Origin of the sequence: Chloroflexus aurantiacus J-10-fl (genome assembly GCF_000018865.1) — a bacterium.
GTDB classification, from domain to species: domain Bacteria; phylum Chloroflexota; class Chloroflexia; order Chloroflexales; family Chloroflexaceae; genus Chloroflexus; species Chloroflexus aurantiacus.
In genome coordinates this window covers 634,387-749,729 of sequence record NC_010175.1, presented here as the reverse complement: position 1 = coordinate 749,729, position 115,343 = coordinate 634,387, and the positions used below count along the sequence as shown (strand labels likewise).

The window sequence follows — 115,343 nt, the reverse complement described above, 5'->3', positions numbered from 1 at the left end:
GGTTATGAAACCGAGCACGCCAATGAAACATCCTGCGAGTAATCTTTGCATAAGAAAACCTCCACATCCTTATCGCAATACATGCATTGTTGAAGGCACTATTCACACCGGTGAGTTACCGTGCAGTGATTCCGCTTCATCAGCGCAGACTATTCTGCGTACCATCGAGTGATTCGCAGTTGCGGCTGTAGTCGTTATTTGTTATCGCAGCGGTAACGGTGTGACTGGAACGCTGATCAGTGCCGAACATCAATCACGACTCAGGTATAGCTGAACCTTTTTCAGATATTCGGTAGAAACTATTGAGAAATTGTGAAGACATCTCTACCGCAGATGGAGCGAGTTTGATGTATACTACCGGTGATGATTGTGCATTTTGGCGCAAACAAGGTGCCGCTCCGTTTTAGCCGCACCGTCATACTGTGGACGCTGGCCTTTCTGATCGGGCCGTGGCCGGCGCTCTCGTGTATCATCCACTGCCTGCATCTGTCGTCGGTGAACAGGGCAGGGGTAGAGTATTTCTTGTGCGATGCGCCTCATCGTCACGCCGACCACGCCGATACGCCGGCGCCGCCGGTACGGTACGACATATTGCCGCTGTTACTGATTGCTGTTGCTATTGGCTCCATTGTGATCCAGCGCATCAGCGCTGTTATCACTGTTTCGTTCCGTTCCGTCCTCTACGCTCCTGAACCGCCGCCACCTCGCACGCCCCGCCCCGGCCTGTTAGTTGGATAGACGATACGGAAGCCTGGGCAGGGTTTAGTAGTCGTGTCTTGTTTTGTCTTTACGTTGCGAGGTGCTACAATGCGACGTCTCTTTTTCCTTTCGATTACAGCAGCTTTGCTGGTGGTATTGGTCGGTTGTGGGGCGAATCAAAGTGGTACGACCGGTAGTGGGATTACGGTGCGCGATCCGTGGGTGCGGGCCGCGATGATGAATATGGCCGGCGATCAGTCCGGCGCGATGGGGAATATGGGCAATCAGGCCACCCCAATGGCCGGGATGGGCAACAGCCACGGCAATGGTCACGCGAATGCAGGCAGTTCGGCTGTCAGCGCCGCGTATATGGTGATCGTCAACAATGGCGCTGCGGACGCGATTGTGAAGGCCGAGAGCGATGTTGCAGCATCGGTTGAACTGCATAACGTGGTGATGGAAAATAATGTCATGCAGATGCGACAGGTTGAAGCCATCGAGGTGCCGGCCAATGGTCAGGTTGAACTGAAGCCGGGTGGTTTCCACGTGATGTTGATCGGTCTGAACCGTGACCTCAAAGAGGGTGATGAAGTGACGATCAAACTCACCACGCGTAGCGGGCAAACCATCGAGGTCAAGGCACCGGTGCGCATGCCGTAGGCGATCTGGACGGGGCGAACAGAACATGCGAGCGCGTTCGGGATGAATGCCCTCACCCCCGCCCTCTCCCGCGCAGCGCGGGAGAGGGGGAATTGGAGAACTGAATCAAGGCTTTCTGATGCGGTAGACGTTGGACGACATCTTCGGTTCGCCCTTGAATGTGATAAACAGGCAGAGCGTGGGGATGGGCAGCGGCCCGTCTCCACCCTATCAGTGTAGTGCAGGTAACCGATATGAAACATCTCATCACCTTAATCCTTGCCGTATTGAGCGCCCTGCTGCTCAGCGGTTGTGGCGCATATGAATTTCGCGGTACTGTGCTCGAACCGCCGAATCCGGCTCCAGAAATACCGCTAGTCGATCAGTTTGGCAATGAGTTTCGTCTGAGCAACTATCGTGACAAGATTGTTCTGGTCTTTTTTGGGTTTACCCATTGTCCTGACATCTGTCCGACCGCACTCGGTGACTTGAAGCGGGTGATGGAGAAGCTTGGTAATGATGCGGCGAAGGTGCAGGTGGTCTTTGTCTCGGTCGATCCTGAGCGCGATACGCCTGATTTGATGCAACGTTATCTGGCAGCGTTCAACCCAACGTTTCTGGGATTGAACGGAGATCGGGCGGTGCTGGAACAGGTCTACAAAAGCTATGGGGTAACGGTCATCAAACGCGAGCTACCCAATTCGGGTCTGGGCTATACCATTGACCATTCTGGCTACATTTATGCCATCGATCAGGCCGGCAACTGGCGACTACTCTGGGCACATGGCACACCGGTGGATGACATTGTGAGCGATGTGCAGGCACTGTTGCGCAATCCACCGCGTGGCTAGACTGGCAGTGCGAGTAATGACAACATCATATATGAATGAAGGAACGCGCCACCGGCAGGAGCTTAGCAAACAGATGGCTCACCCTTTCCAACAGCGGCTGCCGATTATCAGCCGCTTTCCGTCACGTATTGTTGTGCTCTTCGTTGCGATAGCCATGATCGCGATTGGTGGGAGTCTTCTCTGGCAGGCGACAACCAATCGTCAGCGGCAACTGGTGTTTGAAATTCCACCCGGCACAGCGGCAAGGCTGGCCGCAGGCGAAGAAGTCACTATTTTTCCCTCGACGATCATCATCGACCTGCGTCAACACGATACGCTCGTGATCCAGAACAACGATAGCGCGGAAGTCACGATTGGCCCGTTCCGTATCGTTCCCGGTCAGCGGTTTGTGCAACGGTACTGGAGTCCCGGTGTTTACGAGTTGATCTGTTCTGTCCATCAGGGTGAACAGTTGCGCATCGAAGTACGGTAATCATTGGCCGGTTGGATGAGCATTACGGTACAATACATGGGCTACCGTAGTTCTCAGACAACAGGATGATTGTATGTTGCGTTCACACTGGCATGCTACCCTTCATCAGGCACCGCTGCCGGGTATCGATCTACCATCAACCGCTGACGTAGTCGTCGTAGGTGCCGGCGTAGTCGGTGCAGCGACAGCCCTCTGGCTCACACGGGCCGGTCTGCAACCACTCGTTATCGACCGGCACGGGCCGGCAGCCGGTGCCAGTGGCCACAATGGTGGTATCCTCGCCGCCGGTCTGGCCGAGAATTACCTTGCTGCGACTGCCCGTTACGGAGCATCCACCGCACGCGAACTGTACGCTCTCAGTCTGGCCGGACAGCGCTTGATGGTTGATCTGATCCAGCAAGAACAGATTGAGTGCGATCTGCGTCTGCACGGCAATCTCAATCTGGCGATTGGTGAAGCACAACTGACGATTGCCGGCGCAACAGTCGCGGCATTGCAGGGTGATGGCTTTCCGGCGCAGTTGCTCGACCGCACAACTGCCCAGGAGCTGGTGGCGATTCCGTTAGGGGCAGCCGTCAGTGGCGCCCGCTTCAACCCGGCTGCCGGAACGCTCCATTCCGGGCGATTGGTGTACGGGTTGCTGGCCGCTGCGCAACGTCATGGTGCCCTTTGTAGCTGGGGTGTCACCCTGCGCCAGGTAATCACCGCCAACGGCAGGCTACACCTGATCACAGATCGCGGTACCATCGACACTGCTGCGGCAGTGATTGCCGTTAATGCCTGGAGTGGTGACGTGCTACCGGAACTTGCCCGGCGGATTACGATGGTACGCGGGCAGGTACTCTGTACCGTGCCGGTTGAGCCGTTCATTGCCTGTGGCTTCGGAGCCAGCTTCACTCCTACCGGTGAATATGGTCAACAGACCGTGACCGGACAGGTGTTGTTCGGTGGCTGTCGGGCTATTGCACCCAATCACGACGTTGGGGTGCAGCCCGGCGAGGTTAGTCCTGAAGTTCAGGGGGCGCTTGAGACCAGTCTGGGACGTCTCTTCCCAACCCTGGCCGGCATCAACATCGAACGACGCTGGTCGGGGGCAATGGCCTTCACCGCCGACTATCTGCCAATCGTGGTCAACCCTGTGCCCGGTCTCTTCGCTATCGGCGGATTCTCCGGTCACGGCATGCCATTTGCGGCTATTGTTGGTCGCCATCTGGCCGAAGCCGTACAGACCGGTACCATCCCCTCTGCGCTCGCCCCGTTTAGGATCGACCGTCCAACGTTAGCTGTGGAGTGATGGTTCAGGACTCCCTGCAACCCGCCCCCACCCGGGCCCGCCCCCGCTGGGGGGGCGGGAGCATATCCCCAGCCCGCCCGTGCCTCCAGCGGGGGATTACCTGTGTCACCGCCCCCCCGCGGGGGAGCACCTGCGTCACCTCCCCTCAGCGGCTATGCATTACCCATAACTCTAATACTGCATTGCCCGCGTGCCGGAGCGGATCGGGGGAGTGAAGACGGGCGTGCTCCCCAGCCGGGAGCTGGGAGCGCACGCCTCCGGCGCGCATGGTGCCGGTACCATTGCTGGAGGGAGGAGCCACGAGCAAGCTCCCGCCCCTGGCGGCAGTCACGGACGGCCAGGACAGATGATCGAATACAACGTCTACCCTATCAGGAAGCCCTGGATCGAACGTCTACCCTCTCCTCTCCCATCCCCAGCGGCTATGCATTCCCCATACCTGGTGTCAACCACGTGTGTATCAGCGGGTATGATCGCCATGGATGTTGTTTTGGGCGACTGGCCCGGTGACAGCGCACCGCTCCAGCCGTGCCAGCACGTGCTGGATTGGTTGCCTTACACGCGCATCATGGGCGTGTCGCGCAGTTTGGAGTGCGGCAGCCATGCTGCCGCGCCAGCCGTACACACGATCCGGCGCGTGGTACGCCGTTACCCATCCTGGTCACGGGGGTGCTGAATGTGCTCGTTTCGATCATCGAGTCGGTCGGGCATGCATGCGATACCTGTGCGTAGACGGTTATGTTGCAAGCGATTCGTGCCTATGCACCAGCGGTCACGGCCAGCACCTGACGGCGATGGCGATGATGCCTCCACGCAGGCTGGAAGCCTGCGCCACGGGGAGCACGTGCAGCCCGGCCTAACGCAGCGCGACATGTGGGTAATACATAGCCAGCGGGGGGAGGTTGGGAGGGGGTCGGGGAATGATGTGAGTGGGCGAAAACCTCTCGTGCCGAATTCCACCCGCTGTCGCGAGCCGGTTCAGGGTTGCAACATCCCGCCAGCATCAGGCATGGCGTATCGTTGCCAGGTGAAGAGCGAGCCGGAGGCTCGCGCTCCCAGTTCCCAGGGGCGAAAACCTCTCGTGCCGAATTCCACCCGCTGTCGCGAGCCGGTTCAGGGTTGCAGCATCCCGCCGGCATCAGGCATGGCGTATCGTTGCAAGGTGAAGAGCGAGCCGGAGGTGCGCGTTCCAGGGGTAGATCAGCACTATCTCCGTGCATGACTTTTCTGCACCCAGATTTGATATGATATAATAACTACAACTCAACGCCTTTCACAACTATAAACATCACTATACAAACGCTATGCTCTGCTTTCCACCTCCTATTTCCTATTTCCTATTTCCTATTTCCTTACAAAATCTTCATCCTCTTATCAGGTTCAAATCCACATTTGTGAAGTGGTCATTTGCTACACTATGCAGAGAAGATCGTGATATAGCATGGAGTAACTGGAATGACACATGCTGAAGACCCCTCAACTGTTGCCTGGCAGGTTTTGCACTCCTGGACACTGGCCGCCCTCGGTGAGCGTAATGATGCCGTCAGCGAGTCGCTACGGGAATCGGCATGGCGTGTTGTCGGGCAGCAACCACAGGCAACCTGGCCGCCGTTGCAACCGGCCCTGTCCAGTGTCTTTACCCGCCTGCGGGCCGGCGTCAAAGACTGCTGGCAACCGCCGGCCATGCTCCGTTGCCGCGAAGAGGTGCTCTTCCCGCAAGCGACTGCGCAACCACCATCGGCTGAACTGAAACAGGCATTGCAGTCTGGGCTGGCAGCGGCACAGCGTGAAACCGACCCGACCCGACGCCTGGAATGTCTACTCATTACGCTGCAACGGTACGCCTGGGCCTGGCCCTCACCCCTACCCGGTGTCTCGCTCTACGACCTGGCTCGGCTGCACGCCGCCGTGCAGGCAGCGCAGTCAGCGACAACCGACGGCCTGATCTGTCTGCTAGGGGGCGATCTGTCAGGTCTGCAAGAGTTCCTCTACAGCATCCCGGCTGCGGGAGCAGCACGCCAGTTGCGTGGTCGTTCGTTCTATTTGCAGTTGCTGACCGAAGCCTGCGCTTACTGGGTGTTGCGCAATAGTGGGATGCCGCTCTGTAATTTGCTGTACGCCGGTGGTGGCCGCTTTTACGCTGTGCTGCCGGGTAGTATTGCCGCGCAGGTGTTGGAGTGGCGGCAGCATCTCGGTCGTATACTCCTGCAATCGCATGACGGCTCGCTCTACCTGGCGCTGGGATCAACCGAACCGTTTGCCCCGGAACAGTATACCGATGAAACCTGGCGTGAGCTGAGCGACGCAATTGACCGTGACAAGCGGCGTCGGTTCGCCGCCCTCGACGATAGCGAATTTGCCCGGATGTTTCAGCCCCGCCCGCCGCGTCCGCCGCGTAGCGATGGTAGCGAGGCGCCCGATGCCCTCGGTGAGTCGCTGGCAGAGCTGGGCCGGCAATTGACTAGGGCCGCAGTGCTGGCAGTCAATCTTACCGCATCCCAGAGTGATGGTGCCACGTGGCGGCAGGCAATCACGGCGCTGGGTGTGGATTATCGGCTCAGCGAGGAACTCTCGTCGGTGCGGTCATTGTCTCAACGCTTGCTGGCCCTCAACGATGATACGGTGCCGCAATTGCCCGCAGACGCCAGCGCTATCGGTCAGCGCTACACCGTCACCGAAGCCTATCGCTTGCGCGAGGACGATCTTCCGCTCTACCGCAAGCTCGATCCCGATCAAGCGCCAGAGATACAGGTCGGTGATGTCGCACCGTTCAATCTCCTCGCGCACCTGAGCGATGGAGTCCCGCGCATTGCGGTGTTGCGTATGGACGTTGACAATCTCGGTGATCTGTTTGGTAAAGGCTTGCAACGTCCTGCCGGCATGGGTGGTCTGGCGGTGACGGCGGCGCTCAGTAGCGCCTTGAGCCGGTTTTTTGAGGGGTGGGTCGGTGAGTTGTGTCGGCGGCGGAATCAGCAGGGGAAGGGCGGGATTTACGCCGTGTACAGCGGTGGCGATGATCTGTTCCTGGTCGGATCGTGGCACCTCATCCCGGAGCTGGCGCAGCAGATACGCAATGATTTTATTCGCTACGCCACCGGTGCCGGGCCGACAGTGCAGCCGCCGGTGAGTCTCTCTGCCGGGATTACCCTGCATCAGGCCGGTTATCCACTCTACCAGGCGGCGGAAGACGCCGGCAATGCGTTGGATGCGGCGAAAGCCTACCGTCATCCCGACGGTCGGAGCAAAGATGCGATTACGTTCCTGGGCCAGACTCTGAGTTGGGATGCCTTTGCGCAGGCGGCTCGCTTCAAAGATGAGCTGCTTGATCTCATTGCGAATGGTGCGCCGCGTGGCCTGCTAATGACGGTGCAACGGCTGGTTTTACTTGCCCGCACCCGCTATAACCGTGCCGGTGCTGCGCAGTTAACGGTTGGCCCGTGGGTGTGGCAAGGGGCGTACCAGTTGACGCGCCTGGCCGAACGTTCTCCCGAATCCATTCGGTCACGAGTGGTTGACTTGCGCGAGCAATTGATCAGCCCGGAAGCAATTGTGCAACGGACGGTGATCCCGGCAGGTCTGGCCGCACGCTGGGCACAGTTGTTGTTACGGGGGAGTGAGCGCGAAAGATAATCGTGGGAGCTGCTAGCCAAAACAGGGAGGTAAGCAATGACAATGGGTCGTTCGTCAAATCCTCAAGCTGTGGGAGTCAAGCGGATTTCGTCGGAAAACCTGCAGCGCATCATGACCGAATCGTCGGAAGAGGCTATGAAGTTACTGGTGCAGGAAGCGGATCGATTGGGGAAAGAGCTAGGTCGGAATGGCCTGACCACCTCGCAAATCCGCAATATCTTTGGCGAAGTGCGCTCGATTGAGCAGGAGGTGCTGCCGACCGATCAACAGCTTTCGCTGGACGTTCAGCGCCGTCTATTGATGCTGAAGCCCAAAATGGCCTATCAGGTTGGGCGGTTTAGCAATAATCAGGCATTGCAAGAGCTGGTGGAAACTCTTTCGGATGCGATTGGTTTGATCGGGAACGACAAGAATCGCTTCCAGACCTTTGTCAATCTGTTCGAGGCTATTCTGGCCTATCACCGTCGCTATGGTGGCAAGACGAATTAGTCAGGGAGGTATCAGGCATGAGCACGCGCATGGTCACACTGCACGGTCGGATTGTGTTACGCGCCAGTATTGAATTGCTGACCGGTCTGCATATCGGTGGTGCTGCCGGAGGTCTGGAGATCGGCGGTTTGGATAAACCGGTTATCCGTAATCCGATCACCAATCAGCCCTACATCCCCGGTTCATCGCTTAAGGGCAAGTTGCGCTCGTTGATGGAGAAGGTCTACGGCGCACCGCAGACATTCAGGATCAACGAGGGTGTCTTTATTCATGTACCAACGAATCCTGAAGAGTACCAGCGCTACTACCAGATTGCCGGTGTGTTCGGTACCTTACCCAATCATAAACAGCTTACCATCGATGTCCCGACCCGCCTGATCGTGCGTGACGTACCGCTGACCAGGGAGTCTGAACAGGAGCTACGCCGGCTGCGCACCGATCTGCCCTATACCGAGATCAAGTGGGAAGCGGCGATTGACCGGGTGACATCAGCCGCTGCGCCGCGGCAGATCGAGCGAGTGCCGGCAGGGGCCGTCTTTGGCCCGGCGGAGGTGGTCTATAGCCTCTACGTCGGTAATGGCGAACAACTGTCGGACGTGATCAGGCTGTTTGGCTCAGTCTACGAGGCATTCACCTACCTCGAAGACGATTACCTCGGTGGGATGGGGTCGCGTGGAAATGGTCAGGTACGGCTGCGTGACATCACCGTCCTCGCACGCAGGCTCGAATCTGGTCGGTATGGTGAATTAACGACTATCCGCGAGGCAAAAGAGTTGCGCGAACTTGACCGCAATGGATTGCTGGAAGAGTTGCAGAGATTCTTTAACCCGGCATAGGTCGTGGGGAGGTCTGCATGCCGACATTATCCGTCTACCATCTGATCCCACCCGCCGGCGCAGCGAACCTCAGCTTCCACTTTGGCCGGCAGGGGATCGGTCTGGAAGAAACCGGTGAGACTCTCGCCTCCGACTCGTTCTTTGCCGCGCTGGTGGTGCAGGCGGCCCTGAACGATCCGCGCCGGACTGCTGATGGCGCACCGGTGTGGGTCGAGCCGTTTCTCGCCGATCAACCGCCCCTGCGCCATAGTTCGCTCTTGCCGCGGATTGGCGATCTGCCGCTGCTCCCGCGCCCTTTGTTGCCCATTCATCTGCCCCCGACGGCAGAACTGGCCGGTAAACAGCTCAAAAAGCTGCGCTACCTTTCGCCGTCACTCTTTGTCGCCGTGTGCAAAGGGGAAACCTTGCCCGCCGACCCGATCAGTCTCCAGCAGGGCAAAATCTGGCTGAGCGAGGAGGACGCACGGCGTCTGCCGGCCCCCTGGAAGCAGACTGCCACCGAGAGCAGCGACGCCTGGCGGGCGCGTCTGACCGCCACCCCGCTCTGGCATGTCGAAGCAACCCCACACGTCACGCTTGACCGTCTGAGCGCGGCGTCGGCCTACTACGAAGTGGGGCGGATTAGTTTTGCGGTCGGGGCCGGTTTGTCTCTCCTGGTTGCATTTGCCGACGCCCAGGCCAGGCCGTCTTTTGAACATCTGCTGACACTCCTTGGTGAGAGTGGACTGGGCGGGAAGCGCACGAATGGCTATGGTGCGTTTGCCTGGCAGCATGGCACGGCACTGACGCTCGATCTCCCTTCTCCGCACAAGCGGGCAGTCTTACTGTCGCGCTACATTCCGACCCCTACCGAGCTACCGCTGGTACGTAACGAACGTTCAACGTACCAGCTTACCAGGGTCAGCGGCTGGTTTCTGGCCGCTGATGGCTCTACCTACCGTCGGCAGGCGGTCATGATGCTCACCGAGGGCGCAGTGTTGGTGTGCGACGAACGGCTACCGGGTGGGCAGATTCTCGACGTGCGTCCAGATGCCAGTGTTTCGCATCCGATCTATCGCAGCGGTCTGGCCCTGGCCGTCGGTCTGCCGGCAGACAGCAAGTGAGGAGTGCTATGCCGTCGATCAATCAGGTCTATCAGGTGCGTGTTGAGGTGATCAGCCCGCTCTGCGTGCTGGATGGAGGCCGCCTGCACGAAGAGGTTGATTTCTACCTCGATGCGCAGACAACCTATGTTATCAACAGTGACGCCGTGCTGGAGCTGGCCTTTCAGCGCTGGTACGAGCGTCAACCGTCCCGTGAACAATTGCTGGCGAAGCTGGCCGAGCGCGAAGAGCGGCTGCTGCGGCGCCGCCAGCGAAATGTCGAGGACATCAAGCGTTTCGATGAAGCACCGCCGAAAGACCCGCGCAAGCGGGCTGAGCAGGAGCAACGGTTGAGTGTCGAGGCGCATAACATCAGGGAAGAACTGAAACGACTGCGCCAGGAACGGGCTGAACTCGAATCCGGAACGGCACAGTCAGTAACAATACCGCCCGAACTGCTTCAGAACAGCGGCGTTAGCGATCTGTTCAAAACCGGTCTATTAACGATAGACGACATTCGCACTATTCCAGGGCTGCTCCGTTACTCGTATCTCGGGCGCCCGGAGGTAAAGAGTGGACGGAGCGAGATTCTGACCTGTGTCAAAGACCCCGCGGATCGGCTGTATTTGCCCGGCTCGTCGCTGAAAGGGGCGTTGCGCACAGTGCTGGCCTGGGCATTGGCCCCGCAGCGGGCAGCGCAGGCGTTGAATGAGTTTAATAATGCCAGAGACAGACGTCAGGCGGCACATTCGCTTGAACAACGTATCTTCTACGGTCGCAAGCAACGCGATGATAAGCGGGTAAACCATGATCTGCTGCGTGATGTGATGCGTACCTTCCACATCGGCGACTCGCAGCCGGTGGCGCAAAGCCCGCAACTGCTACAAATCCGCGTCTTCCCACGCGGTTCGCCGATTACCGTCGAGGCAATCCCGGATGGAACGACGTTGCTGGCAACGCTGCGTATCGAGCAGTATCCATTCACAGACGCTGCTGCCCGTGCGGTGATCGATTTCGGCAACTGGCCGCAATATCTCCAGCCGGCGCAACTGGCTGCGTTCGGTCGGCAGCGGGCCAGGGTGTTGATCGAAGGCGAACAAGCCTTCTTTCGCAACCGACCCGATGCCACCCAGATCAGCCGTTTCTACGCCGATCTGGCCGAACGCCTGGCGGCTCTGGAGAATACCAATGCCTTTCTGCTTCCAATCGGCTGGGGGGCCGGCTGGCGCAGCAAAACGCTCGATACCATCCTGCGTGAAGGTACACGTGAAGAGGTGTTTGTCAGCGCAGTTCGTGGGTACAACATGAAACTAAACTCGCAGCGTTCACAACGCTTCCGAGCCGGCGATCTCTTCCCGGCGTCGCGGCGCGTCATCATGCGCAACGGTCAACCCTGGTTGCCACCCGGTTGGGTCTGTCTGACAATAGAGGAGCGTGGCAAATGACTATTCTGGTGATGTGCAATCTCGGTAACAGTGATCTGAACGCCGATAGCAAACGTCCGTCCAAACCACGTCCCGAAGGCGAGCAGCTCTGGCGTAGTTTTACCGAACATCAATTCGAGTTGCCGATTATCGAGCCATGTTTGCGCTTTATTATCGGGCGTCATCCGGGTGATCAGTTGCGCCTGGTCTGTTTTTACACCGACCAGCCGGAAAATCCGGAGACAACCAAAGCTGATCGTTTCGGCGTCAGTCTCCGCGACAAGGATACAATCTGGTTGGCTCATATCGCGCAGCGTCTGATCAGGGAAAAGTTTGCCGGTCAGGTCAGCGAGGTAGAGATCGTGCGGATCGAGAACAGTCGTGGCCCCGATCTCAATCCCAGTGTCTACGACGAGGTCTTCGAGGCGTATGCCTATCTGCTACAGCGCTTCGTCAATCAGCAGGTTGATCGGTGTTACATTCTCACTGCGGGTGGTATTCCGGCCTGCAACTTTGCGCTTCAGCTTCAGGCAATGATTGCCTTCGCTGATCGCTGCCATTTCATCTACCCGCCTGAAGGTGGCAGGGTCACCGAATTGCGGATCGGGGAAGAGATGAGCAAAGCCTTTCAGCGGGTCAACGCGCTGAACGCTCTTGACCAGCGCAACTTTCCGGCTGCGCTGCTCAGTGCGCGGGCTGCCCGGGTCGGCGAATGGATCGTCGCGTTACTCGAATATGCCGTCTACCGCGAAGCCTTTGACTTTCAGCAGGCCACGCAGGCGGGCGCACGGGCGCAACGTCATGCCAGTGGTAGCATTCGCGAGTTCTGTCGTGAATTGCAAGACGATCTGCAACAGTTGATCCGGAATGACGCCGCCGCACTGTTGCGCGAGGTGGCGTACAATGCCGACATCGCGTATCGCAATGGCCGTTATGCCGATCTGCTCGGTCGGCTCTTCCGCTTCCAGGAAGGTGTGTTGCGACTGATTGTCGAGAAATACCTCGGTTTACCGACCGATTTCAGCAAAGAACAGCGCGACGCCAGTCTGGCGCGGTATCTGGAGCTGATTGATGGCAACCCGGCCCTGCGCGACTTTCTCGATCAGCGTACCCTTGACGGCAAACCGCTCCGCTACCGCGATGGCCCGAACCGTCCGGTGATGCAGGCGTTACTGGAGTTTGTCCTGAATGGTGGAACACGGGCTGATGGCACACCCTTTGCCACGAAGAAAGACCGTGAGCGGCTGAGTGGGGTGCGCGAACGCCTGAACCGATTGGACGCGCTGGCCGAATTGCGCAACCAGAGCGTGATTGCCCACGGTTTTGCCGGCGTTGCGCGGGAAGCGATTGATAGCGCCTACAAGGGTGGTGCTGACCAGATTGTGCCCGATCTCTACAAGACGATTGAACTGCTCGATAATCCCGTTCACAAATCGCCGTTTGATCGCATTGCCGAGACGGTTCAGCGCGAGCTGCGGAGAGGTACATGAATGCTCTGTTGATCTGTAATGTTGGTGGGCGGGATGTCCTGCATCCCGCTCTTCCCAAGAACGGCCATTCCGAACGGCAGTGGGCGCAGACAGCGCTGGAGCGCTATCCTGAATTGTGCGGCACTTTCAGCCTGCCGATCATCAGCAAGGCCCTGCACTACCTGGCGACTCGTCGCGTCGTGATCGACCACGTGATCCTGATCGCCTCAGACCAGCCACCACCACCCGTCGGCAACGCCAAATTCTGGTCGAGTGATACCATCTACTCGGCGCAGATTATTGCCCACCTGCTGTGCGACGGCCTCACCCCCTACCCGCGGCTTGACGGGCAGCAGATCACGATCTGGACAATCCAGACTGAAGATGGTCAGGGGTGCGATCCCTCCGATTACGACCTGACCCTACGCTTTCTCGAACGGCGGCTGGCTGAGTTGAGACGGGTGTACCCGCACCATACCGCCTTTTTTGAAGTGACTGGCGGTACCCCGGCGATGACGACCGGTCTGCTCATTGCCGGCACCGAAATCTTCGGCAGTCAGACGGAAATCCTCTCCGTCCATCCCAACCAGGAGCTGCCGATTGCCCTGAACACCGGCAAACGCCTGCTGGCTACGCCGTTACGGGCTTCGCTGCGTTCCCACGCCGCGTCGTATGCCTACGCCGCCGCAGCCCGTACCTTCCTGGAGCATGAGGCAATCATCACCGACCGGCTTGAGCCAACGGCGGCACGCCTGATTGCACCTCTGCTCGCCTATGCCCATCACCGCTTCAACTTCGACTTTGCCAGTGCACGCAGCGCATTGCAGCGGGTGCGTAATGCCGGGCCATGGCGGGCTGAACTGGATTCCTTACTGGCGCAGGTCAATCAACCGGTGCGCCAGTTCCTGCTGGCTGAAGTGGTACGCGGAGCGGCGGCTCGTTACCAGATCGGCCTGTATGCCGACTTTCTCACTCAGGTGGTACGGTTTGAAGAGAACCTGCTACGCTATCTCTGTTTACAGCAGGGGGCCTGGTTTTGCAACCGGCAGCGGCAGCTTGATCCAGATGGTACCTATCTGGCGCGGGAGTGGCTGAGTCAGCAGACATTCACCCTCAGTCGGGATCGCGATCCGAACCGCGATCTGATTGCCGACCGCTCGGTGATGCGGGAACTGCTCGGTAACCTGCTGGGTCGGGCGCAACCGGGTCAACACAACTTGCTGACGGCAATTGATCGGCTTGGTGAACTGGTCAAGCGGCGTAATGAGCTGACCCATCATCTGGAGGGGGTGCAGAAGGCGGGGCTGGCCCGCGCCTTTGCCGGGCCGCAGGCGTCACCGTCGGCTGCCGATCAAATTGTTCCGCACCTCGAACAGCTTTACGAACAGGTGTGTCACCAGCCATTGCCGCCATCACCCTATCAGCACATAAACCGGCTCCTGGATCGCTTACTCCAGGCGACGCAGACCTGAGCGGAGCTTTTGGGGTGAGCGTATGCGGTGTAGAGGCCATACGTCACATTACATCAAATCGGGTGTTACAAGGGGTATTATATGCTGTCCGGCACGCAGTATGGTGTCGCTTCTGAGCGTGGCTGTGCACAGCCGGCATCCTGCCACGCACACAGGCGTAGCACGTTCCAGAGGGAACACCGTTCCCAGACAGGGTTACTCGTGGCTAGAACTTATTTCATAAAATGCTGTACTGTCGCGCTCTACCAACCATCTGTGGTGCTATCACGCGCTGGATTGGTTGCCTTGCTCACTCATCATCCGCGTGTCGCGACGTTTGGTGTGCGGCAGCCATGCTGCTGCGCCAGCCGTACACACGATCTGGCACGTGTCAGGTCGTTGACCCTCCCGGTCACGGGGATGCATTACCCATACCTGGTGTCAACCATGTGCGTATCGGCTGGTATGATTGCTATTGGTGCTGTTTTGGGCGACCGCCTCGGTGACAGTGCGCCGCTCCAGCCGTGCCGGCACGTGCTGGATGGATTGCCTTACACGCTCATCATCCGCGTGTCGCGACGTTTGGAGTGCGGCAGCCATGCTGCCGCGCCAGCCGTGCTGACGATCCGGCGCGTGGCATACCGTTACCCATCCTGGTCACGGAGATGCCGGACGGGATCGTTACGAGCATAGCTGCTACTGTACCTGAACGATGCACCGCTGGACGCCGGTAGGGGCGACGCATGCGTCGCCCCTCCAACGCCGACGAATAGCCACGAGCAACTCGCCAGTGGCACACCCGGTAACACTTCTGCACGAGGATGACACCTGAACGATGCACATTGCACATTGTTACGCAAGATTTGGTAGAACAACCGGTAAACACTCCGCCCCACATGGGCTTGCCCGGCGGTAGATACTCTCTACCCATTGCAGGCCGGGCTTATAGTCGATACAATGGATACTATTATGTAACGTATGTGTGGTACCTTAACAATCAAATCGCATATCTATGATCCAGGGAATGTCGTATGCCACAGGCCATCGTCTTCACCTTACGTCCGCTCACGACTGCTCAGGTTGCCGGTAATCTGAGCCGGGCCGCTCATGCCGCCATCCTCCGTCTCATCCAGCAAGCCGATCCGGCGCTGGCGGCCCGCATTCACGATGACAATGGTCGCAAACCGTTAACCGTCTCGAACATCTGGGGTCTGGCTGGTGAACCAAAGGTAATAGTCGATCCTGCTCGTGACTATCACCTGCGGGTCACCCTGCTCAGTGCCGAACTCGAACAGATTGCCACCGACTGGACACCGGCGGCCCTGGCTCCGCTCGATCTTGACGGGCTGGCGTGGCGGATCACTGCTCGCGCCGACAACAGTGCTGAGCATTCCTGGGCAGGCCGTGCAACGTACCAGGAACTGGCACAGCCCCTGCTCAGCCGGCCCAACCAGCTTCCGAGCGTCTGGACATTCCAGCTTGCCTCGCCAACCACCTTTCGTCAGCGGGGGTTGAATGTCCCCCTTCCGCTTCCCGACCTGGTCTTTGGCAGTTTACTGGAACAGTGGAATGCCTCATCGGAGCTGGCGCTCCCCGATGAAGTACGCCGGTTTGCGGCGGAATGCCTGGCCATCAATCGCTACGACCTCCGCAGCGTAGCCAGTCCGACCAGTGGTGGCGTCATCCAAATCGGCGCCGTTGGCCGCTGTAGCTTCCGCGCCATCAACCCGGATCGGTACTGGCGTGCCTGCATTGACGTCCTGGCCCGCTTTGCCTTCTTTAGTGGAATCGGTGCCGGCACCACTCGTGGCTTTGGACAGGCGCGTCTCCTCACCAAAACCGATCAGCCCAGACAGCGCGAGGCGGTAGACAATGGCGACACTCTATCTGATTGAACAAGGTGCCGAAATTGGCTGTGACGGTGAACGGATCGTCGTGCGGCGAGCGGGTGAAATCATCGGCAGCGTGCCGCTAGTCAAAGTCGATGACATCGTCATCTTTGGCAACATCGGCATCAGCACACCGGCCATTAAACGACTCCTTGATCGAAGCATCGAAGTCACCTTTATGACCGTCGACGGCAGCTACCAGGGGCGCCTGGTCGGTCAAGTTACCGCTCATGTCGCCTTACGCCAGGCTCAATACGCCTGTGCTGCCGACAGTGACCGCACCCTGCGCTTAGCGCAGAGCTTTGTCGAAGGCAAACTGCGCAACCAACGGGCGCTGCTCCAGCGCTTCAGCCGCAATCGAGCGACCCCACCAGCCGAAGCGCTGGCTGCGGCTGACGATCTCGACGCCTACATCAAACGGGTGCGCCGCACCACCCGGCTCAGCGCACTCCTGGGTGTCGAAGGAAGTGCCACTGCCCGCTACTTTGCCGGCCTGCGCAGCCTGATCGAGCCAGAATGGGACTTCCGCAGTCGCCAGCGTCGTCCGCCGCCCGACCCGGTCAACCTGTTACTCTCCTTTGGTTACACCCTCCTGACCCACAAAACCCTGGGTGCGGTACAGGCTGCCGGCTTCGACCCCTACCTTGGCTTTTTGCACAGCCTCGACTACGGACGGCCATCGCTGGCCCTTGATCTGATGGAAGAATTCCGCCCGCTCCTCATCGACTCACTGGTTGTACGTGTTTGCAACGATGGCCGGCTCCGGCTGGAACACTTTCAACCGGGTGACGAAGCGCGTCCGGTCATCATCACCGATGAGGGCAAGCGTGCCTTCCTGACCGCCTTTGAAGAGCGGATGCGTACCGAAGCGACCCATCCAGAAGGTGCCGACAGCGGGCCGGGCAAAGTCACCTACCAGCGCTGCATCGCCCTGCAGGCCCGGCGTCTGGCGCGCGTCATTCGCGGCCAACAGGAGCGTTACGAACCATTCACCGCCCGATAACGATCAAAGAGGTGGGCCAATGTTCTACCTGATCTCATACGACATCAGCGTCGACCAGCGCCGGCTCAAAATCGCCAAACTACTGGAAGGCTACGGCCAGCGCGTGCTGGAGAGCGTCTTTGAATGCGACCTCGAACTCCCGGCCTATCGGCAACTCCGCCAGAAACTCAACCGCCTCATCAAAGACGAAGAAGGAGATCGGCTACGCATCTATCGGCTGTGCGCCTCGTGTCGCGAGCAAATCGAAATCATCGGTGACGGCCCACCTCCTGAAACCAGCCAGGACATCTACATCATCTAGAGCCTGTTATGGACTTTTCGGTTCTGCGCGTATATCATGACGCTATGACACGAACAGCCTATCCCAGTGATGGTTCTGATGAAGAGTGGGCATTCGTCGCGCCCTCTGTGACGCTGATGGACGAAGCAGCGCCGCAGCGAAACTACCCCCTGCGCGACGTCGCCAACGGGCTGCGCTCCATGCTGCGCACGGGTGCACCGTGGCGAATGCTGCCCACCGCCGTGCCGCCGTGGCCCGTGGTGTATCACCAGCCCCAGCGCTGGCTGAAAGCGGGCGTGGGTGCGCAGATGGTGCACGACGTGCGGATGCTGCTGCGCGACATCACCGACCGTGCGCCCCAGCCCCGTGCCGTCATGGTGGACAGCCGGACGCTTCAGTCGACGCCGGAACGCGGGGGCCGTGCTGGGTACGATGGACACAACCGCCGGAACGGCGCGACGGTACATCTGGCCGTGGCTACGCTGGGGCACCTGCCGGCAGTAGTGGTCACCCCGGCCACCGACCACGATCGGGCGCAGGTGGCGGCGCTGGCGCAACGCATGCAGGAGATACCTGGTGACACGGTAGCGGTGGCCGTCGTTGACCAGGGGTACACCGGTGCGCAACCGGCAGCCGAGGCCGCCGCCCACGGCAGTCGCCTGGCGGTGGTCACGCTGCCGACCGCCACGCGCGGCGTTGGCGTGCTGCCGCGGCGCTGGGTGGTCGAGCGCAGGTTCGCCTGGATGACGCGCTTCCGTCGCTTGGTGCGTGACGACGACCGTGTGGCGGCGACGCTGGCCGGCTTGCATGTCGTTGCTGTTGCCATCGTGGTGGCCCATCGGTTTGTCTCGCTCATGGTTCAACGTTCATAACAGGCTCTAAGCGTCGTCCGGGCAAACATCTACCCCTGAATGGCGCGGGATCGGATTGCAATGAGCAAAAACAGTACTCGTTTCTCTCCAGATGGCGTAAAAGACTTTACACAATACGGCAAAATCACCCCTGCCGCGCAAATTGCAGTAGCGAGCGCATTGCAAAGCGGCGGCAGGGGTGGTATCTTCAAAAAACCAAAATCCCCGCGAGGGGATTGAAAATTAGACTGACGGTCATTTACTCCCTCCTATTCAACAATTCTTCAAAAAACCAAAATCCCCGCGAGGGGATTGAAAATCTCTCCCTTCTGTTTCTTATCTCTTATGCTATTATTATAATATCTTCAAAAAACCAAAATCCCCGCGAGGGGATTGAAAATGAAGCTGCCGCGCCCCCTCACCCCGGCAGAGGTGGAGCTGCTTCAAAAAACCAAAATCCCCGCGAGGGGATTGAAAATAGCCAGCCGAGTTCCGTTCCGCGGAACTCTACAATCTCGCTTCAAAAAACCAAAATCCCCGCGAGGGGATTGAAAAAGATGTACTCTCCCCCCTTTAGCTGCGCCCGGTACTCACCTTCAAAAAACCAAAATCCCCGCGAGGGGATTGAAAAGTTGTGTTGATGTCGTAGAGCGCGTAGAGCTTCTCAGAGCCTGGCTTCAAAAAACCAAAATCCCCGCGAGGGGATTGAAAAGTGCACTCTCCGCATCTCCTCCACGTTGGAAGTGGAGGCTTCAAAAAACCAAAATCCCCGCGAGGGGATTGAAAAGTGCACTCTCCGCATCTCCTCCACGTTGGAAGTGGAGGCTTCAAAAAACCAAAATCCCCGCGAGGGGATTGAAAACCGCGTGAGTGTCCTCCCCGGCCCACCGCGACCAGTTGCTTCAAAAAACCAAAATCCCCGCGAGGGGATTGAAAATTATACGGAATGTCTGCCCACCGGTAATACGCCGAGCGGTACGGCTTCAAAAAACCAAAATCCCCGCGAGGGGATTGAAAAATAGGCTGAGTGGGCAACCGCTCAGCCTACTTTTTTTTGTTTCTTCAAAAAACCAAAATCCCCGCGAGGGGATTGAAAATAAAAATTTGAGGGGCAGCTTCGTTGCCGCCCCTCAAACGAAACTTCAAAAAACCAAAATCCCCGCGAGGGGATTGAAAATAGAAGTGACGAAGGACAAGGTGACAGCAAAGAAAGGAGAAACTTCAAAAAACCAAAATCCCCGCGAGGGGATTGAAAATCGCTCCCGTTTCGTCTCGAAGCCAACGTAACGTATACCCCTTCAAAAAACCAAAATCCCCGCGAGGGGATTGAAAACCTCTACCGCGTTGCTCGACTGGCGCTCGACCATTCAAAAATCTTCAAAAAACCAAAATCCCCGCGAGGGGATTGAAAACTCAAAATTGGATCGTTTCTGTCGGAAGCGTTAGCTCCCTTCAAAAAACCAAAATCCCCGCGAGGGGATTGAAAAGACAATACAAAAAGCCCCGGCGATACCGCCGGGGCTTTGTCTTCAAAAAACCAAAATCCCCGCGAGGGGATTGAAAAGTCATCTTTCAGGTGGAGGGTTGCGTATACCTTGCCAGCCTTCAAAAAACCAAAATCCCCGCGAGGGGATTGAAAAGCCTTTGCGCCGCTGGTGGAGGCAATCGTCTCGACGATCGTCGCTTCAAAAAACCAAAATCCCCGCGAGGGGATTGAAAAGGTTATTATGGGAAGGCGACGTACTCAAGTCGCCACTTAACTTCAAAAAACCAAAATCCCCGCGAGGGGATTGAAAAGTCGCAGCTTACGTATAGTCCTTCAAACAGTCACGGTGTGTCTTCAAAAAACCAAAATCCCCGCGAGGGGATTGAAAATCCGAATTCCTTACTATATGGGTGGCGCGGTGCATCCGCTTCAAAAAACCAAAATCCCCGCGAGGGGATTGAAAACCAACATCGCCCGCGTCGAACTTGGATTACCGATGGTGCATTCCACTTCAAAAAACCAAAATCCCCGCGAGGGGATTGAAAACGGAGGCAGGCGAGGTACTTGAAACCGTCGCCCGCTGGTGGCTTCAAAAAACCAAAATCCCCGCGAGGGGATTGAAAACTAAACAACAACGCGCCGGTATATAACGGGCGCGCTAATTTTTCTTCAAAAAACCAAAATCCCCGCGAGGGGATTGAAAATCAATCTATCTCGGCACGTCGCTCGACGGGTCAACGTGGACTTCAAAAAACCAAAATCCCCGCGAGGGGATTGAAAAAACCAACTGCTACAGTACGCCGAGACAATGTTTAACCTCGGCTTCAAAAAACCAAAATCCCCGCGAGGGGATTGAAAATCGTCTAAGCGCGGCCCACAGTGCTGCGGCACAGAGTAGTACCTTCAAAAAACCAAAATCCCCGCGAGGGGATTGAAAAATAATGCAGTGTTGTGACACCGTCAGCGCGCTGGGCTGTCTTCAAAAAACCAAAATCCCCGCGAGGGGATTGAAAAACATCTAACGCAGCGTCGTTTGCACCGCAGCGCATTGTCGTACCTTCAAAAAACCAAAATCCCCGCGAGGGGATTGAAAAACAACTAGCAGCGTCTTGCGTGCCGTTGCCGGTTGATCCAGCAGCTTCAAAAAACCAAAATCCCCGCGAGGGGATTGAAAATCCAGGGAAAACCCTTTCACCTTTGCCCAGCCGTCTTTCTTAGCTTCAAAAAACCAAAATCCCCGCGAGGGGATTGAAAATCGATCAGCATGTGCGGAATAGGTAGGGTCGAAGTATCAACTTCAAAAAACCAAAATCCCCGCGAGGGGATTGAAAATGGTCAACGAAGGCGAAGACCACACACCCAGGGGTCAGGTTCCTTCAAAAAACCAAAATCCCCGCGAGGGGATTGAAAACCATCACGATACATTTCGGAGAGCGTCTTGACAAAACTATCTTCAAAAAACCAAAATCCCCGCGAGGGGATTGAAAAGTATCACCTCCTTTCGTTTGTGACATACGTAGTCACTGTACTTCAAAAAACCAAAATCCCCGCGAGGGGATTGAAAACGATTGATGCTGCGACTATCACGGGAACATCAATTTCCGGCGGCTTCAAAAAACCAAAATCCCCGCGAGGGGATTGAAAACGTCATTGACGCCGACACCCCTGCACTCGCGGCGGCACTGCTCGATCTTCAAAAAACCAAAATCCCCGCGAGGGGATTGAAAACTCCATATGTCTCGAACTCAAGGCATGCAAAGGGGAGCGGCTTCAAAAAACCAAAATCCCCGCGAGGGGATTGAAAACCAGGCAGTGAGCAACATCACGAGGGCGGGCCGGCTGATACCTTCAAAAAACCAAAATCCCCGCGAGGGGATTGAAAAAAAGAGTAATGTCAATCTATGCCGTCATCATGCATGTCGTCACTTCAAAAAACCAAAATCCCCGCGAGGGGATTGAAAACACGTATAGAGACCGGTATTATTTAGCACCACCCGCGCCCCCTTCAAAAAACCAAAATCCCCGCGAGGGGATTGAAAACCGCCACCGACGGGTCGCCGGTTAACGACCCGCAATCTTGCCCTTCAAAAAACCAAAATCCCCGCGAGGGGATTGAAAACCGAACGCCTCCAGCACCGCGCCGATCCGCTGCGCGATCTGGTCTTCAAAAAACCAAAATCCCCGCGAGGGGATTGAAAAGTGAAATTAGTAAACGCGCCGGCGGTAATTTTTTACAACCTTCAAAAAACCAAAATCCCCGCGAGGGGATTGAAAAGCGCTAAAATAAAAATTTGAGAGGCAGCTTCGTTGCTGCCCCCTTCAAAAAACCAAAATCCCCGCGAGGGGATTGAAAACTCCAGCAGACGCCGGATGTGACCGACTACCCAATCCGGTACCTTCAAAAAACCAAAATCCCCGCGAGGGGATTGAAAATGATTATTGCGCTGGTCATTCCCGAACTAATGCAAGTACCGGCTTCAAAAAACCAAAATCCCCGCGAGGGGATTGAAAACTCCATAACATCCCTCCTGCGAGTAGTCATCCTGTCTCTTCAAAAAACCAAAATCCCCGCGAGGGGATTGAAAACAGCGTATCAACATAAATTGACGTATCAAATAACGTACAAACTTCAAAAAACCAAAATCCCCGCGAGGGGATTGAAAATCATCGCGTATGATTGAGGCATTCCGACACGCTAAAGTCGGCCTTCAAAAAACCAAAATCCCCGCGAGGGGATTGAAAACAAACAGGTTGTGGTGTAATGATAAAGATAGAGATTGTTGCTTCAAAAAACCAAAATCCCCGCGAGGGGATTGAAAAGCTATGACCTCGCCGCCTCGACACGCACCTCGGCGGACTACCTTCAAAAAACCAAAATCCCCGCGAGGGGATTGAAAAGGACGGAGCGCGCTAGCCGAAACCATTGTTCGCTCTATCGCTTCAAAAAACCAAAATCCCCGCGAGGGGATTGAAAAAAATTACGAGCCAAGAACGGAACGCTCATACGCGATGTACCTTCAAAAAACCAAAATCCCCGCGAGGGGATTGAAAACAATTACATTCAACAAGTGCAGCGCGTCCTTCCTAAGCTTGCTTCAAAAAACCAAAATCCCCGCGAGGGGATTGAAAATCAAAAACACGTCGTTTACCCGTTGACGATGTGCTGAGCTTCAAAAAACCAAAATCCCCGCGAGGGGATTGAAAATCATAGGTCACATTTGAACTTGTGGTAAAAGCAGCATCGCCAACCTTCAAAAAACCAAAATCCCCGCGAGGGGATTGAAAACCACTCGATTGCTTCTTCGGCGTCGAGCGAGCGAGCCTCTTCCTTCAAAAAACCAAAATCCCCGCGAGGGGATTGAAAAGTATCGGTATTTGGGCGCTATGTACAATAGTTGGAAAGGGTAGCTTCAAAAAACCAAAATCCCCGCGAGGGGATTGAAAAACAAACCGGCGAATTGGAACGTTGCTCGCGTGAATACGCCTTCAAAAAACCAAAATCCCCGCGAGGGGATTGAAAAGTATACGTTTGTGGATTGTACGTAATAGTTGGTTGCATAGTACCTCTTCAAAAAACCAAAATCCCCGCGAGGGGATTGAAAAGGCAAACATTGCATCCATCCGCTAATGCTCATCCCGATCCGCTTCAAAAAACCAAAATCCCCGCGAGGGGATTGAAAAGCACAACGTGTTCCGCAATCCGGCGCGGGCGGAATGCGCGGAGCTTCAAAAAACCAAAATCCCCGCGAGGGGATTGAAAAAACGAGTTTAAGCGCACCGGCGACGCTAACCAGCTACTTGAGGCTTCAAAAAACCAAAATCCCCGCGAGGGGATTGAAAATTGTTGCTTGCGCAACCGTTCCTTCTGCCGCTGCGCCGCTTCAAAAAACCAAAATCCCCGCGAGGGGATTGAAAACTCATATTGTGAATTATCACCATTGCTGAGATACGGCCCTTTTCTTCAAAAAACCAAAATCCCCGCGAGGGGATTGAAAAACACCAGCCCCTCGCGGCTGTAGTGCTGTTGCGTCAGCCGGCTGGCTTCAAAAAACCAAAATCCCCGCGAGGGGATTGAAAACTCAAGCCGCCATAGGGCCGGGGGTTCGATCTTGGACATGTAACTTCAAAAAACCAAAATCCCCGCGAGGGGATTGAAAATCACGTAGGCGGTTAACCAGCCTACGACCAATGCACCTTCCCTTCAAAAAACCAAAATCCCCGCGAGGGGATTGAAAACGCTCCCCCCAATTTGGCGCATTGCTGCCGGCTGCCGTCGTTGACTTCAAAAAACCAAAATCCCCGCGAGGGGATTGAAAAGGAGGGTACTTTTTGGTTGGAAACGGTGTTGGACAGTCACTTCAAAAAACCAAAATCCCCGCGAGGGGATTGAAAATGCATTTCTCCGCTTTCCAATGCTTAGTGTCATTTTGCGCTTCAAAAAACCAAAATCCCCGCGAGGGGATTGAAAACGTAGAATGGGGTTGGGTGCCTTCACGCGTACCAACCCATTCCCTTCAAAAAACCAAAATCCCCGCGAGGGGATTGAAAACGGAAATGCAGGCTCTTGTTTGCGTAAGCGATGCAATCCGACTTCAAAAAACCAAAATCCCCGCGAGGGGATTGAAAAGCGCCAGTCGAGCGACTCGAGCAACGCGGTAGAGAGAGGAGCTTCAAAAAACCAAAATCCCCGCGAGGGGATTGAAAAGCAATGGCACAACGGCTTGACGGCGGGGGATGCACAATGACTTCAAAAAACCAAAATCCCCGCGAGGGGATTGAAAAAACGTAAACATGGTTTTTCCCTCCTCTTGTTAGCGACTTGATCTTCAAAAAACCAAAATCCCCGCGAGGGGATTGAAAATCGCCCACTCGACGCACTCCGCGAGGGAGCCCGAGTGGCTTCAAAAAACCAAAATCCCCGCGAGGGGATTGAAAATTTCGAAAATTGCGTTCGATGAAGCAGGCGCACGCCTGCTCCTTCAAAAAACCAAAATCCCCGCGAGGGGATTGAAAACGCACCGTCTGTCGCTGTGTTTACTCGCGCCACAATCTGACTTCAAAAAACCAAAATCCCCGCGAGGGGATTGAAAACTTTTCTGAGTAAGAAAAGGGCCGACCAAAAATACCTTGTCGCTTCAAAAAACCAAAATCCCCGCGAGGGGATTGAAAACGGAATGCAGCGCCTCATCGACCTCTTTACCCGCCTTGCCTTCAAAAAACCAAAATCCCCGCGAGGGGATTGAAAATGTGCTTGCACAATTTGCTGTGCAACTGTATTGCTTGCCGCTTCAAAAAACCAAAATCCCCGCGAGGGGATTGAAAACGATACACACGTGGTAACTCTGTAACCCTTTAGCACGTAGCTCTTCAAAAAACCAAAATCCCCGCGAGGGGATTGAAAAGGGGTATACGTGCGCTGCGGCGTGTACGCAACCTCTACCTTCAAAAAACCAAAATCCCCGCGAGGGGATTGAAAAACGTACACTATGATTAAGTACGTGCCCGGCTGGCAACCATTCCTTCAAAAAACCAAAATCCCCGCGAGGGGATTGAAAAAAACTGCAACGACAAGGAGGAAAACAATGTTGTTCAAAGTCCTTCAAAAAACCAAAATCCCCGCGAGGGGATTGAAAATCCGAAAGATAAATCCTTCAACCTCACCGTTATTATCTGCCTTCAAAAAACCAAAATCCCCGCGAGGGGATTGAAAAGGATCGCGTCGTAGTCCTGCAATCCGGTGGGTTTGTCTAACACTTCAAAAAACCAAAATCCCCGCGAGGGGATTGAAAATTGCGCGCTTGGATTGCGCGCTTAGATTGCGCGCTTAGATTGCGCCTTCAAAAAACCAAAATCCCCGCGAGGGGATTGAAAACGAGAGTTGGTCCGGTATTTTAGTCACCGGATACGGATAATCACTTCAAAAAACCAAAATCCCCGCGAGGGGATTGAAAAGCAACGCCGTGCAACCGATCCACGCCACCACAGAATGCTAATCCCTTCAAAAAACCAAAATCCCCGCGAGGGGATTGAAAATTTAATCCGTGAACAACTCCTCTGCATTCGCTAGTTCTAATTCTCTTCAAAAAACCAAAATCCCCGCGAGGGGATTGAAAAGCTACCTCACGCGCAGCCCGGACGAGGTATGATCCTAGCTTGCTTCAAAAAACCAAAATCCCCGCGAGGGGATTGAAAAGAGACGGAGCCGGCATTTCGGCAGATCGTGCTGACGGCGCACACCTTCAAAAAACCAAAATCCCCGCGAGGGGATTGAAAAGTCTGCTCCATACGACCATGCGCGGTATGTACGTCTACCTTCAAAAAACCAAAATCCCCGCGAGGGGATTGAAAAGCCTAATTACAAAGTGCATTTGCGCCGCTTACAAACCCGTTTTTCTTCAAAAAACCAAAATCCCCGCGAGGGGATTGAAAAGACTAGAGAGAGTTACATCAGTGCGCAGACAAGTGCCTTCAAAAAACCAAAATCCCCGCGAGGGGATTGAAACCTACAACACGACTACTCTTGATCTTCATCGACCCCTTCTGTCTTCAAAAAACCAAAATCCCCGCGAGGGGATTGAAACCGAACAGTAAGCGATTTGCTGCGATAACATTTCGTCAAGCGCGCTTCAAAAAACCAAAATCCCCGCGAGGGGATTGAAACCGGACCACCCACACGTACACTCCCGGGCGCAATTGCGCCCGCTTCAAAAAACCAAAATCCCCGCGAGGGGATTGAAACCTGATGCTCCGCTTACCGCAGCACAGCGTGTAGCGCACTTCAAAAAACCAAAATCCCCGCGAGGGGATTGAAACGTCAACAGCAAGTAATTCGCGCTGCCAACGGCGGATAAGAACTTCAAAAAACCAAAATCCCCGCGAGGGGATTGAAACCGCAAAATATACGTGTCAATATCCATCTTGTCGTACTGAAACCTTCAAAAAACCAAAATCCCCGCGAGGGGATTGAAACTTGAAACAAGATACAGTCCCTTTTCGTCGCTTGCCGGCACACTTCAAAAAACCAAAATCCCCGCGAGGGGATTGAAACCGCTATCCGAACCGCTTGCTCGTCGCGTTTTGCGATCTATCCTTCAAAAAACCAAAATCCCCGCGAGGGGATTGAAACCCGTGACACAAGGGATCGACCAGATGGCGACGCGCGTGTACGCCCTTCAAAAAACCAAAATCCCCGCGAGGGGATTGAAACGCAACGCTGTTGTACGCCGATAAGCGTGTCATTAAGTGGCGCTTCAAAAAACCAAAATCCCCGCGAGGGGATTGAAACACTTTCTCTTTTAAGTTAACAGCGTCGCTATATGAACAGTTTTCCTTCAAAAAACCAAAATCCCCGCGAGGGGATTGAAACCCTACAACTGTGTCAATTCTTCGCTCCGCTTTGTGTTCTTCCTTCAAAAAACCAAAATCCCCGCGAGGGGATTGAAACCCAAAACGGCAGGCAGGTGAGAGATGATGGAAATGCTGCTTCAAAAAACCAAAATCCCCGCGAGGGGATTGAAACAAGCGATCGCGGACGCGATCGCCAACTACCGCTAAGTTTCTTCAAAAAACCAAAATCCCCGCGAGGGGATTGAAACGTCAGCGAGCAGCGCGTCGCGTGGGCGCTTGACATTGTGTCTTCAAAAAACCAAAATCCCCGCGAGGGGATTGAAACCCAGCCCTGTTCGATTTCTTTGTGCCACTGCGATCCTTCCTCCCTTCAAAAAACCAAAATCCCCGCGAGGGGATTGAAACCCATCTCTTGCAATTTGTTTCAGGGAAAACTATTTCACAGCTTCAAAAAACCAAAATCCCCGCGAGGGGATTGAAACCGTCTGCGCCAGCGCATTGGCCAGCGCCAGCGCCTCGTGACTTCAAAAAACCAAAATCCCCGCGAGGGGATTGAAACCATCATTCCTGCGTTCGCGTTACTTCTTATTGTATGGAACTTCAAAAAACCAAAATCCCCGCGAGGGGATTGAAACACAATGTTTTTATGACAACGGAGGCAATTTTTGATGTGTTTGGCTTCAAAAAACCAAAATCCCCGCGAGGGGATTGAAACCGGTACGACCACCTACACCTTCCCGAACGCGATCATCACATCGCTTCAAAAAACCAAAATCCCCGCGAGGGGATTGAAACCGTGTCGTAGAGAAGGGGTCGGTAGTGTGGTTCAGGGTCTTCAAAAAACCAAAATCCCCGCGAGGGGATTGAAACCGTTAGGACGCAAACGCATGTTCGATCTGCGTAATGCGGATCGCTTCAAAAAACCAAAATCCCCGCGAGGGGATTGAAACTCGAGATCGACGCCTTGCGCCATCGCTCGACCACGCGATCAGCTTCAAAAAACCAAAATCCCCGCGAGGGGATTGAAACTTTGTTTGTTGTAAGGGTGTTGACAAGTTGGTGGTGGTGGTGTGGCTTCAAAAAACCAAAATCCCCGCGAGGGGATTGAAACAGTTCAAAGTACGACATACTGTCCCCCTTTCGTTGTGTATGTTCTTCAAAAAACCAAAATCCCCGCGAGGGGATTGAAACACAAAGACCCTTCTTGCTCGCGCACAGCGTGAACAAGCGACTTCAAAAAACCAAAATCCCCGCGAGGGGATTGAAACCTCATAAGAGGGGTCCCGACGTACACATAGTCCCACCCCTGGGGCTTCAAAAAACCAAAATCCCCGCGAGGGGATTGAAACGTAGCCACGGCAAAAAGGCCTCTGTTGGTACCCAATGTAACTTCAAAAAACCAAAATCCCCGCGAGGGGATTGAAACCTGCTCGCTGCTGCGCAGTATGCTGAACTGCGCTGAGCAGATGCTTCAAAAAACCAAAATCCCCGCGAGGGGATTGAAACGCGATTTGCGTGACGACCTGATTGACGCAATTGCTGCGAACTTCAAAAAACCAAAATCCCCGCGAGGGGATTGAAACCCGGCGTTTCAGCGTGTCGCCGAGCGACTATTTGCGTGACTTCAAAAAACCAAAATCCCCGCGAGGGGATTGAAACGATAGCGGAAGCGGAGGCGGAAGGAAAAGCGGATGAAGCAGCTTCAAAAAACCAAAATCCCCGCGAGGGGATTGAAACTTTCGGCAACCGCGCTCCGTTCCGTCGGTGTCAATTGTCGCCTTCAAAAAACCAAAATCCCCGCGAGGGGATTGAAACGTCAACGATGTGCTGCGGTCTCCCCCAGCGATACCCTACCTTCAAAAAACCAAAATCCCCGCGAGGGGATTGAAACCTAACGTTGCATGAATGCTGATAGCTACTCGCCACGCCATGTCGCTTCAAAAAACCAAAATCCCCGCGAGGGGATTGAAACAACGATGTTACTCGTCGCGGGATCACTCCCGCGTTTTCCCTTCAAAAAACCAAAATCCCCGCGAGGGGATTGAAACCGGATGGTTTCACAGTCGTGAGCCGGATCGACGCAATTGGTCTTCAAAAAACCAAAATCCCCGCGAGGGGATTGAAACGCAGCAAGCAACCCTGTCACGCCCCAAAGCACGAGCAGGTACCTTCAAAAAACCAAAATCCCCGCGAGGGGATTGAAACCCAAGTTTCAAAAATGAGCCGAACGACACCGGCAACTGTGTCTTCAAAAAACCAAAATCCCCGCGAGGGGATTGAAACGCCATAAAGCTGGCGGCTCGAGCATGCCCATGTAAGTTGCTTCAAAAAACCAAAATCCCCGCGAGGGGATTGAAACGCGCGATTTCGTAGATATCGCCGTCGCTGTCGACGGCGACAGTAACTTCAAAAAACCAAAATCCCCGCGAGGGGATTGAAACTGTAATTCATGCTACCTCCCCTCATACGCCATGAAGTATTCCCTTCAAAAAACCAAAATCCCCGCGAGGGGATTGAAACCTCCTGCTATGCCTGCCGATCCATGGACGCTCGCCGAGCCGGGCGCTTCAAAAAACCAAAATCCCCGCGAGGGGATTGAAACTAACATGCTCGAAACATTCGCTTCGTTTCCTTCCCTCGTCTTCAAAAAACCAAAATCCCCGCGAGGGGATTGAAACTTCCGAACAACGCAAACCCCTCAATATCAATCGAAACGCCAGCTTCAAAAAACCAAAATCCCCGCGAGGGGATTGAAACGCGATTAAGGCGCTGGAGGCGAAAGCCAGCGCGGGTTGGGTCACTTCAAAAAACCAAAATCCCCGCGAGGGGATTGAAACCCACATAATATCCGCCGTCCACCCACCGGCGCCGTCCACCTATCTTCAAAAAACCAAAATCCCCGCGAGGGGATTGAAACGTTGTGGACAGCGCGGTATGTACTGTAGACACTGCTTGTAGCGTCTTCAAAAAACCAAAATCCCCGCGAGGGGATTGAAACTGGATCGCGCAAGACCCGGAAACAAAACAGTGGGTTCCGGTGTCTTCAAAAAACCAAAATCCCCGCGAGGGGATTGAAACGTTGACTATACTATAGCATACTCGTGTCACGTTGTCAATACCACTTCAAAAAACCAAAATCCCCGCGAGGGGATTGAAACGGGGAATTACTACTGTTTGCATCGGTTATCGACGCATACGGCCTTCAAAAAACCAAAATCCCCGCGAGGGGATTGAAACGCGATCTCCATCTGTTTGCGCCAGACCGCGAACAGGATCTTCAAAAAACCAAAATCCCCGCGAGGGGATTGAAACGTTGAGCACGGCGCGCCTGACGATACCATGCTCTTTATTGCTTCAAAAAACCAAAATCCCCGCGAGGGGATTGAAACACTACGTATTCGAGTTGCCTAATTACAAAGTGCATTTGCGCCGCCTTCAAAAAACCAAAATCCCCGCGAGGGGATTGAAACGTACATTTCTGTTCTCCTTTCTTGTTTGGTTACTGGTTTGGCCTTCAAAAAACCAAAATCCCCGCGAGGGGATTGAAACTACGCAGTGCGCTGCACAAACTGCGCAATGAAAACGCTGCGTTGTCTTCAAAAAACCAAAATCCCCGCGAGGGGATTGAAACACTACTAAACCGTCCCGTGCTTTTCGCGCCTAACTGTTTAAACCACTTCAAAAAACCAAAATCCCCGCGAGGGGATTGAAACGTTGCAATACGCGACAACGCAGCGCGGCGAGAAACCGTCGACTTCAAAAAACCAAAATCCCCGCGAGGGGATTGAAACCGGGGGCCTTCTCGAAAAACCCATACGTAAGTCCCCCCCTTTAGCCTTCAAAAAACCAAAATCCCCGCGAGGGGATTGAAACTCGTCAGAAACGTTGTCACCGAAACCGATCAATTTGTGCTACTTCAAAAAACCAAAATCCCCGCGAGGGGATTGAAACACGTACCAGTTGATCTTCTTCATAGTTAACTCCTTTCTTGTTCTTCAAAAAACCAAAATCCCCGCGAGGGGATTGAAACTCCTTCCTTTCTTTGCTGGATTTCCTTCGTTGCTCACATCATCTTCAAAAAACCAAAATCCCCGCGAGGGGATTGAAACTTGTATTTTTATCTATTTATTCGGTGTCGTCCTCAACTCGAAAACTTCAAAAAACCAAAATCCCCGCGAGGGGATTGAAACATGAAAGTAACTGCGCGCTTGCCGTTGCCGTCAGTGCGGCTTCAAAAAACCAAAATCCCCGCGAGGGGATTGAAACAGACGCCAACGGGTTTTGGTAATGATCGTCGGTAAAGGCTTCAAAAAACCAAAATCCCCGCGAGGGGATTGAAACGGCACGACAGAGACGCGCCATATCATCCCACGCATTTTCGCCCTTCAAAAAACCAAAATCCCCGCGAGGGGATTGAAACGCAATTTTCGAGCAATTTTTTGTCAACAGTGCGCACACTGTCTGACTTCAAAAAACCAAAATCCCCGCGAGGGGATTGAAACACTATCGCCGTTGTCGGGCTGCGTTGCGGACGTTGGCCAGCTTCAAAAAACCAAAATCCCCGCGAGGGGATTGAAACGTACCTGCCAAGCTTTCAAGGTCGGCAAAAAGTGCTGGCCTTCAAAAAACCAAAATCCCCGCGAGGGGATTGAAACCGCACTACCATTCCCCACCTTTCTGCGTTGTTGGTTGTGTGCTTCAAAAAACCAAAATCCCCGCGAGGGGATTGAAACATTACACGTGGGCCATGGACGTAGATAACTTACGTCGGTACCTTCAAAAAACCAAAATCCCCGCGAGGGGATTGAAACTGCGCGCCGAGAATAACGCGGCGGATGGTTTCCGGCCACGTCTTCAAAAAACCAAAATCCCCGCGAGGGGATTGAAACCTCAAACCGCCACCATTCACCGGGGAGTTCGACCCACTCCCCGCTTCAAAAAACCAAAATCCCCGCGAGGGGATTGAAACTCTCAACCTGCGTGCCTTGCTCGACCTGCGTTTGCTTCCTTCAAAAAACCAAAATCCCCGCGAGGGGATTGAAACCTCTACGCTCGGCGCGCTCGGCGGGGGCGATGGCGCGTCTGCTTCAAAAAACCAAAATCCCCGCGAGGGGATTGAAACCGGCGACGGCGCGAAACCGAAGTAAGCCGGCCTCAAAGTCACCTTCAAAAAACCAAAATCCCCGCGAGGGGATTGAAACCAAACAGCGCTGGATTGTTATCTAAAATACGCATTTATCCCTTCAAAAAACCAAAATCCCCGCGAGGGGATTGAAACACAACAAGCGCTGCCGCGATGCCAACCGCGCCGGCTGTCGCTTCAAAAAACCAAAATCCCCGCGAGGGGATTGAAACGCACCGATACCGTCGATGTCACGATCTGTCGCTGTGACGTGGCTTCAAAAAACCAAAATCCCCGCGAGGGGATTGAAACGACCAATCCCGCTTCGCGCGTCAGCATCCATTATCTTATTGCTTCAAAAAACCAAAATCCCCGCGAGGGGATTGAAACCTAAATTGAACCTCAATCCCCGCCGCTTTCAACACCTCTTCGCTTCAAAAAACCAAAATCCCCGCGAGGGGATTGAAACTCAACGGTATTCAGGAGTGGTCGTTCACCGTCGAGACGGCTTCAAAAAACCAAAATCCCCGCGAGGGGATTGAAACGAACACTATCCGCCATTCTCGCCACCGTCGGCATTCGCGTTGCTTCAAAAAACCAAAATCCCCGCGAGGGGATTGAAACCCACTCTTCGCGTGTTGCCATAGATCGCCTCCTATGCTATAGCTTCAAAAAACCAAAATCCCCGCGAGGGGATTGAAACCGGTAAATGAGCGGCGAACGCTTAATATTGCGCTGATCCACCAACTTCAAAAAACCAAAATCCCCGCGAGGGGATTGAAACCGAAAGATACAACAGCCAGTCGCCGTCATCGGCCTCGTCTACCTTCAAAAAACCAAAATCCCCGCGAGGGGATTGAAACGAACGGCCCACACCGCCGCCAGCCAGCGGTTGTAATCCACTTCAAAAAACCAAAATCCCCGCGAGGGGATTGAAACTGGCCAATACGGTAAGTGTTGAAGCCGCCGGTCATTTGGTTTCTTCAAAAAACCAAAATCCCCGCGAGGGGATTGAAACAAAGGATCAGCTAAAGATCGTTGAAGCACAGATTACTGCGCTTCAAAAAACCAAAATCCCCGCGAGGGGATTGAAACCAACCCTCGCGCGGGTCTCATCCCCGACAATGTGGTACTCGCTTCAAAAAACCAAAATCCCCGCGAGGGGATTGAAACATTGCGTCCGCAATCGCCTCCTTCCTGGTTGCGAACGGGCCTTCAAAAAACCAAAATCCCCGCGAGGGGATTGAAACATGAAAGTAACTGCGCGCTTGCCGTTGCCGTCAGTGCGGCTTCAAAAAACCAAAATCCCCGCGAGGGGATTGAAACAGACGCCAACGGGTTTTGGTAATGATCGTCGGTAAAGGCTTCAAAAAACCAAAATCCCCGCGAGGGGATTGAAACGGCACGACAGAGACGCGCCATATCATCCCACGCATTTTCGCCCTTCAAAAAACCAAAATCCCCGCGAGGGGATTGAAACATTATTTATCTTTTTATCCTTATCGCGCTTCTTTGCAGCACCTTCAAAAAACCAAAATCCCCGCGAGGGGATTGAAACAGAGTTATATCAACAACTCGAATTGATGAGTAAGCGCGTATCTTCAAAAAACCAAAATCCCCGCGAGGGGATTGAAACGAGTTCATCTGGGTGGTCCGTGAGGGCCACAATAAATGGGTCTTCAAAAAACCAAAATCCCCGCGAGGGGATTGAAACTCAAAACCTGTGCAGTCGCCGGCTGGCATTTCCCGATTGCGCGACTTCAAAAAACCAAAATCCCCGCGAGGGGATTGAAACTCCACGTTGTCAACTGGACCTGGATGCACGGAGAGAACACCGCTTCAAAAAACCAAAATCCCCGCGAGGGGATTGAAACCCGCCCAACAGATGAATCGGGCGTTGTTGCGCAAGAACTTCGCTTCAAAAAACCAAAATCCCCGCGAGGGGATTGAAACTCTGCTTGCAATCGCGCCATTCGCTCAGCTTCTGCTTGCCTTCAAAAAACCAAAATCCCCGCGAGGGGATTGAAACAAAATGTCAGGGCTTTTTTTCTAGGAAAAACACCGGTTATTCCTTCAAAAAACCAAAATCCCCGCGAGGGGATTGAAACTTGCATATATGCAATTGCCGGCGTACACGAACAATCTTATTCTTGGCTTCAAAAAACCAAAATCCCCGCGAGGGGATTGAAACCGAAAAGCGAAGGTTGTCAGGATCGTTGCCCAACCCGACAACTTCTTCAAAAAACCAAAATCCCCGCGAGGGGATTGAAACCTGCTCTATATCGCGATTATTGTATTTTCCAATATTAGCGCTTCAAAAAACCAAAATCCCCGCGAGGGGATTGAAACGTAACTACTTCCGTTTGTTGTTTTCGCGCCTCTGCTAATTGTCTTCAAAAAACCAAAATCCCCGCGAGGGGATTGAAACTTACTATCTGCGCGTCATTACGCCGACCGGCGACTACTATTACTTCAAAAAACCAAAATCCCCGCGAGGGGATTGAAACGTCAACAATGCCGCGATCATTCGCCGCCACCGCCGTAATCGCTTCAAAAAACCAAAATCCCCGCGAGGGGATTGAAACTCGGTGACGGTCATACCAAATGCAGATGCGCAATACGTGACCTTCAAAAAACCAAAATCCCCGCGAGGGGATTGAAACCCGCAAATAGCGTAGTATGATAGAGACGTAACGGTAATTCACTTCAAAAAACCAAAATCCCCGCGAGGGGATTGAAACAAATCTGATCTTGTTCGCTGCCTTCTTCCGCGCAGACAATCTCTTCAAAAAACCAAAATCCCCGCGAGGGGATTGAAACAAATCCGGAGTCGTCTTCATTCGTCCACCGGGACCAATTAACTTCAAAAAACCAAAATCCCCGCGAGGGGATTGAAACCGGTTGGTGCAACAGCGCAACCGCCGGAATGAGATATTGTTGCAACTTCAAAAAACCAAAATCCCCGCGAGGGGATTGAAACTAAAATCGCCGTACAGGTTAACAAGGTACATTTTTTCCTCCTTCAAAAAACCAAAATCCCCGCGAGGGGATTGAAACCAAGCGGCACTGCGGCGCATCTGGTGATGCGTGAGCAGATCGGCCTTCAAAAAACCAAAATCCCCGCGAGGGGATTGAAACGTGAATGACAATCAAGCCCTCGCTAGTCTGGATAATCTGGCTTCAAAAAACCAAAATCCCCGCGAGGGGATTGAAACTAAATATTTCGGTTCCTCATTCGCGATACTTCTCCCGCTTCAAAAAACCAAAATCCCCGCGAGGGGATTGAAACGTTAAAGCGGGTTGATTTTGATACACAGGTGAAAATTATCTTCAAAAAACCAAAATCCCCGCGAGGGGATTGAAACAACTTATGCTTCATCCAACCACGAATGTGCTTCGCAGCATCCACCTTCAAAAAACCAAAATCCCCGCGAGGGGATTGAAACTGAAATTGTGACAAATGACCAACGACAAATGTTTCGCCAACTTCAAAAAACCAAAATCCCCGCGAGGGGATTGAAACCTCTGCGAGTGTGCCCGAGCGGCGGAACGGTTGCCAACCCGCTTCAAAAAACCAAAATCCCCGCGAGGGGATTGAAACCACCTGCTGTTATTCAGCCGCCGGCTCTGACGGTATCGGGATGGCTTCAAAAAACCAAAATCCCCGCGAGGGGATTGAAACTTAACTCCTTTTTTTGTTTGATTGCTTCTTACGTCTATACTCTTCAAAAAACCAAAATCCCCGCGAGGGGATTGAAACACCTTCCGGCAGCCGTACCTTCGACGGCTTGCCGGCCCAGACTTCAAAAAACCAAAATCCCCGCGAGGGGATTGAAACGCGGCTTGCAAGGCCGTCAGTGCCTCCCGCTCCTCCTTTTCTTCAAAAAACCAAAATCCCCGCGAGGGGATCGAAACAAGAACGGTCGGAAAAACGCGACCGCCGCCTCGTCTGTGTTTCTTCAAAAAACCAAAATCCCCGCGAGGGGATTGAAACCAGCAACGTTCCTCGACCAACTCTTCCGCCACTGCAAGCGCAACTTCAAAAAACCAAAATCCCCGCGAGGGGATTGAAACATGACGGCGGTACTTACTCTTTACTGGCAGGTGCGGGTACCTTCAAAAAACCAAAATCCCCGCGAGGGGATTGAAACGCAATTCCCGCAATGCGGGGAATTGCTTGAGTTGCATAACTTCAAAAAACCAAAATCCCCGCGAGGGGATTGAAACTTCTCCCACGTCCTGCCGCGTTACCCACTCATCACCCAAGCGCTTCAAAAAACCAAAATCCCCGCGAGGGGATTGAAACCGACGGTGCAAACGGATTAGGTAGCTGGAACGGCAACGACTTCAAAAAACCAAAATCCCCGCGAGGGGATTGAAACAGATCGAAGCGCCAGCTCAGTGCTGCCATCGCGACAGTGACTTCAAAAAACCAAAATCCCCGCGAGGGGATTGAAACGCAGCGATCAGCGCGGCCAGCGCTGACAATTCCTCGTCTCTTCAAAAAACCAAAATCCCCGCGAGGGGATTGAAACGCAACGCGATTGATTTCCCCGAGCCGCGCGGTGGTTGCTTCAAAAAACCAAAATCCCCGCGAGGGGATTGAAACCGAGCATTGCGCGACAGAAAAACCGATTCCGCGATTCCTTCAAAAAACCAAAATCCCCGCGAGGGGATTGAAACTCAAAAATGTCGAACAAGGCAAGCGGGTTACCGGTCTTTCTCTTCAAAAAACCAAAATCCCCGCGAGGGGATTGAAACATACGCGATGACGAGGCGCCATGGGCGCGCGAAGCAGCTTCAAAAAACCAAAATCCCCGCGAGGGGATTGAAACATAATGCGCAAGACTTGTAATGTGGCGTGCCAACCATGCACTTCAAAAAACCAAAATCCCCGCGAGGGGATTGAAACCGAAGATGTCTGGTACGTCTTCGTCGACAGTAACTCGTGACCTTCAAAAAACCAAAATCCCCGCGAGGGGATTGAAACGCCAATACTCCGACCACCGCCTGCCGCACAGCTTTGTCGGACTTCAAAAAACCAAAATCCCGCGAGGGGATTGAAACCCACAGCACTGGCGAGAGCGGTCGCCACCCCCGCCGTGCACCTTCAAAAAACCAAAATCCCCGCGAGGGGATTGAAACCCATGCTTGCAAAGACGGCGTGTTCACACGACATTGGAACCCTTCAAAAAACCAAAATCCCCGCGAGGGGATTGAAACATATAGTTTGTTTTCCCCAAGAGTGGGGCGCGATCCGGCTTCAAAAAACCAAAATCCCCGCGAGGGGATTGAAACCCATGATCGCCCCTGACGTTGGTGGTCGACATCAACGACCGCTTCAAAAAACCAAAATCCCCGCGAGGGGATTGAAACGTAGTTAAGAATGCTACTCCCAACACTACGCAACAACCTTCAAAAAACCAAAATCCCCGCGAGGGGATTGAAACGCGACGAGCCATGGCGCTCATGACGCGAAAGGGTTTGATTCCTTCAAAAAACCAAAATCCCCGCGAGGGGATTGAAACCCGGGATCGTGGTGGATCAGACGCAGAATGTAGCGCTCGTGCTTCAAAAAACCAAAATCCCCGCGAGGGGATTGAAACCCGCCGATCCCGCCGCCGCTTCCGGCGCGGCGGACAACGGCTTCAAAAAACCAAAATCCCCGCGAGGGGATTGAAACTGACGCCGCCGGTCAAGCCGGCCTGGTGCGCCGATTGCCTTCAAAAAACCAAAATCCCCGCGAGGGGATTGAAACTCGTTTACGTAAGTCTGTTTTTCGCTGTTCAATCTTCCAACTTCAAAAAACCAAAATCCCCGCGAGGGGATTGAAACCGAGCCGGTTTGCGGCTTTTCGCAACAATACCATACCTACCTTCAAAAAACCAAAATCCCCGCGAGGGGATTGAAACCTAGCAGCGGCTGGCCAAACGGTGATCTGAGAAACTGGCCAACTCTTCAAAAAACCAAAATCCCCGCGAGGGGATTGAAACCGAGTAAACAACCGAACCGCTTGCGGAGCAAAACCTCTGCCGCTTCAAAAAACCAAAATCCCCGCGAGGGGATTGAAACCGGAGGGGTGACCGGAATCAGGTACTGGCGTCCGTTAACCGTGACTTCAAAAAACCAAAATCCCCGCGAGGGGATTGAAACTGAACATTGTCGCTGATGTCCAGCGCGGATAGAAGGTCGTCTTCAAAAAACCAAAATCCCCGCGAGGGGATTGAAACGGAAAGTGATGCGCGAGGTGTTTGAGGTCAAAACTGACGTTCTGCTTCAAAAAACCAAAATCCCCGCGAGGGGATTGAAACGGATCGAGCTGGTCAACCGTAATACCGGCACCGACCCCTACCTTCAAAAAACCAAAACCCCCGCGAGGGGATTGAAACCAAGGCGAACCCCCGACGTGACGACCCGCCACCGTCCGTCCCTTCAAAAAACCAAAATCCCCGCGAGGGGATTGAAACCCGGAAAAACTTGATTGACATTCTCGTACTCCGTAACCTTCAAAAAACCAAAATCCCCGCGAGGGGATTGAAACTCATATATTCTGCCGCGCCGGCCTCCATCAAACGAGTAATTTCTGCTTCAAAAAACCAAAATCCCCGCGAGGGGATTGAAACATCCAAATTGCCGACGTTCCTCTGCGCGGGTTGGGTGGTCTCTTCAAAAAACCAAAATCCCCGCGAGGGGATTGAAACCAGAAGTTCGCTTCCACCGCAAAAGACAGCGCGTTCTAACTTCAAAAAACCAAAATCCCCGCGAGGGGATTGAAACCCATATTTACGTCGCAGGATTGCTTCTGCCGTTTTCAGAACTTCAAAAAACCAAAATCCCCGCGAGGGGATTGAAACGACGCTGTGTGCCAACTATTCGCGATTGGCGCCACTAATTCTTGCTTCAAAAAACCAAAATCCCCGCGAGGGGATTGAAACTTATCGCCAGAGCCAGACCCCAAGGCGATAGTACGTTTCTTCAAAAAACCAAAATCCCCGCGAGGGGATTGAAACCGAAAATACTACGAGTTCCCAAACTGCGCCGTCGGCACTGACTTCAAAAAACCAAAATCCCCGCGAGGGGATTGAAACCGATCGAGGAACTGGATTATATGCCAATCTTGGTAGACGCCTTCAAAAAACCAAAATCCCCGCGAGGGGATTGAAACAAAGCGATCAATCTGATTCTTGACGCCAACGCCGCCTATGTCTTCAAAAAACCAAAATCCCCGCGAGGGGATTGAAACATCAACGCGGGAGCAATTTATCGGGCGGCGCAATATCGTCTTCAAAAAACCAAAATCCCCGCGAGGGGATTGAAACTTAAAAACCAATATCGAAACAGCGCGTAGTCTTGCCAGTCTCTTCAAAAAACCAAAATCCCCGCGAGGGGATTGAAACTCTTTGGCCTGGGAGTTCACCGATCCGCTGGCCGGCCAGGCTTCAAAAAACCAAAATCCCCGCGAGGGGATTGAAACCTATTAGAAAGCGAAACTTGAACACCTCCTCCTTCTCTTCCTTCAAAAAACCAAAATCCCCGCGAGGGGATTGAAACACAGTGCAGTCGTGATCTGAGTGATCCACTCCGCAAGGTTTGCCTTCAAAAAACCAAAATCCCCGCGAGGGGATTGAAACCGATGTCGGTCTTGATCCAGGTTGCCATTGGTGTACTCCTTTCTCTTCAAAAAACCAAAATCCCCGCGAGGGGATTGAAACTGGCCAACGCCGCAGCTGCGCATTCCTCGTCAGTCTGCGGACTTCAAAAAACCAAAATCCCCGCGAGGGGATTGAAACTCCCGCGAGGGGATTGAAACACGAAACAGAACGGCAGTGTCAGCCACCAATTCTCAAGACAACTTCAAAAACCCAACATCCCCTCGCGGGGATTGAAATGTGTACACGGTTGCTTGCCGGTCATCGTCGTTGGTGACAATTCCAAAAAACCATAATCCTCGCCAAAGGCGCAAACTCTATCTAATCGTGTAATCAAAACCTCCACAAGATCACAGACGGGGCAGGTTTTGTGCCTGCCCCGTCTTGGTGTTCATGTAATCTGTCACCGCACAGGGTATACGTGTCGTATCTCGCCCCTCCAGCGCAGTGGCTTCGCAATGCCCTTCACCGCTGGCCGTTGCACGTCTCCGGTGCCCATAGCCCGCGCTGGGCGTTGCGGGCTTCCGCTTCGGCGGCCCGGAAGATCGCTTGATAGCGGTATGGCACGTCGTAGGTGTATTCGTAGGCGTACCCTTGTCGAATCTGTTCCAGATTGACCATGCGTCCGTCTTCGAGCCAGACGTAGCGCAGGAGGCGGCCAAACCGATCTCGTGAGTCTTGTGAGGGGTCGTCTTCTAGCAGGACGGTTTGTCTGTCTACGAGTTTGCGCGCATTGCTCGCCGCTTCTTTCCCGAAACACTCGACCGGTCGCCGCGGATCGGCCGACTCTGGGGTGTTGATGCCAATTAGCCGTACCCGCTCTTCATCCCGCCCGATCCGCACGATGATGGTGTCGCCATCGACGACGCGGACAACCTGGGCGCGCGTCAGGTTGTCGGGAAGTGGTGGGTAGTCGCTGAGGCTGGTTTGCTCTGTCGCCACCGGTCGGCTGCATCCACTGATGAAGAAGATGATCTGTATAAAGAAGATGGTGAAGATACGCTGTACCACAGTCGATTCCTCCAATGCTATAATCTGTTTCGGTGGTATCGTAACTCAAGTTGCTACCTGTGCTGTGGGCAGCCTATGGAGGCTGATTATCAGGATGAACAGCACAACGGTTCTCGCAACACCGTATGGTGTAACTGCATGCACAATGTGAAGTTCCCATGAACGTGCTACATCACGCCTCACGGTAGCAACCTGGATTATACCCATTCTCTGTGTCCTCCGTGTCTCTGTGGTGACAAAAGGTGGCAATTTGGCTTGTCCTGCATGTTCCTGGCTGGTTGTCGCAATGACCACGACATGTAACGAAATTTCAAGCAGATACCTACTGGTCAAAAAGCACTGAAACGTGTATCCTGAAAGAGACGGGAGCAGTTTATCACGAGGGAGTAACCTTCATGCGACCGCGAGAACATTTCGATCAGGAATTGGATGCCTTGCGTAAGCAGGTGTTGGATTTTGGGAATGCGGTGGTCGGGGCACTGGATCGGGCTATTACGGCGTTGGAAAAGGGTGACGTGGAGCTGGCGCAAGCGGTTGTTGCCGGCGATGCTGCGTTCAATGAGGCAAGGGACGCGATTGAGCAGCATGCGGTGAATCTGATCGCGACCCAGCAGCCGGTGGCCCGTGATTTGCGCCGGATTGTTGCCGCTATGGCGATCAGTTATGAGTTGGAACGGATCGCCGATTATGCGAAGAGTACGGCAAAGATGGTGGCCGGTAGCCCTGACCCGAACCGCGGTGCATTGCATGCGCCGCCTGATCTGGTTGCGCTTGGTCGGGTGGCCCGCGCTAATCTTGAACGCACCCTGGCAGCGCTGGGAAATGGTAATCCCGATGCGATTAAGGAGATCATTCTCAATGAGGATGAGATTGATCACGAGTATAAGCGGTTGAAGCGTGCGCTGGTGTCCCAACTGACGCCGCCAGAGATCGCCGATCTGCTGTTCATTGCCCATAATTTCGAGCGCGTTTCAGATCGGGCACTGAATATGGCCGAAAAGATGATTTTTGTTAGTAGTGGTAATCAGGTAGAGTTGAACGATTAATCCCGATGTATCGGGGAGGGCATTGGATATGGCCCTCCCCGATTTTTGTTGACGGCGGACGTTTTTGCCGCTGTCAGGGATGTGACAGGAATATGTGCTTACCCGCTACTTACCCCACGGTGCTCGCTTCTGCATAGCAGCTATTTCGTACATTCACGCAGTAGCGCCGGCTATGCTCGTCGCCTCTCCTCACTTCAACAGTGAGCCGATGGGATTCAGACTACAACTGGCGCACAGCTCAGTCACCGCCGGCATCGCGGTGGGTGCCACCAGTAATACCAGCCGATCATTAGGCGCAAAGACAGTACTGCCGTTCGGGATAATGTAGCCGTCTGCACGCTGAATCTGCACGATAAGTAAGCCGCGTGGGAGATCGGCGTCGATCAGCGATTTGCCAACCAGTGCTGAGTCTGGCGGAATTTGTGCTTCCAGGATTTGACTGGCTCCACTGACTTCTGGCACGAAGAGGTGGCTGTCTATCACTTCGGCCTGATCGGTCATCACGCCCAGGCGACGGGCGACCCAGCCGATAGAGATACCTTGCAAGAGGACTGAGATCAGGACGATGAAGAAGACCAGGTTGAACAGGAGCGGCGCATCGGGAACGCCGGCCAGCAGCGGGAAGGTTGCCAGCACAATCGGAACTGCTCCCCGCAATCCAGCCCAGGCTATCATCAATAGTTGCGGTAATGAGCGACGTTTCCAGCCCAGGGCGATAATGACCGAGACCGGTCGGGCGACGAAGACGAGCCAGAGTGCCATTGCCAGTCCCTGCCCGGCCACTGCCGGTAGCTGCGATGGAAAGACCAGCAGTCCCAAAATCAAGAACATGGCAATCTGGCTGAGCCACGCTACACCATCGTGGAAACGGAGAATAGACCGTTTGTGAACAATATTGGCATTGCCCAGAATGATACCTGCCAGATAGACCGCCAGAAAGCCATTGCCGCCGATGATCGCTGTGAAGCCATAGGTTAGCAGGGTCAGGGCCATCGTCAGTACCACGTACAGCCCTTCCTGTTGCAGCCGGATGCGGTTGACCACCCAGATCATCAACCGGCCAAAGGCGTACCCACCGGCAGCACCGAGGATCATCTGTATGATAAAAGACGGGATAAGGGTCAGTAGCGATGCCTGTGGGTTGATCACCAGGTTGGTTAAGCCGATGGTGAGAAAGACCGCAATCGGGTCATTACTTCCCGACTCCAGCTCGATGAGTGGTTCAAGCCGATGCTTGAGATGTATCCCTCGCGTGCGCATGACACTAAAGACCGCCGCCGCGTCGGTGGACGAGACGATTGCGCCGAGAAGCAGGGCAAGGGGCCAGTCAAAGCCGAGCATAAAGTGGGCACCAACCGCAACAATCACGGTGCTGACCAGCACACCAACATTCGCCAGAATCAAACCCTCGGTCAGGACTGGTTTGATAATCTGCCAGTCGGTGTCCAGTCCTCCTGAAAAGAGGATGTAGATCAGCGCAATCACCCCGATCAGTTGGGCTACTCCGGCATCGGTAAACGCAATACCGCCCGGCCCGTCAGAACCGGCCAGCATACCGACTGCCATAAACAGGATCAGTGCCGGTACACCAAACCGGTTTGAGGCACGGGTCGCAGCAACACTAATCGCCAATAGGAGACCGGTTATGAGTAAGAGGGGTTCAGTTGTCATCGCTCTCTCCAACATGCTCGTATTACTAGCATAGCATAGGTGTACCTGAAGCAGATTATCTATGTTTGGTAAGCTGGCTTACATACTTTGAACAGGTACTATGGGTATAGTAAATGACGGTGTGATCAGGTTATGCGACATGTGTCTAATGCGAGAAGAGCACTCTGCCCGATGATACCATCGTCTGATTCAGAGGTATGTGCCGCTATAGGGTGAAAGCTATACTTCGGTATTCTGTAGGCTGCATATCTCTTACATCCATCGGGTACCTTGTGGAGCCAGAGAGCATCGGTTGCGGCACCAGATCGTTTTTGGGGATGAAGCCAATCTCTTGACGGTTAGAGTATCTGTTTAGTGAATGTCGCAATCCCTTCGCCGCGATCAGGTAACGGGATAGCAGAAGACAAGAAAAGAGGCTTGCTCAACGCACCAGACCTCTATCCCCTACCCCATGCTCCTGCTTCCTGCGTTCTACTTTCTCCTGAAAAAAGGACACTGCCATGAAGCGACCGCTTCTTCTCACCACATTCCTGACTCTCGTACTGGTAGCTTGCAGCACGAGTTCTGTTCAGGTGACATCCACGTCAACACCCGCCAATCCAACTGCATTGGCGTCATTGTTGGCAGACTTGCCAGATGGGGCTGGTCAGTTTCGCACCGACTTTAGCCGTCATTCCGTGCCGTTTGCCGAAATTCGCTCTGGTGGCCCGCCAAAAGATGGCATCCCTGCGATAGACAATCCACGCTTCGTCTCGGTAACAGCAGCGAACGAGTGGCTTCGGCCACGCGAGCCGGTAATCGCGTTGGTAATTGGGCAGGAAGCTCGTGCCTACCCGATCCAGATTCTAATGTGGCACGAAATTGTTAACGATACGGTCAATGATATACCGGTAACAGTCACCTTCTGCCCACTCTGTAACACCGCCATCGTCTTCGAGCGACGCCTCAGTTCGCAGATACTTGATTTCGGCACTACCGGTCTGCTGCGTTACAGCAACCTCGTGATGTACGACCGTCAGACCGAGAGCTGGTGGCAGCAGGCAACTGGTGAGGCGATTGTTGGTGAATTGACCGGTCATCGGCTCGCTTTCATTCCCGCCGCTATAGTGGCCTGGGAGACCTTCGCCGCCGGCTACCCTGATGGGAGAGTGCTCTCCCGTGAAACGGGTTATGTTCGCGACTATGGTCGTAACCCCTATCTCGGCTACGATGATATTGAGCGCTCGCCCTTTCTGTACGACGGCCCGCCTACTCCGGATGCCTTACCGGCTATGGCTCGTGTTCTAACCGTCGATCACAATGGTGAGGCGGTTGCGTACCCCTTCGATACGCTCGCTGCGATGCAGGTCATCCACGATGAAGTAGGTGGATTGCCAATTGTAGTCGTGTGGCGCGCCGGTGCTGCTTCGGCGCTCGACAGTGCGCAAATCGCTGATGGCCGTGATGTGGGGATGGCGATAGCCTATCAACGGATCGTCAATGGTCAAACTGTACAATTCACTATTGCCGACGATCATCTGATAGACAGTGAAACTGGCACCAGGTGGGATCTCTTCGGGCGAGCAATAGATGGCCCCCTGGCAGGAGTGACACTGACCCCCGTACCGGCGATTGATCATTTCTGGTTCTCCTGGGCTGCATTTCGCCCCGATACACGCATCTATCGCTAACCAGGGCAGAGTCTGTTTGACCCAGCTCAACTCGCGACAGCGGCAACCATCCGGAATCGGCAGTTCCCGCCCCCAGCGGAGGCGGGCAAGGGTGGGGGCGTGTCATCTGAGAGCGCGCGCCTCCGGCGCGCTCCCCACGTAAACCAGCTCAACTCGCGACAGCGGCAACCATCCGGCATCGGCAGTTCCCGCCCCCAGCGGGGGCGCATCACCTGGGAGCGCGCGCCTCCGGCGCGCTCAGCACGTGACCCCGCTCAGCTTGCGACAGTGACCGCCATCCGGCATCGATAGTTCCCGCCCCCAGCGGGGGCGGGTGAGGGTGGGGGCGCATCACCTGGGAGCGCGCGCCTCCGGCGCGCTCCCCACGTAAACCAGCTCAACTCGCGACAGCGGCAACCATCCGGCATCGGCAGTTCCCGCTCCCAGCGGGGGCGCATCACCTGGGAGCGCGTGCCTCCGGCGCGCTCACCACGTAAACCAGCTCAACTCGCGACAGCGGCAACCATCCGGAATCGGCAGTTCCCGTCCCCGGCGGGGGCGCATCACCTGGGAGCGCGCGCCTCCGGCGCGCTCCCCACGTAAACCAGCTCAACTCGCGACAGCGGCAACCATCCGGCATCGGCAGTTCCCGCCCTTGCTGGGCTATGCATTACCCATAACTGGTGTCAACCACGTGCGTATCAGCGGGGATGATCACCATGGGTGCTGTTGTGGGCGACTGGCCTGGTGGCAGTGCATAGCTCCAGCCGTGCTATCACGTGCTGAATGGATTGCCTTACCCGCTCGTCATTCGCGTGTCGTACGGTTTGGAGTGCGGCAGCCATGCTGCCGCGCCAGCCGTGCTTGCGATCACGTGGAGGTCGTAGCGGTCACAGCTCTCCGCACAGGGGGATCACGTTTCAGTGGAGATACCGTTGCCGACCAACATTACCTATGTCGCGCAGTTTGGAGTGCGGCAGCCATGCTGCCGCGCCAGCCGTGCTCACGATCCGGCGCGTGGCATACCGTTCCCCATCCTGGTCACGGGGGTGCTGGATGTGCTCGTGCCGATCATCGAGTCGGTCAGGCATACATGCGACACCTGCACGTAGACGTATTGTTGCACCAGGTTCGTGCTTGCGCACCAGCGGCTGCGGCCAGCACCTGCCGGCGATGGCGGGGATGCTTGCACGCAGGCTGGAAGCCTGCGCCACGGAGAGCCGCCACGGGGAGCACGTGCAGACCTGTCTAACGCAGCGCGACATGTGGGTAATGCATAGGGAGGCGGGTGAGGGTGTGTCGCATAACATTGCCGGTCGCACATCGTAACGGCTTGCCGGTCACGGAAACGACAGACGTGTACCTCACGACCACCTGACTTGTCGGTCATACGCGAGCTGACTTCTACCCAGGCGCGTGCTCTCTCCGGCGAGAAAGCAGGCTTACGTCAGCGCACTACTCGTTATTGTCCGAAATGTAGGCTGGCTCACAGAAGAAACACTACATCATTGCTACAGTCAGGATGCATTCGCTGTGATGAAATGAAATTGAGGAGGTGCCGTGATGATGGATACGATCCAAACGCAGCAGAACCTGATGTCGAAGGTCATTGGCGGCGTCGTTGGCGGATTAGTTGGTGGGGTTGTTTTCGGCATAATGATGGCAATGATGGGAATGCTGCCAATGATTGCCGGCCTGGTCGGTAGCAGCTCGGCAGTCGTTGGTTTTCTGATACACATGGTCATCAGTGCCATCATTGGTGCTGGTTTTGGCTTTCTCTTCGCCGCCCGCTCTACCAATATTACGCAGGGTGTGCTCTGGGGATTGGGGTACGGCTTTATCTGGTGGATTCTGGGGCCGATGGTATTGATGCCCTTGATGATGGGTATGGGCTTACAATTTGCCGCTGCTTTCACACCGCCAATGCTGATGAGTCTGGTCGGCCACCTCGTGTATGGTGGATTGGCTGGCGCGACGTGCGCCTGGTATCTGCATCGCTGAGAATATTCCGGTGTTACAGCAAAGAAGAGGGTACGACATCGCATGCGGCCATGTCGTACCCAAAATGCTATAATGATGGAGAAATCATCATGCTCCCCCTGCGCGTGTACGTTTCAGCAACCTGTACCGTTTGTAAATACACGTATGAACTTATCGAGCGGTTACGGACGATACGTCCCGACTATCCGGTCGAAGTGATCGATCTCGATCAGGATTCATCAAAACGACCTGCCTTCGTCTTCGGCACACCAACATATGTGGTAGGTGAAACAGTCATCGCGTTAGGTAATCCAGAACTATCAACACTGCTGGCCTGGCTTGATCACATTGCACGGGTGTCAATATAAATCGCGAAAGGAATGAGCGTGGGTACGTTGCAATCGGATCGTCTGGACGACAAGGTGCGTTATCTGCGTGATATTGACATCTTTCGCGATCTTGATCCAGATGAGATTGAATTGCTGGGGAAACGGGCACCGATGCAGCGTGTTCCAGCCGGAACCGTCTTCTTTTCCCCGGAACAACGCGCAGAGGTGCTGTTCATCCTCAAAGAGGGTCGTGTACGCATCTATCGCCTCTCAACCGATGGCAAGATGCTCACAACCGCCATCCTCAACGAAGGAACAATCTTCGGTGAGATGGCGCTGCTTGGCCAACAACTGCACCAGCACTATGCCGAAGCACTCACTCCCTGTCTGCTCTGCCTGATGAGTCGCGAAGATGTGAAGCGCCTCTTGCTGAGTGATCCACGGATTGCGACTCGCATCGTTGAGATTCTGGGTCAGCGTTTGATCAGTGCTGAACAACGGTTATCCGATTTTGCCTTCAAGAGTTTACCGCAGCGGATCGCCACGCTCCTGCTACAGATGGCTCAACCCGCCAAACCGCGCCTCTTCCGTCCCGGTAGTTCCCAGCGGGAAGTTGCCCTGACCCATGAAGCGTTAGCCGAAATGCTCGGTACATATCGCGAAACCACAACCAAAATTCTGAACGATCTTCGTACACAGGGATTGATTGAGTTGCGGCGAGGTCGAATTGTCCTGTTAGATGAAATTGGCTTGCAAAAACTGAGCGAATAAGGGTTTGTTGGGTAATGCTAAATCCGGTTTACTGTAAGTCATCGCTCATGATCGCACTGTCACACTAGAACTTATTTCATAAAACGCTGTACTGTCGCACTCTAACAACCATCTGCGGTGCTATCACACACTGGATTAGTTGCCTTGCTCGCTCATCATCCGCGTGTCGCGAAGTTTGGAGTGCGGCAGCCATGCTGCCGCGCCAGCCGTACACACGATCTGGCACGTGTCAGGTCGTTGACCTAACTGGTCACGCGAATGCCGGGTGTGCTCATTACGATCAGGGAACCGGTCGGCAACGAATGAGATACCTTCGTTGTAGGTGTTTTTTGAAACAGGTTCTAGCGATGCCCTGATCGTAGAGAGATAGATATAGTTTCCCTGCCGGGTTACCCGTGGCGCAGCGTTTGGCGTGCGGCAGCCACGCTGCCGCACCAGCCGTGCTCACGATCAGGCGCGTGTCGTGCCGCTTACCCTGCTGGTTGCGGAGTGCTGTTAGTGCTCGTCACGAGTCTGGCGTCGGTCAGGTATGTAGCAGTCATCGCTCGTGATCGCACCGTCACACTGGCGATGCCCTGAGTTTGGAGAGATAGATACCATTTCCCTGCCGGGTTTGCCGTAGCGCGTAGTTTGGAGTGCGGCAGCCACGCTGCCGCACCAGCCGTGCTCACGATCAGGCGCGTGTCGTGCCGCTTACCCTGCTGGTCACGGAGACGATATGCGTGTGCATCACGACCGCCTGATCTGTCAGTGATTCTTGTCGGGGCGACGATGATTTGCCCCGACAACGCCACCTGCCATCACCAGCCCAGGATCAGGGCGAACATAAGTGGTGCGACAATGGTGGCATCCGACTCGATAATGAATTTCGGTGTATCAACTGCCAGCTTCCCCCAGGTAATCTTCTCGTTGGGTACGGCTCCTGAATATGAGCCATAGCTGGTTGTCGAGTCACTAATCTGGCAGAAATAGCCCCAAACCGGTACACCCTCTCGTCCTAAGTCCTGGTGCAACATCGGTACTACGCAGATGGGGAAATCACCGGCAATACCGCCACCGATCTGGAAGAAGCCAATCGAGGCTTGAGCCGACGTTCGCGTGTACCAATCGGCCAGATCGATCATGTACTCGATCCCGGTTCGTACTGTATGCACATTCCTGATCTCGCCGGTAATGCAGTGGGCGGCGTACATATTCCCGGTGGTCGAGTCTTCCCACCCCGGTACATAGATCGGCAGGTTGCGTTCCATTGCCGCATACACCCACGAATCGCGGGGATCGATCTGATAGTACTGTTCGAGCTTCCCGGCCCGAAGGATACGGTAGATAAACTCGTGGGGGAAATAACATTCGCCATTCCGATCAGCCTGCATCCACTCGTCAAGCAGCGCCTTCTCAAGTCGACGCATTGCTTCCTCTTCAGGAATACAGGTGTCGGTCACCCGATTCATATGCCGCTCAAGCAACTCTTGCTCTTGCTGCGGGCTGAGATCGCGGTAGTGGGGAACTCGCTCGTAGAAGTCGTGAGCGATCAGATTGAAAATATCCTCTTCGAGATTAGCGCCGGTACAGGAAATCGCATGCACCTTCCCCTGCCGGATCATCTCGGCCAGCGAAAGGCCAAGTTCCGCTGTGCTCATCGCCCCGGCCAGCGTAATCATCATCTGACCGCCCTGATCGAGATGGCGACGGTACGCATCAGCCGCATCAACCAGGGCTGCTGCGTTGAAATGGCGAAAATGGTGGCGGACAAACTGGCTCACAGCTCCGTTTGTCATCGGTGAATATCCTTTCGTGTTGTTCCAACCAGTTCCTGTATTGTCAGGCACGCAGGTGCCTCGCCGATTATAGCACGCTCTTTCGACCGCTTCACGTGTGCTTGTAGGAGCGAGAAAATAGGAGAGAAAAGTAGGAATGCAGAGTAGAAACTCTTTCGGGTATTCCGCAGCATAATCATATGTCGTAGCGTGGTTTGGCATGTGGAAGCCATGCTTCAGTATTGACCGTGCTGCATACCGGTCACGTGTATAGGCATGACGTGCGTTCACGTCACGATCATCTGGTCTGGTAAGTGATAATATCAAATCTGGTTCAATAAAACTTATTTCATAAAAGCTGTACTGTCGGGCTGCCCGACCACTGCACAGGCTCTTGAACGCTTGCCAATCACCAACGATAGTATCTCCTGCTCCCAGTCTGCCGGTATGGAAGCGAGGAGGGCTGACGACCATCGCCAGTGCCATCACTTGTTGGATTGGGTGCCTTATCCGCTTGTTATGCGCGTGTCGCGACGTTTGGAGTGCGGCAGCCATGCTGCCGCGCCAGCCGCGCTCACGATCCGGCGCATGTCACGCCGTTGACCCGGCTGGTCACGAGGATGCGGTGTGTATTCATCACGATCCTGGAGTCGGTCGGCAATGAATCAGATAACTTCTAGCGCCTGTTATGGACTTTTCGGTTCTGCTCGTGTATTAGAATGATAACCCAGGTTGCCACCTACACTGTGAGCAAGCCGTGTGAAGCTAACTACCGTGATGAACAGCACGATGCTGCGCACAACACCGTGGAGTGTATCTGTATGAGCCAGGTGGGTAGCAACCAGTTCCCATCGACGCACTACGTCACACCATATGGTAGCATTTCGGGTCATGCCCATCCTCTGTGTTCTCTGTGCCTCTGTGGTGAGAAAGGTGGCAACTTGGATTATGATATGACACGAAAAGCCTATCCGCTTGATAGTTCCGATGAGGTGTGGCCGGTTGGCGCACCCTCTCTGACCCTGATGGACGATGCGGCACCGCATCTCATGATGATGCGACCATCACTGCTCCTGGGGGAAACATAGGCGCGGTTATCTGACTCAGAGTATGCTCAAAAATGGCGGGCAAGCAAGCTGTACAAATCGCATTGGCGCAGGCGCAAGCCTCTCGTGCTGCAACATAGTTCTCGGCGCAATGATTTATCCATTGGTAGCTCCCGGCTTTGCCCGGCGACCCCATTCAGGCAGCTATTCACTCGAAGCGGCCAGGCTTGCCGCATTTCAGCCCAGGAGTCATCCGAAGAGCAAACTCAGCCAGACCAACCATCGTTCCAGATACGCACCCGGAGCATTGTCGCTATTGGTGCGCGGGTACCCATCACGGTCGGTTGGCACGGAGTTATCCAGATTGCCCTGGGGCACTGTGCCGATCTCCCATACAAACGGCGGGATGACGGCGGGTGTGACATTAAGCCGATTGAAGAGGTGATAGTCGCCGCTATCGGGCGCCCTCAGTTCGGGCTTGACGGTGTTGATGGCATTATCGCTCAATATCTGTGTTGGATTGCAGGTGGGGTTTTCAGCCGCACAACCTGTTGTATCATCCACGCCTAGCGGATGCGTGGCGGGGCCGTTCCAGATTACGTTGCCTTTGATTACCAGGTTATTATCAGCGGTGACGGGGGCAGGCACGCCGCCGCTGGCCGGTGCTGGACCTGGTATGAAGAAGTGTTGCCATTGCGACTGGTAGCCATCCGGGTTGAAGATAAGGTTGTTGTAGATGAACACGTTGCGGTTGGGGATGCGCACATAGTTGTTGCCGTCGGGGACCAGGTTGTTGCCCCAACCGCCTTGGGCGGCGTACTCATCGCAACGCTCCCGTCCTTCATCACCGGGTTGCCCATCGCAGGAACGCCCGCCGAAGGCGACTTCGATAACGTGACTGCGCGCCCCGACGCGGTAGGCGGTGTTGTAGGCAATCAGGATGTTGTAGCCGCCATTAACGCCGAACGCCGCGCCTTCCAGATCGTGGAAGATGTTGTTGACCACTTTCACATCGTAGGCTTCGTATTGCAACCACGGCGCGACCATGAACTGAAAGCCTGTGCCTTGTCCGGCAGTGAAGCCGCCCGTGCCGCAACTGTGGAACTCATTCCCCTCCACACGAAGGTAAGCAGAGCCGCCTTTGGCGTACATACACCAATCGCCTGAGCCGAAAATTTCGCTGTCGAGCACATGCCCGTATTGCACGGCGACAAAGTCAACAGCGTTGTCCCAGCCGCCAGAGATAGCGCTGTTCTCGATGAAGATGTTTTGCGATTGGTTGAATTTGACGGCTTCTTGGGTTGAGCCAGTTTCGGGCGGCGTGCCGGTGATGGTCACACCACGGAGCAAGATGTGATCGCACTTCTCGCAGTGAAAGACATCGTTTTCAGATTGGAAGTTAATGCCGAAGATGTACAGGTAGCGGACATCATAGATGTTGACCGAAGGCAGGGTGACAGTGCCGTTGCCGCCCGCAGGTTGGATGATGATGGGGAACTGCGCACTACCGTAGCGCGACTCCCAATAGTTGGGCGTGTATTCAGGGGTGTAGGTGCCGGGGAAAAGGTTGATGCGGTAGCCAGTTTCGTTGAGTGGTGTATCTCGCGGGATGCGATTCCACGCTTCGGCGAGGGTGCGCACAGCTTGATCTTGCGGGAAGCCCGCGCGGGTGTCGTCGCCGTTGATTGGGTCAACCCAGATGTCGCTGACGACATACGCGCCAGGGTCGTAGGCACCGGCAGGCAATGGTTGGGCTGGCTCAGTGGGTAAGGTAGAAAGAGTGGGGTCGGGGATAGGGGTGAGCTTAGAGTCAGGCGTTTCAGTAAGGGCGGTTGGCTGTGGCGAAGGCTGCGGAGTGGGCGTGAGCGCAGAAGTAGGTGTAGCGCACGCAGTGAGGATGAGAAGAATAGTTAATGTGAAGGAAAGTGTTTGGCTCATGCTCAAACTCAGTGCAAGACGTATTACTCGTTGGCTCATGTTTAAACTCAGTGCAATAGGGTACACTCATCCGCAGCTCTTGCACCGTAGTGAATACCGAAGGTTGACCATTTGGAGCTGCGCACAATGCACTGTGGTTGAGGGACTATTGCTATCTGCAAGCGTTCACGTGTCCGGGCTGTAGGTGTGGTATTACTCCCAGTTGTAGCTCTCAATTGAGCGATAAACTCAGGAGTGATTCGTTGCCTGTTGATACGAACCTCGCCTATTGCCACAGGCGCGGACGGGTACGTTGTATGCACGCCACGAAACGGGCGCAACACAATACGCACCATTGTCCATCGTCCCTCGCAGGTGGTCACAGACATCGCTCGATTCCCATCACCATCCGCAGCGCATGCCTATATCCGATGGTCATGGTCTACGGTGCGATGCACTATGTTGTACTGATTTTGAACATAAGCCGAAAAATTTGTGATTAACAGTAGCACACAGCCGATACTATGTCAAGTAGCAATTAAAAAATAGGATAACCCAAGTTGCCACCTACGCTATGAGCAGGCCACGTGAGACTGATTGCTATAATGAACAGCATGACGCTGCACCCAACACTGCGGAGCGTAACCGTATAAACCGTGTGAGTAACAGCCAATCCCATAGACGCACTACGTCACGCCCTGCAAGAGCCTCTCAGATTATGCTCATCCTCTGTGCCTCTGTGGTGATATAAGGTAGCAACTTGGGTTAGGATAGAGCAATCGCATTTGAAACATATGAGAGAATTGCGGGTTTAAGGGAGTGGCTGAAGCAGTGTCTGGAGTTTCCCAACGGCATTCCCTCGCATGCGACGTGTGGCCGTGTCTTTGCCATGCTGAACTCGCAAGCGGTTCGGCGCAGGTTCATGGCATAGGGCCAGGCGATCACCGGGTTGACCGCCAGGCACGTGATAGTAGTGGATGGCAAGCAGGTGCGCGAGTCTGAAAATCGTGCCAACGGACGCGAATCAATGCGACTGGTACATGCGTGGGCGACCGCCAGCCAGGTAGGTTTGGGGAAGTGACGGTGGCCGAAGCATCGAACGCGATCACCGTCCTTCCCCGTCTATTGGCGGTGCGTGATGTGAGCGGTTGCCTGATCACGATGGACGCACCGGGGACGCAAACCGAGATCGTCAAACCGATTGTCGCACAAGAGGCGAGTATCTGTTCGTTGTCACGCAGAATCAGGGACGCCTGGACGCAGCCCTGGACAGCTTGTTGGCAGATGTATCCCAGCAGCATCATGGGCCACGCCCGTTCCGCGATGCCAGACCGGTGTCCAGGGAACAGGGACGGCTGGCGATTCGTGCGTGCTGGGCGACTTCTGACCCAGCATAGCTGGCGTATCGGCAGGAAGATTGCAGGTGGCAGGGGGTACAGGACCACTGCGCCACGCCTGCCATTCATCACCACCAGCCTGTGTATACGGGTACCCTCGTGAAGATGACCCTGTTTGATGTCTCATAAGCCAGCTCACACACTCTTTCACTCGTGAAGAAACCCACAGAGAACCTGGGGATTATTTACCAAAACTTTACACAAAGCTTAACCTGTGCTGAAAAAGGATTGCTACAATCATCACACCGCGATATGAGATGCATATCTGGCATGTTGGATGCCCGCCATTGTCTTGCCCTGGTTGTTAACCGTGGATGTTGCCAGTCTCACCATGTTCGTGAGGAGCACTGGCAGGCATAGCAACAGTCAATGTGCATCGACTGAATGTGTGAGCAGTGTAGCGCGTTGAAGGAGGTCCTATGTCGGATCTATCGAAGCTCCCAGTTGCGGAGCGCAATCGGTTGTACTGGTCAGAGAACCTGCGTCTGATCAGCATTCTGCTTGTGATCTGGTTCGCGGTGTCGTATGTACCGGTACTCTTCGTGGAGGCTCTGAACAACATTGTGATTGCCGGCTTCCCTCTCGGCTACTACATGGGTAGTCAGGGTTCGTTGGTCGTGTTTGTCATCGAAATCTTCTACTACGCTTATGCGATGAACAAGCTCGATGCAAAGTACGGACTGAGTGATCGCGACCGCTAAGCTGTTACCGGTGTCTTCAGTTGTAGAGGAGAAGAGCGCATGTCCACTTCAGCTCAGAGCGTCTTCCGCAATCGGATGGCGCGCTACTACGGCTACTTTACGATTGGCTTCATCGCTGTCAGCCTCCTGATGCTGTTGCTTGAAGTCTTTGCCGGTCTACCTACGCAACTTATCGGTTGGGCTTTCCTTCTGCTTACCTTCGCTTTGTATGCAACGATTGGTGTTCTCTCGCGCACGAAAGTGCTTGATGAGTATTACGTTGCAGGACGCAATGTTCCGGCAGTGTTCAACGGTATGGCAACCGGTGCAGACTGGATGAGTGCGGCGTCATTCATCTCAATGGCCGGTACGCTCTGGTTGATTGGCTACGATGGTCTGGCCTACATTATGGGTTGGACTGGTGGCTATGTGCTGCTGGCACTGCTCTTTGCTCCGTACCTGCGCAAGTTCGGTCAGTACACCATTCCCGACTTTGTCGGTGCCCGTTTCGGTGGTAACACCGCACGTGTGGTGGCTGCAATCTGCGCCATCATCGTCTCGCTGACCTACGTGACCGCTCAGGTCGTGGGTGTCGGTATCATCATGCAGCGCTTCGTTGGCGTTGATTACATGATCGGTGTTATCCTCGGCCTCTCAGGTGTGCTGGTCTGTTCGTTCCTGGGTGGTATGAAGGCGGTGACCTGGACGCAAGTGGCCCAGTACATTATTCTGATTACCGCCTATCTGATCCCGGTGACTGCGTTGTCAATCCAGCTTACCGGCTTCCCGCTTCCTCAGTTGAGTTATGGTCAGGCGCTTCAGCGCATTCAAGTGCTGGAACAGGAACAGGGCCTGTCGAAGGCATCTGAGTCGCCGGTCGTACCAGGTAAGTTTGTTACCAGTGGATATATTCCACCGTTCAATGAAGGTCTGAGCAACGTTGCTGCAATTGATGCGGTTCGGCAGCTCAATACGCAGTTTGGTCTGAATGTTACCCCACCCGCTGCGCAGGCAATTCCTGATGCTAATAAGCCAGAGCTGGGCGACTGGCGTGGAACGCCGTGGAACTTCCTGGCTCTGATGGCGTGTCTGATGCTGGGTACTGCCGGTCTGCCCCACATTCTGATCCGCTTCTACACGGTGCCTAGCGTGCGTGAGAGCCGCTTGAGTGTGGGTTGGTCGCTCTTCTTCATATTCCTGCTCTACTTCACCGCCCCGGCTTATGCCGCGTTCTCGCGCTGGCAGATTCTTGAGAATGTGGTGGGCAAGGAGATCAGCCAGTTGCCGGAGTGGACATCCACCTGGGCGCGGAACGGCTTGATCGTGATCCGCGACCTGAAGGTGCTGGATGGGGTGGAGGTTGGTAAGGAACCAACCTGGGTGAAGAACCTGATCAACGCCGGTTCGGTTGTGGTCGAAGATGCTAATGGAAATGGCAGAATCGATCTTGCCGCCTGGGAAGATGCCGGTGATGGCAAAGGCCGCGCTGGTGAGATCTCCGGTTCGGCAGTAACCAAGGCGCGTGTTGATGGTATCTTGCAGCTCAATGAGTTAGGGCGCACGGCTGGTGATGGTATCGATGGCGACCTTGTCGTGCTCTCGACACCTGACATCGCCGGTCTGCCCTTCACTATCGGCGCCCTCATCGCCGCCGGTGGTCTGGCTGCCGCTCTGAGCACCGCTGACGGTCTGCTGGTCGTGATCGCATCGGCTGTTGCTCACGATATCTATTTCCGCACGATCAATCCGAAAGCCAGCCTCAATACTCGTATCGTGCTGGGCAAGACAATGATTGTTGTCGCCGCAGTGATCGCTGCACTGCTCGCTATTCCACGCCTCGCCCTGATCGCGCAGATGGTGGCCTGGGCCTTCTCAATGGCTGCGTCCACCTTCTTCCCGGTCGTCTTGCTGGGCATCTTCTGGAAGCGAGCAAATGGGGCTGGTGCGATTGCCGGTATGATCGGCGGTTTGGCTGTGACCATCTTCTACATGGCGAACAACTATCTCAATCCGGCCTTTAATGTGCTCGGTATCTCGCACCTCGGTTCCGGTATCTTCGGTCTGCCGGTGGCGATTATTTTGATCGTGGTCGTGAGCCTGCTCACGAAAGAACCCTCGAAGGAGATTCAGGATCTGGTTGAGAACTTGCGCAACCCGATTACTGACGACGAGGGTATGACCAAGATGATCGATAAGATGGCACCGGCGAAGTAATCACTCATTCTCGTCTGGGAAGGCGCGGAGTCTATGCTCCGCGCCTTTTTTATTGGTTGCCGTGGAAGGTCGATAGGGGTTCGAGGGCGGACAGAAAGTATGAGTTAACGCGACATCTACTTCATCAGGACGCGCAATGCCGATGTCTAAAAAGCTGTGGTCTACTACCGGACTGTCACACAGGCTACTGAACGCTTGCCAATTGCCAGTGACAGCATATCATGCCGGTATGGAAGAGAGCAGCGCTGGCGATCATCAATCGTGCCATCACGTGCTGGATGGGTGTCCTTACCCGCTCGTCGTGCGGTGTTGCAGCGTTTGGAGTGCGGCAGCACGGCTGCCGCAGCAGCCGTGCTCACGAGCCAGGGCGTGGGTTGCAGTTGACCCGGCTGGTCACGAGCATAGAGCCGGTCGGCAATGAATGAGATAACTTCTCGTAAGCGAACTGCTCCAGCCGTGCTATCACGTGCTGGATGGATTGCCTTACCCGCTCGTCGTTCGCGTGTCGCGATGTTTGGAGTGCGGCAGCCATGCTGCCGCAGCAGCCGTGCTTGCGAACCGGCGTGCGGCACGCTGCTGACCCGGCTGGTCACGGGGTGCGGTGTGTGATCGTCACGATCATAGAGTCGGTCAGGCAGATGTTTTTGAAATAGGTTCTTGTATTCTCGTGTAGAGGGTACATCTGCGCCAGATAGGTGTCATAACCTGGGTTGCTCTATACTGTCAGCAGGCAACGGAGCCTGACTGTCAGGAACAGCAGATGTTGCATGCAACACCGTATGGCGTAAACGCATCAACAATGTGCGAAGCAGCCAGTTCTCATAGACGCACTTTGTCACGCCTCACGGTAGAAACCCAGATTCTATCCGTCCTCTGTTTCCTCTGTGTCTCTGTGGTGATAAATGTAGCAACTTGGGTTGTCATACCAAATCTGATAGCAGAGAAAGCCTGACACGCTATCCAATCATCATACTGGTGTTATACCTGAACGATGCACTTTTGTGAATAAGCGGTAGGGGCACGGCATGCCGTGCCCCTACCTTGTCGCCACGGTTCTACAACCACGATGAACCACCTGTAGCTCGCTAATGGCACGTCTGGATGCACGTCAACACAGATATGGCACCTCAACGATGCACATCGTTGCGCAAACGTTGACTTCACTATCGTGGGTGTGATGCAGATTCTGCTCTTGTGAACTTCAACGCCTCTTCCCTGTACCTGCCTTGTCTTTGTGTTCGTTTGCTTCTGTCCTACCGGTAGGCTGCCTCTTATTCCTACGACTCCAGGTTGTGGGATATTCCTCTGCCATGCCAATTGCATCTGATCGTGCTATACTGCCAGTGTATGGAACAACGATCTGGTCATCTCACAATCATACAGTGCTGGTGTGTCTGTCTGATAATCGCTGGTTTGCTGATCGCTTGTAGTCCACCGGTGCCCGTTCCCCCGTCACCTACAGTGGCAGCAACGCCAGCATTGATGGTGCCGTCGCCAACGGTGCAACCATCTCCTACCGTTGTGCAGATACCCACCCAACAACCAACAGTGGTAGTGGCTCCGTCGCCAACTGCGATACCAACCAGTGTGCCACAGCCTATAGCAACGGCTCCGACGCCGGTTTTTCCTGTCCCAACCCCTGATCCGGCCTTGATGCAGCGTAAACCGCCACTGGGTACCTTCTTCTTCTACTGGTACAACTGTCCGCAACAAGAATGCGACTCTAGTCAACTACTCGCTGTACCACCGGGATGGCTAACCCCATTGCCTGCTGATCCCGACCCGCGCGATGGTTTCAGTTACTCGTCCTATAACTATGACTGGTACGAGAACGAACTACGCACGATGGCGTCTATCGGTATCTCGATGGTCTTTCCGGTGAGTTGGGGCGATCATCCCCATCCCTGGTTTCGGAATGATCGGCTCAATCTGCTTGTGCAGGCCAACGGTGTATTGGAACACCCACTGACCATCGGGATGTTTCTCGATACTACTGCCCAACAGGGGATGTATCAAGAGTTTCTGGGAAATGGTTATCGGTTTGGTCCTGATGCGCCACGATTACCACTCAGCGATCCACGGAGCGGCTACTTTTTCTACAACCTGCATATTCGCGATTTCTTCACCCGCGTCCCCCGTGAGATGTGGGCGACTATCGATGGCCGACCCATTATCATCACCTACACCGCTCTCTGCTGTGATAATCTGGAATTGAGCGGGACTCTCTGGCAGGCGGTGAAAGATGCCTTTCGGGCTGATTTTGGTGTTGAGCCGTGGCTCATTCTGGAAGAGACGTGGCTCAATCCGCAGGCGCTGGCACCACCGGAAGGTTTGCCGGATAGCGCTCAGGTTGCTGATGGGGTGTACCGCTGGGGAACAGCCCTCCTTGGTCCGCATACTGCTGAATTGCGTGGCTTCAAGGTCAGTAGTGTCGGTCCTGGTTTTGATAATTCGCGTATTCCCTGGGTGCGTGAACCACGAGGTCAGCCGCGCGATGAGCCGCCCGGTGGTGGTTCTCCGGCACCCGGCGCATTCCTGCGCGCCAGTCTGGCTGCTATCCCGCCCGATACCGATCTGGTCTTGATCGAGACCTGGAACGAATGGCCTGAAAACAGCGCCGTCGCTCCTGCTGCCTACACCGACCGCGATGGTCGTCCACTACCACCCGATTTTTACCTCCAGATCATTCGCCAATGGCGTGAGCAGTTTGTGCCGCAACCATGATGGCATCGGAGAGGAAAGCGGAAAGTTCAGGATGCAGAACGGGGACAGGTCGATGCCTTCCCCGTTCTGCATCTTCCGTGTCGTATAGTTTGGTGTGCAGAAGCATTGCTTCCACATCTACGGTGCTCTATGCCAGTCGTGTGTCGCACCGGTTATCTCAAATTCTGGTGTCGTAGAAATCATCACAACCTATCCAACGTCAACCTTCCACCACTCCTGAGCGCGGAAGCGTAGAACCAGCGTCGCCGCGACGCACGCCGTGGGATCACGTTTCGGAAAGAATACTGTTATCAGCCAGGATTACCCGTGTCGCAGCGTTTGGAGTGCGGCAGCCATGCTGCCGCGCTGGCCGTACTCACGCACAGGCGCAGGTCGCAGCGGTTGTTCTGCAAGTCACGGGGATACCATACGTACAGAGCACGTCCATCAGCCTTGACCGTCCGTGAAGAGCAAACTGCGCGTGAGTGGTGACGCGGAGATGGTTAGTCTGCCCCACCGCCTCTTTCCGTTCTTGTCTTGTGACAGTGCTACAGGTGATGGAGGATCGCGGACGGGAATCCCAACCCTTGAGCGAGACATCCTCCATCGCTGGACTGCTGAACAGCGATGAGTCCATCAGCAGTGATGCACTGTATCAATGAGGATGTGGTATTACTTCCACTACCAGCCAGGCATCGTAACCCTTCAAAAGTGCACAAAATGAATACATTATGAACAAATATTCTTATAACCCTGGCAGCAGTGGCGGCCTGGATGGGGCAAACCTAATCCGCAGTGATCCACGTTAACGCCAGCCTGGCATTCGCAATCCCGGTTGAGAACCACACCGCAGCGACATGACACTCTCTACCACCAGCAAGCACCCAGGCACAGGCTGCGCACGCTATCGGCTGATTGCAATCTCGTGTGGCCCATCAATACGCCTTCTGACAGTAAAAACCCATCATCAATCATGGGTCTGACATGGATAGGTCGTTGCCACCGCAGGTGGGAAATCCACATCCCTTTACAGGCAACTTTTCCCTCTCTCACCTGACATAACACTGGTACAATATTTACAGGAACAGGTTTTTGCATCACATGCCTGGAAAGATTCTGGTATGGGTTGGACATTTCTTACTAATCACGCCCAGGTACTCCTCTGTATCGCGCGCAATCCACGGGTAACCGCCCAGGAGATTGCCCGCACAATTGGGATTACCGAACGGGCTGTTCAGCGTATTCTGCACGATTTGCACGAGGCCGGCTATATTTCACACGTGCGTGAAGGCCGGCACAATCACTACACCATCTACGGCGATCAGCCGCTCCGTCACCCGACTGTGCAGAACATTACCGTTCGTGAATTGCTGGCAGCGCTGACCAATGGTGCCGCTGTGATGGCAAAGTGAGCCGGTGCAGGGGCGTATCGTTCGCCCCTGCCCGCCATATCGCGCTGTTTCCCCTTGTTCCCGATGCGCATATTTCATGCAAAGATGATTTGCCCTTGATATAGAGGCTCATTCTCGCCTGCGCATCTTCGCTACAATCCGTCCTGATTGTATGGTATGATGAAATAGCGCCGTGTGCCTGCTCTCTGACGCAGCCGCGGCGTGTTCGTTCCTCTATTTCGCCCTGTTTATGTCTGGTGCCGTGACCATACTGAGGCACAGGACGAAATGAATTGAGGTGATACCTATGAAAGCAGCCCAGTTGTTAGCCGACTATACCAATCATCCGGCATTTCGTGAGTTGTGTCGGGCTGCTAAACAGATGCTGCGTGAAGGGCTTGATCCGGCTACGGTGCGCCGGCAGATCGCTGCGCAGTATGGTGAGCCGCCGGTGGAGTTACGCCTGCGCGCTCAGCCGCAGCCACTCAAGATTATCGGTGCCCATTTGATCGAGCCGGGTGCGATTGAACAGATGCAGACGGCGCTGCGCTTGCCACCCGCGATTCGGGGAGCACTCATGCCCGATGCCCATCAGGGCTATGCGCTGCCGGTCGGTGGCGTGATCGCGTATGACCGGGCGGTGGCGCCGTACCAGGTCGGTGTGGATATTGGCTGCCGGATGCATCTCTCGATCTTTGCTGATATGACCCCCGACGAGGCGCATCGTGATCGTCACCATCTGCTCGACACGCTTACGAAAGTCACGGTGTTTGGGATCGGCTCGCCGAAGAAGCCGGTTGCCGACCATCCCATTCTCGCCGATCCGCGCTGGCGGGCAACAAAACTGCTCCGCGAACTGCACGATCTGGCGACATATCAGATTGGCACATCCGGTGGTGGGAACCATTTTGCCGAGATTGTCGTCGGTGAGTGGCTTGATACGCACCGCACGTTTGTTGGTTTGCTCACCCATAGCGGGAGTCGTGGTGTCGGTGCGAAGATCGCGAACTACTACGCAACCCTGGCCGACCGGGAAACGGCGGTGATTGCCAGCGGCATTCCGAAGACATATGGCTGGCTGGGGACGGATACCGAAGCCGGGCAGGAGTATCTGCTGGCCATGCGTTTGGCAGGCGATTTTGCCCGTGCCAATCACGAGGTCATCCATGCCCGCTTTGCCAGGGCGGCAGGTGTTGCCGTGGAGCGGGTGATTGAGCACCACCACAATTTTGCCTGGGAGCAGCCCGACGGAACGGTTATTCACCGCAAAGGCGCCACTCCTGCCGAGGCTGGTACCTATGGGTTGATCCCCGGTTCGATGGCAACCGCCAGCTACATTGTCGAAGGGTTAGGCGAACCAACCTCGCTGGCCAGTGCATCGCACGGTGCCGGTCGGCGCTTCAGTCGTTCCGAAGCTCGCCGCACGATTACCCCGGCAATGGCAGCGGCAGTGGTGCGCGAGGCCGGTGTGCTGGTTCGCGGTCTGGCCGTCGATGAGTCGCCACTGGCCTACAAGGATATCGAGACGGTGATGGAGTTGCAGGTTGCCGCCGGCCTCATTCGCCCCGTGGCCCGGATGCGTCCACTGGTGGTGATAATGTCTGGCTCGGCAGGCGAGGATTAAAAGCCGATATGCGTCATCAGCAACGCATATATCATTCGTTTGGCGTGCGGAAGCTCTGCTTCTGCACGCACCGTGCTTGATGCCGGGCGCGTGCTATACCGCTCACCCGGCTGGTCACGGGTAGAATGTGCATTCATGTTCATCTGGCTGATCAACGATGACTGCTAGCTATTCGCAATGAACGGAATATACGCTCTTGGCGTCAACGGCACACTGCTCGTAGTGAACGGAGTATCACTCGACCAGTGCTGAGCAGCACCGCCGGCACGCGGCTTCAGTTCGCCGGGGCTTTGGTTGCCGGCTGTGGCATCGTTGATGGTTGTCCCACTGCCCTCATCAAACCGGTAAAGCGCAACGGTATTCGCATCCAGCGCATGCGGTGCAGTTGGGCGAGCAAATGCCCCGCTGTAACGCACGATGTTCGACAGGCGCAGATCGTCGATCCATCCGTTGAAGTAAAGACTGCCGGTCACGTCGTGCTTTTCGGCAGCGAACACAAGGTAAGGATCGCTGTTAGGATAGCTCGTTGGCCGATTCAGGCGATAATCAATCCGTCCCGGCGGCCCATCCATCTCGCTATCGAGCTGCCCGTCAATGTAGAGACGCACCGGTCCACTTGCAGAGCGGGTAATCGCGATGTGATGCCATTGCCCGTCGGTGACAATCGCATTGCCTTTGAGCAATCGATCATCCTGTCCGACATTAAACCCGACGACGAGTTTGTTACCGCAAATGGCAACACCGTAGTCACCATAATCCCCATCGCCGTACACGTCGCGGTCGATCACAATGTTGCCGTAGTACCAGCTATCGCACGGCGGCGCATCATTATCGCCTGGATTGGCCTTCATCCAGAACTCCAGCGTCATATCACCGCTCACGTTCACCGGTCGCGAGCTGCTAATTTGACCGTTGCTATTGACCGGGCCGAGCGGGATTTTGATCCGGTCGCTATCAGCGACGCCGTTACCGTTGCTGGTGTAGAAACCGTAGAAGCGCACCGAAAAGCCGACCGTCGCTGGGCTGGCCGCAGGCGCTGTTGGTGCTGGCGACGGTTGCAGCGTAGTGGTGACCGGCGGCAGGGTGGGTTGCGGCGTAGGCGAGGGCGAGATGGTCTCCCCTGTGGCGGAACTGACTGCCGGACTACCTGTGCTGCAGGAGATCAGCCAGCATATGATGCAGAGAAACAAGGTTATCTTCCCGAAGCGCTGCATAGCTGTTGCTTTCTGTGTCTTGCGTCATATGCCATTCGACTCCGGCTGGCGCTGCGTACAACAACGGTTGGGGCGTTGGGTCGCCAGTCTGGACGAGAGTGTCTCATGCGCTTGATCTGATTGGTGTCCTGAATGAGCTGCAACCTTGTTTTATCATCGGTTCACGCCGCATTTCAATAGCCTGAAGGTACTGTCTGCTGATACTGACCGGCGAATTCGTGCATCACTCGTGCGGCCCGTCGTCCCAGCTCAACGGCATAATTGGTACCGCGATCCCAGGGGTAGACCTGGCTCATACTGGCCCAAAAGAGGCCGGGCAGGGGGGTGGCAATGGGGGGAATGTTGCGACTGTGGTTGACCGGCACAATCGGTTGGGCATAGGTTTCGCGGTGCAACCAGTACGCCCGCACCCACTCTGGCTGAAATGCCGGATTGATTCGGCGCAGCGCCGGCAGGAAGCGTTCGAGCAAAGCTGACGCATCGAGGCGAAAGTACTCGTGGTTGGGGTCGAGATAATCACCACAGTAAATCAAATGGTCACCACCGTAATAATCCGGTTCAATGAAGTTAGTGTGCTCAACCAGCGCCAGGAAGGGAAATTCGTCTTTGGGCAGATTGAGCCAGTAAATTCCATTGGTGAGCGGGCGGCGGAGAGCGATGGTCATCACCACCGCTCCCATTGAGTTCAACCGTCGCAACTGTCCCAGATACTCGGCAGGGAGGGTCGTCACCAGGCGAGCCAGTAAGCCCGGCGCTCCGGTAACCAGGACGGCATCGTAGTCGGCTGGAGGATGCTGCGCCGCACTAATTTGCCAGCCGGTTGCTGTCTGGCAAACGGACTTCACCGGCGTTTGCCGCCACACCTGCACTCCACGCCTGACACAGGCCGCACACAATTCATCGGCGAACGCCTGAAACCCACCGCGAAAATAGCCCAATTGAAAGCTGCGTGCCCGCAAACGTGCCCACAACCAGGCCATATTCACTTCATCGGCGTGGGGGCCAAACTTGCCTTCAAGCAGTGGCCGCCAGATCACACGAGCGACATTACGCCCGGAGACCCGCTCTGTCCAGGCCATAGCCGTTGTCTGCTCAAGTCGTTGCCAGTTCTGCGTAATAAACTTCAGGTAAAAGGCGGTCAAACCGAACCGGAGCCGGTCAATGAATGGTAAGCCGGGGAAGCGCAATACCGGTAGCACGCCGTCGAGTGCATAGCCTCGTCCACGCCACCATTGCGCAGTGACCGGTGCCCGAAAAAAGAGCCGATCACGCATCCCGATGTCGTTCGTCAATTCGATGATCGCGTGGTCGGTGGTGAAGATATGGTGATAAAACCGTTCAAGCGGCCAATCCCAGGCTGCATCGCGAAAGCCACTGGCCAGCCCACCGACCTGATCCCCCGCTTCGTAAATCGTGACCGCATAGCCCTGACCGGCAAGATCGTAGGCTGCACTCAGACCAGCAATGCCGGCACCAACAATCGCGATCCTCATGGCAGCACCTTCTGCGAATTGACTGTATCGTTGGTTTCGACGTTCGGCGTAGATTGGGCCTGGATTGCTGCTGCGCGATCCAGATCACGCCAGGTCAGGCTTTGGCGGAGCATATACCATGCGCCGAGGAGCGTTATTGGCAACCACAGGGCAACGTGGAGCACCAGTGTATAACCGGCAGCGATAGCGTGAGGTACACCAAACTGCGTCAGAGTTGCGATTCCCGGTGCATCGAACGTGCCAATGTATCCCGGTGTTGAAGGGATCGTAGTGAAGAGATTAACAATCGCGGTCATCAGCATCAACACCAGAAACGAGACTTCAAACGGAAATGCATGCATCACGAACCAGTATTTGAGCGTCTCACCCAGCCAGATGAACGTCGAAGTGAGCAGAATCGTGATCATGTCGCGTGGACTGCGCAGCGATTGCAGGCCGATAATAAACCGATCAAAGAGGCCGTGAATATGTGGGCGCAGCCAGCCGGGAGCGAAGCGATCAACGATCATGGTGTACCAGCGACTCATCAATTGGGGACGAGCAGCCAGCACAACAAAACCGAGAAACGCGCAGAGGAATAAAGCGCTAAACCCAATTACCAGCGACCGAAACACTGGTGGCAATGGCGCAAATGGGAGCGTCACCGCCACAAAGAGCAGCATCACCAACCCGTCGAAGAGGCGTTCCAATACGACAGTGGCCAGCGAAGCGCTCATGGCAATCCCGCAATTGCGACGCAAGACATAACTGCGCAACACTTCACCGGCTCGCGCCGGGTAGACATTGTTGCCCATGTAGCCGATCACCACAATCGGGAAGAGGGTACGTAATGGCACGCGAGCCATATGGCTGAGCATCGATTGCCAGCGCCATGTGCGCACCCAAACGGTGATGAAGTAAACCAGGATACCTGGAATTAACCACCAGTAATTAGCCTCGCGTAATGCTTCCCAAAAATGGGCCAGGTCGAGACCGTAAAGGGCGATGCCCAGAAAAAAGATGCTAATGATCAGGCCGAGCCATAGTTTCCAGTGACGCACCGATGTTCCTTTGATGTGAATGCTACCTGCGTCGTACTCCGACGATCTCTCTGCATATTACCCTTGCTGTTGCCGAATGTCAAAGTTCCAGGATCAACAGGGCGAATGGGAGTGGGGTAAACGAGTCGACACGTACCCCGCCCTGATCACTCTGCGCAATTAACCCGCTCGAAGAACCGCCATCGAGATTAACCGCAATCTCAATGTCGAGATCGGCAGATGCCAGAAATTGTGACCATTCGGCGAGGCTAAATGTTGCACCTGGTGCCACAATCAACAGCACATAACCGTTCCGATCAAGCGCAATCGCGCTCCGCCGGGCGCGTTGCCCGTCATCGTCGGTGTAGGCCGCTTCGCCGTTTGTTCGCACCAGCAACGGCCAGCCCTGTATCGCCTGTACAAAGGGCGTACCATCGTAGGGTTGATCGGCAAGTGACCAAAGGTGCGGTTTGCCCTGCTCATCTATCGCAAACATGCCACCTTGATCGACATAACTGTATCCGAATACCTGCTGGTTGCTGATCAGCAGCGCAACCGGTTCACCCTGCTGATCAAAAAAGCCGCCATTAATCGCGGCCACTGCGCCGTACCGGGCAACCCAGGCGCTCAGGGTGAGTGGTGAAGTCGGATCGTAACCGACGACAAAGCGCACGTGCGCCGGATCGATCCGCACAACCTGCACCGGCAACCCTGGAGCTTCCAGTTGGCGGAACGCAATACCTGTACGCAGGGTGCGCCAGCCTGAGCTGGTGCTGGCATCAGGTGTCGGTGTCGGCATCAGCGTCGGCACAATGGTTGTCGGGGTGCCCGGTGTTGGCGTTACTGTACAGGCTGTCAATAGAAATATCAATCCGTACAGGAAGAAGCACAACAACACCAGGCGGTACCCTGCTGGCTGCTTGATGAATCTCACCGATTTACCCCAACTGATGGTAGCCTGATCGGTAGTACAGCAATGGTCTTCCCCCAAACACCCGGGCCGCGATGACTTCTCCCACGAAGATGGTGTGGTCACCGCCAGGCAAGGCGCTATGGAGCCGACATTCGATCTGGGCCAGCACCCCTTCGAGAAGTGGGAGTCCGTTCTCTGACAGGGTATAACTATGCGGGGCAAACTTTGCGCCGTCGTGCATGGCAAACCGGCGCGAGAGGTATTCCTGATCTTCGGCCAGGATGTTCACCGCAAACTTTCCGGCAGCGGCAATCACGTCATGGCTTGATGCCGCGTGATCAATACAAATCAGTACCAGCGGTGGATTCAGTGATAGCGATGCGAAAGAGCTGACTGTTAAGCCGGCCAGGCGTTCACCGAGCGCAGTCGTCACCACAGTGACACCGGAGGCGAAGTGACTCATCGTTTGGCGAAAAAGTGATTCGTCGATCATGATCGTCCTGTTGTTCGGCTATTGCGACGTGCAGCGATAGCAGCGTGAATCTCGGCACCAACGGCATGCTCTGCGCGGGCATCATCGTCGAGCAACAACAATTGTGGCACAACTGGCGCCGGCCCACCTTCGCGGTTGATGGCTACCATGCTGAAATAGCCGGTCGTGCAGAGCCGGCGATCTCCGATCAGCGGATGTTCGGCAAAGAGGTGTACGCGCACCACCATGGAACTCCGCCCAACGTAGATCACCCGCGAGAAGGCTTCCACAATTTCGCCCTGCCCAATCGGGGTCCGAAAATCAATCCGTTCGGTCGAGGCGGTTACAACCGGCAAGCGACAGAAGCGGAGAGCGGCAATCGCTGCCGCTTTATCCATCAGTGCCATCACATCACCACCAAACATGGTACCGTAGCCGTTGGTTTGATGAGGCAAGATAATTTCGGCCATGCGTTCTTCATTTGCCGCCCGCGCCGGCCGGTTAGGGAACGTTGTGTTATCCATATCACACCAACCTGTAGGTAGCGAACGGCGCTCATGCGAGCGCCGTCACTGGCTGTAGGATTATGCTCTTTCCAGAGGTAGCAATGGCCGGGATGCACCCCGACGACGTACTTGCGGTCTAGCCACCCCATCCCTTCGAGAGCTGGGTCTCTTCGCCGGGTTTGCGCTTGGGGAGACGGTAGACAAAGCGCACGATCTGATCGGCAGCCACGAACATGATAATGAGTGCCTGCACGATCTTGATCACGTCAATCGATAGGCTGGCGCGCACCTGCATCAGACGCGCACCGGTCAGTAACCCACCCCAGAGCAATCCCGAAAAGATGATACCGACCGGATTGGCACGGGCCAATAGGGCCACGGCAATCGCATCAAATCCAAGGCCGGAAAAGAAGTCGGCACTGAGCGCTCCACGCACACCAATCACCTCGATTGATCCGGCGATACCGGCCAGACCACCGGCAATTGCCATTGCCAGAATAATCGTGCGCGGGACACTGATGCCTGCGTAGCGGGCGGCGTTGGGGTTGGTACCGGCAGTCCGCATCTCGAAGCCGAGCGTCGTTCGGTACAACAACCAGGCCACGACAAAGACTAGTATCAAGGCGAGGGGAATCCCCAGGTGGAGGATGGTCGAGCTACCAACCTGAATGCCGGGTAAACGGGCCGTTTCGGCAATCAAACGCGAGCGGGCACCGGTGGTGTCGGCAGGATCACCCAGAATGTAGGGGGTTTTGCTGCGAATCAGCCAGTCGGTCATCCGGAGCGCGATGTAATTCAACATAATCGTGTTGATCACCTCGTGTGCACCGGTGCGCGCCTTCAGGAAACCGGCAATCGCTGCCCAGGCTGCACCGCCAAGTGCACCGGCAATCAAGGCTGCCGGAATGTGAAAGATTGCCGGCATCTGCAAGGTTGTGCCGATAACGACAGCAGCAACCGCGCCGGCGTAGAGTTGCCCTTCGGCGCCGATGTTAAACAGGCCGGCCTTGAAAGCAAGTGCTACGCACAGACCACAGATGATGAATGGCGTAGAACGGACAACCGTATCGGCAAATGCCCGTGGCGAGCCGAAGGCGCCTTCCCAAAGCCCAATGTAGGCTGCCTGCCAGTCGGCACCGGTAATCCCGATAATGAAGGCCCCTACCACCAGGGCTGTAAAAACGGCAAGGATCGGCACGAGAATGCCCGACCAGCGCTCCCAAAACTGGCGGAGCGCCGATGGGCGAATACCCGTTTCGGTGGCTGCCTGCGCCATGCTTCTCTCCCTGACCGCTTTCCTGCGGTCACAAAGTGTTTACGCTTCAACTGATACCGAACGATCTATGGTTGCGCCGGCCATGAGCAGGCCAAGCTCTTCACGCGAGAGTTCACCGTTTTTGACAGTCGCCACAATCTGGCCGTGGTACATAACCGCAATCCGGTCGGCAAGTGACAGAATCTCGTCAAGCTCAGCCGAGACGAGCAAAACAGCCACACCTTCGTCGCGCTTCTTCACGATCTGGTTGTGAATAAACTCGATTGAACCCACATCAATGCCGCGGGTTGGCTGTGAGGCGATCAACAACTTGAGCTGACGGGTAAACTCGCGGGCGACAATCAGCTTTTGCTGGTTGCCACCGCTCAGCGAGCTGGCCGGAACGTGAATGCTGGGTGTGCGCACATCGAATTCCTGTACCAGCCGGCTGCAATGATCGTTAATTGCCGGCTCATTGCGCACAATACCATTGGCGAATGGTGGCAGATAATACAACTCCAGCACCGAGTTATCAGTCAGCGGATATGAGGTTACCAGACCGTCACGCTGGCGATCTTCGGGAATATGGGCCACTCCCAGCTCGCTGATCGTCCGTGGGCTGGCGTTGGTCACATCGACGCCGGCAATCCGGATAGTCCCCCCTTCACTGGGGCGCAGGCCGGTCAGAGCGGCGACCAGTTCAGTCTGACCGTTGCCTTGCACGCCGGCAATGCCGAGAATTTCACCGGCACGTACCTCAAGGCTCACCCCCTTCACGGCCAGGAGCTGTCGATCATCGCGTACCTGTAATCCCTGCACTTCGAGCACCGGTTCGCCTGGGCGTGCGGGCTGTTTATCTACCTTCAGAATGACATCGCGGCCAACCATCATCGCCGCCAGACTGGCCTCGGTGGCCTGATCGGGTGTCGTTTCACCGACAACTTTTCCACCTCGTAACACCATGATGCGGTCGGCCACTTCGAGCACTTCCCGCAGTTTGTGGGTGATAAAGATGATCGATGTTCCCTGCGCGGTCAGGGTACGCATCACGCGCACCAGATCATCGGCCTCTTGCGGGGTCAACACAGCGGTTGGCTCGTCGAGGATCAAAATATCGGCATTGCGGTACAGCGCCTTAATAATCTCCACCCGCTGTTGGGCACCTACATCAAGGTCGGCGACCAGGGCATCAGGGTCAACCGCCAGCCCGTATTGGGTCGAGATCTGGCGAATGCGTTCCGCTGCCCGTTTGCGGTCAAGGAAGGGGCCACTGGTGACTTCGTTGCCCAGGATAACATTTTCCGTGACCGTCATGACCGGCACCAGTTGAAAGTGCTGGTGTACCATGCCGATCCCGCGGGCAATCGACTCGTGGGGGTTACTGATGCGAATAGGCTCGCCCTTGACAAAAATTTCGCCCTCGTCCTGGTGATACAGACCGTAAAGGATATTCATCAAGGTTGATTTACCGGCACCATTTTCACCGAGCAGGGCTAATACTTCACCCTTGTACAGTTTGATCGAGACGTTGTCATTCGCAACCACACCGGGGAAGCGTTTTGTAATCCCGCGTGCTTCGAGCACCACCGGGCGTTCCTGGCCGTTCTGCGTCACAGGCAACCTCATTCATCTACGTGGTATGTGGAACAGGTTATCGCCGTCAGCAACAATGTTGTCGAAGTTTAGTGTATTGTAGCATATTCTGAACGTTTCGCCGCTAATCTTTCGGGGTGCATCTTTATGCTGGAGAACGTATCAACGCTATGGTTGTAAATGCTCCACTACGGTAGGGAGTGCTGGTATCTTCCTGGAAGTGCGCTCTCCGGCATGCCCCTCCGCCGGGTGCGGCTGGGAGCGCGCGCCTCCGGCGCACCCCTCCATCAGGCGCGGCTGGGAGCGTGTGCTTCCGGTGCGGCTGGGAGCGCGTACCTCCGGCGTGCCCCTCCACTAGGCGCGGCAGGAAGTGAGTGCCTCCAGCTCCGCCAGGTGTGGCTGGGAGCGTGTGCTTCCGGTGCGGCTGGGAGCGCGTACCTCCAGCTCCGTTATGCGCGGCTGGGAGTGCGTACCTCCGGCACGCCCTTCCGCCAGGCGCGGCAGGAAGTGAGTGCCTCCAGCTCCGCCAGGTGCGGCTGGGAGCACGTACCTCCGGCACGCCCTTCCGCCAGGCGCGGCAGGAAGTGAGTGCCTCCAGCTCCGCCAGGTGCGGCTGGGAGCACGTACCTCCGGCGCGCCCCTCCACCAGGCGCGGTTGGGAGCGTGTGCCTCCGGTGCGGCTGGGAGCGCGTACCTCCGGTGCGCCCTTCACCTGGAACTGTCCGCCACCCTGATCCTGCTACACCGTTCCCTTCCGTTCCCGACAGGGTCGCACACGCCTGCGCCACTCACAGCAGTGGACAAACCCGGTACTGGCGACTCCCGCCCCCAGCGGGGGCGGGTTGGGGTGGGGGCGTGTCGCAGAATTAGCACTGGGAGCAGCGCACGCGCAACTCGCTCACAAACCCGCTCCCCGGCATTGCACCTGAGCGTGAATGTACGGAACTGGTCAGTCTGCCTGCAACAACCCACCAGCGAGCCGCGGGTGGCACATCTGGCAGCGCTCCAGCACGGGTCTGACAACCTGAATGAGGCACAGCGTCAGGCAAGATTTGACATACATCAATGCAGCAAGTACACGCTTTGAATCGGTACCCTTCCACGCTCTGTGATGGGTGTGGTGTAGCGGGTGGTGGTGGGGAAGGTGAGGTGTGCCATCAACGGGCGCGCAGCCGTGCGTCCCCAGCGGACGCCGATAGCACACTAGCCGTGAATCATACCTGATACCACTCGCCGGTGTAGGTCGGTCACGGGTACGCCGGGCGTTCTCGTCACAATCATCTGGCCGGTCTGCGTGAGATGATTCCTACCGACCATTGCGAGGATGGTGCCGGTAGTTCAAGGCGGGCATCCTCGGTTTGCCCATAAGATGGCTCTCACTCTGGATGTCTACATAAAAATCATGCCGGGTAGATCGTCTTCGTCTACCCGGCAACTAGATCCGCCTGAATTGTTCGATCAGGCTCTTAACGCTTCTTCCCGCGTGGTACCGATGGTGCCTGGCGGCCACGGGGCGTGGTTTGAGTTGGTGGTAACTTCCCACTGTTAATCGCCGCCTGAATCTTAGCCGCTTCTTCAGCGACGGCTGTCTGGGTCGCAGGTGTCGATTTCAACGCTTTCGATGCAGGCGGTGCCGAAGGCTGAGCATTCAGCAAACTGGCCAGTTCGTGTTCACGCCCCAGGTGGCAGTGCTTGAATTTTTTGCCGCTGCCACACGGGCACAGCTCGTTACGCCCAATTTGCGGCGTACTGCGGCGCTGCGGTTTGCGCACCACTTCGCCGTTACCGTCACTGCTGACCGTTTGCGCAGTAGCCAGGCGTCGCGCCTGTTCTTCGGCGATTTGGCGCAAGTAAGCTTCGTATTGGAAGGTCGCCGGGATGATGTTGTAGACGATGTCGCGCGCAATATTCTGCTTCAGCTCATCGAACATACGGAATGATTCGCGCTTGAACTCGACCAGGGGGTCGCGCTGGGCATACGCCTGGAGCAGAATATTTTGCCGCAACTCGTCCATCGCCGTCAGGTAATCTACCCACTGACGGTCAATCGCGCCGAGCATCACCCGTCGTTCGATGGTGCGCATCAGTTCAGGGGTAACTGCCCGCTCCCGTTCGGCATAGGTGGTTTCGAGATGATCGAGCAGATACTGTTCAATCTCCTCTTTGGTTTTGCCTTTTAACGTCTCAGCAGTGACCGAGGCAGGTAAAGTTGAATTGATCCGCCGATACGCACGCAGCAAATTGGTCAGGTCTTCCTCTTCAAAGCCGTCGATCAGATGTTCGTCAATCTGCCGTTGAATCTCTTCCGCCATCAGATCAAGCACACGTTCCCGCATATCTGCTTCATCGAGAATCGCTTTGCGGTCGGCGTAGATGATCTGACGCTGTTTATTCATCACGTCGTCAAATTCGACGGTGTGCTTACGGACATCGAAGTTATACCCTTCGACACGGGTTTGCGCACCCTCGATGGTGCGGTCGAGCAGGCCGGCTTGCAGTGGAACATCTGAGTCAACAAAACGCTCCATCAGTCCCTTGATCCGATCCACCGGCCCGAACCGGCGCAGCAGCTCATCTTCGAGCGAGAGGAAGAACCGCGAAGAACCGGGATCACCCTGCCGACCGGCACGCCCGCGCAACTGATTATCGATGCGGCGTGCTTCGTGCCGTTCGGTACCGATGACGTGCAAGCCACCCAGGCGACGCACCTCCTCGCCTTCAGCTTCCGTCTGCGCTCGCGCCTTTTCCCACGCTGCTCGCTTCTGTTCGGGAGTAGCCGTTTCAATGGTGAGACCCTCTTTGCGTAGAAACTCTTCCAGCAGACCGTCGGGATTACCACCGAGCAGAATGTCGGTTCCACGACCGGCCATATTGGTGGCCACCGTTACCGCACCCTTCCGCCCGGCCTGCGCAATGATCGCTGCCTCACGCTCGTGGTGCTTGGCATTGAGCACGTTGTGAGGAATGCCGGCTCGCTTCAGCATCGCGCTGATCCGTTCCGAGGTCTCGACCGAGGTGGTGCCGATCAAGACGGGGCGCCCGATCTCGTGCATCTCTTGCACTTCGCGCAATACCGCGTTGAATTTTGCTTCTTCAGTGGCATAGATCTGATCGGGCAGATCCTCGCGGATCATCGGTTTGTGGGTTGGAATGACTACCACCTCAAGATTGTAAATCTTGGCAAACTCTTCACGCTCGGTGTAGGCTGTACCGGTCATACCGGCCAGCTTCTTGTACATGCGGAAGTAGTTCTGGAAGGTGATTGTGGCCAGGGTCACATTTTCGTTCTTGATCGCCACGCCTTCCTTCGCCTCAACCGCCTGATGTAATCCATCACTCCAGCGCCGCCCCGGCATGGCCCGTCCGGTGAATTCATCAATAATCACCACTTCCCCGTTCGGGGTCACCATGTAATCGCGGTCGCGTTGGTAGATAAACTGGGCTTTGAGCGCGTTCTCGATATAGTGCGTCTTTTCGTAGTGCTCAGGATCGAAGAGGCTCTCACCTGGCGGAATGCGCAGCAGGCGTTCGAGCTTCTCAATTCCTTTTTCGCTCAGGTAGATGCTCTTTGTGCGTTCATCAACGAAGAAGTCGCCGTCCGGTTCCAGTCCCTCTTCTTTCACCTGCTTGGCCGTCACCGATGAACGACGCAATTGCCGCACAAGTTGTGCCATCTGGCGATAGAGATCGGATGATTTTTGCGCCGGGCCGGAAATGATCAGTGGGGTGCGCGCCTCATCGATCAAGATGTTGTCCACCTCGTCAACAATCGCGTAGTGGAGTTCGCGCTGGACGAGTTGCGACTTCTCGTAGGCCATATTGTCGCGCAGGTAGTCGAAGCCAAACTCGTTATTCGTCCCGTAGGTAATATCGGCCAGATAGGCTTCGCGCCGGGTACAGGGCCGCCAGTGGACAAGGCGCTGGTCTTCGGGGTTGGCATCGGGATCGATAAAATCGGGATCGTACAACGCACTTTGATCGTGAGCAATAAAGCCTACGGTAAGGCCAAGGAAGTGATAGATTGGCCCCATCCAGCCGGCACCGACTTTCGCCAGATAATCGTTGACCGTCACCAGATGAACACCTTTGCCCTCCAGTGCGTTCAGGTAGAGTGGTAGTGTTGCCACCAGCGTTTTACCTTCACCGGTCTTCATTTCGGCAATCTTGCCTTGATGCAGCACAATGCCACCGATCAGTTGCACATCGTAATGGCGTAATCCAATTGTGCGATGAGCAGCTTCGCGCACTGTGGCAAAGGCTTCGGGCAAAATATCATCAAGCGTCTCGCCATCGGCCAGACGCTGGCGAAATTCATCGGTTTTCGCACGCAGTTCGGCATCGCTCAGCGCGGCAAACTCAGGTCCCAGCCGGTTAATCTCTTCAACAATCGGTTGCAACCGGCGCAGCTCTTTCTCGTTGCTGTCGCCGAGCAAACGCCGGAGAAAGTTCATCATAGATACACCTCATGACAGGTAGTCTGTCCTACCTGGTACCAGCCACAATGATCGCTTTCCCCATGTGGTCAGCGATACTCACTCACTTCATTATAGCATTGCTGTCTGTTTCGGTGATGATCTGTTCAAAAACGTCAACCACGTGTGGATCAAAGTGGTGTCCGGCCTGCTCACGAATGTAGGCCAGTGCCCGTTCGCGCGGCCATGCTGCTCGATAGGGGCGGTCGCTGGTGAGTGCATCATAGACATCAACCACCGCAAAGATGCGGGCTGCCAGTGGAATTTCTTCGCCACGCAGGCCACGTGGATAGCCGGTACCGTCCCACTTTTCATGGTGGCACCACGGAATATCGAGTGCAGGAGCCAGAAAGGCAATCGGGCGCAGTAACTCCACGGCCAGAGTTGGATGGGTCCGCATAATCGCCCACTCTTGCTCGTCGAGTGGGCCGGGTTTGAGCAAAATAGCATCAGGAATGCCCATTTTGCCAATATCGTGCAAGAGTGCCCCACGGCGCACATGCAGCAGCTCTTCGTCACTGAAACCCATACGGGCGGCAATACGCACCGTCAACTCGGTTACCCGCCGGGAATGCCCTTCTGTCTCACGGTCACGCAGATCAAGTGCACGTGACCAGCCTTCAATCGTCTCATCATACGCAGCGCGTAATTCAGCGTTGGCCGCCCGCAGTTGCTCGAAGAGATCGGTACGGTGCAGTGCATTGGCTGCCAGTTCGGCAATATCACGCAGAAGATCGACCTCAAACGAATTAAGTGGCGTAGCGCGGGTGATCAGCAGGGCACCGATGGTGCGGTTGGCGGCGTTGAGTGGGACACCAACAACGATCTTCGTCGTACTCTGCACAACATCGGTAACATCTGTCGGCCCATCGCTCTGTGCCAGCCGTTCGGCCAGTGCCGCCAGTATGGTCGGTTGCGAGGCGAGATGACCCAGACAGTTGTACGCCAGATCGATGGCGAGGGTTGCTCCCTGTGGTCGCAGCAGCGCAATGCTATCGGCCTGCATCACTTCGCGCACCTGATCGAGTAAAATCGGCGTCAACTCCACCCACAATTGCGCAGGTCGCAGGGCTGTACCGATGTTAGCCAGAATGATACGCCGCTGTTCTTGGGCAACTTGATCGGAAATATCTTGCTTGATCGCGATAAAACGACGAATCTCACCATGTTCATCAGTGACCGGTGTAATGGTCATCTCTTCGTGGTAAAGGCTACCATCTTTGCGGCGATTGATAATTCGCCCTCGCCAGGGCTGTCCGGAGAGAATGTGATTCCAGAGTGCGCTATAAAATTCGTTGTCGTGTTTGCCCGAACGCAGAATCCGGGTGGAATGACCAATCACTTCGCTCACCTCATAACCGGTGAGCGTGGTAAAGGCCGGATTAGCCCATTCAATAATACCGTTCCGATCCGTGATCACTATCGTGTTTGCAGCAGCATTCAACGCCTGTGCCTGCAATTGCAATTGATAATGTTGTTGATGGATCTGGGCACGGTAATACGCATTTTCAATCGCCACCGCCAAATGGTTACGGAAACCTTCACTTTTGATAATGTAGTCTGCTGCGCCGAGGCGTAGTGTCTGCAAAGGAAACTCTTCGTTACCCGGTTGTGCCAGCACCAGCACAGGCTGCTCGAGGTGACGAAACTGTATCAATTCCTTCACCAGATCGAGCATTGCCAGATTAGGTTGCGCACAATCGATCAGAATAACATCGCCGACTGCCCGCTGATGATCGAGATGGTGCAGAAACGTCCGCCAGCCATGGATGAGTGTGCAATGGAGATGCGGCGCTGAACGCTGAAGATGCTGGATCGTCGCTTCGCTATCTGTAGTCGCCAGAGCGATGAATGACACCTGAATGGTTTGACTACGGCGAGCCTGTTGCGAATGGAAGCGCTGACAGGCTTGCTCAACAATCGCACCGATCCGATCAAGGTAATCGTCGCGCTTGACAACATAATCATCGGCACCGGCTTTGAGTGCGCTGATGACCATGTGGTCGCCACCACCACCGGTAAGAATTACAACCGCGAGTGGTAAATTACGTGCGCGAATGAGAGCAAGCAGATCAAGCCCATCACCGTCACGTAGATGAAGGTCAAGCACGACTCCTGCGTAAGGTGTGGTTGCAGGCGATAATGTTTGCAGGTGTTCGTAGGCTGCCCGGTATGATGAAAAGTGCGTGATAGCAATCTCTGGATGGTAAAACTGCATTGTGCGTCGGAACAGATCGGCGTCGAAAGGATTATCTTCAATGAGCAGCAGATGGTTCGGATAAGCCAACATGTGGAATCTCCAGATAGAAGACAGCACCGACACCGGGACTGCTTTCGGCCCATACTCGCCCGCCCATGCGTTCAATCGCTTTGCGGACAATCGCCAGCCCAACCCCTGAACCCGGGTAGGTCTCCTGTGGATGTAAACGCTGAAAAATGGTAAAAATGCGCTCGTGATCGCGCATGTCAAAGCCAATTCCATTATCTTTGACCCACAACCGTACCATCTCATTGTGAACATCACTCCCGATGGCCAGGCGTGGTTGGGGAACACGCGCACTGAATTTGATCGCGTTATCGATCAGGTTGCGCAAGGCAAGCGCCAGACCGGTGGCATCGGCATACAGGTGGGTGCAGCGCAAGTCACGCTCAATCACAATATGGTGCTCAAGAATCTGATCCGCGTAATAGCCCAGCAGTTCATCAATCAGGCCGGACAAATCAATGACGCTGTGGTGCAGTGTTTTTCGCTCAACGTGAGTATATTCCAGTAGATCATCGATCAGTTGGTTCATCTGCGCTACTGCTGTCCGAATGCTGTGCAGACACTGCTGTCCATCCTCGTCGAGGCGCTGGATGTGGAAGCGGAGGAGAAGCTGACTATACCCATCAATAACACGTAGTGGCGCTTTCAGATCATGCGAGATAGTTGCTGTGAAGGTTTCTAGTTCCTGATTAAGTTCACTTAATGCCTGGTTGGCCATCTGTAAGGGTGCTGTACGCTCCATGATGCGCTGTTCGAGCGAGGCATTTAACTCTTGCAAGGCAGCATTCGCTGCCCGGAGTTCATCATTGATCCGCTGCTGGTGTTTCATCGTTCGCCAGCGCTCAATCCCCAGCCAGCCTGCCGTCAGCAGCACGAAGAACCAGCCTTTGATCGTTTGCCAGTTCGTCAATTCGTCTATATTCACGATAATAGCAACCAGCAACCGATCCGAAAAGAGTACCCACGAACCGGCAATCAGCAGGTACCAACCGGTCAGACGAATTGCGCTCGCTATCGGTTCGTTGGTACGCCAGAAATGGCGAATTGATGCAAACGACATATCTCTATCCCAGAGAGTGTATGCAATGCGAATAGGTCGTGGAGTCATCTGACGGGGATGTGCTCTTGTACGAGCTACTTTTCTTATCATATCACACTAAAATTGATTATGCTATGCTACAATCGCCGACGTAGATCATCGTCGTAGTTGGCATAGCTGTTTATCTGTCCGGGGAATCCGTTATGCGTGTTGTCTGATGCGGTAAGATAGTAATGGTTCGTAGCACAACATATATACCGAAAAAGACGAGTGCAGTACTCGCAATGTATCGATACATACAGTGGCCGAAGAAAGGCGGCCTTCCGAGCGTGCAGGTGCAGCAGGTTCGGTAAATCAGGCGACATGGCAAAAGCAGGAGTGCTATACGTTGGCACCGACAATGGTCTTTACATCTTCAGCGATCCAGGCGGCACGGGACGCTGGCGGCTGTTGCCTGATGTTGCGCTGGCCAATGAGCAGATTATCGGCCTGGTAGCAGCCGACTCGCAGAGCCTGGTGGTGGCAACCAAACAGGCGTTTCAACGTAGCGATGATGGTGGTCGGCAGTGGCAAGAAGCCGATGCTGAAGATCGCATGTTGTTCAATTTTCTGAACAGTCAGCGGGTGCCGGTAGCCACAGTGCAGGGTATGGGGGTGTGGCGTCATTCAGAACCGCCGCTGTCCGATTGTTCACTGCTGGCTGTGCTCTCCGGAAAGCAAGAGGTGCTGCTGGCGGTAACCGCTGAAGGAAAGCGCATGCTACGCAGTGATGATGGTGGTAAGACCTGGCAGGATGTGTCGGTGACGTTTCAGGGGCGGCTGAGTGCCTTCGCTCCGAGTAGCTATCATATCGATGTGGTTTGGGCCGGAACCGACACAGGTCAAATTTTGCGCAGCGATGATCGGGGCCGCTCGTGGCAACATGTCGGCAATGTGCCCCATGCGGTGCGCTGTCTGGCTGCCGTGCGCGTGGCGTAAGCTTGTCGGTTCTTTGGCCGATACAGTGTTATGGTAATCACTAGAAGTAGCACAGGCCGCGGCCTGTGCTACTTCAGTCGTTCTGGCCTTCCCCCCACTGTTGTCGTTCCACTCACCGATCAGGGATTCTGGTTTTCCTAGTATCCATAAAAGTCGGTATATCCCTCCCGCTCAAGGCGAGCCATCATCTGGGCCAGACGCTCGGCACTTCGCGAGAGGCGCCCTGCGCAAATCGCATGTAAGCCGTTGAGTGCCTGTCGGAAGCGCGGGGAGTCCTCACCGCGCAAGCGCGGTAGCAGGCGCTGCAGAATCTGAAGATCGAGTGCTTCTAAAACGTTCATATCTGTTGCCTGCCCAACGAAGCCAAGTATCTCGCGCAAGGCGCGGTAACCTGCCGGCTTTCCGGCAGCAGTCAGGTGGTGCTGGATGTCGCTCAATATCTGCCAGACCTGATCGTTTGCTATCGGATACTGTGAGCGCAAGGCAGCCATATCGACCGTTCCTAATTCGATTAAGTTGGCGCGGTCGAGCACTTTATCACTCAGCGCAAACGTGCTTTCATCGACATTGATTGTTCCGATAAGGCGTAGATTGATCGGTAAACGAATGGGGTTGCGTACCACACCACCACCGGCTAATGGTGTCTCCGCCAGGGGTGTGCCCAGATCGATCAATCCCTCTACCGCCTCCATTGCTGACAGGATTGGCGCCAGGTAGTATTCGGGCCGTGCCAGGTTCATCTCATCGAGGCAGACAATATAGGTTTGATCCGGATCAGCAGCCGCTTTCAAGAGAAAGTTTAAGAATGGCGTAGGCTGGTAGAGGCCGGTCAGCGAGTTGTAGTAGCCGAGGAGATCGCGGGCACTATGCCAGTCGGGTTGTACTGCAACCAGAAGATAACAGGGGTTCGGCTGCCCTTCACCAATGCCAATCAGGGCATCGGCGTAAAGGCGCGTCAGCCAGGTCTTGCCGCTCCCGCTCGGCCCGGCCAGGATGACCAGCGGTCGGGCCTGTACTGCAAGATGAAAAGCGTGCAGTGTACGTTCGTCAATAATCATACCGCGCCGCTTAATCGACATAACGATCTGCGCTACTGATGGCGCGCCTGTCAGATAACGAGCTGGTGTTTCACGTAAGGTATTTGTCGTTGCCAGATCGATTTCGGCTTGCTCCATCAACGCTTCATTGAGTGGTAGCAGTGCACAAATGTCGTCGATCAGGCGTTCTGCTGTCGGGAGCGCATTCCAGTCGTAGACGAACCCTGCCCACAGGTAGTGTGCTCGACTGTTGAGATAATGGTCGATCCAGCGCATCCCTGTCATCGGCGGGCGGCGACCGGCAAAACGAGCCTGACCCTCGTGTTCGATTCGATCAATCAGTGCCTCCCACACCGGACGCGCCTGACTCCAGAGGTGGGCAAGTTGTGGCCGGCGTACACCCCACAATTGCAACCCAACAGTGACGGTCCGCTCGATTCCGCTGACCGTGAGCATGACACCGGCCCCACGTGGCGGTCGGTCAAAAGCAAACCAGTAGTCGGTGATGGGATCGCGCCGACCACCACCGCGATCAATTGCCCGCCGTGATTTAAAACTCAATTCGTACAGCGGCCATTGTTGTGGCAAGAGCGCCGCTGCACGCTCTGCGGCGCGATTGGCCAGTACCAGCATCTCAGGGTGTAACAGGCGTTGCACAGCCTGCCAGCGTTCAGAAACGCCGGGTTGTAACAATGCATGCAATGCAGCAGAAGAGAACGGCATCAGGCAGTTGGTGGGCGTAAGTAGAGCTGCGGATCAAGCCCTGATTCATTTTGACCGGCATGGAAGACGATTGTGAGCCGTGGCAACATCTCGCGTAATTCAATAGCCAGAGCAATTGCAGCCTCCTCGACCAGATCACGGTCAAGGCGGAGGATCGGAAACTGGCGAGTAACGGTCAGTTGTGCCAGGACTGGTTCCTGATTGACGCTGTACTGTATCGTAGCGTTGATATCGAGATTTTGCTCGATGTCGGGTTGGTCCGCGAAGAGATCAATCACCTTCTTTGTCAGGGCTGATGCATCTGCTGTCGCTTGCTCGGCATGACTCAGTGGTAAGTGGTAGGTCAGCTCAAATCCCAGCAGATTTCGCGTATCGATTGGTTGACCAACCAGTTGATTGAAGGTTTCAATCATCGCCTGACCGTGTAAAGAGATGACGGTGAGTTCTGCCGGCCATTGCAGGCTGATCACTGCCCGTAAGGGCAGCCGTACCCAGGGGCCACGTTTATCTATGTTTGGCGGGAAGCACGTAACGTGCAGGCTTCGCCCCAACGTGTGTGCGTCTATTAACTCTTGGGTATGGACAATATTGATCTGTTGGTGCTCAAGCTCTTCGATCAGAACTGAGATAAGTTGCTCATAGGTGAGCATAAAAGCCCTCTGTAGCAGATCGACAATACCTGTATCTCGATTATACCACTCTCGGCGCGGAAGTGGGGTACCTCCTCTGGTATAATACGAGATGCTGTGCGGGTCAAGATCATCGGAAAGCGTAATGGCAGTTCAGTCGCTCTATCGAAAATGGCGTTCACAGACCTTTGCTGAGCTGGTCGGGCAGGAGCATGTCGTACAGACGCTCCGCAATGCGATTGCCGAAGATCGGGTTGGCCATGCCTACCTGTTTACCGGCCCCCGTGGTGTTGGGAAGACGACCATGGCTCGCCTGCTTGCCAAAGCAGTGAATTGTCTTAACCCCGATCCCACCGCTCGACCGTGCGGCGTGTGCGAGATGTGTGCTGCCATTGCTGAAGGGCGTGCAGTTGATGTGATCGAGATGGATGCCGCTTCCCACACCAGTGTGGAAGATGCGCGCGAGATTATCGAGCGGGTGCAGTTTCGACCAGCCGAAGCTCGCATGAAGGTCTACATTATCGACGAGACCCACATGCTCTCGACAGCAGCGTTCAATGCCTTGCTGAAAACGCTGGAAGAGCCACCCGATCATGCCCTCTTTATCCTTGCAACCACCGAAGTTCATAAGGTTCCCGCCACGATTCTGTCACGCTGCCAGCGCTTTACCTTCGTTCGCCATAGTGTTTCGGCAATGGCCGCTCATCTCCGCCGGATTGCAGCGGCAGAAGGAATTGTGCTGGCCGATGGTGTGCCTGAAGCAATTGCGCGCGCTGCCACCGGCAGTATGCGTGATGCGCTCGGTATTCTCGAGCAACTGGCTTCGTTTGTCGAAGGCCCGATCACGCTACCACAGGTGCAAAGCCTGCTTGGGATGACGGCAGCGGCTGAAGTTGATGCGTTGATCACGGCTCTTGTCAATCACGATCTGACAGCAGCGCTGCGCGCAGTGCATGGGGTTGCCAATCAGGGGGCTGATGTGCGTCAGTTTACCCGCGATCTGGTGGAACGTCTGCGCGCAGTGATGGTGCTGAAGGCGACCGGTGATCGCACACTGCTTGATTTGAGCGATGACGAAGTGGCGCTCTTGGGGCAATGGGTGCAGCAGGCCGATATGGCTGCGTTGGTACATTGGGTGAAGCTGTTTAGCAATCTCGATGCACAGTTACGTACAACACCCTATGGTCAGTTACCGCTCGAAGTGGCAGTCGTTGAAGCGTTGCTGGTGCCACCACCGGTTGCGCAACCTGCCTCTTCATCTGCGTCACGTTCCGCTTCATTGGCAGGACGTACCCCTACCAGCCGTCCCAGTGCTGCTGTACCGGCAATCGTTCCGCAAACCGAACCCGTTCGCGCCCCGGCACATCCCGAACCAGTGCCGCCCAGCGTTGTTGCGCCGCCGCCACCTCCAGTACCCGAACCGGTATCTGCATCCGGCAGTGAAGTACCGTCGGATGTCACACCTGTCTCCGATCCACCACCGCCACCGCCAGAGGCATGGGCAGCGACCCGCCAGATGCGTCCGCCTGCCGATCCTGCTGTTGCTCGTGCTGCCGATGCTGATATGTCGGTGCTTGAACAGCTTGAGGCGATCTGGGAAGATTTCAAGCGTGATGTTCGTCCGCGCAGTCCGACGGTGCAGGCGTTGCTCAATAGTGCGCGTCCGTATGATGTCGAAGGCAATACTATCGTGCTGCTGGTGACATCCTCGTTCCATAAAGAACGCCTGGAAGAACCGAAGAATCGGTCGCTTCTCGAAGATTTATTGCGTCGTCGTTTGGGGAAGACCTACGCGGTACGCTGTACCATCGAGGAAAAATCGGTTGAACCCACCGATCTGCGTGGGAAAATTCGCGAAGCTCGTAAAGATGAACTGGTTCGTGCTGCATTGAATATCTTCGATGCCCATATTGTAGATATCGAACCGCTCGATCCTGAATAATGTTTGCGGGATAGCTGTACAATTGTGTAGCAGTGTGGTACTCTACCCATATCTACGCTCACATGTCTTCGCCGGCTTCACGTGTTCTGGTACAGGCAATTGCAATATTAAGGTGAATAGAAGGGAGTCTGTCTGATGAATCAGCGTCAGCTCATGCAAATGGCTCAACAGATGCAACGCCAGATGCAGAAGGTGCAGGAAGAACTGGCTGCCACCATTGTCGAAGGTACGGCTGGTGGTGGTGCGATCACGGTCAAAATGAACGGTCATCGCGAAGTGCAATCGATCACGATTTCGCCAGAGGTTGTCGATCCTGATGATGTTGAGATGTTGCAGGATCTGTTGTTAGTTGCGATCAATGACGCCTCGCGCAAAGCGCAGCAGTTGGCCGAAGAGCGTATGCAGCCGTTGACTGGTGGTCTCAAGGGGTTGTTCTAAACCGGCATTGTCGTCCTGGTGATGAGGGGAATGCGTCGGCATTGCGCATTGTCACCGACGAATCTGTGGTGGAGATGATATGACCGTTCGCACGGATCAATTGATTGCCGCACCGGTGGCTCGTCTAATCGAGGAATTTGCCAAACTGCCCGGTATCGGCCCAAAGACGGCGTCACGTCTGACCTTTTATCTCTTACGGGCTGAACCAAAACAGGCGCTGGCGCTGGCGCAAGCTATTCTCGATGTGAAAGAACAGGTTGGCTACTGCCGACGCTGTTTTAACATCACCGTGGGTGAGCTGTGTGCAATTTGTCTCGATCCGTCGCGCGATCAAACCAAAATCTGTGTGGTTGAAGAGCCGCTCGATGTGCTGGCTATCGAGCGCACCGGTGCCTACCGCGGTCTGTATCATGTCCTCCACGGCCACATTGCTCCGCTCGAAGGTATCTATCGCGAAGATCTCAAGATTGAAGAGCTACTCGCGCGGGTTCGCTCCGAACCTGTTCAGGAAGTGATCCTTGCCACAAACCCCAATACCGAGGGTGAGGCCACCGCCTTTCTGCTGCTTCGCGACCTCGCACCTCTTGGTGTACGGGTGACCCGGCCAGCACGGGGGTTGCCGACCGGTGGCGATCTCGAATGGGCCGATCCGGAAACGCTTGGCTCCGCCTTTGAAGGACGACGTGAGTTGTAAGCCGGTGCCTGGGTTAGTATTGCCAAATGTCCTTCCTTCCTGTCGAAAGCCAAAAAAGGTACTTCCTCCCCCTCAACGGAGGGATGTCAGGGGGGGCGTCCTCCGCCAGCGGGGAAATCCCAGGCGCACATTTTCTCTCCCCAACGGGGAGAGGTCAGGAGAGGGGCGTCCTCCGCCAGCGGGGAAATCCCAGGCGCACATTTTCTCTCCCCAACGGGGGGAGGTCAGGAGGGGGGCGTCCTCCGCCAGCGGGGAAATCCCAGGCGCATATTTCCTCCCCCCAGCGGGGGGGCAGGAGGGGGGCGTCCTCCCTCCCCATCGGGGGGATGCCAGGGAAGGGGCTACAACAACCGAAATACTCTTTCAGCAAGCCTGTTAATTGCAGTAAACCTGTATGAATGTCAATACCATTTTGAATGAAGCTATTACCGGCGTGAAAGGCGCGCAGTTCGCCGGCATCATCGGTACCGATGGTCTGAGTGTGGCAATTGCCTACCATCCAGGTGCTGCCGAACTCGACTTCGATATCGAACTGGCCGAACTTGAACTGGCCGATTTAGCCTCGCGGGCAGCGGCAGCGGCTGATCGGATCGGGGTTGGTTATGTGCGCGATCTGGTTCTCGAAACCGATGCGCTCTTGATGCTGGCTTCGCAAATTATTCCCGGCTACTACGGTATCCTTGGGGTGCTGAGCGAAACTGCAAATCTGGGTAAGGCCCGCTTTGCCCTCCAGGCAATGATCGAGCGGGTACGGGTTGAGTTATAAAGCGCCTGCCTCGTGAGCGCGTTCGTCAATCGCCTGACCCGGCAAGACGACCATCTGCTGAAAGATATGGTCGAGCATCACCTGTGGAGCATCGCACAAGCCGCAGTGCACTGCTGACGGCTGGATCATTGTACTGCGCGTTGCCGTCAGCCAGCGAAAGCGCTCGTAAATCGGCAATTCGCCAATCGGCCCGGCTCCAGCACCACCGGCACACACCATTTCAAACGCCGCCAGTTGCTCGTGCACCGGCGCCAGGTCGAGATCAGGCCAGAGAGCGGCAATCCGTGCCTCGTTGAGATGAATCCGTATCCCCAAAAAGCGATGTTGCCGACACAACAACACCACCCCAATGTTGATCTGCTCACCACGCTCTACCCGTGGCACCAGGCGCAGTAATGCATATTCAAAGGCGCTCGTGGACATCGATAGCCTCCTGTACGAATGCGCGCGGTGCAGCGAGTCGTAGACTCAAATATTCAACATAGGCTGCACGGTGGTCTTCTACTGAGGAAAACCGCTGGTCAATAAGCCATTCATCGGGGACGTTCGCCACAATGCGCCAGAGCAGATCTGTGTTGATATGATCTGCCAGTTCACGGTCGGCTGCTTCCAGATCGCTGGCCGCTGCTATCAACACATGATCGCGAATCTGGCTGAAGGGTTTGCGAGCGTGATTCTGGTAATCATTCCAGGTGTAATGAATGTACAGCGCTGCACCGTGGTCGATCAAGAAGAGCCGGCGGTGCCACCAGAGGAGATTGGTGTTGCGGGGCGTGCGATCAACATTGGTGATGAAGGCATCAAACCAGACGATAAGTGACGCCAGTTTACGGTCAAGTGCACGGACAGATGTCGGATCAAATGCCAGCGCACCGGGCAGGAAATCAACGGCTAGATTCAATCCGGCGCTGGCTGTAATCAGGTCTTGAATCTCACCATCCGGTTCGTTGCGTCCCAACGCCGGATCGATCTCAATCAACACCAGCTCTGGAACGGGCAGGCCAAGCGCACGCGCCAGTTCACCACAGATCAGCTCGGCAACCAGCACTTTTGGCCCCTGTCCTGCCCCGCGAAACTTTACGACGTACAGGCCATCATCATCGGCTTCGACAATCGCCGGTAATGAACCGCCTTCACGCAACGGTGTGACATAACGAGTTGCAGTTACTTTTCGTAACATTAGCGCTCCAACCTGAATATGTATCCGGTTTGAGCCGGTATTTCGATCCCCGGTTGATACTCCACGATACGCCCGTCGGCGATGGTAAGCGGCACCGGCGGTGCCGGTGGCGTGCCGAAGAGTGCGGTCACCTGGTAGGTGCCTGCCGGCAGGTCGCTCTCACCTGATGATAGTGTAAACGGTGGCGTGGGTACTTTGTCAAAATTAATCACCACCAAAACCATGTCTTCACCACTGCGCCTGATGTACGCGGCGACACTGGCACCGTTAGCAGTTAACGGCCAGAAATCACCGGTCGCCAGTGCCGGTGTATTCACGTGGAGATGAATTAACTGCCGGTAGGTGTTGAGCAGCGATTCGGGATCCTGGTCTTGTAACATCACATTCTTGACCGGGTAATCGCTCTGCGGCTGCTGCCAGGGAATACCGGCTGAGAATCCGCCAAACTCCTCCTTCGTCCACTGCATTGGGGTGCGAATACGCTCATCCGGTTTCACCCCCAGCATGCCGATCTCTTCACCATAATAGATGAAGGGCAGTCCCGGCATGGTCAGCAGAGCCAGCGCAGCCAGTTTTGCCTTCGCCACGTCATCACCCAACACCGACATCACGCGGTTCTGGTCGTGATTGGTCAGGAAGGGTGCCCAGCGTTGATAGGGTAGTTTTGTGTAGGCATCCTGCACCGCCTGCATAAACAATCGCGATAGACCGGTGTTGGCCGCGCCGCGAATCTGATTGGCGACTTCAAACTCGAAATAGTAATCGAGCTGGTCAGGATAGTACGGTGCCAGCGTGCGCGGGTTGCCGTTGAAGACTTCGCCAATCGTGAAGGTTCCGGGTAGTTCCCGGTCGAGAAAACGTCGAAACTCGCGCAACCATTCAAAGGTCTCGACGGTGTCTTCCTGGAGAGTGTAATATTCGATCAGATGCTTGATCGCGTCGAGACGGAAGCCGGCAACCCCCATCTCTTCAACCCAAAAGCGAGCAATCTTGTAGGCTTCGGCAGTGACTGCCGGATTGCGATAGTTGAGATCGGGCATACCACCCCAGAACACGCCGTAATAATATTCATCACGAATGGGTGATTTGTGCCAGACCACATTGTTGCCGAATGGGCCACGATAGCCAGGGTCAATCGCCGACCACAAATACCAGTCGCGGTACGGTGAGTTGGGGTCGCGTAATGCCTCTTGAAACCACGGGTGTTGGGTACTGGTATGGTTCAGTACTAAATCGATGATGATTTTAATCCCGCGCCGTTCCGCTTCGGCAACCAGACGCTTGAAATCCTCATTGGTGCCGTAGTCGCGTTCGACCGTGTAATAGTCAATCGTGTCGTAGCCGTGATAACTGGCAGCTTCGGCGACCGGCATCAGCCAGATACAATTGATGCCCAGATCGGTGGTCGTGTTGGGATCGCCATCATTGAGATAGTCAAGTTTGGCGATAATGCCGTTCAGATCACCGTTGCCGTCGCCGTCGCTATCGTAAAACGAGCGCACGAAAATTTCATAACAGACAGCCCCATCCCACCAGCCGGCTTCAAGCGGAAAAGGTGTGGCCGTAGGGCCGGGCGTTATACGCGGCGGCAAGGTTGGCAGGCGCGGATCACGGGTTGGCGTTGGCGGACGCGAATTGGTCGGGGTGCCGGCTACGGTGGGCGATGCAGCCGGTGCGGTTGGCCCGGCTGCTGGCGCACCACAGGCAACGAGTACACTGATGGTAAGCAGGGTAACAATTATTCGATGCATAGGAAACCGTTTCTTTGTCAATTAATGCGTTTGTTGCATTATACCGGATTTTGCGCAGGTGTTGACTCGTCACTCTGCATGAACAGACGACGCAACCCTGCGGCAAACATCTGCGCCCCACCCTGGGCTGGATGGCGGACTACGGCATGGACAATACCGAGGCGGGAGAGCGCCTGATCGGCGATACGCCCCATCGCCACTACCGGGCAACGAGGAAAAAGCAGGCAAAACCGCAACAGGAAGGGCAAGCCAAGCATCACTTCACGCTGAAGTGGGGTGCGATTGCTCTGCGGTTGGCCAGGTCGGTGCGGATGCAGCGGAAACGCATTCCAACCGACTGCAAAGCGATTCAGCGCTTGTAGCTCACGATACACAATGGTTGCCGTTTGCTCCCGCGAGATGCGACCATCGGTTGTTGCCAGGGCAAACCCACGAGTGGTGCCAAACTGACCCGGTGGGTCAACTCCGGCTAACAGAATCTGTTCACTGGTAAAAGGCACGCCGGTGCGACGAGCACCATTGTAACCGGGTGCCTCGCCAATCAGCAACAGATCAGGGCCGCGTTCTAACGCCAGCGTGAGGGCCAGAACCAGATTGTTTCGCCGAATAGCATTGCCGTGCGCCTCCTGCTCATCGGCAGCCTGATGAGCATACATATTCACCGTGTGAGGCGGGGCTGCCATTGCGGCCAGATCATTGACAAGGTTGTGAATGATTGATGACATATCGTTTTTTGTCGCGATAAATGGCTTGACGTCAGATCATACATGCAGGCAGCAGGCACTCTTGCAGATTATTTCCCTGTGCACATAGTGTTCGTAGTCACAATCGTCAGACTATCGGGTAATCGTTACGTGGATGCCATCCATCATCATACAGCCTTTCAACGCTGGATGAGACAAATGTCAATGCCTGTAACTGTCTGGGATTATAGTGGATATTGCAAACAGAGGAGGTTTGTCATGTCAACATCTTCAACACTCTGGGAAATTGAAAGTCCACTCGGTCCGGTCGCCTTTCGGGTTTCCGGGCAGGGGCGTCCTCTGATCTTTATCCACGGCTGGGGTGCTTCCAGCCGTTACTGGCAGGCGGCACCAGCGTTCTTACCCAACCGGCGCCTGATCGCAATTGACCTTCCCGGTTGTGGCGCATCTCCGGCACCGCTCGAACCGGTTTCTCTGGAGTCGTCTGCGCGGGCGGTGCTGGCAGTGGCCGATGCTCTGGATATTGATCGATTTGCATTAGTGGGCCATTCTCTCGGCGCCGCAGTGGCGCTTGCTGTCGCTGGTCTGGCCGGTGCACGGGTAGAGCGTCTCGGCCTGGTGAGTTTTGGGATTGGCGCTAACCTGTACGAGGATGCACTGGTCACGCTGGCCGGCGCACAGTGGCAGGTGGCTGCGGCTTACTGGCGACCATTGCTGGTATGGTGGCGTCCCTGGTGGGAATATACCTCTACCTGGCGACAGGCACTCTGGGCATTGCCACCAACGCCGGACCTCCTGGCGCGACCGCTGGTGCGACAACCGCTTGACCGTTCATTGCTGGCGCAAGGCATTGCCGATCTGGCGGCAATGGATCCGCTGGTAGCTATCGAGACCGCAGCCATTATGGGACATCCCCGTCTGAAACGACTATTGCAACTTCCATTACCGCCGGTTGTTCTGATTAGTGGCAGTGACGATCCGGTCTTTCCACCGGTCAATGTCGAGATGCTCAGTCGTGTTTTACCGGATGTACAGGTGGTCTTCATTCCCAATTGTGGTCATGTACCTATGGTTGAGGAACCGGCAGCATGTTATCAGACAATTGCTCGCTTTCTGGATGGAGAAAACGACTATTTGTCGTAAGGTTACTAAAATAGTGTGAATTATCAAGCGCAGTATTGTTCTCTGGACATAGACTGTGAGGCTAATCTTACTGAAGGTACTAAAAGTATCATGCAATCTGTGTGAATTCGCTGACCGACTAGAAACTTAATAGCCATTCAGTACCAGGCCACGTAAAGTACTAAAGTAAGGTGTCACATTCCTGTCACCTCTTGCTTGCGTATGCTATAATGGCAACGCAATGCGCGGAGTCACCTGACTTCGCTCTGAACAGGAAGGTTGCCTTCTATGCGACGTGGCGCATTACTGTTTCTACTGATCGGACTTATCGTCATTATCGGTGGATTGGCGGCTTTCTTGCTGTTACGCGGCGGGGCTGCAACATCCACCACCTCACAAACACCCGAAGTACCTCCACCGCCGACAGCAGTGCCATTGGTGTCAGTCGTTCAGGCCCGTGTCGATCTCGAGGCCAATACACTATTGAATGATCCTTCTTTGCTTGATGTTGTTGAAGTACCGGTAACCGAATTTGACGAAGCAAACGAATTTAGCAACATTAATGATGTTTTGGGCAAACTGTTGATCAATCCGGTTGTAGCCGGACAATCGATCCGGAAAGATAATATTCGTGAAGCCGGTCTGGCGCAGCGTATACCTACTGCTGAACCTGGTCAGGCTCAGGTAAAAGCCTATCCGCTGATTGTTAACAGCCTGTCGGGTGTTGCCGATCAGGTTGCCGTCAATGACTTTGTTGACGTGATTGCTACGTTTTCAGTTGAACGCCAGATTATCCGTCCCGGCCCTGTGCAGGTTATTACCGTGAATGACGTCGACCAGCTTGTACGGGAGTACCAGTACGGCGAAAATCAGACCTTCTTCTCTACCAAGACGATCATTCAGCGTGCTCAGGTATTGCAAATTGTGCGCCCTGCGCTACCGGCTCCCACAGAGGGAGAAGAAACCACTACTGAGGCCGTTACACCACCTGCTTCGTCGAGTCTGCCACAAGTTGATGCATCAGGGCAGCCGATTACTGGTGCTCAGACTGCTGAAGGTGGGGCTACAACGCCTAGCACGTTAACTGAAGGGGTATGGGTTGTTGTGCTGGCCTTGACCGATCAGGAAATTGAACTGCTGGAGTTTGCGTTACAGTCACAGGCCCGGATTGTGCTGGCGCTGCGTGGGGCAAACGACGACGCTATTGAGTCGACCAGTGGTGTCACCCTCGATCTGTTGGTGCGCGAGTACGGTCTGCCCCTGCCGCGTCCCTTGCCACCGCGGGTTTACGGTGAAGACGAGGTCTTTGTACCTGAACCAACCCCAACTCCGCTGCCATAACCTATTCCATGAGCGGCAGCTCTGAGGTACAATGACATCGTAGCATTCTATCATATAGTCATAAACTGTCTTGATCGTTTGCCACAACTCACGTCCGTTTTTGAACGACGAGGCCATCTGAGGAGCTAGAGCATGAGCGAAGGCGATAAGATTCGAGTAATGATCGTTGATGACGTGATCGATACTCGCGATCAGCTCGAAAAGCTACTATTCTTTGAGAAGGATATTGAAGTCGTTGCCAAAGCAAGCAACGGACGTGAAGCAATTGCGCTTGCTCGCCAGCATCGTCCACAGGTTATTTTGATGGACATTAATATGCCCGATATGGATGGGATCGCGGCTACAGAAGCGATTCTAACCAATGATCCGGGCATACAAGTCATTATCATGAGCGTGCAGGGCGAAACCGATTATATTCGGCGAGCAATGCTGGCGGGCGCCCGCGAGTTTCTGATTAAGCCGATCAGCGCCGATGATCTTTACCGGTCGATCCGCCATGTGGCCCGTCTGGCAATGACCCGACCGATAGCTCCGGTTGGTGCCCCTGGTGGACAAGTGCCTGGTGCTCAACCCACTGTTGACGGCCAGATCTTTGCCGTATTTAGTCCGAAAGGTGGGGTTGGGGTCTCATCGATTGCGGCTAATCTGGCCGTAGCCATTCGCCAGCAAACTAATAAAAAGGTGGCGCTGGTCGATGGGAATGTGATCTTTGGTGATCTCAGTGTCCTGCTGAATCTACGCACCGATAAGACAATTCTCGATGTTGCATCACGGATTGAAGGGCTTGATCGCGATCTGTTGAATGACGTGATGGCTACCCATCCCACGCAGGTGAAGGTATTGCTGGCCCCCCCCTGATCCGCAGCGTGGCGAATTAGTCTCCGCCGATCACATCCGTGCCATTCTCGAAGCTATCCGCCAGGAGTTCGATTACGTTATCGTCGATACACCGGCTTCGTTCCAGGATCGCTCGCTGGCTGCCCTCGACCTGGCGCAGCGGGTAATCACCCTCATGACGCTTGAGATGCACTGTATCCGTAATGTCAAGCTCTTCCTTGAGGTGGCTGATCTGCTCGGTTATCCCAACGATAAGGTCATGCTGGTACTCAACAAAGCGACCAATCGTACCGGGATTCGGGCCGAAGATGTCGAGAAGCACCTTCAACGTAAGCTGGCGTTGCAGATCGGTGATGCCGCTCAGGAGATGACGCTCTCGATTAATCAGGGAACGCCATTGGTGCTGGCAAAGCCAAACCATCAGGTAGCAAAAGACATCATGAACCTGGCCCGTGAATTGGTAGCCAAGGCGAGTAAAGAGGCAGCAGCGAAAGAGAGTTCAAAGCAGCGCAGTGGCTTATTCGGTAATTTGATCCCCCGGCGATAAACAATACCGGATTCTGCCTGATACGCTGCTTTACCACTGAGAAAGGTGAGCGCAATGTCGTTGTTGAAGCGAATTGGTGGTGGTGTTCCTGCAACAACCGAACCGGCTGTGCCACGAACCCCAGTCCGACCAGAAGCAACAGGTCGCTTGCAACCGCCGGTTGGTGCTTTTGGTACCGATGACACGTTTCGCGAGTTGCGCTCGCGGGTGCAGGATCGTTTGATTAACGAATTGAATCCTCAAATTGATTTGAGTAACCCGGCAAAGGTGCGCAAACAGGTTGAGGAGATTTTTAATGCGATCCTCGACAGCGAGAGTATTGTCCTTTCGCGCACCGAACGCCAGCGTCTGTTTGAGAGTATCACTGCCGATATTATCGGTCTTGGCCCAATCGAACCACTGCTGGCTGATGAAGATGTCAGCGAAATTATGGTCAACGGCCCGAAACAGGTGTATATCGAGAAGAAGGGTAAGTTGATCAAAACCGATATTACCTTCACCGATGATGATCACGTCATGCGGATTATCGACCGCATTGTCGCGCCGCTTGGTCGTCGGGTCGATGAGTCGTCACCGATGGTCGATGCCCGCCTAAAGGATGGCTCGCGCGTTAATGTTGTCATTCGGCCGCTGGCACTCAATGGGCCAACCATCACCATTCGTAAGTTCCGCAAAGATAAACTGACCGTGCAGGACCTGGTGCGCTTCGGCTCGATGTCGCAAGACATGGCCGATTTCCTGGCAGCTTGTGTTCAGGCCCGTTTGAATATTGTCGTTGCCGGTGGTACCGGCTCAGGGAAAACTACCTTGCTGAATGTGCTCTCGTCGTTTATCCCTGAAGATGAACGGATTATCACGGTTGAAAATGCCGCTGAATTGCAGTTACGCCAGGATCATGTGGTGACGCTTGAGTCGCGACCACCAAATGTGGAAGGAAAAGGCGAGGTGACAATCCGTGACCTGGTTATTAACTGTCTACGTATGCGACCAGAACGGATTATTGTCGGTGAGTGTCGTGGTGGCGAGACCCTCGACATGTTGCAGGCAATGAATACCGGTCACGACGGTTCAATGACGACCATTCACGCCAATACGCCACGCGATGCGGTGAGTCGTATTGAAACAATGTGTCTGATGGCTGGTATGGACTTGCCGGCACGGGCGATCCGTGAGCAGATTGCTTCGGCTATTCATGTCTTCGTCCAGCAATCACGCCTGAAAGATGGCTCGCGCAAAGTTACCCAGATCACCGAAGTCGCTGGCATGGAAGGTGATGTGGTTGTCTTGCAAGACATCTTTGTCTTTGAACAAACCGGTATTGATGAAAAAGGGAAGATTGTTGGTCAGTTGCGCCCAACCGGGGTTCGACCACGTTTTCTCGAAAAGTTCGAGGCGCTCAACATCTTCCTGCCGCCGACCATTTTTGGCTCGTCGGAACGTTTCAGTTTCTAACTACCGCGACGATTGGCGGCGTGAGAAGGAGGTGGCGCACGTATGGATTTGTTGCTCTCGCCTGAGATGATGCCGGTGACGTTGGGTGCCCTGGGGTTACTTCTGTTTCTGTTGGTGATCACTGTCGTTGTGTTAATGCGTCAGTCGGCAACTGCGGATGTGGCACAGCGCCTGGAAACGTTTGCCGGCGGTAAAGCCCAGGAACGCTCAAATGAGCCGATTGCACGTCAGGCTATTGAACGTATTGATGCTGTCGTTGCGAAGAGTAAGCAGGGTAGCTCCATCCAACGCGAGCTGGCCCGTGCTGATTTGAAGCTGACAGTAGCAGAGTTTATTGGTTTGAAGCTCGGTGCTGCTCTGCTTGGCGTGGTATTTGGTTTCATTTTGGGACGCGCAAATTTTCTGGCTCAGATCGGAGCTGCTACTGCCGCGGCCATTGTGTTCTCGTTTCTGCCGAATCTCTATGTCAACATGCGTGCAGCGCAGCGGATCAAGGCCTTCAACAATCAGTTGGGCGACGTTATCACTATGATGGCGAATGCCTTGCGTGGCGGCTACAGCTTTCTACAAACCCTCGATATGGTTTCGCGGGAAGCGCCACCGCCGGCTGCAACTGAATTTCGCCGTGTTGTCCAGGAAGTTGGTCTTGGTCGCTCAACGGAAGAGGCGTTACAGAATCTTTTGCGTCGCATGCCATCTGATGACCTCGATCTCTTGATTACGGCAGTAACTATTCAGATGGAGGTCGGTGGTAATCTGGCCCAAATCCTTGATACTATCGGTCATACCATCCGTGAACGAGTGCGGATCAAGGGTGAGATTTCAACGCTTACTGCGCAGGGGCGCATCTCATCGTGGATCATTACCGGTTTGCCGATTGGTCTGGCAATGTTTATCACGGTTGTCAATCCTGACTATATGGCCCCGCTCTTCACGTTTGGTTTTCCGCCTCAAGCATGGTGTTGTATGCCGGTAGCGTCACTGTTTATGATTGCGATGGGCTACTTTGCCATCCAAAAGATTATCGATATCGAAGTGTGAGGTGCGGCGATGATGGATTTGTTGATCGTAGCCGGGATTGTCGTCATAGGGGCGTCGCTGATCATCGTTGCCGTCAGACAGATGAATCAGTCGCGAGCGATTAGTGAGCGTCTCGATCAGTATACCGATATTTCACTTTCGCTCGAAGAGCTGGAATTGCAGCAACCGTTCCGTGAACGGGTATTGGTACCGCTGTTTCGCTCGTTGCTGAATACGCTTGGCCGCTTCGGTCTGAAACAGAATCAAGAGCGCTTGCGGATCAATCTTCAGTTGGCCGGCAACCCCGGTAATATCTCGCCCAATATGTTTATCGGGCTGCGCATGGCACTGGCGATTGTCTTGTTTGTCGTTATTGGCTTGCTGGTTTTTGGACGATTGCCATTCATGCAGGCTTTGATGGGTGCTCTGATCGCTGGGATGATTGGTTATATTCTGCCCGGCATCTGGCTCGACCGCAAGATTAAGGAGCGCAAAAAGAATATCCTGAAGGCATTGCCTGACGCGCTGGATTTGCTCTGTATCAGCGTTGAAGCCGGTCTGGCGTTCGATCTCGCGCTTCAGCGCGTTGCCCAAAAATGGGATAATGAGTTGTCGCGTGAATTTCAGCGCGTTCTGCAGGATATTCGTCTCGGTCGTACCCGCCGCGAAGCTTTGCGTGATCTAGTCACCCGCACCGGTGTTGAAGATGTACAGACCTTCGTCTCGGCTGTGATCCAGGCTGACCAACTGGGTGTGTCGATGTCGAAGATTCTGCGCATCCAATCAGACCAGTTGCGTGTCCGCCGTCGCCAGCGCGCTGAAGAGGCAGCTCAGAAGGCGCCAGTGAAGATGCTGATTCCGATGGTGTTCCTGATTTTCCCCGCATTGTTTGTGGTGATTTTGGGACCGGCAGTACCGCGGATTATGCAGGCACTTGGTGTGATGAATAGTGGGATGGGAAATTAAGGCTCGTATGGTACAGGTTGTGAATCAGACCCGACGCGCCATCCTTGCCAGTCAGTGCGAGGTGGCGCGCTCGTTTTTCGCCCGTGGTCGCGGTCTGCTTGGCCGCCAGTCATTGCCGGTCGGTGGTGGCCTGTTGATTGAACCGTGTAATAGCATTCATATGCTGTTTATGCGGTTTGCTATCGACGCAATCTTTGTTGATCGGAACGGTACCGTTGTGGCACTGTATCCCGATTTACCGCCATGGCGCATCTATGCCGGTCATCGCCAGGCTCGCTATGTGCTTGAATTGCCGGTGGGTGTGATTGCAGCAACTAACACGGTAGTTGGCGATCAGATTGTGGTTCAAGAGCTACAAGAATAACACTGTTGCCTCAGCGATCAACAAGTGCCACGGTAACACCCCGGTGTGCAGTACAGGCCCTCTGCTTGTATTCCATCAGCTCACACGTATTAGTTACAGATAATTACATCAAATCTGGTAAGATACGGTGCCTGGTACGCAATCTAATCTGCACTCTCCGCCCTGTGATTTGCACGATACGTATCGTTAGCAGCAGATTACCGGTTAACGGTAGATCTGCTTGCCTCCTTGTTCCACAAATGATCCCCACAGATTTTCGCGGATGCAGCGGATACCCGCAGATCAATGCTCGGTTGGTGCCGTGATGTACAGTATCACGCAAGATTTGATATTATCTTAGTGCTTACCTGTCGCTCGGTCGCACCAGGAAGTACGTCGGAGCCGTGTGTGACCGGGAAGACTTGATCTATTTTTGCACGCCTGGTTCAGATACGATGGGTACGGAAGCATCACTTTTGTTCTCCATCGCTATCTCACTGTGCGCGTAAACGAGAGTAGTTGCTGCCTGGTATGAATGAAACAACTTCCGTGCAGGCGCTGTCAGGTACATGCTATCGCTACATTGTTTTATTTTGCCTCAAAACACATTAGCTTTTCATGAGTTCACCGTATATGACCATTCTTGATCCAATTGGAAAACAGCGCAGACTATCCCCCTATTGGTCGGTACTGCTGCTTGGTGTGGCCTTTGCGGGCCTCTACAGCGCGACTTTGACCGAAGTCCATACCTACGATGCGCTTTCATATATTCTCGATGTTGATCGCAAGCCATGGCCTGAATTGTTTCATCCTCACCATCTGCTGTATGGGCCGCTGGGGGCGGTGATCCGTGCCATCGCGACTGCGCTGGGCTGGCAAGGCAGTGTTGAAATCTGGTTGCAATTGGTGAATGCGGTTGCCGGGGCAATTGGTGTCTCTTTTCTGTTTGCGATCTGTCGTAGCGTGACCGGATCAGGCATGGCGGCACTCGCAGCAACCCTATGGGTTGGTTTTAGCTATGCCTACTGGTATTACGCGGTAGAAGTCGAGGTATACACGCTGGCAGCTATAGCCCTGATCGGTGTGCTATGGCTGCTGTTTAAGATGGCGCAACAGCCCACGACGCATCTATCGATCTGGCTCGGTATGACGCAAGGGCTGGCGGTGTTGGGGCATCAGACGAATGTCCTGCTATCAGTGCCGATCTTTCTAACTATCGTGCTGGCCGAAACGAACCTTCAACGTCGGCTGCGATTGTTCGTCTCATACCTGATCCCGCTGTTGATAGTAGTCGGTAGTGCCTATCTTTGGGTGGCGATTGGGGTCAGCGGGATGCGCCGTTGGGAAGACATCTGGTTATGGTTGACGGGTTACGCGCAGACCGGCTTCTGGGGTGGTGCGATTGATGGATCGAAATTGATTGGTCTGTTGAAAGGTTGGAGTGCGACCCTGGCATTCTTTGGCGGTGGTGTGATCGGCCTGGCCGGTATAGGGCTGCTTGTCACTGGCAGAGAGGGTATTGCGCGCTTGCCGTTGCCATTGCGGGCCGGAATTGTCGGCTGGCTCGGGGTGTATGGTCTCTTTTTCCTGTGGTGGGAACCTGACAATATCGAGTTCTGGATCGCCTGTTTACCACCGTTAGCACTCTTGCTGAGCGCGGCATTGACTGTCAGGTGGATCGGTTGGGTTGGTCTGTTGTTGTCGCTCAGCCTGCTGGCGCTTAATCTACCGACTATCATCGAGCGCGGTGCAGCCGGGCGCGATCTTCAGCGACGAATTGCCGCAGCGCTGGCCGCAATCAGTCAACCCGGTGATTTGATAATCGTGCCCGATGGGGTGCTCGAATTATATTTACCGCACTACTGGCAGCACGATAACGTATACGGCCTGAACCAGGCAATGACGGCCAGTAATGGTGATTGGGAAGCGGCCTGTTCCCGCATTCAGCAGCGAATCGAGGCGACGCTCACTGCTGGCTATGCAGTGATCATCGCCGATGAGGCTCAGCGTCCATTGCCCGCCCCTCCCGATCAGCCACCGACGCCAGCCGAGCGCTTTGGTTTGAGCGCCGAGACGGTGGCCCGCTGTTACGCACCGGTGCAGGGAATGTTGCGTCTGGCTCCACTGCCGGCAGATTTGCCGACGTACCGGCTGATCCCACGGGCCAACGAACTGGCAGTTGCCGAAGGATGGGATTTTCGTCATGGTCGCTGGGGCTGGCAGGTCGGTGGTGTTGAGGTCGATACCCTGACTGAGGTAGGCTGGCATATGATCCCCACCCTCGATCCCATGCTGACCAGTCCGCCACTACTTCTCGCTACGGCTGATATTGAGGCGATAGAGGTACGACTGGCGACGACAACCACCAACCGCGATGCTCAAATCTTCGTGATCGATCCAGCCGGGCGAACCGACGAAGATTATTCGTTGCGCTTTACCCTGACGGGAATGGAAATGGCAACCTATCGCCTTCCATTCGATGAGATACGTGAACGACTGACACAGATCGGGGGGCTTCGCTTCGACCCGGTTGCTCTGGGTGATGGCGGAGCGGTACTTGTCGAGTCGATCCGGCTGATCAGGCGCTAAAGAAAGCCTGAACGTGCGACGCAGTGATGATAGCTGTTGCAGGGGAACATCTTCCGCGCTCAGGGTGTCTGTGACCCATCGTTGGGTGCGATAGATACTTCCGTGCCTGCCGTGTGCCATCTACAGCTTATCTGTGATGACCACTGAATAGCAGGTAGGTGTACAACAATACACCCGAACCTATTGAAACGATTAGCTTAACAATAAATGGCAATCCGGTTGGTGAAATAAACCCTTCGATAAGTCCAGCCCCAATCAGTATCAGCCCACAGCCGATGAGTAGCACAACAGCCCGCCGGCCTGCAACAACCAGCGCCTGACGCCGGCTGAGCAGACCTGGCCGCAGGATTGCCCAACCCAGTTGCAATCCAGCACCACCGGCAATAAAGATGGCACTGAGTTCGAGCGTTATATGGCCAACAACGAACCCCCAGAGATTAGGGGCAAAATCGAGGCGTTGTGCAATGCCACTCACCGTGCCAAGAAGCAGGCCGTTGATAACCAGAATGTACGCCGTGTACAGGCCAAATGTCACACCGCCGGCAAATGCTCTGATGGCAACATTGATGTTGTTGGTCATAATTTCAGCGGTAGCGGCAGCCGGCCCTTCATTAATCCGTAACCACCACTCTTCACCGGCGCGAATCTGATCAACCAGAACCTCAATACCGGGAATAAGGACTTCGCCTAACGCAGGATCGCGAAATGTCGTGATGAAGGCTGCTATTGCCGGCAGTAAAAGCAGTATTGCTGCGACGAGTGTCATTGGCCAGGTTGCGCGAAAGGTTTGGGGGAGTGTAAAGCGAAAAAAGGTAACAATGCGCTGCGGTTCGTTGAGACTGTAGCGATAGACCACTCCATGAGCACGGGCAACAAGCTGGTTGAGATAGCTGGTCAACAGATGATCGGGATAATCACGGCGGGCAATTGCCAGATCGGTACAGGTCTGACGGTACAGTTGCCCGAGTTCTTGCAATTCGGCTGCCGACAACTGAGCAATACCGCCCCTGGCACGATCAATCAGTTCCTCAAGTCGTTGCCAGGCAGTGCTGCGCTGGCGAATCTGTTGATCGGGTGTCACCATCTCTTTATCACCGTGCCCATGGCAAGTGATTGACCGAGGAGTGCAGCGGTAAGTAATGCCGGGTCTGGCCCAATAAGCGTAACTTCCAATTCTGGCAATCGCTCGATTAAGTGCCACATCAATTCGATCTTACTCCGCATACCACCGGTCACATCAGCAGCCCGTGAGCCACCGGTCATCACTAAGACCTGAGCAATATTTTCCTGATTAATCAGCGGGATTGGTTGAGCGGTAGGATCACGGTGCGGATCGGCAGTATACACGGCTGCTTCACCGACCAGAATAATACGGCGCGGTTGTAACGGGCTGCGTAGGGCAAGAAAGCTGAGCAGCGCTTCGGTAGAGATAATCGCCGTACCCTGAGCGGTATCAAACGCCACATCACCATGAATAACCGGCACCAGCCTGCGTTGCAATGCCTCGGCAATTGGGGCGGTCTCCCAGGTAATGATCTGACCATTGGTACTTTGCAGAGAAGCCGACGGTTGAAAGCTGACTGCCGGCACCTGCGCAGCCAGCAATGTATCGACCACAATCCGATTGAGGCGCAGGGCCGCTGCCGCGGTAAGGGCAAAACCCGTATGATCGGCACTTAAAGGTATCCCACGATGAACGCCATAGCGTGCCGCATAGTGGTGCCCAAACGAGCCACTGCCATGCCCCAGCACCAACGCCAGGTTCGGATCGGCAGCACGTGCCTCTGCTACAGCGTGTGCCAGGCGTTCGATCACCACCAGATCAGCAGCTTCGCGCCCTGTCTTATCGGTAATAACCGAGCCACCAAATTTGATGAAGGTATACACAGCCGTTTACGATGGAAACAGTACTAAAACACCCAATACAGTGACGCCCCATAATACAATACTCAGGGCCAGTGGCCGATCTTGCAACACCAGGTCTTCGGGTGCACCTCCACCGTCACGTTGATGGATCAGGTACAGGTAACGAAAGATGGCATACACGACAAACGGAATGGTGATCATCAACATCGGAAACGGTTTTTGGGGTGCAACCGGTGCCGAGAAAGCCGTCATGCTATATGCCATCACAATACTGGCAGTCACAATAGCCTGCATCTGATCAAGCAACGGGATGGAGTATTCGTCCAGAATACGGCGATGATTACCGGCACCATCTTCAAGCAATTTTAGCTCGTGTCGGCGCTTACCAATGCCGAGGAAGAGGGCCAGCAATCCCATACAGACAATCAGCCAGGGTGTAATAACAATATCAATCACCACCGCACCGGCAACTGCCCGTAAAATGAAGCCCGCCGCAATAATCAGAATATCAAAAATGACAACATTCTTTAGCCAGTAACTGTAGAGAAAGCCCTGGACGGCGATATAGATAGCCAATACCAGCATAAAATCAAGATCACCATCGAGCCAGAATGCAAACGGAAAAACTGCGATGATCAGGATTGCCGCAGTAACCATCGCTAGCGTGGGACTAAGAATACCGGCTGCCAGTGGACGATGGCGTTTCTTGGGATGGGCACGGTCTTTTTCAATGTCTACCAGATCGTTAATCAGGTAAATTGCACTGGCCGCCATACAAAAAGCGATAAATGCCCCAATAACCCGCAGTAACTGAACAGGCTCGGTATACCAGAGGCGTCCTTCCGAAAAAGCAATTGCAGCAAAGACGAAGATATTTTTGATCCATTGCCGTGGTCGCATTGTGCGGATCAGTGCCTGTAAGGAACGGGCACTGAGGGGAGCCACGCGCTCGATAGATTGTGAACCAGAAAGGTTTTTCATGGATATCGTTACATCCTCATCAGTCCAGACCTTGCCTGATTGTACCCCACGAGCGCGTCAATCGTCAAAAGCTGCCACTACCTGCATGAAACAGCAGCGATTCGGGATCATCATGCACCGGATTGGCTACCTTCCATGCGCGGTCTGGCGGACGGAAGTGGTGTTTCCGCTCCCCCGTACTCTCTGCCAGGGGCGTATCGCATCGTTCACCCTGCTGACCCAGATCTGATGTGCGTTTGCGCCACGTCCTGGCTTGTCGATGATCAATGAGCTGAATTTCAGAACGTACTTGCTCATTTCGTTGTTTCGTCGCACTGCAATATCCGGTACAATACCGTACATCTGCGTTTTGGAAAGGGGGCGAGATTATGCTGACGGCTGAACTGGCGGCGTTCATTGAGCGTATGCCCAAAGTTGAACTTCATCTTCATCTGGAAGGTGCGGTGATGCCGCAGACCTTTTTGGCTTTGAGTCGGCGTAATAATATCTCCCTCCCAGTGCAGACCGAAGAAGAACTGCTTGCCCTCTTCCACTACGACGATTTTCACAATTTTCTGGAAACATTTATGGCCCTGGCGGCAACCATCGTTTCCGGTGAGGATTTTGAATTACTGGCGTTTGAGCTGGGAATGGCCCTGGCCCGTCAATACGTGGCTTACGCTGAAGTCATGATTTCGCCGATGCAACATGTTCGGCGGGGCGTTGATCTCCGCGAAGCGCTGGCCGGAGCAGCATCCGGTTTTGCGCGTGCCAGGCGTCAGGGCGGACCTCACGTTGGGATTGTGCTTGACTATGGCCGACAATACGGCGCCGAGGCAGCCTGGCCGATCCTCGAAACGGCCATCGCCTGTCGTTCGCTCGGTGTGGTGGGATGGTCGATTGGCGGTAATGAAATTGGTCATCCGCCGGAAGAGTTTGCCGAGTTGTTTGCGGCTGCCCGTCGTGCAGGTTTAGGGTTGATGGCGCACGCCGGTGAAGTTGTTGGGCCGGCCAGTGTTTGGGGGGCAATTGATGTACTGGAGGTTTCTCGTATTGGTCACGGCATTCGCAGTGTAGAAGACCCGCTCTTACTGAAAGCACTGGCCGAGCGTGACGTGGTGCTCGATGTCTGTCCGAGCAGCAATATCCGCACGAAAGCTGTCACGTCCTGGCAAACCCACCCGTTGCGTCAATTGTACAATGCCGGTGTGCCGGTTACCATCAATTCTGATGACCCAACATTCTTCGAGACAACGCTGAGCGAAGAGTTTCGGCGGATCGCTCACCATTTCGGCTTCACGGCGGATGATTTTTGCCGTATGACGCTCACGGCTGTCCGGGCCACATTCTTGTCACCGGCAGAGCGTGATGCGCTGCTGACAACCGTCGCTCAGGAACAGCAGCGATTGCGTGCAGCGTTGGGGGTGTAGCGGCATGCCTGACCGTAGCATCCCGGAGATTGCGTTGTCTGGCGTGCGGAAGGGTGATTTCTGCACCTACCATGCTCGACGGTGGGCGCGCATCGCACTGGTATGGATACGGCATTTGATCACTTTCATAATTCCATGCGATCCAACACGTGTTCTCTCGCCCTCCCGCTTTTTCTGCCGCAACGACATCATGAATAATCCATCGCGGTGACAATGTGATGGACACAGTAGGGGCGAGTTTAGAACCCGCCCCTACTGTGAACAGGCCTCGGAGGCTGACTGCCAGGATGAATAGCACGACGTTGATGCTCAACACCGTGCAGTGCAACCGCATGACGATGTGGGTAGCAGCCAGTTCCCACGGACGCACAACTTCTAGTGTTTATCACATCACCAGGAACGATAGATAGAAGATAAGGAAGAAAATGAACGACACGGTATTGGCGACCAATGCTGCCATATAACTCGCGGCTGCTTTGCGTTTGCGGATCAGCATAAACACAAAGCCTTCAACTGCTACCGCCAGCGCAAAAGCCGCTACGATAACGGCCAGCGGATTGACCAGCGCCAGCAACAGTTGACCAAGCAATAAGGTGACGATTGCGGAAACCGTGCTGGCGATAGCCGCATCTCCTAACGCACGAAACAGTGGTTGCCACTTGATCTGGACAAGAGTTAGCCATTCTAACAGTAACATCAGAACCAGTAATCCTACGCCTATTGGGCTGAAGATAAGTTCAGTGAAAGGAAACATCGGTTTGATCCTGGCTTCTATGCAATTATGCGTATCTATACTCTCCAGAAGGGTTTACACTATCCCCAAACCCATAATGGATAAGATAACTCAAGTTGCTACCTACGCTATGAGCAGGCCACGTGGAACTGACTGCTATAATGAACAGCACAACCCTAAGCACAACACCATGCAGTGTGATTGAACTGAATGAACCATGTGGATAGCAGCCAGTTCCCATCAACGCGCTACATCATGCCTTACGGTAGTAACTCGAGTTATGCCCATCCTCTGTGTCCTCTGTGGTGATAAAGGTAGCAACTTGGGTTAAGATACTACTTCCACCTGTTCCAGCAGGTTGTTTCGGCTAGATGTTGAAGATCAACGCCCCATATATCTTGTCTACTGTACCAATTGGACCGACCGATAGCCGAGGTCGTCTCGTCAATGCGCAGTGTTATTACGATTGACCAAACGACGGGCCAGGCCGCCGGCCAGACCGAGTGCTGCGGCAAAGGTGCGGTCTCTACTCAGCAGGCGCAGTTCACTACTTAAGAGATCGGCCAGCGTTGCATGATCAATCTTTGCGGTGCGTTCAATAGGGCTGGCACCGGCAATCGTTGCCCGCGTACAGGCATGACCGGCATCATCAGTTGCCTCAACGACAAACTCGGCCCGTTGATTATCAATGGCCCGCAAGCTGATCCGTTGTAGCCCTTCACCGTGTCGATCTGGCGCGGGGCGAATGGTAACACTCACCAGCCGAATGGCCGCCGGGCCAACCCCAACCGCCGGTCGGCGCAGGTAGAGTCGGATACTATCGCCTTCAATTCCAACCGCATCTTTAAGTGGCGTCCACTTTAGACAACTGGCCAGCCAGCCTACGAATAGCAGGGCGGCTACCGGATTCGCTACTGCATCGGCAGCATACTCTATCTCGATCTCATCAATCCGATGCAGATGGGGCAGAAATGATCGGGTGTCAAAGAACTGAGCCGTTAACTCACGCCACGGTGTCAGTCGTGTCCATCCCAGATCACTCACCGCCGGTGCTCCGTTTGCCCGTTGTTCAAAGATTGCCAGATCGGCCAGTTCTGCAATCGGATCGGCAAAGGTGGTTGAGTCAACAATCAGCCGATCACATAGCCGATACAGGCGTTGGATCAATGGCTGAGCCAGTGGCTGAGGCCCGGGTGCCCATAGCACCACCGGTAGATCGGGAACCAGTAAGGGCAGGACGATGCCGGACAATTGACCGGCTGGGGTGCCACGGGAGTGAATTGTGATCTGCTCACCGCACACCTGAGGACATCCGGCATTCGTGAGTGTGCAGAGGGCCTGGACATTGGCTTGCAACATTGGTGGTGTGCCGGGCTGGTCGATAACCACAACGGTACGATTGGGATGCTGTGCCGTCAGTTCTGGCGCTACTGCCAGTATCTGTTCGGCCCAGGAATCATCTGGTGCGCGCACGATCAGGTTGACTGTCAGCGCCCGTATCACTGCCTGGCCACCGGCGTCGGGATGGTTGGCCTGCTCTTGCCACATCTGGCGTAATTCACGCTCGATGGCGCTGATATCGATTGCCACCTCACTCATAGTTTTCCACCATGTCACAATCGCCGCCAGAATCGGCCATCGCGAGCGATAAATTCATCGGCTGCGGCGGGTCCCCAACTCCCCGCCTCGTAATTGGGAAACGGTTGTGGCGGACCTTCGGCCCAGTCGCGCAAAATAGGGGTTAACAATGCCCAACTGGTCTCGACCTCATCGCGTCGCGTGAACAGTGTACCATCGCCGAGCATACAATCGAGCAAGAGGCGTTCGTAGGCTTCGGGCGAGGTGACCCCAAACGAGGCACCGTAGCGGAAATCCATAGTGACCGGACGGATTTGTGGTTGACCCGGCACCTTTGAACTGAATTTCAGCGAGATGCCTTCATCGGGTTGAATCTTCATCGCCAAGACGTTGGGTTCAAGATCGTTCAGTGGCGTATCGGCAAAGATCATTGTCGGTGCCGCTTTGAACTGGATCGCAATCTCGCTTACCCGACGCGGGAGTCGCTTGCCACTGCGTAGATAGAATGGCACCCCGGCCCAGCGCCAGTTGTCGATGAAGAGTTTCAGGGCGACGTAGGTTTCGGTCTGTGAAGTTGGCGAAACCCCCTTCTCTTCCCGATACCCCCGCACCGGTCGGCCATTGGCACTACCCGGCCCGTACTGACCACGTACCGTATCATTGACCGACAATGGCCGGATTGCGCGCAGCACCTTCACCTTTTCGTCACGAACTGCATCGGCATCATAGACTGCCGGCGGTTCCATGGCCACCAGACACAGCAATTGCATCAGGTGGTTCTGGATCATGTCGCGCAACGCACCTGAGGTGTCGTAATAGCCGCCGCGATCTTCAACCCCGATGGTTTCGGCAACCGTGATCTGGACATGGTCAATATGGCTCCGATTCCAGATCGGCTCGAAGATGCCGTTCGCAAAGCGAAAAATCAAGATATTTTGCACCGTCTCTTTGCCGAGATAGTGGTCAATGCGATAGACCTGATCTTCGCTGAAGACCGACAAAACCTCGGCATTGAGTGCCTGGGCACTGTTCAGATCGTGCCCAAACGGCTTTTCGATAATGATCCGCGTCCAACCATGCGAATGCGCCAGACCATGCGCGCCTAGTTGGGCGATGATGGTTGGGTAGGCTTCAGGAGGGGTCGCCAGGTAAAAGACTCTATTCCCGCCGGTCCCACGCTCGGCATCGATAGTTGCCAGTCGTTCGGCCAGACGGGTATAGGCATCTGCATCGTCAAAACTACCGCGATGATATTGAATGCCTTGCGCAAAACTTGCCCATAAATCTGGATCAACTGCGCCAGAGCGTGAATTGGCATTAACCGCTTCGCGCAACAGTTCGCGGAATGTTTCGTCTGTCCAATCGCGACGGGCAAACCCCACGACTGAGAAGCCGCCAGGCAGGCGGCGCTCACGGGCCAGATTGTAGAGGGCCGGCACCAGTTTGCGACTGGTCAGGTCACCACTGGCGCCGAAGATGACCATTGTACAGGGTTCAGGGGTACGCCCTATCCGTAGTCCGGCCCGGAGCGGATTGTCCAGGACATTGGTTGTCACGTTGATCTACTCCACCTTCTTGACGGCGTGGCCACCAAACTGCTGGCGCAAAGCGGCCAGCACCTTCATGCTGAAGCTGTCTTCTTGCCGTGAACGGAAACGCATCTGTAACGACAGGGTGATAATTGGTGCCGGTACATCGAGATCGATGCTCTCCTGAACTGTCCAGCGCCCTTCACCACTGTCTTCAACATAGCCCCGGATACTGGACAGATCGGCATCGGCTGTGAACGCACGTTCGGCTAATTCCAGCAACCACGAACGAACGACACTGCCCTGGTTCCAGAGATGACTGATTTTGGCGAGGTCGAAATCGTAGCGGGACTGGCGCAAGATTTCAAAACCTTCGGCATACGCTTGCATCATACCGTATTCAATGCCGTTGTGGATCATTTTGACGAAGTGTCCGGCACCATGCGGCCCACAGAGGAGGTATCCCTCTGGTGGCGCGAGCGTTTGCAAGAGTGGCTCAACGTAGTGGAAGGTTTCTTCGTCACCGCCGACCATCAGGCAGTAGCCGATTTGCAAACCCCAGATACCACCACTTACCCCGATATCGAGGAAGCGCAGCCCCTGGGCTGTCAACTGTTCGGCATGAGCGATGCTGGCTTTATAGTTGTTGTTGGCACCGTCGATCACAATATCTCCCGGCGTCAGGAGCGGGGTTAGGGCTGCCAGATGCTCATCAGTTGCGCTACCAGCCGGTAGCATCAACCAGACAACACGCGGTGGGGTGAGCATTGCTACCAGGTCGGACAGCTCTTCGGCTGCGATCAAATCGTGTTCTGCCGCCAGTTCGCGCGCTTTGGCCACCGTCCGGTTATATACAATCACCCGATGACCGCCGCGCCGCAAGCGAATTGCCATGTTCGCGCCCATCCGACCAAGTCCGATCAAACCTACTTCCATGATGTGCTCCTCACATGCTTCAATCTCATTCAATTGACCGAGATTAAGGTTAGTACGCGCCACACTATATCAGTGATCGGTCACAACACTGAAGCGAGCGGTTTTCCGATATTACGGCGAACGTTGACCACATTGAACATGTGTCCTAAAATAACCTGCTAGATGTAGCGATCCATCGGTGGTCAGTGTTTATCCAACAGGAATTGACGCCGGTCATCTTTTCCAGTCCCTGCGAGGCTCAACAATGAAGAGCATTCCCTGGCGCAATGTATAGCTCAAAAACGTGACCTGGTAAATACTGTTTCCCGGGAAGCTCCTACATCAGTACTCGCTGCAAATTGTTATTGCACAGGCATTATACTCCGGTCTGATGTATCCGAAATCACTATCACGTATTATTGAGCGAAGAAAATATATTACGTGAGCAATCGTATGCCAGACAAACCATCAAATGGACAATATGTTACACCTCGTGGTGGCACTCCTTACACCGGCGAAACCCGGGTGATGCGTCGCCTGAATGCACCATCCGGTTCTCCATCTACCCCACCGCGACGACGCTGGGCGCTGGGCCGGATACTTCTGGGGCTGATGACGATAATCATCCTGGTGATCGGCCTTGGCTACTGGCAGGTCTGGCAACTGGCGCAGCGTGTTGTGGTGTCTGATCCCCGTGGCCCGGCACTCTCTTCACCATTACTTGGCGCGAATATTCTGGTTGTCGGGGTTGATATCCGGCGTGACCGCCCAGAAGAGGGAGTGCGTAGTGATACCTTGATGCTGATCCGGTTTGACGGGATGGGGGGTTGGGTTAACTTACTTTCGATTCCACGCGATACGCAGGTTGAACTGGATGAGCTTGGTCCCAGCAAGATCAACGCTGCTTACGCTTACGGGTATCGACATGCTACCGAACTGTACGGCGATGGGGTGACACCGGAACAGGCCGGTATGGCCTACGCTGCCGACACCGTGAGTCGCTTCCTCAATTTTGATCAGCGCGGCATGCGGGTTGATTACGTCGTGCAGGTTGACTTCGACGGCTTTGCTGCCCTGATTGATGCACTCGGCGGGATTACGATTGATGTGCCGCGGCGGATTGTTGATGAGGCGTATCCGACTCCTGACTACGGAGTCATGCGGGTTGAGTTTGAACCCGGCCCTCAACGAATGGATGGCGCACGGGCACTCATCTACGCTCGCACCCGTCATGCTGATAGTGATTTTGGCCGCACCGAGCGCCAGCAACAGGTGGTGCAGGCTATCGTCCAGGAGATACAGCAGCGTAACTGGTTTGAGCGCATCCTCCTGATCCCGCGCTTACGTGACGCGATCACGCAGGATGGTGAGACACCGGCAATAGTCACGACTCTGCCGATAGCGAATGTTGATACATTGCTGGCAGTAGCACGGATCGCAGCAAATCTCGATCCGGCCCTGATCGGACGTTATCGGATTGAACCGGGAACCGTCGCAGTGCAGACAAATGGCTCTAACCTGATCTGGGATGCTAACGATGTGGCGGCATTGGTCACGCGCTGGCTGACGCCACCCGGAGAGGCAAGCGAACAGGCGCAGGTGCAGGTGTTTAACGGGGCCGGGGTGGTAGGGCTGGCCCGTCGTACCAGCGAAAAGCTGGCGGCAAACGGTTTTACACTCCTCTCACCGGCTGATGCACCACCTGGGGAGTACCCGCGTACCGTCGTATATCAAATTGGGAACACCCCTTTCACTGCACGTCGGCTTGCCCAACTACTCGGTGCTGATCTGGTCGTTGGTTCACCGCCGGGCATCAGCAGTCAGGCCGATATTGTGGTGATATTGGGTAACGATGCGGCGAATGGGGAGTGATGTAAAACGGGGATGCGTGACCGTCACGCACTCGTCCTGCCCTGATCACCTTGCGGAGAAGATACCTTTACCAGACAGAGGTGCCTGTGTCGTATCATGTAGAGTGCCGCAGCGTAGCTGTTGCGCCAGTCGTGATCACGATCATGCGCGGGTCACAACGGTTTACCCCACCGGTCACGAGGACGACGTGCAGGCAGAGCACGTCTGTCAGGCTTGATCACCCCTGATGAGCAGACTGCGTGCGAGCGGTGGCACGAATCGTGGATCGGGCTTTCAGTCTGCCCACCATTCTCCTTTCGCGCTTGTTCTGTGACAGTAGCACTGGTCGTGAGCGAGCGCAGGCGAGAATTCCCCTGCGGAGCGAGTCAACTGCGTGGCAACAATCGCCTGGTAGTAAGCATGGCAGATGCCGAATCCGTGCTTCCGCACTCCAAACGGTGCAGCGGAAACGATGATGCAACGCATCCGTACTCAGATGCACCACCAGGGTATTTGGAACCCGTGCCCTGACCTCTCTGCCAGATTTGCTATCACTCCTCAAGCGTTGCCAGGATGCGATGTGCACGTACAGCCAGCCAGAGGGCAAAATGTTCCTCGGCGTTGTCGAGGTCCATGCCACTAATCTCTTTAATGCGTTCGAGGCGGTAGAGCAGCGTATTCCGGTGGACGTGCAATGCTTCTGAAGTTGCCCGTAGATTGCCAAGATGATTGAAATAGGCTTCGAGTGTCTTAATCAGATCGGCGTGTTGGCGTTTGTCGTACTCGGCCAGACTCGAGAGCGTCTCCCGGTAGAATGACCACAACTCAGGCGTTTCACGGAGACGGATCAACAGGCGATACACACCGAGATCGCCGAACGCCAGCACCCGGTCGTTGCCAAAAATCTGCCGGCCAAGGCTAAGCGATTGCTCTGCTTCTTCGACTGAACGGCGCCACTCGGTCAAATGAGTTGCAGGGGTGCCGATTGCGATCACGACATTTGGATGATCGAGCCGTAACCGTTCGCGCAATTGCTCTGTTAGCTCTCGCAGGCGCGTAACGCTGGTCGTAGGCAGCATACAAAGCACATTACTCTCACGACGAGAGATTGGTGCGTTCACGCCTAGACGTTTCAGTTCATTCTGAATGTTCGTTGCTGCGCGAGCCAGTGTTGCGGTGCTGGCATCATCAATATGTACCAGCATCGCCGTATGGGGCAGATGAAGGGTATATCCCAATTCCTGACCACGCTGGATCACTGCGGCCAGATCACCGGGTGCGCCGGCCAGAATCCCGGCAATAAAATCACCGCGTAGACGTTCCTCGGCAGCCTGTACCGCCTGCTCTTTCGCCAGCTCAAGCGCCAGTGCCAGTGCACCGCGCTGTGCCGCGGTGCGATCCCACGGATCGAGTAGCGTACCGGCAATCGCAACATACCCGATTGGCAAACCTGAATTACCAATTGGTTCGACCCAGATTTGCTGGTTAAGCAGCGTCGTTTCACCCCGTCCATTTGGCCGCAGCGCTTGTAATGCCAGCCGCGATTGCCCCCGCCCACGTTGGGCACGTAACACGCCATTCGAGGCGTAGAAAGCCACGCTCTGACCGGTACGTTCGTGCAAAATATCGAGCAGACCGCTTATTCCGCCACCTTGTAGAGAGCACTGGGTCAGCAGATCGTACAGACGAGCGGCCCGACGCTCAAATTGGGCTTCATAATCGGTAATAAGGCGGGTGATTTCACGCTCTACTTCACGTAAGTCAACCCCTTCGGGAAGCTGGAGCAAAGGCAAGCGGGCATCTTCGGCAGCCTGCTGATCTTCGGGCGTAATAGTGCCCAGGACCGCCACACCTGCAATTGGCACCGGTGCCTGCGCCAGACGACGAACGAGCACGGCAAGGGTAAGCCGAGGATCAAGGGCCAGGGCAGCTTCAACTGATAGTAAGGCTAATTCGCCGCCACGGAGTTCGGCAAAGGCCGGTAGGGTTGCACGTAACGTTGCAATCCAACTGACCTGACGCCCTAACCCGGCAGCGCCAGCCACAATATTTGTACCTTCGGGTAGGGCCAGGCGCACAACGTCGCGCACGGTGATCGTTACCATAGTGATGCATCACAATCGTTTATCACCGAAATCTTCTCGTATTATACAGTGTTCTTGCAAAAAGTGCTGCACCCACTTGACAAGCATCGTCTCATCTGATACAATCCCATACACAATAATTTTTTATACAACTATTCTGTCGACAATGAAGTTCATTGCAACTATATGACGCCATCTGGCTCAGAGCAGCACCGCATGATACAGGAAGTCTATGTTTTGCTGGATGACGGTGACCGTCGTGTACTCCGTCAATTCCAGCTTAATCCCACGCAGTACGCAGCCCTTCTGCTGCTGGCCGAGCACAATGGCGTGCGTTTGTCGGATCTGAGTGAGTATCTTCTAATCGATAAGAGTAGCACTACCCGGCTGGTTGATCGGTTGAGTGCTCTTGGTTTGGTCGAACGAATTGCTGATGCCAGTGACCGGCGGGTGCAGCGGATTGTGTTGACCAGACAGGGACGTGAGCATTTAGGGGTGGTTCGATCTGCATTCACTGAATCCGTCAGGCGACGTTGGTCAACGCTTGATAGTACCGAGCACGAGACCCTCATTCGGTTACTGCTCAAGCTCCGTCGCGAATTAACGATATTGCAACACGGGACAAATGGTGTGAAAGGAGGTGACATATCACCAGAGCGTGATTAGTGATTAAGGCCTGTTGTACGTCGATTATCAGGTATGGGCATTGTTGCCTCAAGCAAAGGAGTCTCTTGTGAAGCGTCTGTCGTTTTCACTCATCGCTTTATTGGCATTGTTCGCCTCTATCCTGGCCGCCTGTGGTCAAGCCCCCGCTGCTCAACCAACCGCTGCTCCCCAACCAACGACCGCGCCAGCCCCATCAACCGGTGATGGTATGGCCATTACCGGTACGGTAACTCTCTGGCATGCTTACGGTACCGGAAGTGCTGAGGAAAAAGCGATCAATATGCTGATTGATCGCGCACGTGCTGCTTACCCTGATGCCACCATCAACGTTCTCCAAATCCCCTTCGATCAGATTTTCAACAAGTTCAACAATGAGGTCTCATCAGGTGGTGGCCCTGATATGTTTATTGCTCCGAACGACAGTCTTGGCAGCCAGATCCGTGCCGGGGTGCTGGCCGATCTCAGCGAGTATCAGAGCAAGTTGACCGATGTTTCACCGACCGGTGTGGCCGGGATGTCGCTTGACGGTAAGCTGTACGGGATTCCTGAGTCGTTCAAGGCAGTTGCTCTCTACTACAACAAGAGCAAGGTTGCCAACCCGCCGGCTACTACTGATGAATTGCTGGCGCTGGTGAAAGCTGGTAACACCCTGGTGCTCAACCAGAATGCCTACCACAATTTCGGCTGGTTGCAGGCGTTCGGTGGTCAGTTGATGGACGCCAATGGGAAGTGTATTGCCGATCAGGCCGGTGGTGCCGAGTGGTTTGCCTTCCTGAAGGCGCTGAAGGAAGTTCCGACGGTGACCTTCTCGACCGACGGTGGTCAGGCCGACTCGCTCTTCAAAGATGGCAAGGCCGATATGATCATCAACGGCCCCTGGGTGCTTGGTGACTACCGGGCCGTGTTGGGTGATAATCTCGGTGTAGCTCCGATGCCGGGCGCTGCAAAACCGGCTGGCCCGCTGACCGGTGTGGATGGTTTCTACGTCAGCATCAACAGCCAGAATGTTGCAGGCGCGGTCGCGTTGGCGATGTTCCTGACCAGCCCTGAGTCGATGAAGGTGTACGTTGACGAAGCCGGGCACGTTCCGGTCAGCACGAAGGTCGAGATCAGCGATCCGCTGGTGCAGGCCTTTGCGCAGGCTTCGGCAACTGGCGTGCCACGGCCTCAGATCCCCGAGCTTGACAACTATTGGGGACCGTTCGGTGATGCGATGACCAAGGTGCTCGACGGTGGTGCCGATCCAGCCGCAGCTGTGGCCGAGGCCTGTGCTCTGATGAA

Annotated in this window: 80 protein-coding genes and 2 CRISPR repeat arrays (2 of these 82 only partly in view); of the genes, 46 read left to right on the top strand and 34 right to left on the bottom strand. The window is 54.9% G+C overall.

Annotated elements, in window-relative coordinates:
- On the bottom strand, nucleotides 1-51 hold the start of the coding sequence (locus tag CAUR_RS02950; protein WP_012256471.1) for a carbohydrate-binding domain-containing protein. It extends 1,677 nt beyond the left edge of the window; only the first 51 of its 1,728 coding nucleotides appear in the window; the start codon lies at nucleotides 49-51; its stop codon lies beyond the left edge, outside the window.
- A gap of 312 nt (nucleotides 52-363) precedes the next feature.
- Here CAUR_RS02950 and CAUR_RS02945 point away from each other — a divergent pair, with 312 nt between their 5' ends.
- The 5 genes from CAUR_RS02945 to CAUR_RS02925 all read left to right on the top strand — a co-directional run bounded on the left by CAUR_RS02945 (nucleotide 364) and on the right by CAUR_RS02925 (nucleotide 3,955).
- Complete coding sequence (locus tag CAUR_RS02945) at nucleotides 364-738, top strand: hypothetical protein (RefSeq protein ID WP_012660474.1); 375 nt, start codon at nucleotides 364-366, stop codon at nucleotides 736-738.
- A 69-nt stretch (nucleotides 739-807) separates the two neighbouring features.
- Nucleotides 808-1,359 carry a copper chaperone PCu(A)C gene (locus CAUR_RS02940; RefSeq protein ID WP_012256469.1) on the top strand — a complete coding sequence of 184 codons (552 nt, stop codon included), beginning with the start codon at nucleotides 808-810 and terminating at the stop codon, nucleotides 1,357-1,359.
- A 233-nt stretch (nucleotides 1,360-1,592) separates the two neighbouring features.
- Complete coding sequence (locus CAUR_RS02935) at nucleotides 1,593-2,189, top strand: SCO family protein (protein ID WP_012256468.1); 597 nt, start codon at nucleotides 1,593-1,595, stop codon at nucleotides 2,187-2,189.
- 16 nt (nucleotides 2,190-2,205) lie between these two features.
- The gene (locus CAUR_RS02930) at nucleotides 2,206-2,661 is read left to right on the top strand and encodes a cupredoxin domain-containing protein (protein WP_242605042.1); all 456 of its coding nucleotides are present in this window, start codon (nucleotides 2,206-2,208) and stop codon (nucleotides 2,659-2,661) included.
- Between the two features lie 73 nt (nucleotides 2,662-2,734).
- Entirely contained in the window at nucleotides 2,735-3,955 is a 1,221-nt protein-coding gene (locus tag CAUR_RS02925; RefSeq protein ID WP_012256466.1) for an NAD(P)/FAD-dependent oxidoreductase, read from the top strand.
- 460 nt (nucleotides 3,956-4,415) lie between these two features.
- Here CAUR_RS02925 and CAUR_RS21140 read toward each other — a convergent pair whose 3' ends face one another.
- The gene (locus CAUR_RS21140; RefSeq protein WP_157866366.1) at nucleotides 4,416-4,559 is read right to left on the bottom strand and encodes a hypothetical protein; all 144 of its coding nucleotides are present in this window, start codon (nucleotides 4,557-4,559) and stop codon (nucleotides 4,416-4,418) included.
- Nucleotides 4,560-5,410: 851 nt separating this feature from the next.
- Between CAUR_RS21140 and cas10 the strand changes: the two genes are divergently transcribed.
- The 11 genes from cas10 (at nucleotide 5,411) to CAUR_RS02865 (ending at nucleotide 18,380) form a co-directional block, all read left to right on the top strand.
- On the top strand, nucleotides 5,411-7,585 hold the full coding sequence (gene cas10 / locus CAUR_RS02915; protein ID WP_012256465.1) for a type III-A CRISPR-associated protein Cas10/Csm1: 2,175 nt from the start codon (nucleotides 5,411-5,413) through the stop codon (nucleotides 7,583-7,585).
- A gap of 111 nt (nucleotides 7,586-7,696) precedes the next feature.
- A complete protein-coding gene (csm2, locus tag CAUR_RS02910; RefSeq protein WP_242605041.1) occupies nucleotides 7,697-8,074 on the top strand; it encodes a type III-A CRISPR-associated protein Csm2 in 378 nt (125 codons plus the stop codon).
- A 17-nt stretch (nucleotides 8,075-8,091) separates the two neighbouring features.
- Complete coding sequence (gene csm3, locus CAUR_RS02905; RefSeq protein ID WP_012256463.1) at nucleotides 8,092-8,910, top strand: type III-A CRISPR-associated RAMP protein Csm3; 819 nt, start codon at nucleotides 8,092-8,094, stop codon at nucleotides 8,908-8,910.
- Nucleotides 8,911-8,927: 17 nt separating this feature from the next.
- Nucleotides 8,928-10,013: a type III-A CRISPR-associated RAMP protein Csm4 gene (csm4, locus tag CAUR_RS02900; protein ID WP_012256462.1), complete on the top strand. Its 1,086-nt coding sequence runs from the start codon at nucleotides 8,928-8,930 to the stop codon at nucleotides 10,011-10,013.
- Between the two features lie 8 nt (nucleotides 10,014-10,021).
- A complete protein-coding gene (gene csm5 / locus CAUR_RS02895) occupies nucleotides 10,022-11,437 on the top strand; it encodes a type III-A CRISPR-associated RAMP protein Csm5 (protein WP_012256461.1) in 1,416 nt (471 codons plus the stop codon).
- Entirely contained in the window at nucleotides 11,434-12,906 is a 1,473-nt protein-coding gene (locus tag CAUR_RS02890; protein WP_012256460.1) for a hypothetical protein, read from the top strand. The genes csm5 and CAUR_RS02890 overlap by 4 nt, the downstream gene beginning before the upstream one ends.
- The gene (locus tag CAUR_RS02885; RefSeq protein ID WP_012256459.1) at nucleotides 12,903-14,357 is read left to right on the top strand and encodes a hypothetical protein; all 1,455 of its coding nucleotides are present in this window, start codon (nucleotides 12,903-12,905) and stop codon (nucleotides 14,355-14,357) included. The genes CAUR_RS02890 and CAUR_RS02885 overlap by 4 nt, the downstream gene beginning before the upstream one ends.
- Before the next feature lie 1,010 nt (nucleotides 14,358-15,367).
- Complete coding sequence (gene cas6, locus CAUR_RS02880) at nucleotides 15,368-16,231, top strand: CRISPR-associated endoribonuclease Cas6 (protein WP_012256458.1); 864 nt, start codon at nucleotides 15,368-15,370, stop codon at nucleotides 16,229-16,231.
- Nucleotides 16,209-17,228: a CRISPR-associated endonuclease Cas1 gene (gene cas1, locus CAUR_RS02875; protein ID WP_012256457.1), complete on the top strand. Its 1,020-nt coding sequence runs from the start codon at nucleotides 16,209-16,211 to the stop codon at nucleotides 17,226-17,228. The genes cas6 and cas1 overlap by 23 nt, the downstream gene beginning before the upstream one ends.
- A gap of 19 nt (nucleotides 17,229-17,247) precedes the next feature.
- The gene (cas2, locus tag CAUR_RS02870; protein WP_012256456.1) at nucleotides 17,248-17,529 is read left to right on the top strand and encodes a CRISPR-associated endonuclease Cas2; all 282 of its coding nucleotides are present in this window, start codon (nucleotides 17,248-17,250) and stop codon (nucleotides 17,527-17,529) included.
- A 44-nt stretch (nucleotides 17,530-17,573) separates the two neighbouring features.
- A complete protein-coding gene (locus tag CAUR_RS02865) occupies nucleotides 17,574-18,380 on the top strand; it encodes an IS5 family transposase (protein WP_012256455.1) in 807 nt (268 codons plus the stop codon).
- Nucleotides 18,381-18,565: 185 nt separating this feature from the next.
- A CRISPR array of direct repeats spans nucleotides 18,566-37,304; the repeat unit is 37 nt; unit sequence CTTCAAAAAACCAAAATCCCCGCGAGGGGATTGAAAC.
- A 117-nt stretch (nucleotides 37,305-37,421) separates the two neighbouring features.
- A CRISPR array of direct repeats spans nucleotides 37,422-40,203; the repeat unit is 37 nt; unit sequence CTTCAAAAAACCAAAATCCCCGCGAGGGGATTGAAAC.
- 225 nt (nucleotides 40,204-40,428) lie between these two features.
- Here CAUR_RS02865 and CAUR_RS02820 read toward each other — a convergent pair.
- The gene (locus tag CAUR_RS02820) at nucleotides 40,429-40,974 is read right to left on the bottom strand and encodes a thermonuclease family protein (RefSeq protein ID WP_012256454.1); all 546 of its coding nucleotides are present in this window, start codon (nucleotides 40,972-40,974) and stop codon (nucleotides 40,429-40,431) included.
- A gap of 395 nt (nucleotides 40,975-41,369) precedes the next feature.
- Here CAUR_RS02820 and phoU point away from each other — a divergent pair, with 395 nt between their 5' ends.
- The gene (gene phoU / locus CAUR_RS02815; RefSeq protein ID WP_012256453.1) at nucleotides 41,370-42,020 is read left to right on the top strand and encodes a phosphate signaling complex protein PhoU; all 651 of its coding nucleotides are present in this window, start codon (nucleotides 41,370-41,372) and stop codon (nucleotides 42,018-42,020) included.
- 189 nt (nucleotides 42,021-42,209) lie between these two features.
- On the opposite strand, the gene CAUR_RS02810 is transcribed toward phoU, so the two are convergent.
- A complete protein-coding gene (locus CAUR_RS02810; RefSeq protein ID WP_012256452.1) occupies nucleotides 42,210-43,691 on the bottom strand; it encodes a potassium/proton antiporter in 1,482 nt (493 codons plus the stop codon).
- Between the two features lie 500 nt (nucleotides 43,692-44,191).
- On the opposite strand from CAUR_RS02810, the gene CAUR_RS02805 reads away from it, so the two are divergent.
- Nucleotides 44,192-45,361, top strand: a complete 1,170-nt coding sequence (locus tag CAUR_RS02805) for a DUF3179 domain-containing protein (protein ID WP_012256451.1) — start codon at nucleotides 44,192-44,194, stop codon at nucleotides 45,359-45,361.
- A gap of 899 nt (nucleotides 45,362-46,260) precedes the next feature.
- Here CAUR_RS02805 and CAUR_RS02800 read toward each other — a convergent pair.
- Nucleotides 46,261-46,431 carry a hypothetical protein gene (locus CAUR_RS02800; protein ID WP_012660468.1) on the bottom strand — a complete coding sequence of 57 codons (171 nt, stop codon included), beginning with the start codon at nucleotides 46,429-46,431 and terminating at the stop codon, nucleotides 46,261-46,263.
- A gap of 472 nt (nucleotides 46,432-46,903) precedes the next feature.
- On the opposite strand from CAUR_RS02800, the gene CAUR_RS02795 reads away from it, so the two are divergent.
- The 3 genes from CAUR_RS02795 (at nucleotide 46,904) to CAUR_RS02785 (ending at nucleotide 48,420) form a co-directional block, all read left to right on the top strand.
- Nucleotides 46,904-47,341: a hypothetical protein gene (locus tag CAUR_RS02795; protein WP_012256450.1), complete on the top strand. Its 438-nt coding sequence runs from the start codon at nucleotides 46,904-46,906 to the stop codon at nucleotides 47,339-47,341.
- Nucleotides 47,342-47,430: 89 nt separating this feature from the next.
- On the top strand, nucleotides 47,431-47,688 hold the full coding sequence (locus tag CAUR_RS02790) for a hypothetical protein (RefSeq protein WP_012256449.1): 258 nt from the start codon (nucleotides 47,431-47,433) through the stop codon (nucleotides 47,686-47,688).
- 12 nt (nucleotides 47,689-47,700) lie between these two features.
- The gene (locus tag CAUR_RS02785; RefSeq protein ID WP_012256448.1) at nucleotides 47,701-48,420 is read left to right on the top strand and encodes a Crp/Fnr family transcriptional regulator; all 720 of its coding nucleotides are present in this window, start codon (nucleotides 47,701-47,703) and stop codon (nucleotides 48,418-48,420) included.
- Between the two features lie 800 nt (nucleotides 48,421-49,220).
- Here CAUR_RS02785 and CAUR_RS02780 read toward each other — a convergent pair.
- Nucleotides 49,221-50,198 (bottom strand): deoxyhypusine synthase family protein, encoded by a 978-nt coding sequence (locus tag CAUR_RS02780; RefSeq protein WP_012256447.1) that lies wholly within the window; start codon nucleotides 50,196-50,198, stop codon nucleotides 49,221-49,223.
- 932 nt (nucleotides 50,199-51,130) lie between these two features.
- On the opposite strand from CAUR_RS02780, the gene CAUR_RS21710 reads away from it, so the two are divergent.
- Nucleotides 51,131-51,265: a hypothetical protein gene (locus tag CAUR_RS21710; RefSeq protein WP_273066967.1), complete on the top strand. Its 135-nt coding sequence runs from the start codon at nucleotides 51,131-51,133 to the stop codon at nucleotides 51,263-51,265.
- A 207-nt stretch (nucleotides 51,266-51,472) separates the two neighbouring features.
- Here the strand turns inward: CAUR_RS21710 and CAUR_RS02770 are convergent, their stop codons facing one another.
- The gene (locus CAUR_RS02770; protein ID WP_012660465.1) at nucleotides 51,473-53,161 is read right to left on the bottom strand and encodes a right-handed parallel beta-helix repeat-containing protein; all 1,689 of its coding nucleotides are present in this window, start codon (nucleotides 53,159-53,161) and stop codon (nucleotides 51,473-51,475) included.
- A 757-nt stretch (nucleotides 53,162-53,918) separates the two neighbouring features.
- Here CAUR_RS02770 and CAUR_RS21860 point away from each other — a divergent pair.
- From CAUR_RS21860 to CAUR_RS02755, 3 genes are all read left to right on the top strand, one after another.
- Complete coding sequence (locus tag CAUR_RS21860) at nucleotides 53,919-54,071, top strand: transposase family protein (RefSeq protein WP_083772609.1); 153 nt, start codon at nucleotides 53,919-53,921, stop codon at nucleotides 54,069-54,071.
- A gap of 885 nt (nucleotides 54,072-54,956) precedes the next feature.
- The gene (locus CAUR_RS02760; RefSeq protein WP_012256445.1) at nucleotides 54,957-55,238 is read left to right on the top strand and encodes a DUF4212 domain-containing protein; all 282 of its coding nucleotides are present in this window, start codon (nucleotides 54,957-54,959) and stop codon (nucleotides 55,236-55,238) included.
- Between the two features lie 39 nt (nucleotides 55,239-55,277).
- Nucleotides 55,278-57,431 (top strand): sodium:solute symporter family protein, encoded by a 2,154-nt coding sequence (locus CAUR_RS02755; protein WP_012256444.1) that lies wholly within the window; start codon nucleotides 55,278-55,280, stop codon nucleotides 57,429-57,431.
- A gap of 164 nt (nucleotides 57,432-57,595) precedes the next feature.
- Here CAUR_RS02755 and CAUR_RS21135 read toward each other — a convergent pair whose 3' ends face one another.
- Nucleotides 57,596-58,003: a hypothetical protein gene (locus CAUR_RS21135; RefSeq protein WP_044233407.1), complete on the bottom strand. Its 408-nt coding sequence runs from the start codon at nucleotides 58,001-58,003 to the stop codon at nucleotides 57,596-57,598.
- A 775-nt stretch (nucleotides 58,004-58,778) separates the two neighbouring features.
- Between CAUR_RS21135 and CAUR_RS02745 the strand changes: the two genes are divergently transcribed.
- The 3 genes from CAUR_RS02745 to CAUR_RS02735 all read left to right on the top strand — a co-directional run bounded on the left by CAUR_RS02745 (nucleotide 58,779) and on the right by CAUR_RS02735 (nucleotide 63,149).
- Entirely contained in the window at nucleotides 58,779-60,155 is a 1,377-nt protein-coding gene (locus CAUR_RS02745; protein ID WP_012256443.1) for a DUF5010 domain-containing protein, read from the top strand.
- Nucleotides 60,156-61,255: 1,100 nt separating this feature from the next.
- Nucleotides 61,256-61,546, top strand: a complete 291-nt coding sequence (locus CAUR_RS02740) for a helix-turn-helix transcriptional regulator (protein WP_012256442.1) — start codon at nucleotides 61,256-61,258, stop codon at nucleotides 61,544-61,546.
- A 286-nt stretch (nucleotides 61,547-61,832) separates the two neighbouring features.
- Nucleotides 61,833-63,149 (top strand): RtcB family protein, encoded by a 1,317-nt coding sequence (locus tag CAUR_RS02735; protein ID WP_012256441.1) that lies wholly within the window; start codon nucleotides 61,833-61,835, stop codon nucleotides 63,147-63,149.
- A gap of 164 nt (nucleotides 63,150-63,313) precedes the next feature.
- Here CAUR_RS02735 and CAUR_RS02730 read toward each other — a convergent pair whose 3' ends face one another.
- From CAUR_RS02730 to CAUR_RS02680, 11 genes are all read right to left on the bottom strand, one after another.
- On the bottom strand, nucleotides 63,314-64,363 hold the full coding sequence (locus CAUR_RS02730) for a LamG-like jellyroll fold domain-containing protein (RefSeq protein ID WP_012256440.1): 1,050 nt from the start codon (nucleotides 64,361-64,363) through the stop codon (nucleotides 63,314-63,316).
- 173 nt (nucleotides 64,364-64,536) lie between these two features.
- Nucleotides 64,537-65,856: an NAD(P)/FAD-dependent oxidoreductase gene (locus CAUR_RS02725; protein ID WP_012256439.1), complete on the bottom strand. Its 1,320-nt coding sequence runs from the start codon at nucleotides 65,854-65,856 to the stop codon at nucleotides 64,537-64,539.
- Complete coding sequence (locus tag CAUR_RS02720) at nucleotides 65,853-66,896, bottom strand: lysylphosphatidylglycerol synthase transmembrane domain-containing protein (RefSeq protein WP_012256438.1); 1,044 nt, start codon at nucleotides 66,894-66,896, stop codon at nucleotides 65,853-65,855. Before CAUR_RS02720 ends, CAUR_RS02725 begins: the two co-directional genes overlap by 4 nt.
- A gap of 79 nt (nucleotides 66,897-66,975) precedes the next feature.
- A complete protein-coding gene (locus CAUR_RS02715) occupies nucleotides 66,976-67,734 on the bottom strand; it encodes a phosphodiester glycosidase family protein (protein WP_242605040.1) in 759 nt (252 codons plus the stop codon).
- A 79-nt stretch (nucleotides 67,735-67,813) separates the two neighbouring features.
- Complete coding sequence (locus CAUR_RS02710; RefSeq protein ID WP_012256436.1) at nucleotides 67,814-68,281, bottom strand: flavin reductase family protein; 468 nt, start codon at nucleotides 68,279-68,281, stop codon at nucleotides 67,814-67,816.
- Entirely contained in the window at nucleotides 68,278-68,784 is a 507-nt protein-coding gene (locus CAUR_RS02705; protein ID WP_012256435.1) for an acyl-CoA thioesterase, read from the bottom strand. Before CAUR_RS02705 ends, CAUR_RS02710 begins: the two co-directional genes overlap by 4 nt.
- Before the next feature lie 118 nt (nucleotides 68,785-68,902).
- Nucleotides 68,903-70,042: an ABC transporter permease gene (locus tag CAUR_RS02700; RefSeq protein ID WP_012256434.1), complete on the bottom strand. Its 1,140-nt coding sequence runs from the start codon at nucleotides 70,040-70,042 to the stop codon at nucleotides 68,903-68,905.
- Between the two features lie 39 nt (nucleotides 70,043-70,081).
- The gene (locus CAUR_RS02695) at nucleotides 70,082-71,635 is read right to left on the bottom strand and encodes an ABC transporter ATP-binding protein (protein WP_012256433.1); all 1,554 of its coding nucleotides are present in this window, start codon (nucleotides 71,633-71,635) and stop codon (nucleotides 70,082-70,084) included.
- Nucleotides 71,636-73,080: 1,445 nt separating this feature from the next.
- Nucleotides 73,081-76,068 carry a preprotein translocase subunit SecA gene (gene secA / locus CAUR_RS02690; protein WP_012256432.1) on the bottom strand — a complete coding sequence of 996 codons (2,988 nt, stop codon included), beginning with the start codon at nucleotides 76,066-76,068 and terminating at the stop codon, nucleotides 73,081-73,083.
- 82 nt (nucleotides 76,069-76,150) lie between these two features.
- Nucleotides 76,151-78,376: an HD domain-containing phosphohydrolase gene (locus tag CAUR_RS02685; RefSeq protein ID WP_012256431.1), complete on the bottom strand. Its 2,226-nt coding sequence runs from the start codon at nucleotides 78,374-78,376 to the stop codon at nucleotides 76,151-76,153.
- Nucleotides 78,342-79,412 carry a sensor histidine kinase gene (locus tag CAUR_RS02680; RefSeq protein ID WP_012256430.1) on the bottom strand — a complete coding sequence of 357 codons (1,071 nt, stop codon included), beginning with the start codon at nucleotides 79,410-79,412 and terminating at the stop codon, nucleotides 78,342-78,344. The genes CAUR_RS02685 and CAUR_RS02680 overlap by 35 nt, the downstream gene beginning before the upstream one ends.
- Before the next feature lie 342 nt (nucleotides 79,413-79,754).
- On the opposite strand from CAUR_RS02680, the gene CAUR_RS02675 reads away from it, so the two are divergent.
- Nucleotides 79,755-80,369, top strand: coding sequence for a sialidase family protein (locus tag CAUR_RS02675; RefSeq protein WP_012256429.1), 615 nt, complete (start codon nucleotides 79,755-79,757; stop codon nucleotides 80,367-80,369).
- Between the two features lie 137 nt (nucleotides 80,370-80,506).
- Here the strand turns inward: CAUR_RS02675 and CAUR_RS02670 are convergent, their stop codons facing one another.
- Nucleotides 80,507-82,129, bottom strand: a complete 1,623-nt coding sequence (locus CAUR_RS02670) for an McrB family protein (RefSeq protein WP_012256428.1) — start codon at nucleotides 82,127-82,129, stop codon at nucleotides 80,507-80,509.
- Entirely contained in the window at nucleotides 82,129-82,779 is a 651-nt protein-coding gene (locus CAUR_RS02665) for a hypothetical protein (protein WP_012256427.1), read from the bottom strand. Before CAUR_RS02665 ends, CAUR_RS02670 begins: the two co-directional genes overlap by 1 nt.
- A gap of 124 nt (nucleotides 82,780-82,903) precedes the next feature.
- Here CAUR_RS02665 and dnaX point away from each other — a divergent pair, with 124 nt between their 5' ends.
- From dnaX to CAUR_RS02645, 4 genes are all read left to right on the top strand, one after another.
- The gene (dnaX, locus tag CAUR_RS02660) at nucleotides 82,904-84,700 is read left to right on the top strand and encodes a DNA polymerase III subunit gamma/tau (protein WP_012660459.1); all 1,797 of its coding nucleotides are present in this window, start codon (nucleotides 82,904-82,906) and stop codon (nucleotides 84,698-84,700) included.
- A 135-nt stretch (nucleotides 84,701-84,835) separates the two neighbouring features.
- Nucleotides 84,836-85,138 carry a YbaB/EbfC family nucleoid-associated protein gene (locus CAUR_RS02655; protein WP_012256425.1) on the top strand — a complete coding sequence of 101 codons (303 nt, stop codon included), beginning with the start codon at nucleotides 84,836-84,838 and terminating at the stop codon, nucleotides 85,136-85,138.
- 79 nt (nucleotides 85,139-85,217) lie between these two features.
- Entirely contained in the window at nucleotides 85,218-85,832 is a 615-nt protein-coding gene (gene recR, locus CAUR_RS02650; RefSeq protein WP_012256424.1) for a recombination mediator RecR, read from the top strand.
- A 394-nt stretch (nucleotides 85,833-86,226) separates the two neighbouring features.
- Nucleotides 86,227-86,598 carry a roadblock/LC7 domain-containing protein gene (locus CAUR_RS02645; RefSeq protein WP_012256423.1) on the top strand — a complete coding sequence of 124 codons (372 nt, stop codon included), beginning with the start codon at nucleotides 86,227-86,229 and terminating at the stop codon, nucleotides 86,596-86,598.
- Here CAUR_RS02645 and CAUR_RS02640 read toward each other — a convergent pair.
- The 4 genes from CAUR_RS02640 to CAUR_RS02625 are packed head-to-tail and all read right to left on the bottom strand — an operon-like array spanning nucleotide 86,593 to nucleotide 90,254.
- Complete coding sequence (locus CAUR_RS02640) at nucleotides 86,593-87,021, bottom strand: DUF3037 domain-containing protein (protein WP_012256422.1); 429 nt, start codon at nucleotides 87,019-87,021, stop codon at nucleotides 86,593-86,595. The two genes, CAUR_RS02645 and CAUR_RS02640, sit on opposite strands and share 6 nt — an antisense overlap.
- Nucleotides 87,002-87,778 carry a HipA family kinase gene (locus tag CAUR_RS02635; protein ID WP_012256421.1) on the bottom strand — a complete coding sequence of 259 codons (777 nt, stop codon included), beginning with the start codon at nucleotides 87,776-87,778 and terminating at the stop codon, nucleotides 87,002-87,004. Before CAUR_RS02635 ends, CAUR_RS02640 begins: the two co-directional genes overlap by 20 nt.
- Nucleotides 87,778-89,529 carry an alpha-amylase family glycosyl hydrolase gene (locus tag CAUR_RS02630; protein ID WP_012256420.1) on the bottom strand — a complete coding sequence of 584 codons (1,752 nt, stop codon included), beginning with the start codon at nucleotides 89,527-89,529 and terminating at the stop codon, nucleotides 87,778-87,780. The genes CAUR_RS02635 and CAUR_RS02630 overlap by 1 nt, the downstream gene beginning before the upstream one ends.
- A gap of 38 nt (nucleotides 89,530-89,567) precedes the next feature.
- The gene (locus CAUR_RS02625; protein WP_012256419.1) at nucleotides 89,568-90,254 is read right to left on the bottom strand and encodes a uracil-DNA glycosylase; all 687 of its coding nucleotides are present in this window, start codon (nucleotides 90,252-90,254) and stop codon (nucleotides 89,568-89,570) included.
- A gap of 237 nt (nucleotides 90,255-90,491) precedes the next feature.
- Here CAUR_RS02625 and CAUR_RS02620 point away from each other — a divergent pair, with 237 nt between their 5' ends.
- The 3 genes from CAUR_RS02620 to CAUR_RS21425 all read left to right on the top strand — a co-directional run bounded on the left by CAUR_RS02620 (nucleotide 90,492) and on the right by CAUR_RS21425 (nucleotide 93,554).
- On the top strand, nucleotides 90,492-91,376 hold the full coding sequence (locus tag CAUR_RS02620; protein ID WP_012256418.1) for an alpha/beta fold hydrolase: 885 nt from the start codon (nucleotides 90,492-90,494) through the stop codon (nucleotides 91,374-91,376).
- Nucleotides 91,377-91,643: 267 nt separating this feature from the next.
- Nucleotides 91,644-92,696 carry a Flp pilus assembly protein CpaB gene (gene cpaB / locus CAUR_RS02615; RefSeq protein ID WP_012256417.1) on the top strand — a complete coding sequence of 351 codons (1,053 nt, stop codon included), beginning with the start codon at nucleotides 91,644-91,646 and terminating at the stop codon, nucleotides 92,694-92,696.
- Between the two features lie 132 nt (nucleotides 92,697-92,828).
- Nucleotides 92,829-93,554 (top strand): CpaE/TadZ family protein, encoded by a 726-nt coding sequence (locus CAUR_RS21425; RefSeq protein ID WP_242605039.1) that lies wholly within the window; start codon nucleotides 92,829-92,831, stop codon nucleotides 93,552-93,554.
- A 16-nt stretch (nucleotides 93,555-93,570) separates the two neighbouring features.
- Here CAUR_RS21425 and CAUR_RS21420 read toward each other — a convergent pair whose 3' ends face one another.
- Nucleotides 93,571-93,726 (bottom strand): hypothetical protein, encoded by a 156-nt coding sequence (locus CAUR_RS21420; RefSeq protein ID WP_242605038.1) that lies wholly within the window; start codon nucleotides 93,724-93,726, stop codon nucleotides 93,571-93,573.
- Here CAUR_RS21420 and CAUR_RS21415 point away from each other — a divergent pair.
- The 6 genes from CAUR_RS21415 (at nucleotide 93,721) to CAUR_RS02585 (ending at nucleotide 100,450) form a co-directional block, all read left to right on the top strand.
- The gene (locus tag CAUR_RS21415; protein ID WP_242605037.1) at nucleotides 93,721-94,080 is read left to right on the top strand and encodes a CpaE/TadZ family protein; all 360 of its coding nucleotides are present in this window, start codon (nucleotides 93,721-93,723) and stop codon (nucleotides 94,078-94,080) included. The genes CAUR_RS21420 and CAUR_RS21415 overlap by 6 nt on opposite strands.
- A gap of 54 nt (nucleotides 94,081-94,134) precedes the next feature.
- Nucleotides 94,135-95,532 (top strand): TadA family conjugal transfer-associated ATPase, encoded by a 1,398-nt coding sequence (locus tag CAUR_RS02605; RefSeq protein WP_012256416.1) that lies wholly within the window; start codon nucleotides 94,135-94,137, stop codon nucleotides 95,530-95,532.
- Between the two features lie 42 nt (nucleotides 95,533-95,574).
- Nucleotides 95,575-96,573 (top strand): type II secretion system F family protein, encoded by a 999-nt coding sequence (locus CAUR_RS02600; RefSeq protein ID WP_012256415.1) that lies wholly within the window; start codon nucleotides 95,575-95,577, stop codon nucleotides 96,571-96,573.
- 9 nt (nucleotides 96,574-96,582) lie between these two features.
- A complete protein-coding gene (locus tag CAUR_RS02595; RefSeq protein WP_012256414.1) occupies nucleotides 96,583-97,518 on the top strand; it encodes a type II secretion system F family protein in 936 nt (311 codons plus the stop codon).
- A gap of 7 nt (nucleotides 97,519-97,525) precedes the next feature.
- Nucleotides 97,526-97,882 carry a DUF192 domain-containing protein gene (locus CAUR_RS02590; protein WP_012660457.1) on the top strand — a complete coding sequence of 119 codons (357 nt, stop codon included), beginning with the start codon at nucleotides 97,526-97,528 and terminating at the stop codon, nucleotides 97,880-97,882.
- Between the two features lie 612 nt (nucleotides 97,883-98,494).
- On the top strand, nucleotides 98,495-100,450 hold the full coding sequence (locus CAUR_RS02585; protein ID WP_012660456.1) for a glycosyltransferase family 39 protein: 1,956 nt from the start codon (nucleotides 98,495-98,497) through the stop codon (nucleotides 100,448-100,450).
- Nucleotides 100,451-100,577: 127 nt separating this feature from the next.
- Here the strand turns inward: CAUR_RS02585 and CAUR_RS02580 are convergent, their stop codons facing one another.
- Genes CAUR_RS02580 through CAUR_RS02570 form a run of 3 tightly spaced genes read right to left on the bottom strand, consistent with a single transcriptional unit; the run spans nucleotide 100,578 to nucleotide 103,297 of the window.
- Complete coding sequence (locus tag CAUR_RS02580; protein WP_012256411.1) at nucleotides 100,578-101,534, bottom strand: stage II sporulation protein M; 957 nt, start codon at nucleotides 101,532-101,534, stop codon at nucleotides 100,578-100,580.
- Nucleotides 101,528-102,337, bottom strand: coding sequence for an isopentenyl phosphate kinase (locus CAUR_RS02575; RefSeq protein ID WP_012256410.1), 810 nt, complete (start codon nucleotides 102,335-102,337; stop codon nucleotides 101,528-101,530). The genes CAUR_RS02580 and CAUR_RS02575 overlap by 7 nt, the downstream gene beginning before the upstream one ends.
- A gap of 6 nt (nucleotides 102,338-102,343) precedes the next feature.
- On the bottom strand, nucleotides 102,344-103,297 hold the full coding sequence (locus CAUR_RS02570; RefSeq protein WP_012256409.1) for a decaprenyl-phosphate phosphoribosyltransferase: 954 nt from the start codon (nucleotides 103,295-103,297) through the stop codon (nucleotides 102,344-102,346).
- A 368-nt stretch (nucleotides 103,298-103,665) separates the two neighbouring features.
- Here CAUR_RS02570 and add point away from each other — a divergent pair, with 368 nt between their 5' ends.
- A complete protein-coding gene (gene add, locus CAUR_RS02565) occupies nucleotides 103,666-104,706 on the top strand; it encodes an adenosine deaminase (RefSeq protein WP_012256408.1) in 1,041 nt (346 codons plus the stop codon).
- Between the two features lie 385 nt (nucleotides 104,707-105,091).
- Here the strand turns inward: add and CAUR_RS02560 are convergent, their stop codons facing one another.
- The 4 genes from CAUR_RS02560 to gnd all read right to left on the bottom strand — a co-directional run bounded on the left by CAUR_RS02560 (nucleotide 105,092) and on the right by gnd (nucleotide 109,482).
- On the bottom strand, nucleotides 105,092-105,460 hold the full coding sequence (locus CAUR_RS02560) for a hypothetical protein (protein ID WP_012256407.1): 369 nt from the start codon (nucleotides 105,458-105,460) through the stop codon (nucleotides 105,092-105,094).
- Nucleotides 105,461-105,883: 423 nt separating this feature from the next.
- Nucleotides 105,884-107,038 carry a glucose-6-phosphate dehydrogenase assembly protein OpcA gene (locus CAUR_RS02555; RefSeq protein ID WP_012256406.1) on the bottom strand — a complete coding sequence of 385 codons (1,155 nt, stop codon included), beginning with the start codon at nucleotides 107,036-107,038 and terminating at the stop codon, nucleotides 105,884-105,886.
- A 14-nt stretch (nucleotides 107,039-107,052) separates the two neighbouring features.
- Nucleotides 107,053-108,573 (bottom strand): glucose-6-phosphate dehydrogenase, encoded by a 1,521-nt coding sequence (gene zwf / locus CAUR_RS02550; RefSeq protein WP_012256405.1) that lies wholly within the window; start codon nucleotides 108,571-108,573, stop codon nucleotides 107,053-107,055.
- A 6-nt stretch (nucleotides 108,574-108,579) separates the two neighbouring features.
- A complete protein-coding gene (gene gnd, locus CAUR_RS02545; protein ID WP_012256404.1) occupies nucleotides 108,580-109,482 on the bottom strand; it encodes a phosphogluconate dehydrogenase (NAD(+)-dependent, decarboxylating) in 903 nt (300 codons plus the stop codon).
- A gap of 432 nt (nucleotides 109,483-109,914) precedes the next feature.
- Between gnd and CAUR_RS02540 the strand changes: the two genes are divergently transcribed.
- Nucleotides 109,915-111,333 carry an LCP family protein gene (locus CAUR_RS02540; RefSeq protein WP_012256403.1) on the top strand — a complete coding sequence of 473 codons (1,419 nt, stop codon included), beginning with the start codon at nucleotides 109,915-109,917 and terminating at the stop codon, nucleotides 111,331-111,333.
- 530 nt (nucleotides 111,334-111,863) lie between these two features.
- On the opposite strand, the gene CAUR_RS02535 is transcribed toward CAUR_RS02540, so the two are convergent.
- Nucleotides 111,864-113,417: a PucR family transcriptional regulator gene (locus CAUR_RS02535; protein ID WP_012256402.1), complete on the bottom strand. Its 1,554-nt coding sequence runs from the start codon at nucleotides 113,415-113,417 to the stop codon at nucleotides 111,864-111,866.
- Nucleotides 113,418-113,612: 195 nt separating this feature from the next.
- On the opposite strand from CAUR_RS02535, the gene CAUR_RS02530 reads away from it, so the two are divergent.
- Together CAUR_RS02530 and CAUR_RS02525 are read left to right on the top strand one after the other, a co-directional pair.
- Nucleotides 113,613-114,062, top strand: a complete 450-nt coding sequence (locus CAUR_RS02530; protein ID WP_242605036.1) for a MarR family winged helix-turn-helix transcriptional regulator — start codon at nucleotides 113,613-113,615, stop codon at nucleotides 114,060-114,062.
- A gap of 67 nt (nucleotides 114,063-114,129) precedes the next feature.
- Nucleotides 114,130-115,343 carry the 5' portion of an extracellular solute-binding protein gene (locus CAUR_RS02525; RefSeq protein WP_012256400.1) on the top strand. Its footprint extends 19 nt past the window's final position, so the window shows 1,214 of its 1,233 coding nt (coding positions 1-1,214); the start codon lies at nucleotides 114,130-114,132; its stop codon lies off the right edge, out of view.

What these genes read in the sequence shown, in the direction of transcription:
- CAUR_RS02945 (WP_012660474.1), top strand. Translation starts at nt 364, where the DNA reads ATGATTGTGCATTTTGGCGCAAACAAGGTGCCGCTCCGTTTTAGCCGC.
- CAUR_RS02940 (WP_012256469.1), top strand. Translation starts at nt 808, where the DNA reads ATGCGACGTCTCTTTTTCCTTTCGATTACAGCAGCTTTGCTGGTGGTA.
- CAUR_RS02935 (WP_012256468.1), top strand. Translation starts at nt 1,593, where the DNA reads ATGAAACATCTCATCACCTTAATCCTTGCCGTATTGAGCGCCCTGCTG.
- CAUR_RS02930 (WP_242605042.1), top strand. Translation starts at nt 2,206, where the DNA reads ATGACAACATCATATATGAATGAAGGAACGCGCCACCGGCAGGAGCTT.
- CAUR_RS02925 (WP_012256466.1), top strand. Translation starts at nt 2,735, where the DNA reads ATGTTGCGTTCACACTGGCATGCTACCCTTCATCAGGCACCGCTGCCG.
- CAUR_RS21140 (WP_157866366.1), bottom strand. Translation starts at nt 4,559, where the DNA reads ATGGCTGCCGCACTCCAAACTGCGCGACACGCCCATGATGCGCGTGTA.
- cas10 (WP_012256465.1), top strand. Translation starts at nt 5,411, where the DNA reads ATGACACATGCTGAAGACCCCTCAACTGTTGCCTGGCAGGTTTTGCAC.
- csm2 (WP_242605041.1), top strand. Translation starts at nt 7,697, where the DNA reads ATGACCGAATCGTCGGAAGAGGCTATGAAGTTACTGGTGCAGGAAGCG.
- csm3 (WP_012256463.1), top strand. Translation starts at nt 8,092, where the DNA reads ATGAGCACGCGCATGGTCACACTGCACGGTCGGATTGTGTTACGCGCC.
- csm4 (WP_012256462.1), top strand. Translation starts at nt 8,928, where the DNA reads ATGCCGACATTATCCGTCTACCATCTGATCCCACCCGCCGGCGCAGCG.
- csm5 (WP_012256461.1), top strand. Translation starts at nt 10,022, where the DNA reads ATGCCGTCGATCAATCAGGTCTATCAGGTGCGTGTTGAGGTGATCAGC.
- CAUR_RS02890 (WP_012256460.1), top strand. Translation starts at nt 11,434, where the DNA reads ATGACTATTCTGGTGATGTGCAATCTCGGTAACAGTGATCTGAACGCC.
- CAUR_RS02885 (WP_012256459.1), top strand. Translation starts at nt 12,903, where the DNA reads ATGAATGCTCTGTTGATCTGTAATGTTGGTGGGCGGGATGTCCTGCAT.
- cas6 (WP_012256458.1), top strand. Translation starts at nt 15,368, where the DNA reads ATGCCACAGGCCATCGTCTTCACCTTACGTCCGCTCACGACTGCTCAG.
- cas1 (WP_012256457.1), top strand. Translation starts at nt 16,209, where the DNA reads ATGGCGACACTCTATCTGATTGAACAAGGTGCCGAAATTGGCTGTGAC.
- cas2 (WP_012256456.1), top strand. Translation starts at nt 17,248, where the DNA reads ATGTTCTACCTGATCTCATACGACATCAGCGTCGACCAGCGCCGGCTC.
- CAUR_RS02865 (WP_012256455.1), top strand. Translation starts at nt 17,574, where the DNA reads ATGACACGAACAGCCTATCCCAGTGATGGTTCTGATGAAGAGTGGGCA.
- phoU (WP_012256453.1), top strand. Translation starts at nt 41,370, where the DNA reads ATGCGACCGCGAGAACATTTCGATCAGGAATTGGATGCCTTGCGTAAG.
- CAUR_RS02810 (WP_012256452.1), bottom strand. Translation starts at nt 43,691, where the DNA reads ATGACAACTGAACCCCTCTTACTCATAACCGGTCTCCTATTGGCGATT.
- CAUR_RS02805 (WP_012256451.1), top strand. Translation starts at nt 44,192, where the DNA reads ATGAAGCGACCGCTTCTTCTCACCACATTCCTGACTCTCGTACTGGTA.
- CAUR_RS02800 (WP_012660468.1), bottom strand. Translation starts at nt 46,431, where the DNA reads ATGCCTGACCGACTCGATGATCGGCACGAGCACATCCAGCACCCCCGT.
- CAUR_RS02795 (WP_012256450.1), top strand. Translation starts at nt 46,904, where the DNA reads ATGATGGATACGATCCAAACGCAGCAGAACCTGATGTCGAAGGTCATT.
- CAUR_RS02790 (WP_012256449.1), top strand. Translation starts at nt 47,431, where the DNA reads ATGCTCCCCCTGCGCGTGTACGTTTCAGCAACCTGTACCGTTTGTAAA.
- CAUR_RS02785 (WP_012256448.1), top strand. Translation starts at nt 47,701, where the DNA reads ATGAGCGTGGGTACGTTGCAATCGGATCGTCTGGACGACAAGGTGCGT.
- CAUR_RS02780 (WP_012256447.1), bottom strand. Translation starts at nt 50,198, where the DNA reads ATGACAAACGGAGCTGTGAGCCAGTTTGTCCGCCACCATTTTCGCCAT.
- CAUR_RS21710 (WP_273066967.1), top strand. Translation starts at nt 51,131, where the DNA reads ATGACACGAAAAGCCTATCCGCTTGATAGTTCCGATGAGGTGTGGCCG.
- CAUR_RS02770 (WP_012660465.1), bottom strand. Translation starts at nt 53,161, where the DNA reads ATGAGCCAAACACTTTCCTTCACATTAACTATTCTTCTCATCCTCACT.
- CAUR_RS02760 (WP_012256445.1), top strand. Translation starts at nt 54,957, where the DNA reads ATGTCGGATCTATCGAAGCTCCCAGTTGCGGAGCGCAATCGGTTGTAC.
- CAUR_RS02755 (WP_012256444.1), top strand. Translation starts at nt 55,278, where the DNA reads ATGTCCACTTCAGCTCAGAGCGTCTTCCGCAATCGGATGGCGCGCTAC.
- CAUR_RS02745 (WP_012256443.1), top strand. Translation starts at nt 58,779, where the DNA reads ATGGAACAACGATCTGGTCATCTCACAATCATACAGTGCTGGTGTGTC.
- CAUR_RS02740 (WP_012256442.1), top strand. Translation starts at nt 61,256, where the DNA reads ATGGGTTGGACATTTCTTACTAATCACGCCCAGGTACTCCTCTGTATC.
- CAUR_RS02735 (WP_012256441.1), top strand. Translation starts at nt 61,833, where the DNA reads ATGAAAGCAGCCCAGTTGTTAGCCGACTATACCAATCATCCGGCATTT.
- CAUR_RS02730 (WP_012256440.1), bottom strand. Translation starts at nt 64,363, where the DNA reads ATGCAGCGCTTCGGGAAGATAACCTTGTTTCTCTGCATCATATGCTGG.
- CAUR_RS02725 (WP_012256439.1), bottom strand. Translation starts at nt 65,856, where the DNA reads ATGAGGATCGCGATTGTTGGTGCCGGCATTGCTGGTCTGAGTGCAGCC.
- CAUR_RS02710 (WP_012256436.1), bottom strand. Translation starts at nt 68,281, where the DNA reads ATGATCGACGAATCACTTTTTCGCCAAACGATGAGTCACTTCGCCTCC.
- CAUR_RS02705 (WP_012256435.1), bottom strand. Translation starts at nt 68,784, where the DNA reads ATGGATAACACAACGTTCCCTAACCGGCCGGCGCGGGCGGCAAATGAA.
- CAUR_RS02700 (WP_012256434.1), bottom strand. Translation starts at nt 70,042, where the DNA reads ATGGCGCAGGCAGCCACCGAAACGGGTATTCGCCCATCGGCGCTCCGC.
- secA (WP_012256432.1), bottom strand. Translation starts at nt 76,068, where the DNA reads ATGATGAACTTTCTCCGGCGTTTGCTCGGCGACAGCAACGAGAAAGAG.
- CAUR_RS02685 (WP_012256431.1), bottom strand. Translation starts at nt 78,376, where the DNA reads ATGTTGGCTTATCCGAACCATCTGCTGCTCATTGAAGATAATCCTTTC.
- CAUR_RS02680 (WP_012256430.1), bottom strand. Translation starts at nt 79,412, where the DNA reads ATGTCGTTTGCATCAATTCGCCATTTCTGGCGTACCAACGAACCGATA.
- CAUR_RS02675 (WP_012256429.1), top strand. Translation starts at nt 79,755, where the DNA reads ATGGCAAAAGCAGGAGTGCTATACGTTGGCACCGACAATGGTCTTTAC.
- CAUR_RS02670 (WP_012256428.1), bottom strand. Translation starts at nt 82,129, where the DNA reads ATGCCGTTCTCTTCTGCTGCATTGCATGCATTGTTACAACCCGGCGTT.
- CAUR_RS02665 (WP_012256427.1), bottom strand. Translation starts at nt 82,779, where the DNA reads ATGCTCACCTATGAGCAACTTATCTCAGTTCTGATCGAAGAGCTTGAG.
- dnaX (WP_012660459.1), top strand. Translation starts at nt 82,904, where the DNA reads ATGGCAGTTCAGTCGCTCTATCGAAAATGGCGTTCACAGACCTTTGCT.
- CAUR_RS02655 (WP_012256425.1), top strand. Translation starts at nt 84,836, where the DNA reads ATGAATCAGCGTCAGCTCATGCAAATGGCTCAACAGATGCAACGCCAG.
- recR (WP_012256424.1), top strand. Translation starts at nt 85,218, where the DNA reads ATGACCGTTCGCACGGATCAATTGATTGCCGCACCGGTGGCTCGTCTA.
- CAUR_RS02645 (WP_012256423.1), top strand. Translation starts at nt 86,227, where the DNA reads ATGAATGTCAATACCATTTTGAATGAAGCTATTACCGGCGTGAAAGGC.
- CAUR_RS02640 (WP_012256422.1), bottom strand. Translation starts at nt 87,021, where the DNA reads ATGTCCACGAGCGCCTTTGAATATGCATTACTGCGCCTGGTGCCACGG.
- CAUR_RS02635 (WP_012256421.1), bottom strand. Translation starts at nt 87,778, where the DNA reads ATGTTACGAAAAGTAACTGCAACTCGTTATGTCACACCGTTGCGTGAA.
- CAUR_RS02630 (WP_012256420.1), bottom strand. Translation starts at nt 89,529, where the DNA reads ATGCATCGAATAATTGTTACCCTGCTTACCATCAGTGTACTCGTTGCC.
- CAUR_RS02625 (WP_012256419.1), bottom strand. Translation starts at nt 90,254, where the DNA reads ATGTCATCAATCATTCACAACCTTGTCAATGATCTGGCCGCAATGGCA.
- CAUR_RS02620 (WP_012256418.1), top strand. Translation starts at nt 90,492, where the DNA reads ATGTCAACATCTTCAACACTCTGGGAAATTGAAAGTCCACTCGGTCCG.
- cpaB (WP_012256417.1), top strand. Translation starts at nt 91,644, where the DNA reads ATGCGACGTGGCGCATTACTGTTTCTACTGATCGGACTTATCGTCATT.
- CAUR_RS21425 (WP_242605039.1), top strand. Translation starts at nt 92,829, where the DNA reads ATGAGCGAAGGCGATAAGATTCGAGTAATGATCGTTGATGACGTGATC.
- CAUR_RS21415 (WP_242605037.1), top strand. Translation starts at nt 93,721, where the DNA reads ATGCACTGTATCCGTAATGTCAAGCTCTTCCTTGAGGTGGCTGATCTG.
- CAUR_RS02605 (WP_012256416.1), top strand. Translation starts at nt 94,135, where the DNA reads ATGTCGTTGTTGAAGCGAATTGGTGGTGGTGTTCCTGCAACAACCGAA.
- CAUR_RS02600 (WP_012256415.1), top strand. Translation starts at nt 95,575, where the DNA reads ATGGATTTGTTGCTCTCGCCTGAGATGATGCCGGTGACGTTGGGTGCC.
- CAUR_RS02595 (WP_012256414.1), top strand. Translation starts at nt 96,583, where the DNA reads ATGATGGATTTGTTGATCGTAGCCGGGATTGTCGTCATAGGGGCGTCG.
- CAUR_RS02590 (WP_012660457.1), top strand. Translation starts at nt 97,526, where the DNA reads ATGGTACAGGTTGTGAATCAGACCCGACGCGCCATCCTTGCCAGTCAG.
- CAUR_RS02585 (WP_012660456.1), top strand. Translation starts at nt 98,495, where the DNA reads ATGACCATTCTTGATCCAATTGGAAAACAGCGCAGACTATCCCCCTAT.
- CAUR_RS02580 (WP_012256411.1), bottom strand. Translation starts at nt 101,534, where the DNA reads ATGGTGACACCCGATCAACAGATTCGCCAGCGCAGCACTGCCTGGCAA.
- CAUR_RS02570 (WP_012256409.1), bottom strand. Translation starts at nt 103,297, where the DNA reads ATGAAAAACCTTTCTGGTTCACAATCTATCGAGCGCGTGGCTCCCCTC.
- add (WP_012256408.1), top strand. Translation starts at nt 103,666, where the DNA reads ATGCTGACGGCTGAACTGGCGGCGTTCATTGAGCGTATGCCCAAAGTT.
- CAUR_RS02560 (WP_012256407.1), bottom strand. Translation starts at nt 105,460, where the DNA reads ATGTTTCCTTTCACTGAACTTATCTTCAGCCCAATAGGCGTAGGATTA.
- CAUR_RS02555 (WP_012256406.1), bottom strand. Translation starts at nt 107,038, where the DNA reads ATGAGTGAGGTGGCAATCGATATCAGCGCCATCGAGCGTGAATTACGC.
- gnd (WP_012256404.1), bottom strand. Translation starts at nt 109,482, where the DNA reads ATGGAAGTAGGTTTGATCGGACTTGGTCGGATGGGCGCGAACATGGCA.
- CAUR_RS02540 (WP_012256403.1), top strand. Translation starts at nt 109,915, where the DNA reads ATGCCAGACAAACCATCAAATGGACAATATGTTACACCTCGTGGTGGC.
- CAUR_RS02535 (WP_012256402.1), bottom strand. Translation starts at nt 113,417, where the DNA reads ATGGTAACGATCACCGTGCGCGACGTTGTGCGCCTGGCCCTACCCGAA.
- CAUR_RS02530 (WP_242605036.1), top strand. Translation starts at nt 113,613, where the DNA reads ATGATACAGGAAGTCTATGTTTTGCTGGATGACGGTGACCGTCGTGTA.